Source organism: Sphingomonas degradans, assembly GCF_053502645.1.
This window is the reverse complement of sequence record NZ_CP177172.1, coordinates 1,638,820-1,752,894: the sequence shown is the minus strand read 5'-3', so window position 1 is coordinate 1,752,894 and position 114,075 is coordinate 1,638,820. Positions and strand designations below refer to the sequence as shown.

Genomic DNA, 114,075 nt, shown 5'->3' with positions numbered 1-114,075 from the left:
GTACAAGTTCGCGATCCCGCGCGTGAACCAGACGGGCAACCGCGCCGCCATGGCGGATTGGCTCACGCGCTTCATCCAGGAATATCCGACGGTGCAGAACTGGCGCTGGGCGATCCAGGTGTTCCGCCAGGGCACGCCCGCCGGCGGCAGCGAGAAGGTCGAGAAGCTCGACCTGTATCGCCTGATGCGCTCCACCAACGCGCTGGCCGATCGTGGCGATTACGCCGATTATGCCTTTCAGGCGCAGCAGTCGGGTCTGCCCTGGGAAGCGGTTGCCGTTATCGACGAGGGCCGCAAGTCGGGCAAGATCGCAGCGGGCGACGCCGACACCAGCCGCACCTACACCTCGGCGCAGACTGCCGTGAAGAGCGAGGGCTCGCTCGAGACGCTGGCCAAGCAGGCGGCCGCCGCCAAGACCGGCGCATCGGCATCGCAGACCGCCGACGCGTTCCTCGCGTCGGGCAATTATGCCCGCGCGGTCGAGCTGTACGATGCGGCGCTGACCAAGGGCAGCGTCAATGTCGACGAGGTCAATCTGCATCGCGGGATCGCGTTGCAGCGCCTGGGCCGCAAGGACGATGCGCGCACGGCGTTCCAGCAGGTGAAGACCGGGCCGTACGCCAATCTGGCACTGCTGTGGCAGTCTTCGATCGATTTTCCGCCGCTCGCCTGAGCTGCGTCGACGTCGAAAAGGGAAGGGGGCGGTCCGCAGGGGCCGCCCCTTTTTCGTCACATCTCGGGGACGGGAACCCCCGGCAGCGCCTTGGACGTGCGGATCGTCAGCGACGTCTTCACATGCTCGACATTGGGCGCCGTGGTCAGCTGGGTCGTCAGGATCTGCTGAAAACTCTGGAGGTCGGGCGCAACGATCTTGAGGATGAAGTCGATCTCGCCATTCAGCATGTGGCATTCGCGGACTTCGGCGATGCCCGCCACCAAGTCCTCGAACGCGCGCAAATCGCTTTCCGCCTGGCTCTTGAGGCTCACCATCGCAAAGACGGTGAGATTATATCCGAGCGCGGCGGGATCGAGTGCGGCATGATAGCCGTTGATGGCGCCTTGCACCTCCAGCGCGCGCACGCGGCGCAGGCAGGGGGGCGCCGTCAATCCCACACGTTCGGCCAGCTCGACATTGGTCATCCGGCCATTGTCCTGGAGCAGGCCGAGGATCCGAACGTCGATTTCGTCAAAACGCATTGTAACACGATCTCCAGGTTGCATTCGTTGCTTGCTGTTCCCGATAACTATAAGATTATTACAACGCAACGCAATTGTCCCACAATGCGACGTGCCGAAATCTACCGTTTTGGGCCCGGGCAGGGCGGGTTAAGGATTCGTTACGACGTACCTTCGTACGACGAGGTGATTGGTGGTTACGCGTGCGTTTTGACGATACTTTAGAGACGGTTCTGACCGGCGATCTGGAAACGCCCTTTGGCGTCCAGTCGGCGTGGCGGCAACTCGTCGATCTGATCGGGCGCCGCCGTGCCGCGCCGGACATGCGCGCCATGGCTACACTGCGGGCGATCCGCGACCAGGTGCCGATGGATGTCCGAGCCGCCAGTGCCCGCGCGCTCGAATACGCTGACCCGCCGGGGCCGCTGGTCCGCCTGTTTGCCCGCGACGACATGCGTGTGGCGCTACCGGTGCTGCGCAGCGCCCGGATGACCTCGTCCGAATGGACCGAACTGCTCCCCGACCTGTCTCCGTCCGCGCGCGCGATTCTGCGCCACCGTCGCGATCTCGGGCCCGTGGTAAAGCGGGCGCTGGACAGCTTTGGCCCGGTGGATTTCGTTTTGTCCGATGACCGGCCGGCAGAGGCCGTATCGGAACCGGCGCCCGCGCCCGGCTTCGCCCGCGATGCCCTGCCCTGGACCCATAAGCCGCTGCCGGCCGAATGGGCGACGATCCTGCGCGAGACGCAGGCGCAGTTGAGCGCACCCATACACGGCGGGCACGCGGGACTGCCGGCGGATGCGCCGGCCCCCGCGCCAAGCACCGTGCCGCCTATCGACGCGCCAGCCGCCGAGGATCTTTCCTTTCTCGCGCTGGTCGGATCGCCGGCGCCCGCGCCCGCCGAGGCGGAAACGGTCGAGGGCCCTGTCGCTGAGCCGATTATCGAGCGTCCAGCGACCCCGCAGAGGGACGGCGCGGATCCGATCGTCGCGGAGGCGCCGGAAGCCACGCGGACGGCTGTCGCGGACGAGGGGGGTACGTTCGAGATTGCCGAGGTCGTCGCGCGGATCGACGCGTTCTGGCGCCACCGGGAGGAAGGCGGGCCCCCGCCGTTGCGTGAGGCTCTGCCGGGCGCCGACAGCTTCCGGTTCGAAACCGATGCGCAAGGGGTGGTGCGGTGGGTGCAAGGCGTCAGCCGCACACCGATCGTCGGCCTCAGCCTCGACCTTCAGGGACTCGCCTCGGGCTCGCGCGTGGATGGCATCGCCGCCGGTGCCTTCCGGATGCGCGCGGCGTTTTCCAGCGCGCGCATGGTGATCGAGGGCGATTCGGACGCAGCCGGCGACTGGCTCCTTTCGGGCGTGCCGGCTTTCGACAGTGCCAATGGCCGCTTCACCGGCTATCGCGGCAGTGCCCGCCGCCCGCGGGTGGACGAGCGGGCGGAGCCGGTGCGCGCCGCACCAACGACGACGCCCGCCGAATCGCTGCGGCAACTGGTCCACGAACTGCGCACGCCGACCAATGCGATCGCCGGCTTTGCCGAGATGATCGAGACGCAGATGCTGGGCCCGGTTTCCGATCCCTATCGCGATCGGGCCAATGTGATCCGTACCCAGGCCAAGGAATTGCTGGGCGCGATCGACGATCTCGACCTGGCCGCGCGGATCGACAGCGCCGCGCTGGCGCTCTTCCCCGGATATGTCGAACTGCGCCCGATGCTCGCGGCGATTGCCGACGATCTGGCGCCGCTGTGCGAACTGCGCGGCGCGATCATCGCCTTGCCGGTCGACGACCTTGCCGTGACCGGCGATCGCCGCGCAGTCGAACGCCTGCTCGCACGGCTGCTGGCGACGCTCGTCTCGGCGTGCAGCCCGGGGGAGCGGATCGGCATTCACGTCGCGACCGAGAGCGGCGACAAGGTCGCGATCGCGATCGATCGCCCGCGCGCGCTGGCGGACTATCCGGGTGATTCGGTGCTGGGCATCGACGACGAGCGCGAAGACGCCACGCTGCTCGGTACCGGTTTCGCGCTGCGATTGGCGCGCAATCTGGCGCGCGAGCTGGGCGGCAGCCTGGTGATCGAGCCGCAGACCTTGACGTTGCGTCTGCCCGGCGCCGTAGGTGCGCACGTGGGACAGGCGCATCTGAGCTGAGCATGGGGTCGGGCAGCCAAAAGGGCGCGGGGGATCGCGGCTATCGCGTTCCGCCGCCGCAGGGGCCGGCGCTCCGCTGGCCGGACGCATTCGGCACGCGCTTCACCGTTTTTGTCGATACCGAGGAGGAATTCGACTGGGGTGGCCCCCTGCGCCCGGATGCGCAGGGCACCAGCCACGTCGCGGCGATCCCGGCGGCGCACGCGCGATTCGCCGCACTCGGCATCGCACCCAGCTATCTGATCGATCACCCGATCGCAGTCTGTCCGCGCGCGGGCGAGGTGTTGCGCCGCGCGCTGGAGGATGGCCGCAGCGCGGTGGGGACTCAGCTTCATCCTTGGGTGAACCCGCCGTTCGACGAGATCATCAATGGCTTCAATAGCTTTGCCGGAAATCTTCCGATCGGCTTGGAAGCCGCGAAGCTACAGGTCCTGACCGACGCCATCGAACGCGCGGTGGGCGTTCGCCCGATCGCCTACCGCGCCGGGCGATACGGGATCGGGCCGAACAGCATCGCGACGCTCGCCCGTCTCGGCTATCGCATCGATACTTCGATGCGCGCGTCGTACGACTATTCGCGCGAGGGCGGGCCGGATTTCTCGGCGATCGGAAACCATGCGTTCCGCGCCGGCGCGCTGGTGGAATTGCCGCTCACGACAGTGTTCACAGGGCGCTTGCGACGCGGGGGGAACGCGCTGCACCGCCGCCTGGGAGCCGTGCCGCGCGCGCGGGGAATCGCCGCCCGCCTGGGGCTGTTGTCGCGCGTCGCGCTCACCCCTGAGGACATGCCGCTGGCCGACGCGCTGGAGGCGATCCGGGTCGCGGTGGGCGAGGGGGTTCGCCTCCTCAACTTCAGCTTCCATTCGCCGTCGCTCGAGCCCGGCCACACGCCCTATGTGCGCTCCGCAGCCGATCTTGCTGCCTTCTATCGCTGGTGGGACGGCGTCGCTGCGACGCTGGCCACGCTTGGCGTCGCCAACGCATCGCTCGGCGAAATATGCGCCGCGATCGACTCGACTTGCGGCGCCGGGCAAACCTCCGCTAGGGGCGTTGTTGCTGGGGGCCTGTAGCTCAACTGGTTAGAGCTGGCCGCTCATAACGGCTAGGTTGCGGGTTCAAGTCCTGCCGGGCCCACCAGCGCCCTTGTTGCGATAGCGAGAATGCCCTTGTGCGTCCCGGCTCGCGGCTCTAAGCGGCACCTGTCGGGGAGTGGCGCAGCCTGGTAGCGCATCTGGTTTGGGACCAGAGGGTCGCAGGTTCGAATCCTGTCTCCCCGACCATTACCGTTTTCCGAGGGCGTTCCAGGGCCCCTCAAAGCGTCCCAAGCGCCTCGCCGATATCTAATGAAATCAAAAGCTTAGCGTCTCGCTTGGTCCCAGGGGCTCGACTTGCAGCCCATGCAACTTTTAGCCAATTTCTTGGTATCGATCACGCTGAACCAAGAGAAGTACCAAGAACGGTACCAAGGTGCAGGTTGCGCTGGAGTACCGGAGATGCTGACAGATATCGCGCTCAAAGCCCTCAAGCCTGCCGCGAAGCCCTATAAGCGTTCGGATGGTGGCGGGCTGTTCATCTTCGTCAAACCCAACGGAGGCAAATTCTGGAGCCTCGGTTGCAACGTCAACGGCAAGCAGAAATTCTTCTCGGGCGGGTCCTACCCGACCGTTAGCTTGCGCGAGGCTCGGGATTGGCGTGCCGCTATCAAGGCCCAGCTCCTGCTCGGGCTAGAACCGAACGCACGCCCGAAGCCCCGGAAGCAGCGCCGCCCGCTGTCGCCGGACGAACCCCCGCCCGACAGCTTCGAGGCGGTGGCGCTAGAGTGGTACGAGACGCGGCTCCTCAGTTGGTCACCGCGCTACGCGGGCGTGCTCATGCGCCGGATGAAGGCCGACATATTCCCTGTCGTCGGTCGGCAGCCCATCGACACCATCACGCCCCACCAGATGCTGGAAGCGCTCCGTGCGATCGAAAAACGCGGCTCGGTGGAAATGGCGCATCGCGTAAAGAATCACTGTAGCGAAGTGTTTCGATACGCCATCCCTGACGGGCGCTGTCAAAGTGATCCCTGCCGCGATCTCGCGCCGGCTATGGCGAAGCCGAAGCCGAAGCAGCATCGCGCCAAGGTCGCGAGTAAAGACTTGCCGGAGTTCTTCGTGAAGCTGAATGCGGACGGCGGCGACCGCATGAGTCATCTAGCGCTCCGCTGGACGATCCTCACGATGGTGCGATCGCAGGAAACCCGGTTCGCTGAATGGTCGGAATTCGAGGGGCTCGATACCGGGGAACCGATGTGGCGCATCCCGCCCGAGCGCATGAAGATGCGTTCCGAGCACCTCGTGCCTCTTCCGCCGCAGGCGGTGAAAATGCTCGACGAGATTCGCCGAATCAACGTTTACCTGGCTGCAGGCAATATGAAGTTCGGTCGCTTCTTATTTCCCGTGCCGACATCGAAGACGGGCACGATCAGCGAAAACCGGATGCTCGACATCATGTACCGGATCGGCCTGCGCGGCAAAGCCACCGTGCATGGGTTTCGGGGGCTAGCCAGCACGGTTCTAAATGAGAGCGGGCTCTTCGAGCCGGATTGGATTGAGAACCAATTGGCGCATACGCCGAGGGGAGTGAGAGCCGCATATAATTCCGCACGCTATCTGAGCCACCGACGCAACATGATGGAATGGTGGGCCGACTATCTCGACGCTGCTGAAAAGCGAGGCATTGGGTTGGACACGGCGACGATCGTTTAGCGAATGCGGCTGAAACTGGGCCAATTTCGGACGGGCAGGTTTAAGGCCGGATGAGCCAGAAAGCGGACATGCGCACGCAGCACATGCCGTCGGCAAGCGCCTTGATCCCGGAGGGTCGCTCGCCGCTGTCTGCCGGCTCATAGCCCGCCTTTCGTTCAGCCCGTAAAGGCGGACCTGTTCCGTTACCAGTGGCAGCATCCGGCGCGCCCAGGGGGCATCGAAGCGACCATAAGGACTGGCGCACTAGCAGGACCACGCCTTTGCCCATATTTCGGTGCACGAATGCGTGAGTGCGCGTACATTGGCTTGAACTAGGAGTTTTTTCGATGGCCACCCGAGTCACGGACGTGCCGGAATTCAAGAATGCCACCGATCTCGAATTCGCGGATATTTCGAGCGAGGAGTGGCGCGAATATCAGTTCCTGGGCGGCGAAAAGATCCGGATCAGTGCGCCGCTCAAGCTGAACGTCAGCGAGAGCCGCGGTCATCGCATCTTCGATGCGAACGGTATCTCGCACTATATTCCGCCAGGCTGGATTCATCTCAAATGGAAGGTCAAGAACGGCGCGCCCAATTTCGTGAAATAAGGGCTGGCGCGGCCGCGCCGGCCGATCGAAGGGGGGCGAATGCTCATTCTCATTTCGTCGAGCGCGCAGCAGCGTTATGCCGACGATATCATTCGCGCGCTGGCCCAACCAGCCGGCACAAGCTTTCAATTCCGGTACGACAAGAAATATGTCGATGGCTTGCTCGGCCAGCGCGACCTTGCCGGCGAGCCGGTCCTGATCTGTTACCTGTCGGTCGATGCTGCGTCCAAGACCACCCGGCTCATTCCGTGCCGCTTCGCCACGGTGGCGAAGGTCGAGATCGTGGGTTCCTCGTGGATCTTCACGCTCAATGCCGGCAGCTTCGTCGCTGCGCTTGATGACGCGGCCATCCGCGCGGGTTTGCAGCAAGGGGAGCGCGACCGGATTCCCGCGTTCGATACCCAGGGCAACGGGCCGAGCGGCAAATTCGCGCTGAGCGTCGCGGCTGAGTTCCATCGGAACGGCCAATATGCCCCGGGCACCAAGGCGATGGCCGCATTCGAGGAAACGGCGACTGCGCTCAGCACCGATCCGCGCTTCGCGCCCGGCAAGGGGCTTTCCTTCTTCACCGTCTTCGCGCTCAACACCAACGATCGCTGGTGGTGGACCCGGCGGAAGGGGCAGGTCGAGATCCACCCGGTCAACGGTCGATATTCGCTCTGGCTTGGCTGGCGTTATTGGCTTGAGCTGTACAGCTATTCGCCGGCCGGCGGCGCACCCCTCGCCTATCCGACCAAGCTCGCCTGCGAAAGCAGCGACCCGGCCGTGCGCTTCACCGCGTCGGCGAGCCATACGCTCGATTCGCGCTACGACCTAAATCGGTCGCACTTCACCTCGACGCCGGCGCAGATGGCGGTGCCGGCCGGGTTGCGGATCAGCCTCAAGATCCCCGACCAGACGAAACCGGCCGATAGCGTCGATCGCTGCGACATCACCCTGGAAACGCGCTTTCGCGGTGCGCTCGGTTGGACGATTGCGCGCATCGGTTTCATAGCGGTCGGCGCGGCGGCGCCCGCCGCGATCGCCGTCGTGAAGGCTGATCAGTTCACTTGGCCGCTCTTCGCGATGATGGTCGTCGGTGGCGCGATCGGCGCCGTTGGCTCGCTATTCCCGACCCTGAAGGGCTGATTCAATCCACATGGCGAGCGCTGTAAGTCCGATGGGATGAGCCAGCGAGCCACCGCTGAGTCATAGCGCGAGGCTGACCCGTTCCACGACCTCGCCGAGATGGCGTCGCACCATCTGCTCGTCGACGATGATCGCGCCCGGATTCGGAGTTCCGAAGATGGGAATGTCGCGCGCGACCGGCGAATGGATGTCTATGAGTGTCTCGGCGCCGTCGGATTTGCGCCGGACGATCAACGGTGCCTTGGTCGCGGGGATCGCATGAAAGGCGCGGATGATGTTGAAATGCCCGCCAAACTGCCGCTCAAGCTCGTCGCCGAGGACGGTCAGCGCCGTCGCGGCGCGATCTAGGGCGAAAGCCGGGGTGTCACCGGTCAGGATATGGCGGACGATCTGCGCGCCGACATGGCGATCGAGCAGCGCATGATCGAGCCGGTTGCGGAAGCTGCGCAGGCATCGATAACAGGAGGAGTCGCAGCCTTCGGGGCACGTTTCGAGGATTTCGAGCGCGGTTTCGAACAGTTCGAGACCGCGTGCCGCCAACTGAGGCGAGAAGCCGGCGCCGCCAGCGAGTGTGTCGTAGAGGAAGACCTCCACCAGCGTGCCGGCCGCCCCCGCGTCGCTGTTGAGCGCAGGGCGATATTCGGCGAGAATCTCGCCGACCTCGATTTCGAGGAGGCGGCAGGCGGCCTTTGCCAGGGCTTCGCAGATCGTCCGCATGGCCGAAAGCGTTTCGGAATTGGCGGGCGGCAACCGGAACGGGCCTTCGAGGCGGAGCGCGAACAGGGCAATATCCGTCGGGAAGTCGGCGCCGAGAACGACGCCGCGCCAAGGAATACCCTCGCACAATGGTTCGTTGTTGTTCGGATAAGGAACCTGGTGAGGCTGGCGGATATTCTCGACCGGCGCGCTCACCGATTCGATGCGCCCGCACTTCTTGCAATAGTCATAACCGTCGCCGTCGGGTCCTGAGTTCGATACCAGCAGCCGTGGCCGTGCTTCCAGCGCACTCAACCGCGGGTTGAGGACGGTCCCGCCGGTTCCGCCGGACGGCATTACCAGCTTAGCGCGTGTCGCATAGGCAGTTTCGTTGGGCTCGTCCGGCGTCGACGGAGCCGCCTGATACCAAGGGTGGGCGAAGCCGGGCGGACGAAACCAGGGCTTGGCCGGTCCGAAGCTTAGCGGGGTCATGCACGCCTCGCAGGTGATCGAGGTGCCGCGGCGATCGTGGTCATATTCGTCGGTCATCGCGTGACCGCAGCGGCTGCATTCGAAATAGAGGCGGCGCTTACCCCAGGCATTGTAGCGATCATCGCGATAGGGCGAGTAGATCGCCCGCGACGTATATTGCTTGTTCTTGATCCAGATTTGCTTGTTCGGCGCATATTGCGACAAGGCGATGTTGAGGCCCTGGCTCGGCGCGAACTCCATCTTGGCCCGATAGGCCGTGGATTTCGGGCTGAACACATAGAAGGGAGCGACGTCTGTTGGGAAGGCGTAGCGCGGCAACACGCCCCAATAGAGCAGGCGGTCGAGCAGATTGTCGGCCGCGGCATCGACCAGGGCATCATTGTCAGGCTGCGGGTCCAGCTCCGGCGGCGGCACGTCGGGATCGGACGGCTGTGACGGATCGTCGGCACCGACCCACGGGGCCACCTCGGGCGGGTCATCCTCAGTATCGTCGTCGCTCTCTGCGGTCGGTGGCAGCGGTCCCGCGGCAGTGCCGTCGATCGCCTCGTCGACCGCGTGCAGCAGGTCGGCCGAGAAGGTGCCGAGGAGCGCGGCACGGTCGGCGCTGCTCAATTCCTCCGGCAGCCATCGGTCGATCGCCTCGGTCAGGACCGCATAGTCCTGTTGCAGCCATGCAGCGAGGTCGGCGCGGTTGAGCGGCTTCGCAGGATCTTTGAAGTCGCCCACCGTCCCCAGCACCGAAAAGAGGTTGGCGAGGCTCTCATCCGACGGATCGAGGTGCTGGATGCGCGCCTCGTGATATCGCTGGAGGAGAAAGGCGCGAATGTGCCGCCGGGCGATGTTGGGATTTTCCAGTGTGAGCCGGGGATCAATTACCTCGCCACGGATCATCTCTCGTGGATTGGTGAAGTAATGATCGTCATGGCTGTCAGCGCTGCCGAAAGCGATAACGGTCGCGACGGCGTTGCCGCGTCGCCCAGCACGGCCGGCGCGCTGCTGATAATTGGCGCGTCCCGGTGGCATGTTGCGCAAGGCGACGCCGGACAAGGCGCCGATATCGATGCCCACCTCCATCGTCGTGGTGCTGCTGAGGACGTCGATGCTTGTGTTCTTGTGCTGGTCGATCGTCCGCCAGGCGAGGTCGATGTCTTGGAACTGCATCTCATGATGCTCGGCCTGGGAGAAGGCTTCATCGGCCTGCGCGGCGTTGAGCTGCGCTGTATGCTCCGCGGCGATCAGCGACATGAGCATCGGTTGCTCGACGGCCAACGCTTCCATCACCGGCTTGCGGTAAAAACCCTTGCGGGCGTTGAACACGAGGTCGGTGTTGGGTTCGAAGCCATGGACGTCTGACGATCCGCAATCGATGCAGACCGCGACGGTCTCGATGGGCCGATGGACCGAGGTGCATTGCGCGCAGCGGCGCCAGGCGCCACCAAGCGCAAGCGACAGATTGCGGGCTTCCATCCGACGGCCCGCCGGCGGGTCTTCGGTGAAATATTGCAGCAGCGTCGGCAACCAGAGCTTCTGGAAGTTCTTCTTGAGGTCGCCGGTTGAGAAGACATGCTTGAGCGTCGTGAACACGCCTTTGTGCGCGCGTACTAGTTGGCCCGGTCCCCACCAACTGTCGGGCATATCCCGGAACCACACACCGTTCTTGCGCAGCCATGCCCGCAGCCAGACACGCACGATGGCGAGCTTCTGCTCCGGGGTTTCGGCGAGTCCGGCCAGGTCCGGCAGTTCGAGCAGCTTTTTGGTGATCCCGGGCGTTTCGATCAACGACGCGATGGCGAGGGGCTCGAGGCCGAGGATGTTGTCCCGCAGGACCTCGAAGATCGCCTTGGTAAGATTGGCGGGCGGTTTCTTGCCGAGCAGCTCGAACAGTTGCGGGGTGTCGGGAACGGCGCCGGGGGGCGTATCCTCGACGCGGGGCATCGTCTCCGGCCCCTCAAGCTCCGGACGGAGGCGAACCTCCAACCGATAGGCGGCGACGACCACCGCCAGCCAGGCACGATCGAGCGTCAGCGACGATCCGAATCCCGGATGCTGCAGCAGGTCGCGATAGCCGACCGGTAGCAGCGCGCGAAGCGTGTCGCGGAGCGAGAAGAGCTGCAGGGTCGGGGCGAGCCGTGCCGCCACTTGCCGCGAATCCGAGAAAACCAGCACCTTGCGTCCGCGCAGCGGCGCGAACTCGGTCGCTGGCGTCGGCGCTGGCGGCTGGACCTTGATCTGCGCGGCCAGCAGCGCCTGGAATGGCTGATCACCCTTGGTGACATGGTCCTGGACGCTCGACTTGCCGCCACGCACCCGCCGCCCGCAGCAGCCGCAGGGCACGAATTCCCCGGCACCGGCGGCGGGCGCTGCCTCGTCGCCATCTTCTCCGTCATCCTCGTCGTCATCGCCATTGGTCGCCGGCGCGGCCAAGGTCGTGATCTGCGGCTTCACATAGACGCTACGCGTGCGCGGGCCCAGCGGATCGGGATCGAGCAGGCCGGACATGAGGTCATAGATGCGCTCCAGCCCCTGTGCCGCAGTCGGTGGCACTTCGAGCAGCAGATCGAGCGGCTGGAATGCGGCGGTCATGCCGCCTTCGGTGAGCAAGGCTTCGCCGGGATCGGCGTAGAGATGCTCGGGATTGGCGACCTCCTTGACATAGGCTCGGGCATAGGAGGTGCCGCAGTAGCGGCAGGTGTAATATTCGAGCACGGGCGCGCCGCAGCCGCAGCGGCCGCGCGGCTGGGCATAGAGCCGTCCGATCGGGCCGCCGCGGGCGTCGGGTTCAAGCGTCTCGCATTCGGGATCCATGCAGGCCCAGAGCCCTGGCAAGCCGCGATGGAAAGCATGAACGCGGCACGGAAGCAGGCTGGCATCGTCGGGTTTCAGTCGCGCCCGGCTGCCGAGCGCGAGCAAGGCGTTGACGGCGCGGTCACCGGCGTCCGCGGGTGCATTGGGAAAGATCAACTCGCGGAGTTCGCCGAAGGCGCGGGCGGCGCGCATGGTGTCGTTCACGAGCTTGGAGAAAGGGCCGTAGCTTTCCAGCGCGGCGTGAAGCGCTGGGCCATGGCCGAGCGATGCGCTTACGCCGCGAAAAGCGAGAAAGGGCGCGATTGCGGTTTCGCGCTCCGCCTCGCTCTCCGCATAGAATCCATCGAGATCGACGCTCAGCAACGCGTCGAGATCCTTCGCGCCGCCGACTGCCGGATCGGGGCGCAGCTTGTAGTCGCCAGGCGCCGGATCGAACGATGCGGGATCGGCGCCACTCAGCGCGGCGCCAAAGGCGCCGGCTTTTGCCTTGCCTGCTTCGCTGAAGCTCGCGGTTGCGCAGATGACCTGAAAGCGTTCGGCGGGGATTGCGAGCCGCTCGCGCAACCGGCGCAGCAACAATCCGACTTCGGCGCCCTGAGCACCGCGGTAGAGGTGCGCCTCGTCAAGGACGATGAGAAATTTCTCATTGGGGCAGGCTTCGAGCCAGGCGCGCGTATGCTCGAAGATCGGGCGCTCGATGGGCCGCAGCATCATATATTCGAGCATCGAATAGTTAGTGATGAGCAGGTCCGGCGGCGCGGTCTGGGCCTCGTAGCGGGTGATCAATTCGGCATCGTCGTCGAGGGCGACCGCGCGGCGGAACTGGCCTTGACTGTCGAGCCAATTGCCCGATCCGAACCAGTCGGCGATGCGGCCCTTGGCCGGCCATTTGCCTTTCACGCGCAAGGTTCGGACAAGCTCGAACGCGCGCTTGTCCTCCGACGCCACGATCGGCGTGCCGGCCTCATGTCGGTCAGCCGCCTGCTCAAGCGAGACGAAAAACTCGCCGATCGATTTCAGGCGGCGTCCGTCCTTCTTGCGGTTGCGGACACCAGCATAGGGTGTTCGGCTCGTGTAACGGGCAAAGGTTGCGGGGCGGCCTGCCCAGTGCTCGAACATGTCGATCACCCGCGTGTCGCCGAAGAGCAGGCGCAGGCGGCCGAGTTGGTCGTTGACCAGCGCGTTCATCGGATAGAGCACCATCGCCCGCACGGCGGCATGGTCGGCAAATTGCTGGGGGTGCTCGCGCGCCTCGATCGCGAATTTGCCCAGAATGGGAAGCAGGAAGGATTCCGTCTTACCCGAGCCCGTCCCGGTCATGATCATCAGGTTGCGGCTGTCGCGCAGGATCGTGCCGATCGCATCCGCCTGGTGTGCATAGGGGGGATCGAACAGTAGCGGTTGACCCAGCGTGGGGTCCGACAGGCGCTCATAGGCTTCCCGCGCAGCTGCCGGGATGTCGGTCATTTCGGCGAAGCGCTTGCCGGTGATGTAGCGCGGGGTCGATTCCAGAAAGGGGATCTGGAAGATGCCGCCGGCTGTTTCGAGCAATTGCCGTCGCTGCTCGACCACACCGGGGTCGGCGATATGATAGGTTGCCTCGATATAGCCGCGCAGGGTCTCGTGCAGCGTATCGATCGTTTCCTGGACGGTCGCGGTCATGCGGCTTCCTCTTCGATGGCCATCCACAGCAGCGTGCGGAGCGCGTCGACCTCTTCAGCCAGGCGGGCGTTCGGCACCGAGTAGCTGTAGAGGCATTGAGTCCCCGCTGCCTTGGTCGCGACGAGCGCCAGGCGGCGTTCGGCGAAGGCGGGAAGCGGGGAGAACAGGTCGATCGATGCCGCCGCGTCCGCCCGCCGGATGCGCGCGCGCTGTGGCGTGGTGCGCTCGGCGTCGAGCGCCGCCTGGATACGCCAGGCCAGGTCGCAGGGTCGTTGGCGATCATCATCGGCGTAGAGATTGATCAGACGCCGCGTCCGGCCCTGATCAAGGCTGACCAAGCTCCAGAGCGGCGCACCGTAAAGCTGCGGCCGCCGCGCGACGAACATGCCGTTCTGGGTGCCGGGGGCCGTCCAGCGGTCGCGATAATAGAAAGGATCACGAGCGCCATCGAGCACGTCGAGACCGTCGACCGCATGGTCGAGAGCGGGAGTGGCATCGAGCTTGGCCTGCCAGCGGGCGAGATGGCTCGCGGCGCTCTCCATCTGCGGCGTTCGCAGCCAAGCCTGCTCGCTGAGCTGGGCAAAGCCCAGCAGGCGAAGATGCGTCGAAAGATCCTCGCCCTGGACCGCAAGCCGGCGGACCAAGCCATCGTCGATCAGCAGAGCATCCAGTTCCTGACTCAGCGCGGTCGGATAGTCGCCGGCGCCGCCGAGAATGATGAACTCGCCGTTGCTCCGTCGCACGAAGGTCGGTGGCGCCGGCCGCAGCACCTCGGCGGGCGCACCCCAGTCATCGAGCGACTGGCGCCGCATTGCGAGGATGTCGCCATAGACGATCATCTCGTCCAGCGCGCTCTCGACGGCTTCGCGCTGGTCGCCGAAGGCTGCGAGCGGCTCGACAACGAAGCGGACGAGATCGCTGCGCGCGGCAGGCGCGAGGATATGCGCGGCGCGGCGCAGCGCCGGTTTGAGCAACGGGCCGATCGCGCCAGGGTCGGAAACGCCCAGGCCGTCGCCCATGGAGAGGAGGAGGTCGGAAGGAGAAAGGCTGCGCATCAGCTTGCCACCGCGATGGCAGGATCGTCGGCATGGTCCCGGGCATGGGCATAGGCGAGATAGGCGCCGCGCAACAATGTCCGATTGGCAAGCAGGCGTTCGGCCTTGGCCTCGGCCTCGGGGCCATAGCCGAATCGCAGTCGCAGTGGATCGAAGGCGAGCGCCAGCGCGGCGGCAGCCCGCTTGGTATCGGTCTCGACCTGATAGGTGCTGGCATAGGAGGCGAAGGCCGGGACCGAGACGCGTAGCGAGACGTCCCATGGGTGGTTGCACATTCGCGACCGAAAGCCCGGCGATCCGCCCACCATGTCCCGCGCAGCCTTCAGTGCTGCGGGTCCGCCATTCTTGAGCAGCGACGCAAAATCCGCCCCGGCGGCAAGCGCTGCGACCTTGTCGCGCAGCTTGTCGACGGTCACCGCCTTGCGCACGATGGCGAGATGACCCAGCGCGTGCGCCCGTGTCCACAGCGCCAGCGTGCGTACCAGCAAGAGCAGCGCTTCGGCGTCGCGGACCGGCAGATCGAAGCGCTGAACGAGATCAAGCTCAGCGAAGCTATGTAGAGTCGCGCTTGCCGGGGCGCTGACGAACGCTGTCTGGCTTCGCCCCCGGTAGCGTGCCGTCAGCAGCATGCCGGGGCTTTCGACCGCTTGCCCATCTATCAGCGCTGGGGCCGCGAGCACGATCCTCTCCAATGGTGTCGCGAGCGGAAGCCCAGTCACCTCGATCGGCTCCTCATGCGCTGTCTCATCGATGAGGCGCACCACATGCTGCTTCGGATCGAAGACCCAGCGCAACGGCTCGACGGCATGGGGAAAGCGGAGGGTTTGGACGCCGAGTTCGTCGACGGCCGCGCTGATGTCGACGCGATGCGCGCGGTCGATCGCTTCCGAATTGGCACTGCGCAGGCGCGCGACGACCTGGGTGATGTCGGCTTCGGTGGCTCGTGTGCCCGTCATGCCGCCGCGACTGGTCGTGGCGAGGTTGCCGCCGGCGTCGAACGTGTCGAGCGACCATTGCACCTGACGCCCAGCAGGGCCGATCACGCTGAGCGGGGCTCGCCCGGCGAGAACCTCTTCAAGCGGTGCATTTGGAGGCGATGCGACCAAGCGGAATCCCGCCTTGGCGCGGACGGCTTCCAGCCAGGATTGGGGCGCGGTGACCTCAAATGTGAACGTCGTCGTGGCGACCGCACCAGTAATCGCGGATTGCGGCCCGCTCGGAATAGCGGCCAGTTCGAGTTGATGTCGGCCGAGGGGCAGGTCACCAAGCGCGAGCAGCACGTCATTGGACCCGGCGGCGATCCGCTCGGGCTCGGTGCTGTCGAGTCGGGCTACGAAGCCGGAAACATCATGATCGGCGCGGATGCGGAGAATGATGGGTTCGGTCGAGAGCCAGCGCGCGACCGATTCGGCGCCCGCCGGCCGCGGCGCCAGGCCCGCCGGCTCGACCCATATCGCCGCCTTGGTGCCGATCGTCAGTCGCGCGAGTGCGGCGGCCTGGTCATCGGCCATGCGGTTTGCCACCTTCAGGCGATAGGCGACCATGTCAGGCATCGCGGCCGACAGGGGGACAAGTCCGGCCAATGCGACATCGGCATCGGGCAGCGGCCGGCGGGCCAGGATGACATAAGACTGATCCGGCCGGACGTGGCCCTGCACGACTTGCCGATAGAGGCCGTCGTCAAACCGCCGCAGCACCCAACATGGCCGCTCTTCGAGGTGACAGAGCGGGTCCAGGATCATGCGGAGCGGTTGCGTTTCGCCCTGCAGCGCAATGACCGGCGCGGCTGACGGGGGAAAGGTCGCGATTTCGCGGGGCTGCCCGGCTAATGTCAGCAGATTACTCGCAGGCGTCCAGCGCTCGGCATCTCCCGGGAAACGCATGCGCGCGTTGCGCAGCGCAGCCGCGTTGAGCCCGGCCCGGGTCAATGCGGCCGCGAAGTCGGGGACAATCAGCGCGAGCGACAGGCCGCGATCCGCCACAAGTCTAGCCGCAAGCTTCGGGCCCGGGATGGCGGCCGGTTGGCCACCAGCTGCGCCGCTGGCGGGAGCGCTGCCGTTCCGCAAGGGCTGCGACAGCGCGAATCTCCGCGTGCGGATCACCGCGCGCGCTTCGCGCAGATAGTCGCGCGCGAGGCGCTTGGCTTCGAGATCGGCGACGATGCGCGTCAGGAGTGTGGGCGATATCCGCGGCAACGCACCGCTTTCCTCCTCCCGCAGCGCCAGCACGAGCATGGTGGTCAGCTCGGTTTGCTGCAGAAAATAGGCGAAGCGCGATGAACTGCCGTCATACCGATCGAGCAGGAACGGTCCGATGTCGCTCGGGTCCGCCTGGGCGCGATGGGCAAGCTCGTAGCGCAAATTATAGAGGTGCCGAGCGAAATGATCCTGCAGATAGCGCGGCAGGATCGCGTTGTTGATCGGCCAGGCGATGATGTTGAAGTGCGCGGCCCACCGCCCCTTTGGCACCGGACCGCCATAGGTCGTATGAAACGCCCGGAACCAGATCCGCAGCCGGTCGCGGAAATCATTGGCCCGCCATTCGCCGCGCGCGCGTTCGAGCGCCGGCCAATATTCCTCGCCAGCATAACGGTAGCCGGCTTCCGCCGCGAGCGCGACCCAGACTAGGCAATGGGCTTTCCGCAATCCGGACTGCCGGAGCTCGAGGCTCGCAGCCTTGGCGATGGTCTCCACTTGTTCGGGTTCGAGCCCATGCTCCAGGGCATAGACCGGATAGTCCAGCGGCTTGCGCATCGCCGCCAATTCGGTGAAGCGGGCTTCTAGCTGGCGTTGCGCATCGTCCAGCATGGCCGGGGTCAGCCTGCTCGGCGCTCGGCGACCCGCGCCGAATCGAGCCGGCCTTTGATCAGACGCGGGATCATGTCGCGCTGCCAACCGCGATAGTCGATCTCCCCGCGTTCGGCGCGGGGAACCATCCACCGGTCACGCGCGAGATCGGAAATGGCGGCAACGCTCAGCAGGCCCGAGATGTCGGGCTCCTCCGCACCCGTGCGCAGCACGTCATAGGCATTGGCGGCGAGCTTCGAGATGAAAACCTCGCGCTTGATGCCATGTCGCAAGATATTCTCGTTGAAATCCAAAGCCGACAGCGCTGCGCGGATGGTCCGCAATCGCCAGTTCGGGCCTTCGCCGAATTTGTGCTTGTCGGCGTAGCGATGGTCGCGGTCGCGCAGATAGTCGCGCATCCTCTCGAACAGCGCATCGGTGATGTGGAAATGGCCCCATCCTTCGGTGAAGCCGATGCGTTCGAAATAGGCGGTCCCGTCAAGGCGCAGCCGGTTATAGACCGACGACCGCCCCATCGAGGAGGTGGTGGTGACGGCCACCAGCGCCGCGCGCTTGGCCTGCTTCGAGATAACGCCCACCGATTGGCCGTACAGTCGCTGGAAGTCAGCGAACACGTCGCGCGAGCGTATCAGGCATGCGATCGCTTTGCCGCCGAGCAGGAAATTGTAGGGCGGAACCGCGCCCAGCACATAGGCGTCGAGAATACCTACCAGGCGCTTTGCCCGGTCGTCCACGGTCCAATCGATTAGCGCATCGCGCACCGAGAGATTATAGACGGGGTCGCCGAGCGCGATCAAGCCGGCGAGCCGGTCATGGGCCTCGTCCCAGACAAGATAGCGCATCCTCCGCCCGAAACCGGCCGAAACCGGGACCGACCACGTTAAGGTCGCAACGCGGAACAGGTCCGATTCCGGCGTGTCGCTTTTGATCAAGCGAAGGCTGAGGCGGATCCTTGCAGGATCAATCTCGGCACCCTCGGCAAAGCTGGGAAGCGCACGGTCCAGGGCTCGGGCCAGGAAGGGCTGTGCGGCGGCAAGCCGTTCGCGTCGTTGGCCCCGGTGCATGCGCCGGATCATGTCCTTGCCGGCCCCGGGCAGCACCAGGTCGCCGGCCTCGTCCTTGGTAAAACCGAGCTGGCGCAGATGCGCGCGCAGCGAGCGCTTCAAAGCGGCCTCCGGACTGAACGGTTTCGCGATACCTGCCATGCGTCAGCGGCTCCAATGAGAGTCTTTTGAGCAGCCGTCGGCAAGCTCCCCCGGTCGTGTCCCACGGGGTGGTGTAGCTTAGGGTGGCCCCCGCATTTCCGGCCAAGCTGAGCCGGTCATGCGCCAGGCACGGCCGAGAGCATGACGATGGGATTGTCGCTGAGCGGCGCCATGGTTTCAAGCGTCATGTAGCGGGCGCGCTGGACCGCCCATTCGTCGGACTGTTCCATGAGGATTGCGCCGACGAGGCGGGTGATGGCGGCTTCGTTGGGGAAAATGCCAACGACCTCGGTCCTTCGCTTGATCTCGCCGTTGAGCCGCTCGATGGGATTGGTGCTGTGGAGCTTGGCGCGGTGTTCGCTGGGAAAGGTCATGTAAGCCAGCACGTCGGGTTCGGCATCATCCATCAAGGTTGCCAGCTTGGGCAACTTGGGTCGTACCTGATCGGCGACGGAGCGCCATTGCTGGCTGGCAGCTTCGGGCGTTTCCTGGGCGAAGGCGGTGGCGATGAAGGCGGAGACGACACGCCTGCCGCTCTTGCCGGCATGGGCCAGCACATTGCGCATGAAGTGCACGCGGCAGCGCTGCCAGCTGGCACACAGCAGCTTGGCGACCGCCGCCTTGATGCCTTCATGGGCATCGGAGATGACCAGCTTCACGCCGCGCAGGCCCCGGCGCGTCAGCTTGCGCAGGAAGGCGGTCCAGAACGGCTCCGCTTCCGAAGGGCCGATGTCCATGCCCAGCACTTCGCGGCGGCCGTCGCTGTTGACGCCGACCGCGATGATCACCGCAACCGACACGATCCGCCCATTCTGGCGCACCTTAACGTACGTGGCGTCGATCCACAGATACGGCCAGTCGCCTTCGATCGGGCGATCGAGAAAGGCGTGAACGCGCTCGTCGAGTTCCTCGCACAATCGGCTGACCTGGCTCTTCGAGATGCCGTCCATGCCGAGCGCCTTGACCAGATCATCGACCGAACGGGTTGAGATACCCTGGATATAGGCCTCCTGGATCACCGCCGTCAGCGCCCGCTCGGCCATGCGCCGCGGCTCCAGGAAGCCCGGAAAGTAGCTGCCCTTGCGTAGCTTGGGGATCCGCAGCTCGACGGTGCCGGCCCGGGTCTGCCAATCGCGGTCGCGGTAGCCGTTGCGCTGGACTAGCCGCGTGGAAGACTTCTCGCCATGCCCGGCGCCGGTCAGCGCGCCGACCTCCATCTCCATCAGCCGCTCCGCGGCAAATGCGATCATGTCGCGCAAAATATCCGCGTCCGGGGTCTTCTCCACCAGCGAACGCAGGTGCATCATCGGATCGGTCATCGTGGTTCCTTCCGTCAGGTTCGAGTGTCGCAACCCAAACCTAACCGAAAATCACGGTGACCAACTCTGCCCCCAGCTACACCACCCCGTGGGACACGACCGCTCCCCCATTTCCAGTGTGCATTTGCCGGGCGAAGAAGCAAGGTATGTAGCGCCAAAAGCTCCGTGGTGGTTCAAGTATTCGGATCCTGCGGTGGACAATGACAGCGCCCAACCTGATCTCGATAATTTTGAGCTGTGGGATCGGCATGAATGGGAGCAGCTTAGACCGGGCCGTATCCCGAAGCCGCCTGTCCGGATCACCCCTCATTCGGCTATTCCACGATTGCAGTCGGCAGCCGGGATGAATCGCGGCTTTTGAGAAGCGCGAAATCAATGCTGAATGGCCGAGATTGGGGCGCTAACCAGACCTGCGGGGCGAGGTCGAAACCTGCTACCCACCGCCTAGTGGGGCGCCTCATAGAATATCGGGTCGCGCATCCAGTCATTCACCGCTGACTCCCGCCAGCCCTTGCAGCGGGTGCTGATCTGGATGTTTTTCGGGAAGCTGCCGTTCTGCATCTTGCGGTACATGGTCGAGCGGCTGAGGCCGGTGCGTTCGAGCACGGTATTCAGGCGGAGGATGCGGTCGGTGGTCTCGGTCATGGCTTGGTCCTGTCTGCGTCGGTCTGGCTCCCCGCGAACAGGATTGGGAATTGAGCCGACAGTGCAAGGGGTTGGGGTCCGAGAGTCCTCATAAAGGACCCTGTGGCGCCCAATGACGTACCCTGGCGTAGGTTCGATTTTTGGGGCCGGAATCCCATGGCGTCTCACGCCTGCGGCGTGACCGCGCTCTACGCCGCTGCGCGGCGCCGAGTCGCTCTTCGGCGTCTCGGTCCGTTCGGATCACGATCGACTGACGCGGGTCGGAGCTGCGCTCCGAATACTGACATCGCGCAGGCGCGATGGCGTTGGCCTCCGGCACTCGATCTGGCGGAGGTGGGCGTCGCTACCCTTTGAACCCGCCGCGGCGTGCCGCAATCCCGGCGTTGCCGGGGTCCTCCACTTCGTTTCGGCCCTTCGGGTGCGGCCCGCCTCTGCCGGCGGGATCGCCGGTCCGCTCCTGCCGCCCACCCCCGCCATTCCGGCGCCGGTTGCGGTGGTTTGGAAGGAGTGAGGAGTCATGAGGACCGGAAACGAGCGTGCGAGCCTCTATGCCGAGGTGACGGCTCAGGTGATTGCCGAGCTGGAGCAAGGGCGGCTGCCATGGGTGCAGCCTTGGGATACAGCAGCGTGCGGATGCACCATGCCTGCCAATGCAGTGACCGGGCGGCGCTATTCGGGGATCAATGTGCTGATCCTATGGGCGGCGGTGATTGAGGGGCGCTATGCCTCGCAGCGCTGGCTGACCTACCGGCAGGCACAGGCGGCGGGCGGCAATGTCCGCAAGGGCGAGCGGGGCACGACCGTCTGCTATGCGGATCGGTTTACGCCCAAGGACGAGGAAGAACGCGCGCGCGATGAGGATCGCGAGGCGCGGCAGCTGGCGTTCCTGAAGCGGTTCACCGTGTTCAATGTTGAGCAGTGCGAGGGCTTGCCCGATCAGCTGACCGAGCTGCCAGAGCTTCCGGCCGAAGCGGATATCCTCCCGCGGGTTCGCAGCCTGATCGATGCGAGCGGCGCGGACTTCCGGATCGGTGGCGGCGAGGCCTATTATTCGCTTAGCGGCGATTATGTCGCAGTTCCGCCACAGGCAGCGTTCGGCCAGCCGATCAACTGGTATCGCACCGCGCTGCACGAGCTTGGCCATTGGACCGGGCACGGCAGCCGGTTGGACCGCAACCAGCGTGGCGGGTTCGGCAGTGCCGATTATGCCCGCGAGGAGCTTGTCGCGGAGATGGCGAGCGCCTTCGCCTGCGGGTCGCTGGCGATCCGCCCGACCGTTCGGCATGCTGATTACATTGGCTCTTGGCTTGCGGTGCTGCGCGACGACGAGAAGGCGATGTTCCGTGCGGCGAGTGCGGCCAGCAAGGCGGCGGATTACCTGCTTGCCTTTGCCTCTTCCGGGGAGGCGCAGTCATGAGCGAGCACCTCACCGAAGCCGAGATCATCGAGCGGCTCGAGGCCGGGTTGCAGCGCATGCCGAAGCTGCGGCGCGAGATCTTCCTGGCAATTCGGCTGGACGACCTCTCCTATGCCGAGATCGCCGAACGCACCGGGCTCAGTGTCCAGCAGGTCGAGCGGCATTTTGCTGAGAGCCTGTTTACCATGCACCAAGCCCTCGACGGGCGACTGCCGGTGCCGTGGTGGAAGCGCACTCTGCACCGGATCACCGGGAGGCTTCGGCGGTGAATATCGCGAGCCTCGCCGACTTGGCCGGCGAGGCTGTCCCAACCACCTTCATGCCGTTAGGATGAGCCCCGATGCAGACCAGTCTCGACCACCTTCCACCGGCCAAGCAGCGCGAGTTGGAGCGCGTCGTCCAAATCCTGTTCGAAGAATTCGGCGACGCGACCGCGATCGCGACATCCGACTGGAAGAAGAATGCGCGCATCTTCAAGGTCATCCTGTACGGAAGCTATGCGCGTGGCGGCTGGGTCGACGAGCCGCACACCGCCAAGGGCTATCAGTCCGACTTCGATCTTCTCGTCATCGTCAACAACGAGAAGCTGACCGACCGCATCGAATTCTGGGCGACAGCCGAGGACCGCCTCGACCGCGAGCTGGCGATCACCAAAACGTTGCGCACGCCCGTCAATTTCATCGTTCACACGATGCAGGAAGTGAACGACGGCCTCGCCCATGGACGCTATTTCTTCATGGACATCGCCCGCGACGGCATCGCGCTCTACCAGAGCGAGGACACCGAATTCCACAAGCCCAAGCCGAAGACGCCGGAACAGGCGCTGGCCATGGCGCGGGAGTATTACGGGGATTGGCTGCCGAGCGCGCAGAGCTTCTATCGCGGATATCGCCATGCGGTAGACGATGGCGATCAAAAGAAAGCCGCGTTCGATCTCCACCAAACCACGGAACGGCTCTATCATTGCGTGCTGCTGGTCTGCACTTTCTACACGCCGCACGTGCACAACCTCGGCTTCCTGCGCACCCAGGCCGAGCGGATCGATCCGCGCCTGATCGACGCGTGGCCGCGCGACAATCGCGCCGACCGCTCGCGCTTCCAGAAGCTCAAGGAAGCTTACGTGAAGGCGCGGTACTCGAAGCACTTCCGGATCAGCGAAGAGGAATTGGCCTGGCTCGGCGAGCGTGTCGAGGCGCTTGGGCAAGCGGTCCAGGTGATCTGTGAAGAGCGCATCGCCCAGCTTGAGCGCAGCGTCGCCGCCTGAACTTCATGTGGATTGGGCGTCTTTCAGCGCATCCGCGATCATCGCGGCAAGCGCTTCCTCGGCACGGGCGCGCGTCGCCCGGTCCTTCGACAGCAATTCCTGTCGCACCCATTCCGGCGTGCGCGCGATGATGGCGGCAATTGTCGCCTGAAGATCGTCCTGCATCGCCGCTCTATGGCTGGCCTTCGCCGTCATCGCCAAGCGCGAACGCGCGTTGTCCGCGACGCCGCCAAAGCGTGAGCGCCTCTTCGCGACGTTCGCTGCGAAGTGTCGCGGCGCCTTCCACCAGCAATCCGAAGATCACGGCGCGATCGTCATCGGTGAGTTCGATCAGCCCGGCCTTGGCGATGAGCCCGCCCAGTTCAATCAACTGGCGCGTTCGCTCGCGGCGCTTCATGACCCAGTCTCGCGTGTCATTGCGCGCGATCCTGGCGCTGCGCCGGTTGCGCATCGCTTTCGCTCGGCGCAGTGCCGTGCGCGTTGCCACGAGCGCTCGCGCGAGCCTTGCGCGAGCCTTGAAAGAAGGTCGCGCCCCGCTTGCGCCAGCCCTCCTTCGTGACGGTGTCGTTGGTCTCGACCGCGGCGAGCAGGACGCCCGCCAGCTGATCGACCGGCAGCGCATCCGCACCGGTGGCGACGACCAACTCGCCGAACTGGTGCAGCAGGCGCTCTTTGAGCAGCTTCGCCTTGTCGTCGAGCGCCTTCAGTTCCGAATCATAGTCACGGGGTTTGCGCATTACACCTTCCTCAATTGTCATTGTGGAAGGTGTCAGTTAGGTACTGCGTCGATCAGCGCAAATGTCGTGAAACTTTTTGGGACAAGTATTTCCCGAGAAAGATGAATTCTTTCGAGGGCGCGCTTATACGTTGTGCCAACGTCGCTTGAATAGTGTAAGTGGATTGCCGCCATGGCGATCTACCACTTCTCGGCCAAAGTTATCTCGCGCGCTTCGGGGTCGTCGGCGCTGGCGTCGGCGGCGTACCGCTCGGCCTCGCGGCTGCACGACCAGCGGCTCGACCGGCACCACGATTTCTCGAACAAGGCCGGCGTCGTCCATTCCGAAGTGATGCTGCCGGACGGTGCGCCGGAGCGTCTGTCCGATCGCGAAAAGCTGTGGAACGAGGTCGAAGCGGCCGAGAAGCGGATCGACGCGCAGCTCGCGCGCGAGATCGAGTTCGCGATCCCGAGGGAGATGACCAAGGAACAGGGCATCAAGCTGGCCCGTGACTTCGTGCGCGACGAGTTCGTCGAGCGCGGGATGATCGCTGATCTCAATGTCCATTGGGATATTGGCGCCGACGGTCTCGCCAAGCCGCATGCGCACGTGATGATGACCATGCGCGAGGTTGGTGGAGACGGGTTCGGCAAGAAGAACCGCGACTGGAACCGCACCGACCTGCTGGAGAAATGGCGCGAGCGTTGGAGCGAGCACGTCAACGAACGCCTCGCTCAATTGGATATCGATGCGCAGATCGATCATCGGTCGCTGGAAGCGCAGGGGATCGACCTTGAACCGCAGCATAAGATCGGCCCGGCGGCATCGCGCATGGCCGCGCAGGGGCTGGAGTCCGAGCGCGTTGACGAGCATCGCGAGATCGCGCGCGCCAATGGCGACAAGATCATCGCCAATCCCGGGCTCGCGCTCGACGCGATCACACGCACCCAGGCGACGTTCACGACCCGCGACCTCGCCATGTTCGCGCATCGTCACAGCGAGGGGAAGGATCAGTTCGACCAGGTGATGTCGGCGGTCCGCAGTTCGCCCGAACTGGTCGCGCTCGGCAAGGACGGGCGCGGCGAGGATCGGTTCACCAACCGGGATATGATCGAGACCGAGCAGCGCTTTGTGCGTGAGACGCACGCACTCGCGGAGCGCGAGCACCATCGCGTTGCCGAGCGCGATCGCGAGCGGGCCATCGCCAGCGCCGAGCGGCGCGGCTTGGTGCTTTCCGCCGAGCAGCGCTCGGCGTTCGAGCACGTCACCGACGCCAAGGATCTCGGCGTCGTGATCGGCTACGCCGGCACCGGGAAATCCGCGATGCTGGGCGTTGCCCGCGAGGCGTGGGAGCGCGCCGGCTACCAAGTGCAGGGGCTTGCACTCTCGGGCATCGCTGCCGAAAATTTGGAGAGCGGATCGGGCATCGCTTCGCGCACCATCGCGAGCCTTGAGCATCAATGGTCCCAAGGCCGTGAGTTGCTGTCGCCGAACCACGTGCTGGTGATCGACGAAGCCGGAATGATCGGATCGCGCCAGATGGAGCGCGTGATCGCCGAAGCAGAGAAGCGCGGTGCCAAGGTCGTGCTGGTCGGCGATCCCGAGCAGCTGCAGGCGATCGAGGCGGGTGCGGCGTTCCGCGCGACCGCCGAACGGCATGGCGGTATCGAGATTACCGAAGTCCGCCGCCAGCGCGAAGACTGGCAGCGCGATGCGACCCGTCAACTCGCCACGGGGCGCACGGCTGAGGCGCTGCACGCCTACCGAGAAGGTGGAATGGTGGTCGAATCGGAGATGCGCGTGGGCGCGCGCGAGGCGCTGATCGATCGATGGGACAGCGACCGCGCCAGCAATCCGGCGTGCTCTTCGATCATTCTGTCGCATACCAACGAAGAATGCGATGAACTGAATGGGCTGGCTCGGGATCGCATGAAGCGCAACGGGACCTTAGTCTCTGAAATCGCTGTCAAAACAACGCGCGGCGAGCGCTTGTTTGCGGCCCAGGACCGCATCATGTTCCTTCGCAACGAACGCGAACTGGGCGTCAAGAATGGCTCTCTCGGCACCGTCGAACAGGTTGATCGCGCCCGCATGGCAGTGCGGCTCGACGATGGCCGGCACGTGGCGTTCGACGTCAAAGACTATGCCGACATCACCCACGGCTACGCCGCCACGATCCACAAGGCGCAGGGCCTCACCGTGGATCGTGTTCACGTGCTCGCGACGCCCGGGCTCGACCGGCATGCCGCCTATGTCGCGCTGTCGCGGCACCGCGATTCCGTCCATCTCCATTATGGGCGCGACGACTTCGCCGACGAGCATCGGCTCGCGCGCACGCTGTCTCGTGACCGGCCAAAGGACAGCGCACTCGATTATGACCAGGGCGCGACCCGCTTCGCCGAGCGGCGCGGGTTCGACCGGTCGAGAATCCTCGACACGCTCGCCCGCGAACAGCTGGTCGATCGCAGCCACACTGCGTCCGAACAACCGCGGCGCGGCAGGTTCGACGGATTACGGCTGCGCACTCCGGATGCCGAGCCGGCGCCGAAGCGCAGCCGGTTCGACGGGCTCAAGCTATCGACGGCGACAGAGCGAGGGCAGGCCGAACGGCAATCCGCGCTCGGCACCGCGGTCCAGCGCTACGCCCGCACCGTGCAGGACATCGGTCGCATGACCGAACAAGGCCTGCCCGCGCTGGAATATCAGAAAGCCGCCAAGGTGCAGGCCGCGCAGGCGCTCGATGCCATGCACCGGCATGGTGGGCACGATCTCGACGCCGTGTTCGCGCGCGAGCCCGGAATGCTGGGCGAGGCTGCCAATGGCCGCACCGCCAACGCCATCCGGCAGATGCAGCTGGAGAGCGAGCTGCGCACCAATCCCGAGCTTCGCGCCGACCGGTTCGTTCAGGCTTGGCAGCAGCTTCGCGCACGCCGCGACAAGCTGGAGGGCTGGCAGAACGAGGATGCGCGCGGCGCGGTTGAGAACCGCATGCGCGCCATGGCCAAGGGCCTGGAAAAGGACCCGGCACTCGGCGCCGCGCTCAGCCGTCGCGGCAGCGAGCTGCTCGGTCGCCAGTGGTCCCCCGAATGGTCGCCAGGCAGCCGCGATGGCGGCATCGGCGCCGCGATCGGTGATCAGGCGCGCACGCGATCGGTAATCCAGCAACTGACGTTCTCGATCGAGCGAGGGCGCAATCTTGGAATAGGACTATGAATGCTGAAACCGCCGTGCAGCCCGCCGGCGACATCGACGATCCGGAGGTAGCGTTCGCGGCGATGACCCGAAAGCTCGCTGGGCTGACCGCGGCGGTCGAAGGATTCGCGGCGCGCCAGCAGGAATTGCATGCGCGTGACTACGGCCCGGACCTCGTGAAGATCCAAGAGCAGTGGGCGGAGATTGTCCGCGCATTCAAAGCCCTGAAGGAGAAGCCGGGCGTCGCGCTGACGCCTGAGACCCTTGCGCCGCAGATTGTGGAGGCAGGCGCGCGCGTGCGGGCCGCAGACCATCAGGCCTGGAGCAACGCCAATCGGGAGCTTGGCGCGGCGGTCCAGTCGCTCAACGGCGTGGTAGCGTCGGCGATGAAGGCCGAAACGCAGAAGTACTGGATCATCGGTGCCGCGACTGCGGCCTTGGCGGCGGGATTTGCGTTCGGGACTGTCGTTCCGGCGAGGATCGCACAGTCCGTGCCCGAAAGTTGGCATTGGCCGGAGCAGCGGGCGGCACAAGTGCTCCAGCGCAGCGAATGGGACGCTGGAATGCGACTGCTGCAGGTGGCTGACCCGGCGCGGCTGCGCGCACTGGGGGATGCGGCGTTGATCGTGAAGGACAATGCCGAGGCGCTAGCGGATTGTCGTAACCGTGCGGAGGAATTGCGGCGTGGGGTGGAATGCAAGATTGTCGTAAGCACCCGAAGCACTGATGGACCCGTCGGTCGGGAATCTGGTCCGCAGCGATAAACCAATTTAAGGCCGCGGACGCGAGCCTCTACGCGGCGTCACGCCTAATGACGCGACACACTCCTCTAAGTTTCTTGGCAATTCCCTTGGCGGGCGCAATACAGTTCCCAATGGTGATAGTTGGCACGGGGGAACGATGAGCACGGCATATCACATGGTACACTATCGGCGGTTCGAGGCTGATGCGAAGCAGTTGAAGGGCAAGACCTTGGAAGTCCTCTGTCGGGAGGCGCTGAATAGCCAGAAGGGCGCTGCTGCCTTGTGGGCGAGGCCAGAGGATCGCGTTTTCGACGTCACCGATGGTGATGGCCGCAAGATATTCCTGAACAAGGTCGCGGACCTGTCCAGCGCAGTATTTGGAGAGATGTGTCTAGCGCAAGCAAAGGACTTGCAGGCGCTGCTCAAGATGGAGCCTTCGGAGGTCGAGCTTTCGGACCTCACCACAGCAACGGTTTACGATCTCAACGAGAGCGAGGCCCCGGCGGGGTCGCAGTTCATTCGCGGGCTCGCCTACTGGATAGCAATCGGAAACCACGTGCTGTTCGTGAAGACGCACTCCATGACGCCCGAACTCGTCAGGCTCTATCTTGACTGGCTTATCAAGAAGGGTGGCGCTGTGGTCGATCCCTCTTTCTCATTCGCGCTTAATGCTGAGTTCGACAACACGATGACGGCTGGCGACATCGGTGAGATACGCAACCTGCGCGTTACGGGTAAATCGGCCCCGCAGGCTGTATCCGTTCCGGTGGAGCCTAAGGATCGCGAGGTGAAGACCTCGCGGCGCATCGCCGACAGATTCGCGGAGATGCAGCAGGCGGTGCCGATCGTGGAAGCGATCTTCGGCAAGCCGAAGACGGCCTCGCTCGTTGAAAGCCTCGGCCCGGAGGAGTATCTAGCGGTGGAGGCGTCGGTGAAGGTCCGCGGGCGCCGGACCGAGAAGTCGCGCGAGCAGTTTCAGGCCATCGCAAACGACTTGGCCGACGCGTCTGACGCCAAGGTTGAGATTGAGGGCAAGGACGGCAAGGTCGTGGACGGTGACGCCATCTTGCGGACCCGAATGCCGTTCAACCTGCCGCATGAAGGCAGCAATCTTTTGGAGTTCGACAACGTCGCGGACCAGCTCCAAGAGGTATATTCTCGGTTCGTGAAGGACGGAAAGATCAAGGCCTGATGGCCCGAGCGATTGCCATCGTTGTTACCGTGTTGGCGGCCGGGCTTTTCGCTTGGGCGGTTCCACTCGCGCGCCTTTTCGACGCGTTCACGCCGCTGATTACCGCGCTTTCCATCATGATCGCGGCGGTCTTCGTTCGCCTGAATCGGGGAATGCCGACTCTGGAATGGAAGAGCCTCGACCCCGGGGAGCGGCAGGGCCTCACCGCGGCTATCCTCCGCGTCACGACAGAGTACGGCTGGATCATCTGCATCATCGCAATCGTGCTCGGTGGGCTCGTGACGCTGACGGTGATCGGTAGAGCCGACGCCGCGCTTTGGCCGGCGTGGGGCCGCCGGGCAGCCTCAGGTGCGGTCGGCGGGCTTGTCAGCCTTTGCGCGGCGCGCATGGGCTACGTGGTTTGGCGGGACATCGACATTGCCCGTTTGCAGAAGCGACTCATCGACGGCGCAGCTTCACGCGAGTCATCCGAGCAGCAGGCAAAGCTGGCGGACGGCAAAGTGGCGAACATCCGGGCTGCGAACGTCCGACCCGTGACGGTGCAGCCGCCGAAGGCTTGGGGTGAATAGGCGCGAGACAGTTACGGAGCGCTAAGAGCGGTCGCCTCGACCTCGGTCCGTAGGGCTTATTCCGTTAGTTTGGGCGCCTTGTCGGATTCCCAAAGTTGGCATTCATGAATGTCGCGCGCAGGTGTCCGCGGCATGGCTGAGATAAAATCAGAGGCAACCACTGCAGGCGGACGACTTGCCTGAACGTCTCGCCTGTTACCGGTCAAACAAAGGTCTTGCCCCATTTGCGGGGGTTCTACTTGGCGATTTGATTCTACCTGCTTAGATGGTTCTCCGGGGGGGGGATTGTGCATACAAATGTAAAGTCCGACGAGTTGGAAGAGCAACTCGGTGAGCTGGAGACAGCCATTGCAGCAGCTGAGCCGGAAGCGGCCCGTTTGGCTCTGCGCCGTTATCTTTTCACGACAGCAGGCCTACCGGTTGAGGGATCGGTCACAGACGCCGTCGCCGCTGTTGCGCAAGCGCCTGCGGGTCGCGGTCTTGCCGGTGCCGTGACCCTGCGCGCACTAGCCGCCGACGTACTCGTCGGAGGAAAAGGAGAGCAGCTCGCGCGCCATGTCGTGGCGCTCGCGGAGGGTGCGCTTCCGAGGTTTTGCGAATTTCTGAATTTAGAACGCAAGGCCCAAAATCATGAAAAGCTAGGCCGGCTTCGGGGAGCCCATGAGACGATACTTACAATCCTCCAGCCGCTGCGCACGCCTTACGCCAGCCTTGAGACGCTGGTGGGCGCAAAGCCTCGGCTCGCGGCCGCACTGCAGCATTCGCAGGTTCGAGCTTACTGTCGACCTTGGCGGATAGATGAAATAGCTGAACTAGTGGAGCGGTTAGTTGGCTCTCTTTCGCGCGTGCTGGGCATGGACGACGGCTTCGAGGCCGAACTTGAGATCTCGCGGCGCGAAATCGTTGAGGGCCTCGTACTCGCGGACGCGCGACCGTCTTTCCTAGCGTCCGACCTGCGCGCCTTCCTCCAGAACGCTGGCCAGTTGCTCGACACCTTTCTAAGCGCGATGCAGGGCCGCTTCGTTGCGAGAATTATACGCGCTGATCGGGAGGGCGGAGAGCTACAGAAGCGCTATCCTCTGCATGAAGAGGGGCGCGAATTGCGGGTTGTCGTTCCGTTCAGGAACGAGGGCCCCGGTCCTGCGCTTGATCTTGTTTTCAAAGCCTCGAGCCAGCACGCAGGCGTCGCGGTCGACGATGAAGTGCAGGTGTTAGGGGACGTTGCTCCGGGCGAGTTTGGCGTGGCCGTGAATGTACTTTTGACCGAGCCATGTGCAGCGTTCGATCTCGACGTAGAGGTAAGCTGGCGCGAGGTCGGTGCGCTCAAAGCACGCGAAGAACTGTTCGGAGCGCGCGTTGTCGCTCAACGCTCCGACGTCGACTGGGGCAGCTTGAAATACTGGAACCCTTACAGCACCGAGCCTGCCGAAGGCGCCGGTTTTTACGGTCGCCGGGAGCAGGTGGGCACCCTGGTCGCACGCTTTTTGCAGAGGCCCATGGAGCCTTCGTACATCACCGGGCAAAAGCGCGTGGGCAAGACTTCGCTCGCCGTCACTGCTTTAAGTGAGGCCCGAGCCGAAGATTCAGACGGTCAACTTACCACCGGTTACGTCCTGTGGGGCAGGGTTGCCCACGAAGACCCGCGTAGAGCCCTACGGCAGCTCGGCGCGGCCATGGAGCAAATCGTACGGCAAGGTCTAAGAGGCGAAACGCCGCCCAAGGGAGATTATGACGGCACCCTGTCGCCGCTGCTCGACCTTCTGGATCTCGCACGCGAGAAGGATCCGGAGCGACGATTTGCAATCGTCATCGATGAGTTCGATGAGATGCCAGAAGACCTCTGGCTCAAAGGCAATCTCGCGGAGACTCTGTTCGGCAACATTCGGGCGCTGACAGCGACATCGAACTTCTGCCTGTTGCTCGTCGGTGGTGAAAATATGCCATTTGTAATGGAGCGGCAGGGTGCTCGACTCAACAAATTCAACCGCATCAATCTCACCTATTTCTCGCGAACCGACGAATTCGATGACTTCACGCGACTTGTGCGAGGCCCATCCGAAGGCGTCCTGACTTGGCATTCGGACGCTGTTTCGGCGGTATTCAACATGACTAATGGAAACCCATATTTCAGCAAGATCATCTGCAAGCAGGTCGCGGCGCGCGCCGTTGCCGAGCGCGATGGTGACGTCACCGCGCGAGAGGTAGAGCGGGCAGTCACCACAGGCGTGGCCGCGCTCGACACGAACGCCTTCATGCACCTTTGGGAAGACGGAACGCTAAGCGCTGTCGAAGACCGCGAAGCGATGATCCTGAAGCGCCGGCGAGCGCTAGCCGCATTGGCGCGGTGCCTCAGAGCAGGCAGGCCAGCGACTTTAGCGCAGATTAGCGCTCATAAAGGCTCGACGGCCATTGAAGAGCGCGAGTTGGCGCCTGTGCTTCATAATCTCGTAGACCGCGGTGTCCTAATTGAGACTGAGCAGGGTTTCGAAGTGGCGCTTCCAATTTTCCGACTCTGGCTGCTCGAAGTCGGGGTGAGCCGGCTGGCGAATGATGGCCTGTCGGAGGAACTGGCAACGCTACAGGAACGCCTGGACGACGAGGCCTACGTAAAGTCGTCCGAGATCGTTGCGTTGACCGAAGCGTGGAAGCCATATCGCGGGCGGCAAATTGGACCCGAAACAGTGAGGGCTTGGCTCGAGCAGCGGCCGGGCAATCGCAACCAGCGCGTTCTGTTTCAGATGCTTCAAGCCGTTCGTATCCTCGGCCAGGATGAGGTGCTATCCCGGCTTCAACAAGCTGGTCAGGTCATTCGTGACCTCCTTGGTGTTCCTATGAGACGGAGCAATGCCGAGCGGCGAAGCGACGTGGTGCTCACCTACATTGATGGCGAGGGCAAGAGCGGCCAGCGTTATGCAGCCGACTACGCCGAGGCCAATTTGATCAACGTGGCCGGCATCCTGTCGCCTGCAATCTTCGAGGAGGAGTTCGCTCGCGCCGAAAAGCGCGGCACACCCAAAGCCATCGTGATTGTCGACGACATAGTGGGTACTGGCGGTACGTTATCGAAAAAGCTTACTGCCTTTGTCGAACGGCATAGCGTGCTACTCGATCGCGTTCGCCCGAGAATCGAGGTCTATTCACTGTTCGCGACCGAAGATGGAAAGCGTCGTGTGCTCGAAACTTTAGCGGGACTTGCCTATCCGGACATCGACTTCCGGGCTGGGGAAATCATACCGGAATCGTTGTTCGCATTCCATGCACCGCGCGGGGTATTCTCAAGCCCTGATGATTATGATCGAGCAAAGGCGTTGGCTGAGGTGGTCCCGGAAAACTGGACAGGTTGCTAAGCTAATCCCGACGTGAGGACGGACGGGAATGAAGACGACGAGGAAGCGCTACAGCGCAGATTTCAAGGCGAAGGTGGCGCTGGAGGCGATCCGTGGCGATATGACGCTGGCGGAACTGGCTGCGAAGCATGGGGTGCATCACACGATGATCGCGGCGTGGAAGCGTCAGGCGATCGAAGGGATGTCGGCGACGTTCTCCGGTGCCGGTGAGGCGGCCAGGGCGGCGAGCGACGCGGAGGTGGACAAGCTGCACGCGAAGATTGGGCAGTTGCTGGTGGAGCGGGATTTTTTAGCGAAGGCCTCCGGTCGATGAGCGTGGCACGGAGGCGGGAGTGGATTGATCCTGCTCACCATTGCCTGTCGATCGCGGCGCAATGTCGTCTGCTGTCGATCAGCCGGTCGAGCTACTATTACGCGCCAGTGCCGGAGACCGAAGAGACGCTTGCGCTGATGCGGGTGATCGATGCGGCGTTCCTCGACATGCCGTGGTACGGCAGCCGCCAGATGGTCCGGCATCTGCGCCGCAATGGCCATGATGTTGGACGACGACGGGTGCGGCGGCTGATGGCGAAGATGGGGCTGTCGCCGATCTACCAGCGGCCGCGCACGAGTGATCCGCACCCGCAGCACAGGGTCTATCCCTATCTGCTGCGCAAGCTGGCGATCGAGCGGCCGAACCATGTCTGGTGCGCTGATGTGACCTACATCCCGATGCGCCGGGGCTTCCTGTATCTGGTCGCGATCATGGACTGGGCGACGCGCAAGGTGCTGGCATGGCGGCTCTCGAACACCATGGACGCCGGCTTTTGCGTCGCGGCGCTGGAGGAAGCGCTGGCGCGCTTCGGTCGGCCTGAGATCTTCAACACGGATCAGGGCAGCCAGTTTACCAGCTTCGCCTTCACCAGCGTGCTGCGCGACGCCGAGGTACGGATCAGCATGGACGGCCGGGGTCGGTGGATGGACAATGTGTTCATCGAGCGCCTGTGGCGCTCCCTCAAATATGAGTGCGTGTATCTGCACGCCTTCGAGACCGGCTCGGAGCTGCGCGCTGGCCTTGGCCGGTGGATCACCTATTACAATCAACAGCGACCCCACTCAGGGCTAGCCGGGCGAACCCCGGCGGAGGCCTATGGGTGGATCGGCGCTTCAGATCATGGGGGGCATGCCCCCCATGATCTGATGACCAAAATGGCGGCATGATCGACAACCCGGATTAGCTTAGCTCAGCCGCAAAACTGTCCAAATAGGCGGGACCACCTCAGGCTGTCGACATCGGGACAACGATCTATGGCGCGGATCGTGCTCTCGGGTTCGGCAATCAGGGCTTGCTCCTGGTGCTGCCGAACACCGTGCCGAACAACAGCCTTCCGCTTTTGCACTCATCATCTAAAGACCCAGACCGCCCCTGGAAGCCGCTGTTTGAACGCGTCACCAACGGCTAGCGGCAAAATAACACGATTTCCTAGTGACTAAGGATGCTCCATAAAGTCGCCGGTGAACCTCACCGCCTGAGGAGTTTTTGCGTCGTGCTTAGCGGCTGCTCTCACAGCCTGGACATTCCGCACCCTGACGTTCGCATGCGGTCAAACTCCGACAAACGACAGAGCGCTGGCTACCTGACGGGCGCATCTTCATCGTTGCGATTTACCGTTTGCCGCAGCCTAAGAACCTTCCGTCGAATTCCGGGGAATGTCTCGAAAAATGCCACTGCAGCCTACGCTCAGAAGGGTCTTCCGATTGGTAGACTCGCTTTCGAAATGATAAGAATTCTGTCTAAATCAAATACTTAGCTCGGCATCGCCGATCGTGTCTCCCCGACCAACTTCCCAAAAATATCTTTGGCACGCGATCGCGCTGGCTTTGGCCTCCCGGCCATTGTTCCGGCGCGAATGGTGCGTTCGTGCGTGCCGGCTCCATCGGGCCGGATCGTTCCAGCGCTGGGATGAGCGCGTCGCGAGATGCGCGCGCATGCGCCCTGAACGGAAAAGGGCGCCCCCTTTCGGGAGCGCCCTTTCTAATCCTGTGATCCGACCCTTGCGGGCCGGAGCGCCGATTAGTTCGCGTTGGCTGCTGCCTGGTCCGACGCGTTGTCGGCGGCGTCAGCTGCGTTCTCGTAAACGGCTTCCGCGGTCTCGTTGGTCGCGTTGTCCGCAGCAGCTTCGTACATCGCTGCGTTTGCGTCCTGCGCCTCTGCGACGTTCTCGGCAGTGGTGTTGGTGGTTTCACCACCGCAAGCCGCGAGCGACATCAGGCCGGCGGTCGCAGCGACAATGAGGATCTTCTTCATTAGGGATGCTCCCAAGAAACATGAACGTTTCGCAGTCGGCCCGAATGCCGTTGCGAAGGCGTTGAAATAGCGGTCGTTGCGAAAGCGTCAATCATAAATTTGTCGCAACGCAAAATTTCTGCCACTTTTCAGCCCGATTTGAGACGAAATTTCGCCTTTACGCGGCCCTTGGATCACTCTCCGCGCGGAGCGACAGCGCCGATATCCTCCGGCGCGTTTGCCACAATCGCAAGCACCGTGGTCCACGCCGCCACATTCTGCCGCAGCTGCACGGGATCGATCTTGTCGAGCGTATCGTCCGGCGTGTGGTGATAGTCGAAATAGCGCAGGCCGGATTGCGACAGGTCAACCCCCGCCACGCCGCCGCGCAGGATCGGCTCCACGTCGGTGCCGCCATGCGCAGTCCCGCTGCCCCGCGTGATGCCAAGGGGGGCAAGGGCAGGGGTCAGCCGGTCGCCGATCGCCTTTGCGCCTTCGGGCAGGTTGGTCTCGAACTTCCAGACGCGGTCGGCGCCGAAATCCGATTCGCTGGCGAAGACGTGGCGCTCGTTCGCATGCGCCTTGGCATAGGCCTCGCCGCCGAAGCCGCCGACTTCCTCGGCGCCGAACCAGACGACGCGAATCGTGCGCCGGGGCTGACCGGCATTCATGATCGCCTTCGCGGCGGCGGTGGTGATCGCGAGGCCCGCAGCATCGTCGATCGCGCCCGTGCCCAGGTCCCAGCTGTCCAGGTGGCCGCCCACCACGACGATGCCGGCGGCGGGATCGCTGCCCGGCACGTCGCCGATGACGTTGCCCGATTCGGCCTCACCCTTGAACTGCGGCGTCACCAGCAGCTTGAGGCGCACGGGCCCACGCTTGAGCAGGCGCTCTAGCTGCTCGGCATCGGGCACCGACAAGGCGGCGGCGGCGATCGGAGTCACGCCCTTGGCCCATGTCGTCACGCCGGTGTGCGGGTTGCGGTGATAATCGGTGCCGATCGACCGGATCAGGATCGCCGCCGCGCCCTTGGTTGCGGCGACATTGGGGCCTGCGCGCCGGGCGGCGCCGAACGGGCCATATTGCGAACCATCCTGCGTGGCGGTCATCGTGTGGCTGACAAAGGCGATCTTGCCCTTCAGGCTGTCCGCCGGCGCCGCGACCAGATCGGCCATGGTCGGGAAATAGACGACTTCGGCCTCGACGCCCTTGGGCCCGGTCGATCCCGAATTGCCGAGCGCGGCGATCGTCAGCTTCTGCGCCGACGCACCCAGGACTTCGGCCGTTTCCTCGCCGCGGACCCAGACCGGCATGCGATAGGTCTCGACATGCACGTTCTTGAAGCCCAGCGCCGTCAGCTTCTTCACACCCCAGGCGCGGGCGCGGGCCTCTGCCTCGGTCGCCGCCAGCCGCTGTCCCACTTCGGTGGTGAGCCCCTCAACGACATCCCATGCGACCGTGTCGTTGAGCGCCGCGTCCCGCAACGCCGCGACATCCGGTGCCGTCTGCGCGAAGGCGGGGAGGGGGAGGGCGAGCGCGGCCACTGCCGCGAGCAGGAAGTGCTTGTTCATGAATGCGATTGCTAACCGGCCCCGAAACATTTGCCAATGCATCGCGCGCCGCTGCCCACGATAATTGCCAATCGCCCGCCTCGTCGCTACATGGCCGGCAACTTTCCAGCATCCAGAATTCCGATCGGAGATCGCCTCGTGGCCGCGCAGTACGCCTTCGTGATGAAGGACATGACCAAAACCTTCCCCGGCGCGCCCAAGCCGGTGCTGAGCAACATCAACCTGCAATTCTATCAGGGTGCCAAGATCGGCATCGTCGGCCCGAACGGCGCCGGCAAGTCGACCCTGATGAAGATCATGGCAGGCGTCGACAAGGATTTCACCGGCGAGGCATGGCCGGGCGAGTACATCACCGTCGGCTATCTGGAGCAGGAGCCCCAGCTCGACCCCACCAAGACGGTGCTCGAGAACGTCAAGGAGGGCGCCCGCGAGACGGCCGACCTGGTAGATCGCTTCAACGCGATTTCGGCCGAGATGGGCGATCCCACGGACGATACCGATTTCGACGCACTGATGGAGGAGATGGGCGATCTCCAGGCCAAGATCGACGCCGTCGATGGCTGGACGCTCGACAACCAGCTCGAAGTCGCGATGGAAGCGCTGCGCTGCCCGCCGTCGGATTGGCCGGTGGAAAACCTGTCGGGAGGTGAGCGCCGCCGCATCGCGCTGACGCGGCTGCTGATCCAGAAGCCGTCGATCCTGCTGCTCGACGAACCGACCAACCACCTCGACGCCGAAAGCGTCCAGTGGCTCGAAAATCACCTGAAGGAATATGCGGGCGCGGTGCTGATGATCACCCACGATCGCTACTTCCTCGACAATGTCGTCGGCTGGATTCTCGAAATCGATCGCGGCAAGTATTTCCCGTACGAGGGCAATTACTCGACCTATCTCGAAAAGAAGTCCAAGCGCCTCGAGCAGGAGGATCGCGAGGAATCGAGCCGCCAGACCGCGATCAAGAACGAGCTGGAGTGGATCCGGCAGGGCGCCAAGGCCCGCCAGACCAAGTCCAAGGCGCGTATCGCCAAGTTCGAACAGCTGGTCGAAACGCAGAAGAATCGCCGCCCGACCGGCGCCCAGATCGTCATCCAGGTGCCCGAGCGCCTTGGTGGCAAGGTCATCGAGGTCGAGAATATCTCGAAGGCCTATGGGGACAAGCTGCTCTTCGAGAACCTGTCGTTCAACCTGCCTGCGGGCGGGATCGTCGGCGTGATCGGTCCCAACGGCGCCGGCAAGTCGACGCTGTTCAAGATGATCACCGGCCAGGAGACGCCCGACAGCGGCACGATCGAAATCGGCTCGACCGTCCGCCTCGGCTATGTCGACCAGAGCCGCGATCACCTGGACGACAAGAAAAACGTCTGGGAGGAAATCTCCGACGGCCTCGATTACATGAAGGTCAACGGCCACGACGCCTCGACCCGTGCCTATGTCGGCGCATTCAACTTCAAGGGCGCGGACCAGCAGAAGAACGTCGGCAAGCTCTCGGGCGGTGAACGCAACCGCGTCAATATTGCCAAGATGCTGAAGCGCGGCGGCAACGTGCTGCTGCTCGACGAACCGACCAACGATCTCGACGTGGAAACGCTGGGCGCGCTGGAAGAAGCGATCGAGAATTTCGCGGGCTGCGCCGTGGTCATCAGCCACGATCGCTTCTTCCTTGATCGTCTCGCCACGCACATCCTCGCGTTCGAGGGCAACAGCCATGTCGAATGGTTCGAAGGCAATTTCGAAGCCTATGAGGAAGACAAGCGCCGCCGCCTGGGCGACGCCGCCGATCGTCCGACCGCGCTGTCGTACAAGAAGCTGACGCGCTGACCCTTGGCAGGCCCGGCGGTCAGAACCGCCGGGCTATGCCGCAATAGAGTTCGACGTCGGGGCTGTCGTGGTTCAGCCCCGCCACGGCGCCCATGTCGAATTGCAGCCCGTCCCTGGGCTGCCACGCGAAGGACAGGCTGGCGAGCGTCTGCGTCGTCCGGCCCTCGGGGTCATCGTCGCGCGTGGCCTGGACCTCCAGCGTCGTGCTGACCTTCTTGCTGATGTCCCATTCGATGCCGAGCACGCTGCCATAGGCGGCATGGCGGCCCGTGCCGCTTTCGTTCGCCTCCGCCGCGATCGACGGCGTGGCGGCGACGGAAATGGTCTCGGTCAGGCTGTAGCTCACGGGCACGATCAGCCCGGTGCTCCAGTCGCCGGCACCGATCGCACGGCCGCCGGTGGGGAGCGTGGCATAGGGCATTACCGCCAGCGAAAACCCCGATCCGTCCGGGTTCGACAGGTTCCGGCGCAGCGCCAGCGTCACGTCGCCCGTCCCGCTGCGGCGCTCCACCGCCCCCGTCACGCGATCGCGCGTGCGCACCGTGCCGAAGCCGGTCCAGCCGATTTGGGCCTCCAGCGTCTCGGTCAGCCCGGCGCGCACCAGTGCATCGCCGGCGACGACGGTATCGACGCGCGTCGCGACATCCTGCTCGCGGGTCCAGTCCACTGCACCCAGTTCGACCACGACATGGCCGGCGTCGACGGTGCAGGCCGGCGTATCCAGCCCGGGACGGTCCGCGCAGAAATCGCGCAACCCGGACGGCTGCACCTGGGCCCTTGCCGTTCCTGCGCAGGCGCCTGCTACAGCGGCCGCGAGAAGCGTTAGTCGTATCTTCGATGACTTCACTAGATGTGCCCTCCGTGCCCTGGCGGCCGCGCTATCACGGCGCAGCGCCGCCCGCTGGTTCCGTCCCCCGAAAAGTGATCGCAGTAGTCACATCCGCGTGGATTGGCGACGTACCTCTTGCTGTGCGATCAGTTCCAGCGTTCGTGCGTTCAGGGCCGGGGCCACATCGATCATAAAATGTTCATGACCAGCGGGCGTTTCGACCGCGCAGCCCGCTGCGCGAAGGCCGTCAATGGCCTCAGGATCGTATACACGCCTGTCGCATGGCGAAACGATTATCCGGACTCGATCGCATTGACCCCGCAACAGGGTTGTCAGGCTTTTTCGATAATATTCCTTGCCCCAAAACGATTTGAAGAAAGGCTCCTGATCGGCGCAAACCCGGTGCGGACCGTTGCGCTGCCACAGGCAAGAGCGGTCGGTCAGTTTGTGCCAGTCGACCCACTTGGCTGACAACCCGTCCTCCGGCGTTGTGGAGAGTGGCGCAAGGAGGATGCGCGGCGAACAACGCACCGTGCACGCCGCCGCCGCAAGATAGCCGCCGGTGCTTACACCCACAGTAGCGACCAAGCGCTTGCCCGCCCAACGGGACAGCGCGCGAACCTGCTCTATGGCGCCGGGCAGGTCAGGCGCGGGGTGAAGGGTCTCGATCTCGCCGAGATAGATCGGCATGAGGACGGTATATCCCTTCGCCACCATCTCTTTCGCCAGGGGTCGGTTGACCGCTGGGGAGCGGGGACCGCCGTTCAGGTAGATCACGATGCGGCTCGTGGCGTCGATGCGAGCGCGCGGACTATGAATCACCACGGGCAGCAGGCCTGCAGGGGTTGGCAGGTAATTGACCTGGCGAAAGCTACCCGCAGGATCCGCAAATACTTCGCCAGAACAAGCTGTATCGCCCGTTTGCATATTGAAGTGCGTCTGGTCTTCGGAGTAGCCGAGAAAGTGCCGGCAGGAAAAGCCCTCGATCGGCTTCAGCTGCAGATCGGGCTTGCCAGGAAGAATGGCGCGCCGGACCGACTTCTCCGCAGGCGATTCCTGTGCCGCGTTGGCGACGAAGACATCCTGAACCAATGCGGCAAACATCAAAAGCACGGAATGGATCAACGGTCTCTCCTGCGCCGTTTGTCGGCGCACCGATTCTCTTCATTTTCCTCGTACCACATCATAGCGGTGCGAGGCTGCACCCGAAGTAAGCGCAGCCTCGGGAAGCATCAGGCCTTCAACACGGCGTCCACTGCGGCGCAGAATGCCTGCATCTCTGCTGCAGACCCGACAGTGACGCGGCTCACGGTGGGCCAGATCGCCCAGTTGCGACCGATCTGCACCTTTCGATCGAGCAGTGCCTTTTGCATCTCCTTTGCAGGCTTGCTCTGCCAGTCGACCATGAACATGTTGCCCTGGCTCCCCGGCAGCACCTTCACGCCGCGCTTGGTCAGCCACGCGATCGTAGCCTCGCGATTGGCGATCATTTCGGCGCGGCGGGCCTTGATGTCGTCGAAACAGGTATAGGCCGCGTTGCCGCACGCAACCGCCGTCATCGGCAGCGTGCCGGTGACCTGGAACCCGTCATACCGCATCATCCTGTCCTGCAATGCCGGGTCGGAGAAGGTCAGGCCCAGCCGCATCCCCGCCATGCCGAACAGCTTGGAAAAGGTGCGCATCACGATCACGTCCTTGCGCGACGCCGCCAGATAGGCCGCACTCGGCGCGTCGGAGAAGTGCAGATACGCCTCGTCCACGAGCAGGACCGCGTCGGCGGGTTTGTTCGCGGCCAGCCATTCGATGTCGGCCAGCGGCGTCACCGTGCCGGTGGGGTTGTTGGGCGTGCAGATGTAATAAAGACCGGCGGCGGGATTGGCGGCCAGCATCGCCTTCACATCGGCGCCCTTGCCCTGTGCCATCGGCACCTTGGCCAGGGGCGCGTTGAGCCAGGCCGCTGCGCGCCACGCCGCCTCGAACGTGGGGTCGGGGGTCACGAGGCCCTTGGTCGGCGAACAGAAGGAAATTACCGAGCGAACGAGCGGATCGCCCGATCCGGGCCAGGCGAGGACATGGCTTTCGGGAAGTTTCTCGACCATCGCCACGGTCTTGATGAGCTTGCCTTTCTCATCGTCGGGGTCGTAGCGATTGCCCTGGGCGACGATCTTTGCCGCAGCGGCGGCTGCCGCAGGGAAGGGGCCGGTCCAGCATTCATTGGCGCCGATCTGGACCGCACCCGCCATCGCCTTTGCGGCCTGGCTCTGCGCAAATGCTGGTCGGACCGCAGCCGAAGCGGCAGCACCCGCGCCCAGTAAAGCCGCAACCCGGCCCAGTTGGCGGCGCGAATATCCTCGGTCGAGTAGGTCTTCCCGTGTGCTCCTGTTCAGCATGTCATCACCCCCTGATGCAATCGGACAAGTCCGATCCCGCTACGGGCAAAATCGCCCGCTTGTGCCGGCATCCCTCCGGGTGATTAACGCGCGTGTCGCATGGCCGCGCCGCGCATCTTGTCACGCAATGTTCACTATCCTTTGCGGGTTGGCAACTGCTCCTTTGCTCGCGCTTTCATGCCACGCCGATCATTTACCGGCGCGTAGTGCGTCCAGGCTCCAGGGGCCGGCGCCCGCAGCGGCAATATACAGGAAAACGAAGCAGAACAGCATCGCCGGTTCGCCGCCATTACTGGCAGGGAAGAAGCCCTTGCCCGCGTGCATCAGGAAATACGCGACCGCGCACATGCCCGATGCGATGAACGCCACCGGGCGCGTGAACAGCCCGAGCAGCAACAGCGCGCCGCCGACCAGTTCGATCGCGCCCGCCCCCAGCAGCAGCGGCGGCAACGGGGGCGCCATGGGGAAGGGCGGCAGGCCGAAAAATTTGGAGGTGCCGTGCTGAAGGAAGCTGAGCGCGGCGACGATGCGCAACACGCTCAGCAACGGGCCGGACCAGATGGCGGGAATGGGCATGAGCGAGCCTTTACCGAAAGCGCGATGCTTCAGGCTCCCATAGCATGCCGGCGCCGTCAACCGCCCGTGTCAGGCAGTGAAGCGCTTGGTGAAGCCCTTGTGCGCCTTCTCGTCATCGGCAGCGAATGCCTCGACGTTGGTGACTTTCGCCATCTCCGGACCTTCGCGCGCGGCCTCGACCAGCGCCGAGAGCGGCTCATCCTCGCCCGACGCCAGTATCTCGACGCGACCGTCCTTCGTATTGCGGACCCAGCCGGTCAGCCCATTGCGCTGTGCCGTGCGCACCACCCAGTCGCGATAACCGACGCCCTGGACGCGGCCCGAAACGATAATCCTCTTGCTCGCCATAATCCCCACGCTCACTCGGCCCGCGTTCCGGGCCCGTTTCGTCTCTAGCACGCCCATGGTCGAAAACAGGTAGCGGATACTGCGTTTTACCCCGTCCGCAGCACGGATCAGGGGTAGGCGATCGCCAATATCTCATACTCGCGCTCGCCGCCGGGCAACATCACGCGCCGCACATCGCCGATCGTCGCGCCGCGCAGCGCCCGGGCGAACGGGGAATTCCACCCGATCCTGCCGTTGCCTGCATCGGTCTCGTCGTCGCCGACCAGCGTCAGCACGCGCTCGACATCGTCCTCGTCCGCAACCGTCACCGTCGCGCCGAAATAGACGCGGTCGCGGTCGGGCTGTTGTGCGGGGTCGACGACCTTCGCAGCCTTCATCCGGCGTGAGAGCCACCCAAGCCGCCGGTCGATTTCGCGCAACCGCTTGCGACCATAGATATAGTCGCCATTCTCCGAGCGATCGCCATTGCCCGCCGCCCAGGAAATCGTCTCGACCAGCTTCGGCCGCTCGACACCGAACAGTGCGTCATACTCCGCCTTCAGCACGGCATAGCCTGCGGGGGTTATATAGTTGGGGCGATCCATCCGCGCTCCCTATCGCCGCCGACGGGCGGCGTCACCCCGGCTGATTCTTGCCGAGATACCAGCTGAGGTTGGCGGGGCCCCGGCTGCGGGCCTTTTCGGGATTGAGCAGGTCGTACACCACGGCGTTTTCCAGCACGCGCTGGACATAGTTTTTGGTCTCGAAGATCGGGATCTGTTCGACCCACTTCACGATGTCGCCGCCGGGCAGCCGGGGATCGCCATTGGCGCGGATCCATTTGTTCACATTGCCGGGGCCCGCGTTGTACGCGGCGACCGCCAGAGGATAGCTGCCGTACAGATTGTACATCCGCTGGAAATAGGTGGAGCCGAGCTGGATGTTGTAATCGGTATCGGTGGTCAGCGAGCCTGCATCATAGCCAAGCCCCAGCTTGCCCGCCGTCTCCCGCGCCGTGCCGGGCATCAATTGCATCAGCCCGCGTGCGCCCGCGTGGCTTACCGCCGCGCGGTCGAACTGGCTTTCCTGGCGGGCGATGGCGTGGATCAGCGACCAGTAATCATTGTGCGCGTCGGGCACCCGGACCGAGGGATAGCCGGCGGCGGTATAGTCGGACAGGCCGTTCTGCAGCGCGCTGCGGCCGACCATCACGCCCAGGTCGGGGCGCCCGATCGTGCGCGAAAGCTCTGCGGCGAGGATGTGGTCGGTGTCGGTCTTCGCCGCTTGGGCGATCTGGCGGACGAACAGGCTCTGGTCCAGATGATTGCCCTGCGTGCCCAGCAACTGCGCGGCGCGCACGGTTTCCATGCGGAAAAAGGCCTCGCGCGCCGCCGGATCTACGCCCTGCGCGTCGAAATCGGGCGGGCGCTTGAGCGGGTGACCCATGCGCTCCGACGCGAGCTGCCCGTAATACATGCCGGTCAGCCCCTCGGCGCGGGCGAAATAGCGTTGCGCCCCGGCGGCATGGCCTGCCGCCTCCGCCGCCCGGCCCGCCCAATAAAGCCCCTTGGACTGCGTCTGCGGCGTGCGCGAGCCGGTGGAATACAGCTCGAACATGCGCGTCGCGTCGCGCGCACGGCCCAGATTGTAGTAGGCGGTGGTACCGGCCAGCCAGGTCAGGCTGGTATAATCGTCGCGCACGCCCAGCGACATGTCGCTGACATCGGTGCCTGGGGGGAAGGCGTCCGCGACCTGGCTCGCGATCTGATAGGCCAGCGCATATTGCCCGTCGTTCGCCGCGCCGCGCGCGCCCAGTAGCAGCACTTCGTACCATTTTTCGGGACTGCCCGGATAGCTCGCCAGCTGCGGTCGCTGCGCCAGATAGGCGCGCATCGCCGGGCTCTGTCCCGTGTCGCGCAGCCAGAGGGCGCGATCGGCGATATAGCCGGGGTCGCCCCGGCCCAGCGCAAGCGCCGCTGCGCCCTTGGCATCGGCATCCGCTGCCCTGGTCCGATAGGCGAGCCGCGCCTCGAACACCGGGCGGGCGGCTGGGGACACGAACGCAAGCTGTCGCTGCGCAAGGCTGAACGCGCCCTGCCACAGCAGCATGTCCATCCGTGCGTCCTGATCCGCCGGCGTGAGCGCGCTCAGGAACGCGCCGACCAGCTTGGTCTCGTCGGCGGTGCGCAGCTGGCCCGATCGCCAGGCGCGGCGCGCCTGTTCCTCGCCGTCGCTGCGGCGGCCCGAAGCAGTCAGCGCCTCGGCATAGCGCAGGCGGCCGGCGGGGGTCAGCGGCGGAAAACGCTCGAAGAAGCGGATGACGAGCCCCGGCGCCCAGGTGCCGCTGTCCAGCACCGTTTCGGCAGCGGCGCGGCGGCTCGTCTCGCCGGGCCAGCCGGGATGCGCCAGCAGGAAATTGGCATAATCGGAAAACGCATAATTATCAGACTGTTGCAGCCGCTTCCACTCGATCAGCGCGCTGCCGATCTCGCTGCCGGAGACATATTGGGGTTCGACGCGAGGGAACCCGCCCTCCAACGCCATGCGATACCACTGGAACTGCTGCTGCGTGAGCTGCGACGAAGCCGCCAGCCCCGATACACTCGCCAGCAGAAGCGTCGTTTTGATTACCGGCCCGAGCATGCTGGACATGATACGCATGCCAGCACTATCTGCCACCCCTGATTTGCCCTTAAAGGAAGTTTTTGGAAGATGTTCTCCGGCTCAATTCCGGCGCTGGTGACGCCATTGCGTAACGGCAGCTTCGACGAGTCGAGCTTCCGCGCCTTTGTCGAATGGCAGATCGAACAGGGTTCTGCGGCGCTCGTCCCCTGCGGCACCACGGGCGAGGCGGCGACGCTGACCAAGGAAGAGCATTTCGAAGTGGTCCGCATCTGTGCGGAGCAGGCAGCGGGCAGGGTGCCGGTGCTCGCCGGAGCCGGGTCCAATGACACGCAGGTCGCGATCGGCAACGTCAAGGCCGCGAAGGCATCTGGCGCCGACGCCGCGCTGATGGTGCCGCCCTATTACAACCGGCCCAGCCAGGAAGGCATTTTCCGCCATTTCGAGGCGGTGGCACGCGCCACCGACCTGCCGATCGTGCTGTACAACGTCCCCGGCCGGACCGTGACCGATATCCAGCCCGCCACGATGGCGCGGATCGCAAAGGCGTTTCCAGATGTGTTCATCGGCGTGAAGGACGCAACCGGCGCGCTCGCCCGCGTATCCGAGCATCGCGCGGGATGCGGCGGCGATTTCATCCAGCTTTCGGGTAATGACGAGACCGCGCTGGCGTTCAACGCGATGGGCGGCGTCGGGTGTATTTCGGTGACCGCGAACGTCGCGCCCCGGCTCTGCGCCGATTTCCAGGCGGCCTGGGCGGCGGGCGATACGGCGCGCGCGCTGGAACTGCACGACCGGCTGTATCCGCTGCACATCGCGATGTTCACCGATGCCTCGCCCGGCCCGGTCAAGTACGCGGTGTCGCGCATCCGCCCGGATTTCCCCGGCGAACTGCGCCTGCCGATGACCGAGGCGGGAGAGGCCAGCCGCGCCGCGGTGGATGCCGCCCTGGCGCATGCCGGGCTCGCCTGATCGGAGGGCGGGAGCGGGATCGGGCATAAGCGACTAGCGTTCCGCCCGGATCGCTCCTACATGCCCACCTCCCATGGCACGTCCCCGTCCCACCGCATTCGAAAAAGTGAAGACCGTCGCCGAGAACCGGCGCGCGCGGTTCGACTATTTCATCGAGCAGGTGTTCGAGGCGGGGATCGCGCTGACCGGCACCGAAGTGAAGTCGTTGCGGTTCGGCGAGGGCTCGATTGCCGAGGCCTATGCCGAAGTGAACGACACCGGCGTCTGGCTGATCAACGCCAACGTTCCGGAATTCAGCCACGGCAACCGTTTCAACCATGAGCCGAAGCGGCCGCGCAAATTGTTGCTCAACGAGCGTGAGATAAACAAGCTGCACGGCGCCGTTGCACGCGAAGGTATGACGCTGGTCCCGCTTTCCATCTATTTTAATGGAAAGGGGCGCGCGAAGGTCGAACTCGCGCTCGCCAAGGGCAAGAAGACGCATGACAAGCGCGACACGATCAAGGAACGGGACTGGAAGCGTGAGCAGGGAAGGATCCTCCGCGATCGCGGATGAGCCCAAGCCGCGCGGTCGCATCGGGCGCATGCTCGACAAGGCGACGCCGACGCGCGATTCGATCGAGGGCAATCGTTGGCTGAAGCCGGTTGCCCGGCGAGTCGCGCATTCGTCGCTATGGCGTTTCACCCGGCGATCGGTGCCGCGCGGCGTCGCGTTGGGCATGGTGACCGGCATTCTGGTGCCGATGGGACAGATCCCCGCCTCTGCGGTGCTCGCACTTCCGCTGCGCGCCAATATTCCGGCGGCGGCAGCGACCACGTTTTTCACCAATCCCGTGACGACTCCGCCGCTCTGGCTGTTCGCCTATTGGCTGGGCAGCCATATGCTCGGGTCACGCGGGGCGCAGGTCGCGTCAGACGTCGCGCCCGGATGGATCGACTGGTTGCTGCACCAGGTCGGCCCCGCGACGCTGATCGGGCTGGTTACTGTGACGGGGGCGCTGACCGTCGCCGGATATTTCGGGGCCGCGCTGGCGTGGCGGCTGTGGATCGCGCGCAAGTGGCGCCGGCGTTCGGCGGAGCGTGCCGCGCGCGCCGATTGACGGGCCGTGACAGCGCACTAATACAGCGGCCTTCTGCTTCCTGAAGGGTCGTATCCATGCGTCTTCGCTATCTCGCCACCACCTTCCTCGCTGCCCCGGTTCTGTTGAGCGGCTGCGCGACGAGCAACGCCGGCGAGCCTGTCGCCGTGACCGAGGCGACCCCGCTTCCCCCCGAGCCGGCGCCGGCACCCAAGCCCGAGATCGGCAGCTATGGCTTCGACGAGCGCGGGATGGACAAGGCGATCGCGCCGGGCGACGATTTCTATGGCCATGCCAATGGCACCTGGGCGCGCGAGACGCTGATTCCGGCGGACAAGTCGAACTATGGCATGTTCACCAAGCTGGACGACCTGTCGCGCCAGCGCACCCAGGGTATCCTGGACGCCGTGAAGGGCGATCCGAATTCAAAGATCGGCGTCGCCTATGCGACCTATCTCGATCAGGCCGCGATCGATGCCAAGGGGCTGGCACCGATCCAGCCCTGGCTCGACCAGATCAAGGCGACCAAGACCAAGGCAGGCCTGCCCGCCCTGTTCGCGCAGGCGAGCCGCAACGGCGTGCGCGGTGTGTTCGGCACCTATGTCGGCCAGGACGACAAGAACCCCGAGGTCTATGCGCTCAGCCTCGGCCAGTCGGGGCTGGGGATGCCCGACCGCGATTATTACCTGTCGAGCGACGCCAAGCTGGCCGAGACCAAGGCCGCGTATCTGAAGCACCTGACCAATGTGCTCACGCTGGCCGGCGAGCCCAGCGCGGCAACCCGCGCCAAGGCGATCCTGGCGTTCGAGACCGAAATCGCCAAGGTCCAGTGGACGCGGATCGACAGCCGCGACGCCAACAAGACGTATAACAAGATGACAGTCGCCGATCTGGCGAAGAAGGCGCCGGGCTTCGACTTCAAGGCCTATTTCGCCGGCATGGGCGCAGTCACGCCGGACGTGATCGTCGCCCAGCCGAGCGCGGTCACGGGCATCGCGCGCCTGCTGCAAAAGGCGCCTTTGGGGGTGATCCAGGACCAGTTGCTGGTGCGCAGCCTGGACGGTTTCGCCGACGTGCTGCCGAGCGCGTTCGACAAGGAGGCGTTCGCCTTCTCCGGCACCGTGCTGTCGGGCACGCCCGAGCAGGAAGAGCGCTGGAAGCGCGCGGTCGATTTCACCACGGGTGCGCTGGGCGACGATGTCAGCAAGCTCTATGTCGCCAAATACTTCCCGCCCGAGACCAAGGCTGCGGCCGATACGCTGGTCAAGAACGTGATCGCCGCAATGGGCGCACGGATCGACAAGCTTGACTGGATGAGCCCCGAGACCAAGGTGAAGGCGCATGCCAAGCTGGCAGCGTTCGTCCCGAAGATCGGCTATCCCGATCGCTGGCAGGATTACGGCGCGCTCAAGATCGTCGCGGGCGATGCGTTCGGCAACAATCTGCGCGCCAACAACTGGCTGCATGAGGACAATATCAGCCGGCTTGGCCAGCCGATCCGCCGCTGGGAATGGGGGATGACCCCGATGACGGTGAACGCCTATGCCAATTTCGGCATGGTCGAGATCGTGTTCCCCGCCGCGATCCTGCAACCGCCGTTCTTCGATCCCAATGCCGATCCGGCGGTCAACTATGGCGGCATCGGCGCGGTGATCGGCCACGAGCTGAGCCACCATTTCGATGACCAGGGCGCGAAGTACAATGCCGAAGGGCGCCTGGCCGATTGGTGGACTCCGGGCGATGTCGCGGCGTTCAAGACGCGCACCGACGCGCTCGTCGCCCAATATGACAAGTACGAGCCGCTGCCCGGCATGCATGTGAAGGGCGCGCTGACGCTGGGCGAGAATACCGCCGATCTCGCCGGGCTGACGGTGGCCTATGACGCGTACCAGAAGTCGCTGGGCGGGCAGGCCGCGCCGGTGATCGACGGCACTTCGGGCGACCAGCGCTTCTACCTCGGCTGGGCACAGGTGTGGCGCCGCAACTATCGCGAGGCCAATCTGCGCCAGCGGCTGCTCACCGATCCGCACTCGCCGTCGGAACAGCGCGCCTGGGTCGTGCGCAACCTCGACCCCTGGTATTCGGCGTTCGCACCCACGCCGACGAGCAAGCTGTTCCTGACGCCCGAGCAGCGGGTCCGGATCTGGTAAGCGGCGACGGGGAAGGGGGCGCGTAAGGACCTCCTTCCCCTTCGCGACCTGGGGGGTGGCGGATTCGCTTGACCCGGCCTGCGCGACCGAACATCGCTGACGCCATGGCGACGTTGGCCCCGACATCTGCAAAACCGCAAAAGACGATGCTTCCCCTGCTCGCGGCGCTGCTCGCGGGCATTGCTGCGGCGGCGATCGCGTTGCTGACGATCAACGACCGGGCGGTCGCGATCGGGTTCGCCGGCGCGGGGCTGCTCGCCGCTGCCATCCTGTTCGGGATGCGCCGCCTGTTGCGCGAAGGAGATGCGGGCGAGCCGAAGACCGACTGGGCCGTGGCGCACACGCTTGCCGCCGCGTCCGAGGACGCGCTTGCCGTCACCGACCGCGCCGGGCGCCTGGTGTGCGCCAACGATCGCTACGAAGCGCTGTTCGCCGGTTGGCCAACGCCCCCCGGCTTGCCGATCGGCGATGCTGCTGCGGCTGCACTCGGCACTGCTGCGCGTGCCGCATGGCGCGACGGCGAGGGCAGGGTCGATGCGATCCCCGTCTTTGGCGCCACGGTGTCCGCGCGGATCGTGCGGATCGGCGAGGATTCGCTCGTCTGGCGTTTCATCGGCGGGCGGGCCCTTGATTTCGCTGCCGAAGTGCAGGCGATGATCGGCGGCAGCACCGGCGATCGTCTGGGCGGTGCGGGGATCATGGCAGTGATCGTCGGCCCCGATGGGCGCGTCCGCGCGGCCAATCGCGTGTTCCGCCTGCGCGCAATGGGAAGCGGCGATGCGCCCGTGGAGGGGCGCGATTTCGCCCGGTTCCTGATTACCGACACGGTCGGGCTGGTCCGTTTCGAGAGCGAGGGGCTGAACAGTACGCCGCTCCGCGTCCTCCAGATCCCGTTCCTGGAGGGCGATGACGCGCCCATGCTCGTCGCGCTGCTCGATGAGGAAGTGCCTCAGGCGGCGGTCCCGGCGCTGGGTCTGGGGGCATCGGCGCAAATCCGCTCGCTGATCGCCATGCTGCCCTCGGGACTGGCGCTGATCGACCGAGATGGGCGCTTCGTCAGCATGAACGACACCTTCATGCGTGCGGGGCGGGTGAATGCGGCGGCACCGCCGCTCTATCCCGGCGACCTGGTGGTGCGCGAGGACAAGGCGGCGGTGGCCGACGCCATTCGCCGCTTCGCCGGAGGGGCCGCGCAATCGGCGGAAATGACGGTGCGGTTCACCGATGCGCCGGACGAGCCGGTGGCGATCACCATCGCCAGCATCCGGGGGCTGGGCGACGCCGCCGTCCTGATCAGCCTTCGCGATTCGGGCGAGGAGGGGAAGCTCAAGCGGCAGGTGGCGCAGGCGACCAAGATGCAGGCGGTCGGCCAGCTCGCCGGGGGCGTCGCGCACGATTTCAACAACATCCTGACCGCGATCATCGGACATTGCGACCTGATGCTGATGCGGCACTCGCCCGGCGACAGCGATTATGACGACATCCAGCAGATCCGCGCCAATTCGAACCGCGCGGCCTCGCTGACTCGCCAGCTCCTCGCCTTTTCGCGCCAGCAGACGCTGCGGCCGCAGATTCTGCAATTGCCCGACGTGATTTCGGAAGTGTCCAACCTGCTCAAGCGGCTGCTTGGCGAGACGGTGCGGCTCGAAGTGAAGCACGGTCGCAACCTGGGGCCCGTGCGCGCCGATCCGGGGCAGCTGGAGCAAGTGGTGGTCAATCTCGCGGTCAATGCCCGCGACGCCATGCTCGCCGCGAACCCCAATGGCGGCGGCACGCTGACGATCGAGACGATGGCGGTGCCGGCGTCCGACGTGCGGCAGATGGACGACGACGTCCTCCCGCTCGGCGACTATACCGCGCTGCGCGTGTCCGATACCGGCACCGGCATTCCGCCCGAATTGCTGACCAAGATCTGGGAGCCGTTCTTCACCACCAAGGAAGTGGGCAAGGGAACGGGGCTGGGGCTTTCGACTGTCTATGGCATCATCCGCCAGTCGGGCGGGTTCATCTTTGCGGATAACGTGCGGGGCGGCGGCGCCGAGTTCACGGTCTACCTCCCGGTGCACGCGGCTGCCGAGGCACAGGTTGCCAAGGTGCCGACCGCCAAGGAGAAGCCGGCGGACCTGTGGGGCACCGGCACGATCCTGATCGTCGAGGACGAGGACATGGTGCGCGCGATCGCGGAACGCGCGCTGACTCGGCAAGGCTATACCGTGCTGACGGCCGAGAATGGCGAGGCGGCGCTGGAATTGCTCGAGCAGATCGAGCGACCGGACCTGCTGATCTCCGACGTGGTCATGCCGCTGATGGACGGCCCCACGATGGCGCGACAGGTGCGGGGGCGCTACCCGGACCTGCCGATCCTGTTCATGTCGGGCTATGCCGAGGAACAGCTGCGGCGCTCGATCGATCTCGCCAACGTCGCGTTTCTGCCGAAACCCTTTTCCGTCCAACAGCTTGCCGAAGCGGCCCGCGACGTTCTAGCTCCGAAATAAGTTCTTGGCGAAACGCGGATTTCCTGCAACAGCCGGACCATGCCTGCACCAGCAAAGATACTGATCGTCGAGGACGAACCCTTGATCGCGATGATGCTCGAGGATTTTCTCGATGCGCTCGATCGCGAACATGCCGGGACGATGGACAATGTCGCCGCCGCGCTGTCGCGGATTGACGAAGGCGGTATCGACGCGGCGATCCTGGACGTGAACCTCCGCGCCGGCGAACAGAGCTGGCCGATCGCGGCACGTCTGGCGGCGCTCGGCATACCGTTCGTGCTGGCAACGGGCGGTGCGGGCGATATGATCGCGCCGGAATTCCGCGATCGCCCGGTGCTGTCGAAGCCGTTCACGATGGACGGCGTCGAGAAGGCGCTGGATGCGCTGACAGCCTGAGGTTTCCGGGGCTGCGGGCGATCAATCCACCAGCCGGACCGGATCGCCGACGCGGATGAGCCCCGGTCGGGCGGGTCCCGCATAAAGGCCATAGGCATTTCCGAAATGCTGGGCGATCGTCCGGAGAACGCGCACGTCCTTCGCGCCGGTGTCCGGGTCGATCGTCGTCATCACGCATCGCGCGATCGGATCGGCGCACTGCACGGTGGCGCCGTCTTCGGCAGTGCCGAACGCCAGCCGCATCCCCTGCCACAACGCCGGGCTCAGCTCGCTTTGGATGAGGATGTTGCTGCGGAAGCGCCGCGGGTCGAGCGGGGCGCCATGGGCAGCCTCGACCAGCGCATGTCCCGCCGTGGTCTGGATCGACACCGGCATCGAATCATAGACGCCGCGCGCCACCTGGATGAGCCCGACCGGCTCTCCCGCCGCCGATTCGAGGCGGGCGCGCAGAAGCGGATCGTGCAGCGGCACCGCCGCCCCGTCGGGCGTTTCCACCAGCACCGTTGCGGTCTTCGGTCGGGCTGGATCGCTGAACATCGCCCGGTGCAGCAGCATCGCCGGCACATCGCGACCGGTCAGCCAGGGAAAGCGGGAGCCGTTGGCCGTGCGCACGAACGCATATTGGCGGTCGCCCTCGATGCCTTGCCAGTCGAGTTCCGCAACCGTCAGCGGTTCGCCCGCCATGGACTTCACGGGAAAGCGCTGGAGTGCGGCGACGTGGCCGACGATACGGGTCATTCCCGTCGCCTAGGCACCGTGGCGGCGGGCGGCAATCCTGCGAGCGCAAAAATGTCGTGTTCCGCACTTGTTCTAAAGGAACAAACGCGATACATCGCACTCACAAGTTGAATGCGCGATGCAAAGCTTCTAGCGACGGGGATTACAAAATGGCGGCTTCCCTCAAGGTAATCGACAGCAAGATGGCAGTATCCACGGACAAGCAGAAGGCGCTCGACGCAGCGCTTGCACAGATCGACCGCGCGTTCGGCAAGGGCAGCGCGATGAAGCTCGGCTCGAAAGAAGCGATGCAGGTCGAATCGATTTCGACGGGTTCGCTCGGGCTCGACATCGCGCTGGGTGTCGGCGGCCTGCCGCGCGGGCGCGTGATCGAAGTCTATGGCCCCGAAAGCTCGGGCAAGACCACGCTGGCGCTGCACGTCATTGCGGAAGCGCAGAAGAATGGCGGCACCGCAGCGTTCGTCGATGCCGAACATGCGCTCGACCCCGTTTATGCGAAGAAGCTCGGCGTCAACATCGACGAATTGATCGTTTCGCAGCCCGATACGGGCGAGCAGGCGCTGGAGATTGTCGATACGCTGGTCCGATCGAATGCGATCGACGTGCTGGTGGTCGACTCGGTCGCGGCGCTGGTTCCTCGCGCCGAAATCGAAGGCGAGATGGGCGACAGCCATGTCGGCCTGCAGGCGCGGTTGATGTCGCAGTCGCTGCGCAAGCTGACCGGGTCGATCAGCCGCTCGCGCTGCATGGTGATTTTCATTAACCAGCTGCGGATGAAAATCGGCGTCATGTACGGCAATCCCGAAACGACGACCGGCGGCAACGCGCTCAAATTTTACGCGTCGGTTCGGCTCGACATTCGCCGTATCGGGCAGATCAAGGATCGCGAGGAAATCGTCGGCAACAGCACCCGCGTGAAGGTGGTCAAGAACAAGGTTGCGCCGCCGTTCAAGCAGGTCGAATTCGACATCATGTATGGCGAAGGCATCTCCAAGATCGGCGAGATCCTGGATCTGGGCGTGAAGGTCGGTCTGGTGGAAAAGGCGGGCGCCTGGTTCAGCTATGACAGCGTCCGCATCGGCCAGGGCCGCGAAAACTCGAAGAACTTCCTTCGCGAGAATGTCGAGCTTTGCAGCCGCCTCGAAGCGGCCATCCGTAGTCGTACGGACAAGGTCGCGGAGGGGCTGATGAGCGGCCCCACGGCCGAAGACGACCTATAATGACTGCATAGGCCGCCGCGATGTGCAACGCACGCATCGACGGCGGTCACGGGCCTGGCTCCCATCGGAACCCCCGGCGCAGCGCCTGCGCCGGGGTTTTCCTTTGGGGCGCGTTCGCCAGCCTGTGAACCGCGGACGGAACGCGTTCGCATGACTGGCCGATCGACTTTTTCCGCCGGGGGCGGCGGACGTGCTGGAACTTTTGGGCGCTACCGGGGCACGCCGCCTCGCGCTTGCAAGGCAGGCGTGACAAACGCAGGATCAGCCAATATCGCCCTTCGGCCAAGGAACGCGCATGATCGTCCATCACCTTGAGAACTCCCGCTCGCAGCGGATTTTGTGGCTGCTCGAAGAATTGGGCATGCCGTACACGGTCAAGCGTTACGAGCGGGACAAGCAGACGATGCTGGCACCCCCGGCGCTCAAGCAGGTCCATCCGCTCGGCAAATCGCCGGTGCTGCAGGATGGCGAGATCGTGGTCGCGGAGACCGGGGCGATCATCGAGTATATCGTTGAGAAGGCCGATGGGCGACTGGGCGCCCCCGCGCACCGGGCCGATGCTCTGCGCTACCGGCACTTCCTCCATTATGCGGAAGGATCGCTGATGCCGCCGCTGCTGGTCCTGCTCGTCCTGCAACGCGTCCCGATCTTCGGCAAGATGGGCCGCAAGCGGTTCCAGCCGATGGCGGATGTCCATTTCGACTATATCGAGGGCGAACTGGCACAGCGGCCCTGGTTCGCCGGGGACGCCTTCACGGCGGCGGACGTCATCATGAGCTTTCCGCTCGAAGCTGCCGTCGGCCGCGCCGGGGCCACCGATGGGCGCCCGCACATCGCGGCGTGGCTCGAAAAGATCCATGCGCGCCCGGCCTATCAGGCGGCGCTGGCTGCCGGCGGGCCCTATGCCTATGCGTGATACGCCGTGGCGCCGGGCCTAGGCGCGCATTCCACGCGGCTTAGCCCGGTATTAAAGGGGCGCCGCCGACCGGATCGGCGGGCGCCCCCGATTTTCACCGCGGCGCGCCGTACTCGCCGAAGCTCTCGACATCGTCTGGCTTGGTGTTCGGCGGCAGGATGATGGTTTCCTCCGGCGCGTCGGGCCGGTCGAGCTGGCCTTCCCACCGCGCCACGACGGTCGCCGCCACGGCGTTGCCGATCACATTAGTGGCGGTGCGGCCCATGTCGAGGAAATGATCGACCGCGAGGATCAGCAGAATGCCCGCCTCGGGTATGTTGAAATGCGACAGCGTGCCGGTGATGACGACCAGGCTGGCGCGCGGCACGCCGGCAATGCCCTTGCTGGTGATCATCAGCATCAGCAGCATCGTGATCATCGTGCCCCAATCAAGCGCGATACCATAGGCCTGGGCGATGAAGATCGACGCGAACGTCATGTACATCATCGAACCGTCGAGGTTGAACGAATAGCCGAGCGGCAGCACGAAGCTGGCAATGCGCGGCGGCACGCCGAACTTGTCGAGCGCCTCCAGCGTGCGGGGATAGGCCGCTTCGGACGAGGCCGTCGAGAAGCCGAGCAGGATCGGATCGCGCAGATACCGGATCAACTGGCCGGTGCGCGGCCCGATGACCACGAAGCATGCGCCCAGCAGCACCGCCCACAGCACGGCGAGCCCGAGATAGAAGCTGCCCATGAAGAACGCGAGGTCGCCAACCACGCCCACGCCCTTGGTTGCCAGAGTCCGCGCCACGGCGCAGAACACTGCGACCGGCGCGAACAGCATCACATAGCCGGTGACGGTCAGCATTACGCTCACCAACGCCTCCAGGCCCCGCAGCAGCGGCGCGGCCTTTTCGCCGACCGCGGCCATGCCTACGCCGAAGAACAGCGAGAAGATCACCAGCTGGAGGATGTCGTTGCTCGCCATCGCGTCGATCGCGCTGGTGGGAATGATGTGTGTGAAGAACTTCGCGACATCGAATGCCGAGCGATCGACACCGCTGGCGGCCGCCACATCGGGAAGCGGCAGCTGGAGCCCAACGCCGGGCTGGAGCAGGTTCACCAGAATGAGCCCCAGCGTCAGCGACACCAGGCTGGCGCACACGAACCAGAAGAACGCTTTCAGCCCGACTCGACCGATCGCGCCGGTGCCGCCCATATGGGCGATGCCCACGACCAGCGTCGACACCACCAGCGGGGCGATGATCATCTTGATAAGATGCAGGAACATCTGGGTCGGAATGTCGAGATACGACGCGATCTCGGCCAGCCGCGCGGTGCCCGCGCCGCCATCGTCATACGCGACGTTCAGCCCCCAGCCGATCGCGCCGCCGAGCAAAAGCCCCGCCAGAATGAACCACGTTAAACGCTTACCCACGAACTTCCCCTGAATCTTGCGGGCGCAAAGGAGGGGATTGTCGCGCTGCGGTCAAGCATTCTATCGCTTGCCACCCCAACCCGGAGAACCCGATGCCCGTCCTGCACCGTCGGCAGATGCTCGCCGTCACTGCGATGCTGCCCTTGTTCGCGAGCGCGGGTTTCGTCCGGGCGGCCGAGCCCGACCTGGCCGATCTCCGCGACCTGACCACCGGCGCGAAACCCATCCAGCCCGAGGAACGCGCCGCCCGGATCGCCCGCGCGCAGGGATTGATGCGGGCGCACGGGATCGGGGCAGTGCTGATCGAACCGGGCGCGTCGCTGGTCTATTTCACAGGCGTCCGCTGGGGACGCAGCGAGCGGCTGACGGTCGCGATCGTCCCGGTCGAGGGCGATCCGTGCATCGTCACGCCGTTTTTCGAGGAACCCTCGGTGCGCGAGAGCCTGGGCATTCGGGCGGAGGTGCGCGTGTGGCAGGAGGACCAGGACCCGCTGGGCGTGGTTGCCGGCTTCCTGAAGGATCGCAAGCTCGCCGGGCGCCCGGTCGGGATCGAGGAAACCGTGCGGTATTTCGCGGTGGCCGGGCTCCAGTCGGCGCTTCCGGGCGCACGGATCGTCTCCGCCAACCCGATCGTGCGCGGATGCCGGATGATCAAGACCGCGCCCGAAATCGCGCTGATGCAACTGGCGACCGACGTGACCATCGCCGCCTATCGCTGGACCTACCCGCGAATCGAGGCCGGCATGACGCCGGCGCAGATCGCCGCGCTGATGTCCGCCGCCACGCGCAAGCTGGGAGGCAGCAACGAGTGGAACCTGATCCTGCTGGGCGAGGCCGCCGCCTATCCACACGGATCGGGCAAGCCGCAAAAGGTGGTGCCGGGCGAAGTCGTGCTGATGGATTGCGGATGCGCCGTGCACGGCTATCAGTCCGACGTGTCGCGCAGCTTCGTGTTCGGCACGGCCAGCGCGGCGCAGCGCAAGGTTTGGGATCAGGTAGCACGCGGCCAGCAGATCGCGCTCGGGGCGGCACGACTCGGCACCCCGGCGGGCGCGGTCGATGACGCCGTGCGCGGCTATTACACCTCGCTGGGCTATGGCCCGGACTATGCGCTTCCCGGACTGTCGCACCGCACAGGACATGGCATCGGCATGGACGGGCACGAGCCGGTGAACCTGGTGCGCGGCGAAAAGACGCCGCTCGCGCCCGGCATGTGCTTCTCGAACGAGCCGGGCCTGTACATTCCCGGCAGCTTCGGCATCCGCCTGGAAGACTGCTTCCACATGACCGAGGCGGGGCCGCAATGGTTCAGCACGCCGCCGCGCTCCATCGACGCGCCGATGGCTTGATCGCATGAAAATGCTGGCGACCGCGTTGTTCCTGGTCTGCATGATTGCGGTCCATGGTTCGCTCGCGCGCCATTTCCACGGGGACTCAGGTGCGGTCGTACGCGTGCTGATCGTGCTGGTGCTCAGCTTTATCGTCACGCTGGTGCATGAACTCGGCCACGCGGCGGCGGTCCTCGCGGTGCGCGGGCATGTCACCAGCATCGTCGTGCTGCCCTTTGCCTATCGCGTGGGGAGTGGGAAGCTCGAACTCGCCAGGCGCATGAAGAACCGTGAGGTCGGTGGCTATGTCGCCTTCCGCATCGATGCGATCAACGCGCGCCGGAAGCACGCGATCGTCGCGGCGGCGGGGCCGGCGGCGAATGTCGTGCTGGCATTGGCGCTTGGCGTGGTGATCGCGGCCCTGCCGGAGTCGGGCATCCCGGCATCGCACGATGGCGTGCTGCCGAGCGCCGAGGTACTTCGCGCCTGGGCGGCGGACACTGCGTGGCGGCGCGCGCTGGAACCGCTGTTGGCGGCGATGGCGGCGCTGTCGGCCGGCGTGGCGCTCACCAATCTCGTCCCGTTTCGCGGCAGCGATGGGCATGCGATCCTGCGCGCACTGTGGCCGCAACGCTTCAGGGCGGCATAGTCATCGCGGGACCTAACCGTTTCGCTTGAGCAAAACGCGCGTCGCCCGTAAGTCGGCGGATATGACGTCCACCAACGATATTCGCCGCTCGTTCCTCGACTATTTCGAGGGTCAGGGTCATGCCCGCGTCCCGTCCGCGCCGCTGGTTCCGCACAACGATCCCACGCTGATGTTCACCAACGCGGGCATGGTCCCGTTCAAGAACGTGTTCACGGGGCTCGAGCATCGCCCGTACACCACCGCGACAAGCTCGCAGAAGTGCGTGCGCGCGGGCGGCAAGCATAACGACCTGGACAATGTCGGCTATACGGCGCGGCATCATACCTTCTTTGAAATGCTCGGCAATTTCTCGTTCGGCGATTATTTCAAGGAACAGGCGATCACCCATGCCTGGACCCTGCTGACCCGCGAATGGGGGCTGTCGCCGGATCGGCTGACGATCACCGTCTATCACACCGACGATCAGGCATTCGATCTGTGGAAGAAGATTGCGGGCGTGCCGGAAAGTCGCATCATCCGCATCCCGACCAAGGACAATTTCTGGGTCATGGGGTCGGACGGTCCGTGCGGGCCGTGTTCGGAAATCTTCTACGACCATGGCGACCATATCTGGGGCGGCCCGCCGGGATCGCCGGAAGAGGATGGCGACCGTTTTGTCGAGATCTGGAACCTGGTGTTCATGCAGTTCGTCCAGGCGGCGGACCAGATTGTCGGCGACCTGCCGCGTCCAAGCATCGACACCGGCATGGGGCTGGAGCGCATCGCTGCGGTGATGCAGGGCGTGACCGACAATTACGACACCGACACGTTCAAGGCGCTGATCGAGCAATCGGGCGCGCTGACCGGATCGGCCACCACGGGCGACAATCAGGCGAGCCACCGCGTGATCGCCGATCACCTCCGCGCGTCGGGTTTCCTCGTCGCCGACGGCGTGCTGCCGGCGAATGAGGGCCGGGGCTATGTGCTACGCCGGATCATGCGCCGCGCCATGCGGCACGCGCACCTGCTGGGCGCGAAGGACCCGCTGATGCACCGTCTGGTGCCGTCGCTCGTCGCCGAAATGGGCGCAGCTTTCCCTGAGCTGATTCGCGCGCAGCCGCTGATCGAGGCGACGCTGCTGCAGGAGGAAACCCGCTTCCGCCAGACGCTGGCCAACGGGCTGCGGCTGCTGGACGAGGCGACCACCGGCATGGCGGCGGGCGACACGCTGCCCGGCGCCACCGCGTTCAAGCTCTATGACACTTTCGGCTTCCCCTATGATCTGACCGAGGACGCACTGCGCGCCCAGTCGATCGCGGTCGATCGCGCCGGGTTCGACACGGCGATGGCCGAGCAGAAGCGCGCCGCCCGCGCGGCGTGGAAGGGTTCGGGCGACAAGGCGTCGGACGAGCTGTGGTACGACATCGCCGATGAGCTCGGCAGCACCGAGTTCACCGGCTATTCGGGCACCGAGGGCGAGGGCCAGGTCGTCGCGATCATCAAGGACGGCGCCCGCGTGGACAGCGCCGCCCCGGGCGACAACGTCACCGTACTGACCAACCAGACGCCGTTTTATGGCGAGAGCGGCGGCCAGATGGGCGATGCCGGCACGATTACCAACGAAAAGGGTCTGCGCGCGATCGTCGATGACACGGCCAAGCCGTTGGGGCGGCTGCACGCGCATCATGCCCGGATCGAAGGCGGCGAAATCGCCGTGGGCGATACCGTGCGGCTTTCGGTGGATGTCGAGCGCCGCGACCAGATTCGCGCGAACCACAGCGCGACGCACCTGCTGCACGCGGCGCTGCGCCAACGGCTGGGCGGGCATGTCACGCAGAAAGGCAGCCTGGTCGCAGCCGATCGCCTGCGGTTCGACTTCTCGCACCCGACGGCGCTGAGCGCGGCGGATATTGCCGAGATCGAGGCCGATGTGAACGCGCAGATCCGCCATAACGAAGGTGTCAGCACGCGGCTGATGACCCCCGACGACGCAATCGCCGCCGGCGCGATGGCGCTGTTCGGCGAGAAATATGGCGACGAAGTGCGCGTGCTCGCGATGGGCAGGGGGGCGGACGCCTCCTATTCGGTCGAGTTGTGCGGCGGCACGCATGTCAATGCGACCGGTGACATCGCGCTGTTCAAGATCGTGTCGGAAAGCGCCGTGTCCAGCGGCGTGCGCCGGATCGAGGCGCTGACCGGCGAAGCCGCGCGCCAGTGGCTGAACGCCCGCGACGAGCGGCTGCGCGAAGCCGCCGCCGTGCTCAAGAGCGCACCCGACGAAGTCCCGGCCCGCGTCGCGGCGCTGGTGGACGATCGCCGCCGCCTGGAACGCGAGCTGGCGGAGGCCAAGAAGGCGCTGGCCCTCGGCGGCGGCGGCGCTGCGGCCCCGGCGGGTCCAGAGCAGATCGCCGGCCTGAATTTCGTCGGGCAGGTGCTGGACGGGCTCGATCCGAAGGCGCTGCGCGGTGCCGTGGACGAGACCAAGGCGCGGATCGGATCGGGCGTGGTCGCGCTGGTGGCGGTGAACGAAGGCCGGGCATCGGTGGCAGTGGGCGTCACCGCCGATCTGGTCGCGCGCCAGAGCGCAGTCGAACTGGTCAAGCGTGCCGTGGAAGTGCTGGGCGGTCAGGGCGGCGGTGGTCGGCCCGACATGGCGCAGGGCGGCGGCCCCGATGGCAGCAAGGGCGCGGCTGCGCTCGATGCGGTGCGGGCGGCGCTCGCCGGCTGAGCGCCTTGATCCGGCGCAAAGGGGCGCCGGATGCCGCTCGCTACTTGTCGCGCGAGCCCGTCAGCCGGCGGGCCGAGCGATGAGGAGATTGCAATGATCGAGGGTCGGTTTCTGATCGCGGGCGGCGTCGCGCTGGCGCTGTCCGCCTGTGGCGGTGGGCAGAAGGCTGAGGAAAAGCCCGCGTCCGCGCCCACCGAGGAAGCGGCGCCGGTTGCCGTCCCAGCACCGGCAGAGAATGTGGTCAATGCGGCGGCGGCGCCGGAAACCGCGTCGGCCGCACCCGCCGCTTTCGCGCAGTGCGCCGTGTGCCACACCGCGACCAAGGGAGGGGCGAACGGGATCGGGCCGAACCTGTGGGGCACCGCGGGCAGTGCCGCCGCCCAGAAGGCCGGCTTCGCCTATTCGCCTGCGCTGAAGGCAGCGAGCCTGCACTGGGATGACGCCACGCTCGACAAGTGGCTGCAAAAGCCACAGGCGCTGGTGCCGGGAACGCGGATGACCTTTGCCGGATTGCCCGACGCGGGCGTCCGCAAGCAGATCATCAGCTATCTCAATACGTTGAAGTAGACACCTCAGCCCGGCACATCGCTCGCGCGCAGCGTGCGGATACGCGGCTCGCGATCGATGCCGCCGGCTTCCTTGATCGCCCGGCGCATCTCGTCGCGCTTTTCGTGGATCGACGCGATGACCGGACCGACCGCTATCCCCATGTCGACCAGCACGGCTTCGGACAGCTGGAGCGAGCTTTCCAGCGTCTCGGGCACCGCGTCGCTAACCCCGGCGCGGTACAGTTCGGCGGCATGGGTGGCGTCGCGCGCGCGGGCGATGATGGGCAAATGCGGCACCCAGCTGCGGACACGCTTGGCCAGGCGCACGGTCAGCACCGGATCGTCCATCGTCAGCACCAGTGCCTTGGCATGGCCGAGCTTGAGCTGGTCGACCAGTTCGGTACGGGTCACGTCGCCGAACAGCACTTTATAGCCATCGCGGCGCGCCGCGTTGACGTTATCGATGTCGGCATCGACGCCGATATAGGGCATGTTATGCCGCCGCAGCATGTCCGCCACCGTGCGGCCCACCCGGCCGAAGCCGATCACGACCGCGCCCGGTCCCGCATCCGCAATGGCGCTGGTGTGATCGTCGCGCGGCTCACGCCCTTCCAGCATCGCGGCGATGACGCGCCCGGCCTTGGCGAGCAGCGGCGTGGCGGTGAGGCCGATCGCCGTCACCGTGGTCCAGAAGGCGGCGGTGGCGGGGACGATGAGCCCCGCCGCGCCGGCCACGCCAAGGACGATCAGCGTCGTCTCGGAAGGGCTGGCCATCAGCACGCCGGTTTCCGCCGCTGTGCCGGTGCGCGCGCCCGACAGGCGCAGCAGCGCCGTGGTCATCAGCGACTTGACCACCACCACCATCACCGCCGCGCCGAGCAGGTCCGCCCAGTTCGCCAGCACGAACGCCAAGTCGAGCCGCATGCCCACGGTGATGAGGAACACGCCGAGCGCCAGTCCCTTGAACGGCGCCGTAATCGCCTCGACCTCGCCGTGATATTCGGTCTCCGCGATCAGCAGCCCGGCGATCAGGGCGCCGACGATGGGGGACAGCCCGGCGGCGCTGGTCGCGAGGCTGGCAGCGATGACCACCAGCAGGCTGGCGGCAAGGAACAGCTCCGGGCTCTTGGTGCGTGCGGCCTGGCCGAACATGCGGGGCAGGATGAAACGCCCGCCGACGAAGAGGATGCCGACGGTCATCGCGCCATAGCCCAGCGTGCGAACCAGCGCGATCCAGCCATCGGCGCTGGCGTTGGGGGCCAGCGCGCCGAGCGTGAAGATGATCGGCACCAGCGCCAGATCCTCGAACAGCAGCATCGCAAACGCCGCGCGCCCCACTGCGCTCGTCGTACCCGCAATCGGCACCACCAGTGCGGTCGATGAAAGCGCCAGCGCGAGCCCCAGCCCGATCGCGCCGCCTGCGCTCAGCCCGGTGACGTAGAGCAGCCCGCCCAAGACCAGCCCCGATCCGAGCAGTTCCGCCGCGCCGATACCGAACACCGCCGTTCGCATCGCCCAAAGGCGCTTGAACGACAGTTCGAGGCCGATTGAGAACAGCAACAGGATGATGCCGAACTCCGCAAAGGGTTCGATCGAATGGCTGTCCGAAATGGTGAAATAATAGAGCCAGGGGTGCTGCGCGACGAGCGTGCCCAGTCCCGAGGGGCCGACCAGGATGCCGACCAGAATGAACCCGATGACCGGGCTGATCCGAAACCGCGCGAACGCGGGAATGACGAAACCCGCGGCGCCGAGAATCACGAGGGCGTCGCTGAAGCCACTGTTCGAGAGGGTGAGCATTGCGACATCTAACGCGATGTCAGCAGCGTTGTCAGCGGGTTGTTACGTAGTGACGCGCGTGTAACGACAAAAAAACACCCCCGGCACTGGGCCGGGGGTGTCCTGGTCGATCAGGCCCAGTTGGCCATCTCGGCTTCGAGGTTGACGCGAATCGCCTCGAAGAACTGTTCGGTCGTCATCCAAGGCTGGTCCGGCCCGATCAGGATCGCGAGATCCTTGGTCATCTGGCCCTTTTCGACGGTCTCGATGCAGACGCGTTCGAGCGTCTCGGCGAACTTCGTCACGTCGGGCGTGTTGTCGAACTTGCCACGGAACGCGAGGCCCTGGGTCCAGGCGAAGATCGACGCGATCGGATTGGTCGACGTCGCTTTGCCCTGCTGGTGCATGCGGTAGTGGCGCGTGACGGTGCCGTGCGCCGCTTCGGCCTCGACGGTCTTGCCGTCCGGCGAGAGCAGAACCGACGTCATCAGGCCGAGCGAACCGAAGCCCTGGGCGACGGTGTCCGACTGGACGTCGCCGTCATAGTTCTTGCAGGCCCAGACGAACTTGCCGCTCCACTTGAGCGCCGACGCGACCATGTCGTCGATCAGGCGATGCTCGTAGACGATGCCCTTGGCCTTGAAGTCCTCGGCGAATTCGGCGTCGAACACTTCCTGGAACAGGTCCTTGAAGCGACCGTCATACGCCTTGAGAATCGTGTTCTTGGTAGACAGGTACAGCGGCCAGCCGCGATTGGCGGCATAGTTCATGCTCGCACGTGCGAAATCGCGGATCGAATCGTCGAGGTTGTACATGCCCATCGCGACGCCCGACGAAGGATAGTCGAACACTTCCTTCTCGATGCGCTCGCCATTGGTGCCTTCCCAGATCATCCGCAGCTTGCCCGGACCGGGAACGCGGAAATCGGTGGCGCGATACTGGTCGCCAAAGGCGTGACGGCCGACGACGATGGGGTCGGTCCAGCCCGGCACCAGGCGGGGCACGTTGCGGATCACGATCGGCTCGCGGAAGACGACGCCGCCCAGGATGTTGCGAATCGTGCCGTTTGGCGACTTCCACATCTGCTTGAGGCCGAACTCCTCGACGCGCGCCTCATCCGGGGTGATCGTCGCGCACTTCACGCCGACGCCATATTGCTGGATCGCCTTGGCCGAATCGATCGTGACCTGGTCGTCGGTCGCGTCGCGGTTCTCGATCGACAAGTCGTAATATTTAAGATCGACGTCGAGATAGGGGAGGATCAGGCGCTCGCGGATCCATTGCCAGATAATCCGCGTCATTTCGTCGCCGTCGATCTCGACGACGGGCGTTGCAACCTTGATCTTCGCCATGTGCTCGCTTTCCTAACTGTGGTTTGGCGAGCGTCTAGGAGAGTGCGGGGAGGGGATCAAGCGCCTCCCCGCGGCTGTGCGGTAAAGCTCAGTCCTTCCACGCCCACCAGATCTGGGCCGGCGGCACGTTCCACCACTCCATCGAATGGTCGATCCGCTCGAAATGCGGGGTGAGGAAGTTCTTCACGCTGGGATTGTACTGATAGACGAGAAACGCACCGCCCGGCCGCAGGATGGCCTGCGTCTCCCGCGCGATCGCGTCGCCAACGCCGGGGGGCAGGGTGGAGAAGGGCAGGCCGGAGGCGATATAGTCGGCGTGTTCGAAGCCGTGATCGTTGACGATCTGCTTCACGTCCGCCGCCGATCCGAGCACCGCCGAGAAACGGGGGTCGTCGATCGTCTGCTTCAGATAGCGGATGAAATCCGGATTGGTGTCGATCACCACCAGTTTGGCATCCGGCGCGAGGCGATCGAGGATGGGGCGCGTGAAGGTGCCGACTCCGGGGCCGTATTCCATGAACAGCTTGCAATTGTCCCAATCGACGCGGCTCAGCACCTTGCGGACAGTGCGCTGCGACGACGAGACGATGGCGCCTACCATCACCGGATTCTTGACGAATCCCTTCAGGAACAGGCCGAAGGGCGACGGCGTTCCGGCGGCACGGCTGCGGATGCGGCGCTTCGTTGCGGCGGTCGATGCGGACATGAGTTTCCCTGGAATATGACGTTTCGGAGAACGGCCTGCGCAAAAACAAACGAACAATCAAGGGTAACAGTTGCGTCGTGCGACCAAAGGTGGACCCGCGGCGATGCCGGCGCGGTGCGTTCCGCATGCGAAAGCCGACTAGGAAAGCGCGGTCGTTGCGGCTACACGATGGCGCATGGCATCGCTCGACAAGCCCCCGCTCGGCACCTCGACGGTGAAATGGCGCTTTCCCGAAATCCACCCTGAAGGGCGGAAATACGCACTGATCGCCGGCGCCGTCGCGCTGGCAAGCCTGTTCGTGTGGGATTTCATCACCTGGCCGTTGGTATTCCTGACACTGGGTGTGGCGGCATTTTTCCGCGACCCTGTACGCTCCACACCCCAGGAAGAGGGGCTGATCGTATCGCCCGCCGATGGGCTGGTGACGATGATCGAACGCGTACCGGTGCCGCCCGAACTTGCGGGCCCCAACGCTATGGGCTCCGAACCGCTGGTCCGCGTTTCGGTGTTCATGAGCGTCTTCGATGTGCACATCAATCGCACCCCGATCACGGGTACGATCCGCAACGTCATCTATATCTCCGGCAAGTTCATGAACGCCGATTTCGACAAGGCGAGCGAAGAGAATGAGCGCCAGCACATTCTGGTCGAGGACCGGAACGGGCTGCGCGTCGGCTTTACCCAGATCGCCGGGCTCGTCGCGCGTCGCATCGTGAGCTTCGTCAAGCCCGGCGACATGGTCGTGGCAGGGCAGCGCATCGGCCTGATCCGATTCGGCAGCCGAGTCGATGTGTTCCTGCCCGAAGGCTATGGCTGCACCGTCGCGCTGGGTCAGCGCGCAGTCGCGGGCGAGACGGTTCTCGGGAAACGCGGCGCTTTGACGGTCACCGGTATCGCGCAGTGACGTGCCACCTGTCGCAGATGGGCACGCCTCCGGATTTCGGTCTGCGGGAACCTGGCGCGGTTTTCGGGGCGCACTGCGATGCGTGAACCGCGCCTTCGGCCGCTGCGCCGCCAGCGGCCTGCCCCCGTGGGTGACCGCGGCATCCCTTTGCGCGCGGTTATTCCCAATACCGTCACGGCGCTTGCGCTGTGTTCGGGCCTTACAGCGATTCGATTCGCGATTCTGGGCAATTGGGAAGCGGCAGTGCTCATGGTGCTCGCCGCTGCGGTGCTGGACGGTGTCGACGGGCATATTGCACGACTGATTCGCGCCGAGAGCCGGTTTGGTGCGGAACTGGACAGCCTGTCTGACGCGATTTCGTTCGGCGTGGCGCCGGCACTTATTCTGTATCTATGGTCGCTGCAGGAACTCGGGCGCTTCGGATGGCTGGTGGCGTTGCTGCACGCCGTATTCTGCGCGCTGCGCCTCGCCCGGTTCAACGCGGCGATCGACCAGGAGCATCAGCCGCATAAATCGGCGGGGTTCCTGACCGGGGTTCCGGCACCGGCAGGTGCGGGGCTTGCGCTCGCGCCGCTTTATCTGTGGCTGTGGACCGACCTGCCGCTGCTGCGTTCGCCGGGGATCGTTGCCGGGTGGAGCGTCGTGATCGCGATCCTGATGATCTCGAGCATCGCCACGTTCGGCCCCAAGATCCGCCTGCGGCAGAATGTGCGATTCGAAGCGGTCGCCGTGCTGGTGGTGCTGGTCGCCGCGCTGGTATCCGCGCCCTGGCCCACACTCGCGCTTCTGGCGATGCTGTATTTCTTGTCGATCCCGTTCAGCGTGCGCAGCTATCGCCGCGTCAAGCAGCAGCGCGCAACCCCGGTCGCGCCGGCATCCGAGCCGGAACCGACCGCGCCGTAATCCTCCGCAAACGGGGCGCCGGCGCCATTTGCGCAGGCATCGGGCGGAACAACGCGACAAAGCGATGGGCCTGGGGCCGGATGCTTTCAACCAGCGTCCACGCCGCCAGAACAAAGGTGCCGCCAAACAGCATCGCAACCCAGAATCCAGTCATCACTCGGCTCCCCAAACGCGCCACAAATCGGCAGGAATCCAATGATTCCAACTATCTGCGGCCGCCAGACGTTCCTTGTCCGCCTTCTGAGCCGTTTATGTTCTCTTAACGTTCCACTGTCAAGCGATGCTCCTCGATTGTTCTTGACTTGCCAAACCCATCGCTATCGGTTAAGCGCGCCGCCTCAACCCCGCATGGGAAGCACCATAACCCGGTGCCGAAGCATGGCTTCGGTGCACGCTTCCCAGAGGCTTAACCGGAAGGATATATCCCTATGGCGGCACCTGTCGTCACCATGCAGCATCTGCTCGAATCGGGCGCGCACTTCGGCCACCAGACGCACCGCTGGAACCCGAAGATGAAGCCTTACCTCTTCGGCGATCGCAACGGCGTTCACATCATCGACCTTTCGCAGACCGTTCCGCTGTTCGCGCGCGCTCTCGAATTCGTCAGCTCGACCGTCGCTTCGGGCGGCAAGGTCCTGTTCGTCGGCACCAAGCGCCAGGCGCAGGAGCCGATCGCTGAGGCCGCGCGTCGTTCGGGTCAGCACTTCGTCAACCATCGCTGGCTGGGCGGCATGCTCACCAACTGGAAGACCATCAGCCAGTCGATCAAGCGCCTCAAGACGCTCGAAGAGCAGCTGTCGGGCGACACGCACGGCCTGACCAAGAAGGAAGTGCTGCAGCTCACCCGTGAGCGCGACAAGCTCGAGCTGAGCCTGGGCGGCATCCGCGACATGGGCGGCGTTCCCGACATCATGTTCGTGATCGACGCGAACAAGGAAGAGCTGGCGATCAAGGAAGCCAACACGCTCGGCATCCCCGTCGTGGCGATCCTCGATTCGAACGTCTCGCCCGATGGCATCGCGTTCCCGGTTCCCGCGAACGACGACGCGAGCCGCGCGATCCGCCTGTACTGCGAAGCCGTGGCGATCGCCGCGACTCGCGGTGGCCAGGAGCGCCAGGCACATTACGGCCACGACATCGGCGCGATGGAAGAGGCTCCGATCGAGCCCGTCCTGAGCGAGCCGGAAGCGCCTGCCGCTTCGACCGAGCCGGAAACTGCCGTCGAGGGCGAGCGCCAGATCGACGCCTGATCGGGCCCGTCATCGAACCGTAATCGGGGCGGGGCAGGGCATAGGCACTGCTCCGCCCGACTTTTAGCTGAGGAATTTGAAGATGGCCGAGATCACTGCAGCGACCGTGAAGGAACTCCGCGAAAAGAGCGGCGCCGGCATGATGGATTGCAAGAAGGCGCTGAACGAAACCGCCGGCGACATGGATGCCGCGATCGATTGGCTGCGCACCAAGGGTCTCGCGACCGCTGCCAAGAAGTCCAGCCGCACTGCGGCCGAGGGCCTGGTCGGCGTGCAGGTCGATGGCACCAAGGGTGTTGCGGTCGAAGTCAACTCGCAGACCGATTTCGTCGCCAAGAACGACATCTTCCAGAACTTCGTGCGCGACGTCACCGCGATGGCGCTCGAGCTCGGCGACGATATCGAAGTGCTGAAGGCTGCCCCGCTGCCGAACGGCACCGTCGAGGAAGTGCTGACCGCGAACATCGCGACGATCGGTGAGAACCAGGTTCTGCGCCGCGCCAAGCTCGTCAAGGTGTCGCAGGGCGCGGTGATCCCGTACGTCCACAACGCGGCAGCCCAGGGCCTGGGCAAGATCGGCGTGCTCGTCGCGCTGGAGAGCGAAGCGGGCGCCGACGTGCTCGAGCCGCTGGGCAAGCAGCTGGCGATGCACATCGCCGCCGCCTTCCCGCTGGCGCTGTCGGTCGACGCTCTCGATCCCGAAGTCGTCGAGCGTGAAGCCGCGATCCTGCGCGAGAAGAATGCCGACAAGATCGTCGGCAAGTCCGCCGAGGTCGCCGACAAGATCCTCAACGGGCCGATCGAGAAGTTCAAGAAAGAGAACGCGCTGCTCAGTCAGGCGTTCGTGATGGACGGCAAGACCCCGGTCGCAGACGTCGTCGCGAAGGCTGCGAAGGATGCCGGCGTCTCGATCACGCTGACCGACTATGTCCGTTTCCAGCTGGGTGAGGGCATCGAAAAGGAAGAGAGCGACTTCGCCGCCGAAGTCGCCGCCACCGCTGGCCTGAGCCAGTAAGAGCGCGCCGGGGCATTCGGCAGCCGCTGGGCTGCCCCGGCATCTCTGCTTGTTACCGCGGCGCGGCACCTCTAAGGTCCGCGCCGCTTCTCTGTACGCCGTTATGATTGGCCCCGATGACCGCTCCCCGCTTCAACCGCATTCTTCTCAAACTCTCGGGCGAGGTCCTTATGGGGCAGGGCCAGTTCGGCATCGACCCCGCGACCTGCGACCGCGTCGCCGGTGAAGTTAAGGCGGCCAAGGAAGCCGGTCACGAAATCTGCATGGTCGTCGGCGGCGGCAATATCTTCCGCGGGCTGGCCGGCGCGGCGCAGGGGTTCGACCGGGCCAGCGCCGACTATATGGGCATGCTGGCGACGGTGATGAACGCACTCGCGATGCAGAACGCGCTCGAAAAGCTGGACGTGGACACGCGCGTCCAGTCGGCGATCCCGATGGCGTCGGTGTGCGAACCCTATATCCGGCGCAAGGCCGAGCGGCACATGGAAAAGGGCCGCGTGGTGATCTTCGCCGCGGGCACCGGCCTGCCGTTCTTCACCACCGACACCACCGCAGCGCTGCGCGCTGCCGAGATGAACTGCGACGCGCTGTTCAAGGGGACCAGCGTCGACGGCGTCTACGATGCCGATCCGAAGAAGGTGCCCGGCGCGACCCGCTACGAGACGCTAGGCTATAATCGCGTCCTTGCCGACAATCTGAAGGTGATGGATGCGTCGGCGGTCGCGCTGTGCCGCGACAACAACATTCCGATCGTGGTATTCAACATCCGCGACGAAGGCAATTTGACGGCGGTATTGGACGGCCACGGCACGTCCACGATCGTACAGAACGAAACCGCATCCGCATAACAGGAGAGCCGCAATGGCCGCTTACGACAAGGCTGATCTCGAACGCCGCATGGCCGGCGCCGTCGAGGCACTGAAGCATGACCTTCAGGGACTTCGCACCGGACGCGCCAGCATCACGCTGCTCGATCCCGTGAACGTCGAAGTCTATGGCGCACAGATGCCGCTCAACCAGGTGGCGACGGTGTCGGCGCCCGAGCCGCGCATGCTGTCGGTCCAGGTGTGGGACAAGAGCAATGTCGGGCCCGCCGAAAAGGCGATCCGCTCGGCCGGGCTTGGCCTGAACCCGATCGTGGACGGCCAGACGCTGCGCCTGCCGATTCCCGATCTCACCGAAGAACGCCGCAAGGAACTCGCCAAGCTGGCGGGGCAGTATGCGGAAAAGGCCCGCATCGCGGTGCGCAACGTGCGCCGTGACGGCAATGACAGCCTGAAGGCGGACGAAAAGAAGGGCGTGATGTCCGAGGACGAGCGCAAGCGCCACGAGACCGAGGTGCAGAAGCTGACCGACGCGACCATCGCCGAACTGGACGCCGCAGCCACCGCCAAGGAAAAGGAAATCCTGGGCAAGTGAGCTCGCTCGCCGCGCCCCAGGGCGTGCCCGGCGGGACGCAGGCGCCCACGCCACGGCATGTCGCCATCATCATGGACGGCAACGGCCGCTGGGCGAAGGCGCGCTTTCTGCCGCGCATCGCCGGGCATCGCCAGGGCGTGGAAGCGGTGCGGCGGGTGAGCCGTGCCGCGCGCAAGCTCGGGATCGAGGTTCTGACGCTCTACGCCTTTTCGTCCGAGAACTGGCGCAGGCCGGAAACTGAAGTCAGCGACCTGATGGGGTTGCTGCGCCACTTTCTGGCAAGCGAACTGGACGAGCTGGTGTCCGAGGGCGTCAAGCTGCGCGTGATCGGTGAATGGCGGCATTTGTCGCCCGATCTGGTGGCGATGATCGACGCCGCGGTGCAGCGTACCGTCGGCAATCCCGGCCCTACGCTGGTGATCGCGCTGAACTATGGCGCGCAGGCGGAGATCCTCGCCGCCGCGCGCCGGCTTGCCGAGCAGGCGCGCGATGGCGCGCTGGACCCGGCGCATATCGACGAGGCGCGGTTCGAGGCGGCACTGGAGACGGCGGACCTGCCGCCGCTGGACCTGCTGATCCGCACCTCCGGCGAACAGCGGCTTTCCAATTTCCTGCTGTGGCAGGCTGCCTATGCCGAATTGTTGTTCGTCGACACGTTGTGGCCCGACTTCAACGAGAAGACGCTGGCCGCCGCGCTCGAACAATTCGGTCGCCGCCAGCGTCGTTTCGGCGGGCTGTGAGCAAATCCATGTCCGATCTGGCCCCCCGCGTGGCGGTGGCGATAGTGCTCATCGTCGTGGCGTTTGCCGCCTTGTGGTTCGGCGGGGTGGTGTTCTGGCTGGTGCTGGTCCTGATGGGGCTGCTCATGCTGTCCGAATGGGCGGAACTGCGCGGAGCATCGGAACGGGACAAAAGACTGGCGCAATATGCGCTGTCGGTGCCGCTGGCGATCATGGCGCCGACGATCGCGGCAGGTCCGGGATTCCTGGCGCTCGGGTTCGTGGTTGGCGCGTTTTTCTTCGTCGCCGCGGTAACGCGCAACGCGAAGCTGGCTGCGGGTATCTTCTATGTCGGCGTGCCGGTGCTGTCGCTGATGCTGCTGCGCGCGCAGCCGCAGGGCATGTTGCTGACCTTGTGGGCGATGGCGCTGGTCTGGGCATCCGATACGGGCGCCTATTTCGCGGGACGCGCGATCGGCGGCCCCAAGCTGGCGCCCGCGATCAGCCCCAACAAGACCTGGGCCGGGCTGATCGGCGGACTGCTCGCCTCGGCGCTCTTTGCGGCGGCGCTGGTGTCCTTGTTCGATTTGCCGGTGGCGCTCGCGCTGACCACGCCGCTGCTGGCGGTGCTGTCGCAGGTCGGCGACTTGTATGAGAGCCATTTGAAGCGCCTGGCGGGCGTCAAGGATTCGGGCAAACTGTTGCCGGGACATGGCGGGCTGATGGATCGGCTCGACGGGCTGGTTGCGGTGGCGCCGGTTGCTGCGCTGCTGGTGCTGGCGTTCGGGCGATGAAGCGCATCACGATCCTGGGCGCCACCGGTTCGGTGGGCAGTTCGACGCTCGACCTGGTGGAGCGCTCGCCCGATGCGTTCGAGGTCGTCGCGCTGACGGCGCACCGCGACGTGGCGAAGCTGGCCGCGGCGGCGATCCGAACCCGCGCGAAATGCGCGGTGGTCGCCGATGCGACCTGCCTCGGCGCGCTTCGCGAGGCGCTGGCGGGCACCGGGATCGACGCGCGGGCAGGGGCCGATGCCGTGTGCGAGGCGGCGCGGATGGGCGCCGACTGGACGATGGCCGCGATCGTCGGCACTGCCGGACTGAAACCAGTGATGGCCGCGCTCGAATCCGGCGGAACCGTGGCGCTCGCCAACAAGGAGTCGCTGGTTTCGGCGGGCGACGTGATGATGGCGGCGGCAGGCGCTCATGGCGTTACGCTGCTGCCGGTCGATTCGGAACATAATGCGGTCTTCCAGTGCCTGGACCGCACCGCGCCGCGTGGCGTGCGCCGCATCATCCTGACCGCAAGCGGTGGCCCCTTCCGCCAGAAATCGCTGGAGGAAATGCGCGCGATCACGCCGCAGCAGGCGGTGGCACATCCCAACTGGTCGATGGGTGCCAAGATCTCGGTCGATTCGGCGACGATGATGAACAAGGGGCTCGAACTGATCGAGGCCTATCACCTATTCCCGGTCGAGCCGGCGCAGCTCGACGTGATCGTCCATGCCCAGTCGGTGGTGCATTCGATGGTCGAATATGTCGACGGTTCGGTGCTGGCCCAGCTGGGCACCCCCGACATGCGCACGCCGATCGCATTCGCGCTGGCCTGGCCAGAGCGGATGGAGACGCCGTGCGAGGCGCTGGACCTGGCGCGGATCGCGCGCCTGGATTTCGAGGCACCCGACATGGTGCGCTTCCCGGCGCTGGCGCTGGCGCGGCAGGCGCTGGCGGCGGGCGGGGCGCGCCCCGCGATCCTGAACGCGGCAAACGAAGTCGCGGTCGAGGCATTCCTCGCCGGACGCATCGGGTTTCTTGAAATTGCCGCAATCGTTGCCGATACGCTGAGCCGCTATGACCCGGCTGCCCCGAACTCGCTCGATGCCGTGCTGGCAATCGATGCGGAAGCCCGGGTTCGCGCGGTTGAGCGTGTGAAGGACTGCGTCGTTTGATCGAAACCCCCGGCATCCTGCTCACCGTCCTGGCGTTCGCGCTGGTGATCGGGCCGCTCGTTTTCCTGCATGAGCTTGGCCATTATCTCGCCGGGCGCTGGTTCGGGGTGAAGGCTGAGGAGTTTTCGATCGGATTTGGCCGCGAAGTCGCGGGCTTTACCGATCGCCGTGGCACGCGCTGGAAATTCGGGTGGCTGCCGCTGGGCGGCTATGTGCGCTTTGCTGGCGACATGAACCCCGCAAGCCAGCCCTCGCCCGAGTGGCTGTCGATGCCCGCGCATCTGCGTGCGCAGACGTTCCAGGCGAAGCCGCTGTGGCAGCGCGCGATCATCGTCGCGGCGGGGCCGGTCACCAATTTCGCTATCGCGATCCTTATCCTGTCGGCATTTGCGCTGATTTATGGCGAGAACCGCACGCCCGCAGTGGTGGGCAGCGTGCTCGCCGGCAGCCCGGCCGAGGCTGCGGGCCTGCGTGCGGGCGACCGGGTCACGTCGCTGGGCGGCAGGGCGATGGAAACCTATGGCGACATGCTGCAATACACGCAGCTGCGCCCCAACGAGCCGGTGCGCATCACGTACGAACGCGACGGCAAGCCTTTCGAGGCGAACGCCACCATCGGCGAGCGCAAGGAGCAGGACCGGTTCGGCAACACGTTCCGGATCGGTCGCCTCGGTATCGGCCCGGCGGACGCGGTGCAGGTGCGCGTCGCGCCGTGGCGCGCGCCGCTGGTCGGCATTCGCCAGACCGCCAGCATCGTCCAGAGCACGATCGACGGGCTGGGCCAGATCATCACGGGACGCCGCTCGATGTCCGAGCTTGGCGGGCCGTTGCGGATCGCGCAGGTCTCGGGCGAGCGCATGGCGATGGGGCTGACCGAGTTCGTGTTTCTGATCGCGCTCATCTCCATTAATCTCGGATTCATTAACCTGTTGCCAGTCCCGGTGCTGGATGGCGGGCATCTGCTGCTCTATGCAGTCGAAGCCGTGCGCCGCCGCCCGGTGGAGCCACAGGTGATGGAATGGGCGTTTCGCGGCGGGCTGATCGCAATATTGGCGTTGATGCTGCTGGTAACATTCAATGATCTCGGCGCATTTGGCGTGTGGAGAAATCTGGCCGGCTTGATCGGCTGATGCGGTTAAGGCAGGGCGGTTCGGCGTCGCATGGGCAGCGGCATTCTCGAAATCCTGATTTGGGGTGGGATGTGAAGATCAAGGTACGTAATTTCGGCGCACGCGCCACGGCGACTCTTCTCGCGGGCACGGTGCTCTCGGGAACGGCGGTCGCGCAGACCGCGCCCGCCACTCCTCCCCAGGCCAAGCCCGCGGCACAGCCGGCTGCGGTCCCCGGTCCGCTGCTCCCGACCCAGCAGGTGCGCACCGTGCGTTCGCTGCGGGTACAGGGATCGCAGCGCATCGAGCCCGAGACGGTACTGTCGTACACCCGACTGCGTACGGGCGAGCCCTATACCAACGAGACGGTGGACCAGGCGATCAAGGATCTGCTGGCGTCCGATCTGCTCGCCGACGTGGCGATCGAGGGTGTCGAGACCGGTGATCTGGTGATCCGCATCCGTGAAAACCCGGTCATCAACCGCGTCGTGTTCGAGGGCAACAAGCGCCTCAAGAACGACAAGATCCAGAAGGAAGTGAAGCTGGCGCCGCGCCAGATCTTCACCCGCACGGCAGTGCGCGCCGACGTGGCGCGGATCATCGAGCTGTATCGCCGCCAGGGCCGCTTCGCCGCGTCGATCGAGCCCAAGATGGTCAGCCTGGACCAGAACCGCGTCGACGTGATCTTCGAAATCCACGAAGGCGCGAAGTCCAAGGTCCGCCAGATCAACATCATCGGCAACGAGGTGTTCCCGGACGGCAAGCTACGCGGCGAGATGGCGACCAAGGTGGCCAGCCTCAAGAGCCTGCTCAGCTCGAACACGTCGTACGACCAGGATCGCCTGGCCTATGACCAGCAGAAGCTGCGCCAGTTCTACCTGACCGAAGGCTATGCCGATTTCCGCGTCATTTCGGCAGTGGCCGAGCTGACCCCGGACAAGAAGGACTTCATCATCACGTACGTGGTGGAAGAAGGTCCGCGCTACAAGTTCGGCCCGGTCACCGTCGACAGCGCGATCCGCGATTTCGACGACAAGCGGCTTGCCGCTGCGTTGGCGATCAAGGAAGGCCAGTGGTATAACGCAAAGGCAGTCGAAGACACTGTCGAGCAGCTGAGCGAGACCGCCGGCGCGTTCGGCTATGCCTTTGCCGACGTGCGACCCGAGTTCCAGCGCGACAAGGACGCGCTGACGATGTCGATGAACTTCCACATCGGCGAATCGAACCGCACCTATGTCGAGCGCATCGATATCACCGGCAACCGCCAGACCCAGGACAAGGTGATTCGCCGCGAAATGCGCGTGGCCGAGGGCGATGCCTTCAACACCTTCCTCGTCAAGCGTTCGCAGGACCGCATCAACTCGCTGGGCTATTTCCAGGACAAGTTCGAAATCGAGCGCAAGGAAGGCTCGGCGCCCGATCGCGTCGTGCTGGCCGCCAATGTCGAAGAGCGCGCGAACGGCGAACTGACGCTGTCGGCCGGTTTCTCCAGCCTTGAGCGCTTCATCATCCAGGCGTCGATCCGCCAGCGCAACTTCCGTGGCATGGGGCAGACAGTGTCGGCGTCGGTCGACTATTCGACGTACAACAAGTCCGTCGAACTCGGCTTTACCGAGCCGTACCTGTTCGACAGCAACATCGCGCTGGGCGGGTCGATCTTCCGCCAGGATTACAACGCCTTCAACTATATCGGCACCGATCGCAGCACGACCTACAGCCAGGTCTCGACCGGCTTCCAGCTGGTCGCCGGCGTGCCGCTGACCGAATATTGGACGCTGTCGGGCCGCTACACGTTGAAGCAGGACGATGTGACGCTCGACAAGTCGAGCTTTTATACCGACGGCGTCTGCGATCCGCTCAAGGCCGGTCGCTATTATTGCGAGGCCGTGGGCAATCGCATCACTTCGCTGCTCGGCGCGTCGCTGATCTATGACAGCCTGAACAGCCGCCTGCGGCCATCGCGCGGCCAGCGGATGACCGTGGGCGCGGACTTTGCCGGCCTGGGCGGCGACGTGCGCTATATCCGCACCAAGGCGGACGCGGCCAAATACTGGAGCGTCGGCGGCGGCTTCATCTTCTCGGTCACCGGCGAGGCCGGCTATATCAAGAGCCTGGAAAAGGCTGGCGCAGGCGTCGATCCGGTACGCATCACCGACCGCTTCTATCTCGGCGAGCCGCAGTTCCGTGGTTTCGACATTCGCGGCGTAGGCCCGCGCGTCCAGCGCACCTATTACACGGGCGATGCCGCGTCAGGGACGCAGCTGCTCAACACCGACAGGGACCAGATCGTCGACGACGCGCTGGGCGGTACGGCCTATTACCTGACCAAGGCCGAGCTGGAGATTCCGCTGGGCGCGGGCGCCGCCGAACTGGGGCTGCGGCCTTCGGTGTTCATCCAGATGGGTGGCCTGTTCGGGATCAAGAAGCCCGGCAAGACGATCGAGTTCGAGCAGGCGCGGAATGCGGATGGTAGCCTAAAGACGAACGCGGACGGCTCCCCGACGCTGTTGCCGAAGGACAATCTCCAGAAAGATGCTGCCGGCAACCAATATTATCTGGTAAGCGCGAGCGACGCGACCAATAGCGGCGCAGTTACCACGTGTAAGGTCGGCTATTCGGCATCGGCGAGCGCGCCGTGCGTCGGCACGTCGGTCAACGCGATCTACAACATTCCGACGTCGCCGTTTTACGAGCAGTTCCTCGGCGATACCGCGCGTCCGCGTATCTCCATCGGTTTCGGCGTGAACTGGAATTCGCCGTTCGGCCCGTTGCGTATCGACGTCGCCAAGGCGCTGCTCAGCGCCAAGGGCGATGACAAAAAGCTTATCACCTTCAACGTAGGGACTCAGTTCTGATGATTACCATGAAGCGTATTCTCCTGGGCGCGCTCGCCGCATCGGCGGCGTGCGTCGCAGTTCCCGCCAGCGCGCAGGTCGCCGGCATCGCCTATGCCAACCCGACCACGGTCGTGGCGGGCTCCAAGGCGTTCACCGCCGCGCGCCAGCAGATTTCGACGACCTTCAAGGCGTCGTTCGACCAGATCCAGGCGCGTCGCGACGCACTGCAGAAGGAAGTCGAGCCGCTGCTGATGCAGCTCGACACCAATAAGGACAAGCAGATCAGCGACGACGAGATCAAGGCGGCGCAGGCCGCCAAGAACCCAGTTCTCGATCGGCTCAAGACGCTGCAGACCACGGCCGAGGGCGACATCGCCAAGCTGACCAACCCGGCGGCGCGCGCCGAGCTGTTCGCGATCGAATCGATCCTTCGCCAGTATGAGGCGGCGCAGCTTCGCGTCGTGAACGCGCGCAAGATCAGCGTCGTCCTGTCGCCGGAAGTGTTCATGTACGCCCCGGATTCGGCCGACATCAGCTCGGCGATCGTCGCGGAACTCGACAAGACGCTGCCGACCGTGGGCATCCAGGCGCCCGCCGATTGGCAGCCGTCGCGTGAGACGCTGGCGATCCAGCAGCAGCTGGTCCAGCTGGCCCAGATGCGCGCCTATCAGGCACAGGCCCAGCAGCAGGCGGGCGCCGCACCGGCTGCCGGCACTGCGCCAGCCGCCGGTGCCAAGCCGGCCAAGCCCGCCGAACCGCGGTGAGCGAGGAGGCCAAGGCCGGCACCGACATCGGCCCGCTCGATATCGGGCGGGTGATGGCGGCGCTGCCCCATCGCTATCCGATGCTGCTGGTCGATCGTGTCGAGGAACTGATCCTCGACCGGTCGATCGCAGCGATCAAGGCGGTGACGATCAACGAGGGCTTTTTCCAGGGGCATTTCCCCGGTCGGCCGATCATGCCGGGCGTGCTGATCGTCGAGGCGCTGGCGCAGGCCGCCGGCGTGCTCGCGGTCGAGAGCCTGGGCCTCGCGGGCTCGGGCAAGCTCGTCTATTTCATGTCGATCGACGGCGTGAAGTTCCGCAAGCCGGTCGAGCCGGGCGTACTGCTGCGGCTCGAGGTCGAGTTCGTGCAGAAGCGTTCGCGCGTCTGCAAGTTCGCGGGCAAGGCCAAGATCGACGGCGAAATCGCGGCGGAATGCGAGTTCACCGCAATGATCGCGGACCCGCCCAAGGCGTGATCCACCACGCCGTCTCCGGCAGTCCGCATCTGCGCTGAGCGATGGACGCGCTCACCTGGTTCGGGCTGTTCGCAGTGAGCGCGATGCTGGTCAGCTATGCGCTGGAGAGCCGGTCCGACACGTGGATCCTCGCTTTTGCCGGGGCGTGCGTGCTCGGCTCGGTCTATGGGTTCCTCCAGGGCGCATGGCCGTTCGGGCTGGTGGAAGGGATATGGTCGGTCGTGGCCGCGCGGCGCTGGTGGTTACGCCGACGCTGAGGTTGCGCGGCGGCACCCGCTCTGCTACGCGCGCCCGTCCGCTGCTGGTCGGTAACCAGTGGCTTTATTCAAGGAATTCGATTGTGAAGACCGATACGCACCCCGATTACCACATGATCAAGGTCCAGATGACCGACGGCACCGTGTTCGAGACGCGCTCGACCTGGGGCAAGGAAGGCGATCTGATGACGCTCGACATCGATCCGCTGGCGCACCCGGCATGGACCGGCGGCTCGCAGCGTCTGCTCGACCAGGGCGGCCAGGTTGCGCGCTTCAACAAGCGCTTTGGCGGCCTGTCGCTCGGCAAGAAGTAAACTTGGCACGGCGCGTTGGCCTCGTGTTAACGCGCCGTTAGCCACGTCCTGCTACGGCCTGCGCTATGCAGGCGCAGGAAAAATCAAAACCATTCGCGGCGGAATTCGAACCCGCGCTCAGCAACGGGCGCCGGCGATCCGTTCGCGCGCCGGTGTCGCTAGACGCCAATATCGGGCGTGGCGGGCTCGATCGCGCCTTGTGCAAGGTCGTCGACCTGTCGATGCACGGCGCGCGTCTCCAGACCTATTCGTCGCTCAAGGCCGGCGCCATGATCTGGCTGTCGCTGCCCAAGGTCGGCCCGCACGCCGCGCGCGTGGTGTGGGCGGACGAATTCGAGGCGGGGCTGGAGTTCCAACCGGCTCTTTCCGCCGACAATTTTGAAATTTTGACGCTGCCATAAGGTTCTTTCGCGAAGGATCCTTATCAATCGCGTTGCGTTGCCCCTTGATCTACGTCATTCTCCTGCCTTCACTGACGGGGACCGGTGATGTTTTGGGGCTATCTACTCTGCACGTTCGCGTGCGCATCGGCACTGCCGGCGATGGCCGGGGAACGACCCAGTACGCGATTGGCGCCGGACGCCAACGCGGTGGCCATCGCCCGTGCCAAGGCGAGTTTCGGAAAGCGCGCCGTACTTCCGCCGCCTGCGCCCGAAGCGCGTACCCCGTCGCGACCGATAGCCATCTACACCCTCAATCCGCAGCCAATACGCGCAGCGCGGCTCGAGCAGGTGTCGGCGACGACGCATAAACCGGGCCGAAATCGCGATGCGGAGGGGGTGGCGCTCTGGCGTGTGTCCGACGCGCTTCCCGAGGCGACGGCCGAGCGCGGCGGCAGCTATGCTGTGGGTGACACGCTTGCCTCCAGCCGAAAGCGCCGCTCGGCCGGATCGGCGCTGAAGACGATGCTGGTCCTGCGGATCGACGGCAATGACGAAAGCCCGCCGTTCAGCATCGGCGGCGGCGTGGCCGGCGCATTGTGGCGGGCGCTCCCGACGCGCTGAGGCGGCGCGAAAGCGTGGATTGGCGGAGGGGGTGGGATTCGAACCCACGGTGAGCTTGCACCCACGGCGGTTTTCAAGACCGCTGCCTTAAACCACTCGGCCACCCCTCCGCGCACCGCTCCGGTATCGCGAGATTCGACGATACGCCAGAATTTCTTGCTGGTTGCCGTCGTCAGGGGTTCATGCGCTCGCCCGGCTGTGGCACAAAATGGCCATGCGAGTTTGGCGTAACATATTGAGCACGCTTTCGGCCCTGCCGATTGCGATCGTTTTGGCTGGGTCTGCGGCAGCGCCAGCGGCCGCCCAGGACGAGGCGGGTTTTCAGGCCTATCTGGAGACATTGGGACGGCAAGCGGTGGCGGAGGGCGTGAATCCGCGTACCGTCGCATCGGTGCTCCCGACGTTAACCTTTAACCAGCGCGTCGTCGATCTGGATCGGCAACAGCCCGAGACGCGACCCAATGCGCCGATTTCGCCGTTCGAGCCTTATCGCCAGAAGCATGTCGATGCCGCGCGGATCAACCGGGGGCGCGCGGCATACCAGCGTGAGCGGACGCGCCTCGCACAGATCGAGCGCGAGACCGGCGTGCCCGAATCGATCATGGTCGCGATCTGGGGGCATGAGACCAACTATGGCCGCGTCATGGGCAATTTCGATTTGCCGCGCGCGCTCGCCAGCCTTGCCTATGAAGGGCGCCGGCGTGCGTTGTTCGCGGGCGAGTTCATCGCCACGCTCAAGATGATCGACCGCGGCGTTCCGCGCGAAAAGCTGGTCGGGAGCTGGGCCGGTGCGTTCGGCGGGCCGCAGTTCCTCCCCAGCGTCTACTTGCGGCTTGCCCGCGATGGGGACGGGGACGGCGTCGCCGATATCTGGAACAGCGAGGCCGATACGCTGGCGTCGATCGCCAATTATTTCAGCAATGCGGGGTGGCGTCCCGGTCAGCCCTGGGGCTTTGCCGTGTCAGTGCCAGCGGGGCTGGAGCGCAGCACGCTGGTAAGCCGGATGAACGCCCCGCGCTGCCCCCGCGTCCAGGATCGCCACAGCCAGTGGCGCACGATGGCGGAGTGGCGGGCGATGGGCGTCGTCCCCACCACGCGCGCCTGGCCCGCCGATACCGTGCAGGCGACGCTGATCGAGCCCGACGGGGTGGGCAAGGGCGGCTATCTGCTCACCGGAAATTATCGTGTCATCCTCGATTATAATTGCTCGAATTTTTACGCTTTGTCGGTAGGCCTGCTCGCCGATGAAGTGGAACGCTAGCCTTGTTGCTGCCCTCAGCCTGACGCTTGCCGCTTGTGGCGGGGGACGGTCCTATGCCGATTATGCGCCGCAGATGGCGCCAGCGCCCGGGGCGTCGATCGCCGCGCCAAGCGGGAATTCGCGCCCGGCCGTAGTGGTGGGGAGCGCGCTCGTGCTGCAAGCTGGTCTGTCGGCGCCGGCGGGCGCCGGATATGCGGCGCCACTGGGCGAGCAACAGGCATATCCGGAACCGGTCGCTGGCGCCGGAAGCCCACGCGGATCGTCGCAGCCGCAAGATGGCGAGCAGCGCTATGACGAAATCGGCTATGCGGCGGTTCAACCAGGGGCGCCGGACGACGCTGTCACCGGCGCGCACAAGCTGCTCGCGCCTAACAGCATCGTCGAAGTGACGGCGCTGGACAGCGGGCGCACCATTCTGGTGCTGGTCACCGGGCCGTCGCCCGACAGCAGCACCGCGATCGCGTTGTCCGCCGGTGCCGCCCGCGAACTCGGCTATACCGGCGATGCCGCGCAGATTCCCGTGCGGGTGCGAAAGGTCGCCGCTACTGCGGGTGACATGCTGGCGCTGCGCTCGGGAAGGCCAGCCTCCGCACGCCCCGACACGCCGCCCATTCTGTTAACGGCGCTCCGCAAGCGCCTTCCCGCGATCGCGCGACCCGCACCGGTGCTGCCCGCTGCGCGCCCGGTCGCTGCGCCGCGACGCCCGGCACCGGTGCAAGCTGCGCGGCCGGTTTCCGTGCGCGGCGGCTATTATGTTCAGGTCGCCGCACTTTCTAACGCGCGCAATGCGCAAGCGCTTGCCCAAAGCATGGGCGGGTTCGTAAAGCAGGGCGGAGGGCTCCATCGGGTCCAGCTCGGCCCCTTCGCGAATCAGCGGGAGGCAGAGGTGGCGCGGGCAGGAGCCGCACGCGCGGGTTATGGAGACGCGCGCGTTTTTGCCGTCCACTAAGTAACCCGGGGACCCGGATATCATGAAGAAGCTGCTCGCCGCCTCGATCCTGGCGCTCGCCACCGCCTATCCTACGACCGCCGCGAACCCGCCCTTCGATACGCCGGCTCCGATCGCCTATATGGAGGATCTGTCCTCCGGCGCCGTGCTCTACGCCAAGGATGCCGATCGCCGCATTCCTCCGGCGTCGATGGCAAAGATGATGACAGTCTATGTCGCGTTCGATCTGATCAAGAAGGGCGAACTGAAGCTCGACCAGACGATCGAGGTGCGGCCCGAAACCTGGAAGAAGTGGCATTCGCAGGGCTCGACCATGTTTCTGGCGGTGGGTGAAAAGCCGCGCGTCGAGGATCTGCTCAACGGCATCGTCACGCTTTCTGGCAACGACGCGTGCGTCGTGCTGGCGGAGGGGATCGCGGGCACCGAAGAGGCCTTCGTCAACCTGATGAACCAGCAGGCGAAGAAGATCGGCCTGAGCAACAGCCAGTTTGGCACGTCCAACGGATGGCCGGACGAGGGACGCACCTTCGTCACCGCGCGCGATCTGGCGCATCTCGCCAAGGCGACGATCCAGGATCATCCGAAGCTCTACAAACAGTTCTACAGCCGCACGTCCTATACCTGGGGCAAGACGCTGGGGGCGGGCAACGACATCACCCAGGCCAATCGCGATCCGTTGCTGGGCCGGGTGCAGGGCGCGGACGGGCTGAAGACCGGGCACACCGAAGAGGCCGGGTTCGGCTTCACCGGGTCGGCCGAGCAGAACGGCCGGCGGCTAGTGATGGTCGTGGCGGGTCTGGATACCTATGGCGGCCGCGCGCAGGAATCGGTGCGCTTCATGGAATGGGGCTTCCGTGCATGGAAATCGCGCCCGCTGGTGAAGCAGGGGCGCAAGGTGGGTGAAGTCGCCGTGCAGGGCGGCGGATCGAGCGAAGTCGGCGTGATCGCGCCGCGCGATCTGGCTGCGACGGTGCCGGCCGGTACGTCGCCCGAGATGAAGGGGCGCCTGGTCTATCAGGGGCCGGTAAAGGCGCCGATCAAGGCGGGCGATCACATCGCCGACTTGGTCATCGATTCGCCGGGCATGCCCTCGCAGACGCTGCCGCTGGTCGCTGAGGCCGATGTGGGCGAAGCGGGCTTTTTCCGCCGCATCTGGCTGGGCTTCTCCTCGCTGTTCGGCGCCTAATCCCGGACGTGGTGGGGGGGACGGCGTAAGGGAAGGAGCCCTTGCGCCGCGCCGCTGCCAGCGGGATACAGGACCATGCAGTTCCTCGGCAACGAACCGGCGCGCGATGCGCTTGCAGCGGCGATCGCCAGCGGCGTGCTGCATCACGCCTGGCTGATCGCCGGCCCCGAAGGCGTCGGCAAGGGCAGCTTTGCGCGACAGGCCGCCGCCCGGATGCTTGCGGAGGCCGCCGAGCCGCACAAACTCCCGCCCGGCTGGGAGGTGCCCGAAACCACCCAGACCGCGCATCTCATCGCCGCCGGCGCCCACCCCGATTATCGCGAGCTGACACGGCTGCCCAAGGACCCGGACAAGCCCGATGAGGCGCTGGCGCGCTCGATCACCATCGCGCAGGTCCGCAGCCTCCAGTCGCTGTTCGCGACCAAGCCGTCGCTTTCGACGCGGCGCGTGATCGTGATCGACGCGATCGACGACCTCGAACGCGGCGGCGCCAATGCGCTGCTCAAGAACCTTGAGGAGCCGCCGGCGGGGACGATCTTCCTGCTGATAAGCCACGCGCCGGGACGCCTGCTGCCGACGATCCGATCGCGGTGCCGGCTGCTGCGTTTCGAAGCGCTGCCGGATGCACAGATTGGCGCGATCCTCCGCGCCGAGTTGCCGGAGGCGACGGCGGCGGAGATCGATGCGCTGGTGCGCGCGGGGGAGGGCTCGCCCGGGCGTGCGCTGGGCTTTGCCGGGCTCGACCTCGCGGCTTTGGAGCAGGACATGGCGCGACTTGCGGAGACGGGCGACGCGAACAACGCCATCCGATCGCGGCTGGCCAAACTGCTGGGCGCCAAGGCGGCACAGCCGCGCTACGAAGCGTTCCTGGAACGTGCGCCGAGCTTCATCGCCGAACATGCGCGAACCCGATCGGGCAATGCGCTGCGAGCCGCGCTCGATGCCTATGCGGCGGCGCGCGAACTGGGGGGCGCCGCGACCGGGCTTTCACTGGACGCGGGAGCGACGGTTTTCGAGATGTCCGGACTGATAGCGCGCCTCGCCGCACGCTGAGGCATTGCTACCGTCCGGGCGGGCCCGTAAAGCCGCCGCATGGCTGATCCTTATTACCTCACCACCGCGATCCACTATCCCAATGGCCGTCCGCATATCGGCCATGCCTATGAGATGATCGCGGCCGATGCGATCGCACGGTTCCAGCGTGCCCAGGGGCGCGACGTGCTGTTCCAGACCGGCACCGACGAGCATGGGCTCAAGATGGTGCAGACCGCGCGCGGCCGCGACATGGAAGTGCGCGCGCTCGCGGACGAAATGTCGTCTTATTTCCATGAGATGGCCGATGAACTGAACATCTCATATGATCGTTTTATCCGCACGTCGGAGCCCGAGCATTACGCAGCCAGCCAGGCGATCTGGCAGGCGATGGCCGATGCCGGCGACCTGTATCTGGATCGGTACGAGGGTTGGTACTCGGTCCGCGACGAGGCGTTCTACGAGGAAAAGGAACTGACCGAGGGGGAAGGGGGGCAGAAACTCTCGCCGCAGGGCACCCCCGTGGAATGGACCGCCGAGGAGACGTGGTTCTTCAAGCTATCGAAATACCAGCAGCCGCTACTCGATTTCTATGCCGCAAACCCCGATTTCATCCGCCCCGAGTCGCGCCGCAACGAAGTGCTGCGCTTCGTCGAGGGCGGGCTCGTCGACCTGTCGGTGTCGCGCACCAGCTTCGACTGGGGCGTGCCGGTGCCGGGGTCGCCGGGGCACGTCATGTATGTGTGGGTCGACGCGCTGACCAATTACCTGACCGGCGCGGGCTATCCGAACGATCCCGAGCGCGTGGCGAAATACTGGCCGGCGGACCTGCATCTGATCGGCAAGGACATTGTCCGGTTTCACGCAGTCTATTGGCCGGCGTTCCTGATGTCGGCGAAGATCGCTTTGCCCCGCCAGGTGTTCGGCCACGGCTTCCTGCTCAACCGTGGGGAAAAGATGTCGAAGTCGGTCGGCAATGTCGTCGATCCCATGGCGCTGGCGAAGCTCTATGGCGTCGATGCGCTGCGCTATTTCCTGTTGCGCGACGTCAGCTTCGGCAATGACGGCACTTTCAGCGACGAAGCGATCGTGACGCGCGCCAACGCCGATCTGTCGAACAGCTTCGGCAATCTGGCGCAACGGACGCTGGCATTCATCGCAAAGAACCTGGACGGCGTGCTGGAGGCGGGCCGCGCAGACCCGGCGGACGTGGCGCTGTTGGCGGATGTTGAGAGTGCGTGCGAAGGGTTCGCGCGATCCTTTTCGGAACTGGCGCTTAGCCAGGGCCTGGAGAGCTGGATGGCGGGCGTGTTCGCGTGCAACCAGTATATCGACGTGCAGGCACCCTGGGCGCTGCGCAAGACCGATCCCGAGCGGATGCACGCGGTGCTGGGCACGCTGGTGAAGGCGATCCGGCGGCTGGGTGCCACCATCGCGCCGGTGATCCCGGACGCAGCGGAGAAGCTGCTCGCGCAGCTGGGGCCGGAGGATGCGCAGGACTTTCGCATCGCGCCGCCGACCCCCATCTTCCCGCGACTGGAGCTGAAGGAAGAAGCGTGAGACTGGCCGACAGCCACTGCCACCTGATCTACAAGGGATTGGGCGAGCAACAGCCCGAAGTGCTGGCGCGTGCGCGGGATGCGGGCGTCGTGGCGATGCTCAACATCTCCACGCGCGAATCCGAATGGGACGCCGTGATCGCGGTTGCCGAGCGCGAGCCGGACGTGTGGGCGTCGGTCGGCATCCATCCGCACGAGGCCGACACCCACACGCATGTCGATACCGCCAAGCTGGTCGACCGCGCGCGTCATCGCCGCGTGGTCGGCATCGGCGAAAGCGGGCTGGACTATTATTACGACCATAGCGATCGCGACCGGCAGCGGGAGAGTTTCCGCGCGCATCTGGCCGCCGCGCGCGAAACGCAGTTGCCGATCATCGTGCACACCCGTGATGCCGAGGCGGACACCGCCGAGATTTTGCGCGATGAAATGGGGAAGGGGGCTTTCCCCGGCGTGATCCACTGCTTCACTGCAAGCGACGCGTTCGCGGACATCGCGCTGGACCTGGGCTTCTATATCTCGATCTCGGGGATCGTGACGTTCAAGAACGCGCAGGCGCTCCAGCAGACCGCGGCGCGGCTACCGATCGAGCGGCTGCTGATCGAGACCGACGCGCCGTTCCTCGCGCCGATCCCGCACCGGGGCAAGACCGGCGAGCCGGCGTTCGTCGCGGATACATGCCGCTTCCTGGCGAAGCTTCGCGGACAGGCGGCGGAAGACCTTGCCGAGGCGACCCGCGCGAACTTCCACACGCTGTTCGGCAAGACCCGCGCGTGAAGATCCGCGTCCTCGGCTCGGGGACATCTTCGGGCGTACCGCGCATCGGCGGGGACTGGGGCGCGTGTGACCCCGCCGAGCCGCGCAATCGCCGCACGCGCGCCTCGATGCTGGTGTCGACCGAAACGACGCGCATCCTGATCGACACCAGCCCTGACATGCGCGAGCAATTGCTGGCGGCGGGCGTGGGCGATATCGATGCGGTGATCTGGACCCACGATCACGCCGACCACTGCCATGGCCTGGATGACCTGCGCCAGGTCATGCACTTGCGCGACGGGGTTCCGGTCCGGGGGCTGGCGCGCCCGTTCACGCTGGACCAGCTGCAACATCGGTTCTCGTACGCGTTTCATGGCCGCGCAGGGTATCGCCCGACCGTCGCGATCGAGCCTTTGCCGGACGCAATCGTCATCGGCGACATCGCGGTCCGCGTCGCGGATCAACCCCATGGCGGCATCACGTCCGCCGGATTACGGTTCGAGAGCAACGAAAAATCAATCGGTTACGCCACAGACTTCCATGAAATGACGAAGTCCATGCGCGAAATCTACGCGGGGTTGGACCTGTGGGTGGTCGACGCATTGCGCCGAGAACCGCACCCGACGCACCCGCATCTGGATGACGTGCTCGGCTGGATAGAGGAACTCGCGCCGCGGCATTCGGTGCTGGTCCATATGGACCAGTCGATGGACTATGCCGAGCTTGTGCGTACGCTGCCCGCCGGGATCGAACCCGGTTATGATGGGCTGGAGCTTGCGGCATGAACACGTGGAGCGCGATGGACGGGATCTGGCTGGTGGCGGTACTGGTGCTCGCCGTCAGCGCATTGTCGGCGCGCCGATTGTCGCTTGGTTTCGTGGCTCGGTCGCTGTTGATCTGGGCGGCCATCATCCTCGCCGTGGTCGTCGCAGTTGCGCATCGGCATGACCTTAAAGCGGCATTCGCCCGTGTGTCCGAGACACTGGGCCTGGACGAACAGCAGGTGCAGGGCGAAACGGTGCGCATCAAAATGGGCCCTGACGGGCATTTCTGGGCACAGGTGACAATCAATGACACGCCGGTCCGGCTGCTGATCGACAGCGGCGCGACCGTCACGGCGCTTTCTAAGCGCACCGCAAAGGCTGCGGGCGTGAAGGTAAGCGGCGAGTTGCCCGCGATCATCGAGACTGCCAACGGATCGATCGCGGCACAGCGCGGCACCATCGAAACGCTCGCGATCGGGCCGCTCAAAACCACCGATCTGGGTGTGGTGGTATCGGAGAACTTTGGTGACATGGACGTGCTGGGCATGAACTTTCTGTCGCGGCTGCATAGCTGGCGCGTCGAGAACGGCGTGCTGGTGCTGGAACCAAAGGCAGGCGCGGTCGTCACGGAATGAGCCCCCTGCCGTTATACGTATATCGAGTTTACATAATGTATATTATCGTTTCACATGATATGAGTTCTGGGGAGGCCTCGTGACGGGTTCTGGCGATCTTCAGCGGCTGGTGGCGATCATGGCCCGCCTGCGCGATCCTGCGCGCGGATGTGAATGGGATGTGGCGCAGACCTTCGCCACGATCGCCCCCTACACGATCGAGGAAGCCTATGAGGTGGCCGACGCGATCGAGCGCGGCGACATGGCGGAGCTTAAAGACGAGCTTGGCGATCTGTTGCTGCAGGTGATCTTCCACAGCCGCATGGCCGAGGAAGCCGGCCATTTCGCGCTTCCCGATGTGATCGCGTCCATCAGCGACAAGATGGAGCGGCGGCACCCCCATATTTTCGGCGCGGTTGAACAAGGCGGCCACCATTTGTGGGAAAAGATCAAAGCCGAGGAGCGCGATCGCAAGGGCGCCGACAGCGCGATCGATGGCGTTGCGCTGGGCCTGCCCGCCCTGCTCCGCGCGGAAAAGCTGCAAAAACGCGCGGTGAGGACCGGGTTTGACTGGCCGGACCCGGACGGCGCGCGTGCGAAAATCGTGGAAGAACTGGCCGAAGTCGACGCTGCCACCACCGATGCCGAACGCGACGAGGAAATCGGCGATTTGCTGTTCGCCGTGGTCAACTGGGCACGCAAGCTGGGCACCGATCCGGAGACTGCGCTCCGCGCAGCCAACGCCAAGTTCGAACGGCGATTTCGCGGGATGGAGGACCTGGCCGGGGGGACGATCGAAGGGCTGGACCTGGAGGCGCAGGAAGCGCTGTGGGAACAAGTGAAGCGGAATCACGGCAAGCAGCGGTAAGCCCCCCTGCTCTACCTCGCCAGACTGAAGCTCAGCCCGCGCGCAGTTCGAACCGCTCGAAATCCCGCGGTGCCATGCGGACTTCGTAGATCGCGCGGTCGTCCTCGATCATCTGCTCGATCACGTCGCCATGCTGGTGCAGCCAGGCCGCCCCTGCACCATCGGCGAGGTCGAGTTCGATATGATAGCGCCGATGCCCTTCGGTCAGGCGCGCCGCGACAGTCTCGACCAGTGTCGCCACCCCTTCCCCGGTGATCGCGGAGATCGGCATCACATCCTGGCGCCGCGCGGCGCCCTCGAGCAGCTGAGCCCTTTGCTCTTCGTCGAGCAGGTCCAGCTTGTTCCACGCCTCGAAACGCGGGGTTTCCTCGGCCACGCCGATCTCTCGCAGGACCTCTTCGACATCGGCGCGCTGCGCCTCGCTGTCGGGATGCGCGACGTCGCGGACGTGGATCAGCAGATCGGCGGAGATTACTTCTTCGAGCGTTGCCTTGAACGCCGCGACCAGTTGGGTCGGCAGTTCGGACACGAAGCCGACGGTGTCGGACAGGATCGCCTTGTCGATCCCCGGCAGCTGGATCTGCCGCAAGGTCGGGTCGAGCGTGGCGAACAGCAGGTTCTCCGCCATCACGTCCGCGCCGGTCAGGCGATTGAAGAGCGTGGACTTGCCCGCGTTGGTATAGCCGACCAGCGCAATCACCGGCCACGGGGCACGCTGGCGCCGGTCGCGGTGGAGCGTGCGGGTGCGGCTGACTTGATCGAGTTCGCGGCGCAGGCGCGCCATGCGATCGCGGATCAGGCGACGGTCCGCCTCGATCTGGGTCTCACCCGGACCGCCAAGGAAGCCGAAACCGCCGCGCTGGCGCTCGAGATGGGTCCAGCTCCGCACGAGCCGACCTGCCTGATAGTCGAGATGCGCCAGCTCGACCTGCAAACGCCCCTCGGCGGTGCGCGCGCGCTCGCCGAAGATTTCCAGGATCAGCCCGGTGCGATCGATCACCTTGCAGCCAAGCCCGGTTTCGAGGTTGCGTTGCTGCACCGGCGTGAGCGCGGCATCGAACACGGCAAGCTGGATTTCGCCGTCCCGTACGGTTTCCGCCAGCGCCTCGACCTGCCCCGATCCGATCAGCGTCCCCGGCTTTGGGCTGCGAATCCGCAGCGCGACCTTGTCGCTGACTTCCACGCCGATCGCCGCGGCGAGACCGGCGGTTTCTTCCAGGCGCGCCTCTGCATCGCGCGAGCTGCCACCCATGTCGGGATAAACAACGATCGCCTTCGCCCCGCGCGAAAACTCGTCGGGGTCGCGTTCGAAACCGGTACTCATGCAGGCTCTACTCAGTCGTCGCTATTCTGTTCCTCGGCGAGGTTCAGCGGATGCGCGGGCTGAATCGTCGAGACGGCGTGTTTATAGACCAGCTGCGCCATGCCCTCGCGCTGCAACAGCATGCAGAACAGGTCGAATGCCGCGATCTGGCCCTGGAGCATCACGCCGTTCACGAGGAACATCGTGACGTTTTCCTGCTGGCGGCGCACGGCGTTCAGAAAGATTTCCTGAAGCACCGGGTTTTTGTGCTGATACTCGCCCGCCGCATCGAGCAGCGCGGTCAGATCGACCGGGCCCGCCGGCATGATCGTGGAAATCGCGTGCTTGTAGATCAGCTGCGACTGGCCATCGCGGCGCAGCAGCACCGAGAAATTATCGAACCATGTCACGATCCCCTGGAGCTTCACGCCCTTCACGAGGAACATCGTCACCGGCACCTTCGAGCGGCGCAGGGAGTTGAGGAACAGGTCCTGGAGCGAGGTTTGCTTCTCTGCCATGCCTGGGGTTCCTTCTATTCTTGGCGGGATCTGTCCCGCTTCGCGCCGTTTCCCGGCGTCGGAGTACCGGACCACCCTGGCCCGGATCGGCCCTATGTAGGATCGATCCGGGCCCGCGTCCACCATGGCTATTCGTCGCGGGTCTCCGTGATCCCCAACAGCTTGAGTTTGCGATGAAGCGCCGATCGTTCCATCCCGATGAAACTGGCGGTGCGCGAGATATTGCCCGAGAATCGGCGGATCTGGACGCGCAGATATTCGCGCTCGAACGTCTCGCGCGCTTCCTTGAGCGGGGCCCCCATGATCGCGTTCGCGCCCATGCCGTTGCCGCGATCGCCCTGGGTGCCCAGCACGTCGGTCGGCAGCAGATCGATGTCGATGCGCCCGATGCGGTCGCCGGGTGCAAGGATCACCGTGCGTTCCACCACGTTGCGGAGCTGGCGGACATTGCCCGGCCACTCATAGCTTTGCAGCGCGACCATCGCATCCGGGGCGACCTCAGGCGTCGGCACGCGGCGCTCATTGGCGTAATGCGCGACGAAATGCTCGACCAGCGCAGGAATATCCTCGCGGCGCTCGGTCAGCGGCGGGATCGTGACGGGCACGACGTTGAGCCGGTAATACAGGTCCTCGCGGAAACGGCCCTCGGCGATTTCGGCCATCAGGTCGCGGGCGGTGGCGGATACGACGCGCACGTCGACCTTGACGACGCGGGTGCCGCCGACGCGGCTGAAGCTCTGGTCGGTCAACACCCGCAGGATGCGCGCCTGAGTCGCGACGGGCATGTCGGCGACCTCATCGATGAACAGCGTGCCGCCATGCGCCTGTTCAAGCAGGCCGGGGCGGACCAGGTCGCCACCTTCCTCGACCCCGAACAGTTCTTCCTCGACGCGCTCGGGTGTCATGCGCGCGGCGCTGACGATCACGAACGGCGCGCTCGATCGCTGGCTCCAGCCATGGAGCAGGCGCGCGGCTACTTCCTTGCCGACGCCAGCGCCGCCGTTGATGAGCACGCGGCTTCCGGTGGACGCCACGCGCTTCAGCGTCGCCCGCACCGAATTGATCGCCGCCGACCCGCCGGTCAGGTCGTTCTCCCGCCCGACCGATGCGCGCAGCGACTTCACTTCCTGCCGCAGCCGCTCGGTCTCCGTGGCGCGTTCGACCAGCAGCAGCAGCCGCTCGGCCTCGAACGGCTTCTCGATGAAATCGGCCGCGCCCCGGCGGATCGCCGCGACCGCGGTGTCGAGATTGCCATGGCCCGAAATCACCAGCACTGGGATCGACGGATCGCGGCGCTTGATCTCGTCGAGCAGTTCCAGCCCGTCGAGCCGCGAGCCGTGCAGCCACACGTCGAGCAGCACCAGCGTCGGCCGGCGCTCCGCAATCGCTTCCAGCGCGGCATCGCTGTCGGCTGCCCCGCGCGTCGCATAGCCTTCGTCCTCCAGAACCCCGGCTACCAGTTCGCGGATGTCGCGTTCGTCATCGACGACGAGAATGTCCAGGCTCATGACTTGCTGCTTCCAGTACGGGTGAGAACCGCGGGGCGCGGTTCTGTGCTGTCTTCGTTGGGTTCGGTGGCCATCTGGTTCAGGGGCACGGTGTCGAAGCAGATCGTGACGATCGTCCCGCCGCCGGCGCGGTCGGCAAAGGTGATCGTGCCGAAATGCTCCTCGACGATCTTCTTCACGATCGCGAGGCCGAGCCCGGTGCCGCGGCTGCGCGTGGTCATGTACGGCTCGACGATGCGGTCGCGCTCGACCGGCAGGCCGACGCCATTGTCCTCCACGGTGAGGACAAGGCGTTCATCGGCCTGGGGCGCAAGGGTGAGGATGACCTCGCCTTGCGGCAATGCCTGCCCCTCCCCGCGTCCTTCGATCGCCTCGACGGCGTTCTTGATGACATTGGTGAGCGCCTGCCCGATCTGGCGGCGATCGCATATCATGGTGGGCAGGTTGTCGGGCGCGTTCAGTTCGAACCGCAGCGCAGGGTGCGCGACTTCGTGCAGGAACATCGACTGGCGCGCGATGTCGAGCAACGGTTCGCGCCGGAACAGCGGCTTGGGCATGCGCGCGAAGGACGAGAATTCGTCGACCATCCGCCGCAGATCGCCGACCTGGCGGACGATCGTGCCGGTAAGCTGGGCGAAGACCCCCTCCCCGCCTTCGATCTGTCGGCCATAGCGGCGCTGGAGGCGTTCGGCGGCGAGCTGGATCGGAGTCAGCGGGTTCTTGATCTCATGCGCGATCCGGCGGGCGACGTCGGACCATGCCGCGCGGCGCTGGTCGAGCAACTGCTGGGTGATGTCGTCGAAGGTCAGGACCTGGCCCTGGTCGTCGGTCGTGATCTTTACCGCCAGCGTGCGCGGCTCGGTGGCAGGCGTGACCTGCACCACTGCCTCATGGTCATCGCCATCAAGCAGCTGGTCGAGTTCGGGCGCCAGTTCGGCCAGGCTCTTGCCCACCGGCGTCGCGCCGCCCTGCCGCAGCAAGGCGATCGCCGATTCGTTGATGAGGCGCACGCGCCGCTCCGCGTCGATCGAGATCACGCCTGCCGACACGCCGGACATCACCGCCTCGATCAGCGCACGCCGCGCCTCCAGCTGCGCGTTCGCGGCGACCAGGGCATTGGTCTGGCCCTGAAGCCGCTCGGTCATGCTGTTGAACGCATTGCCGAGCGTGCCGATCTCGTCCTGCGACTGCGGCGTGGGCACGCGCGCGGTCAGGTCGCCATCGGCGACGCGCCGGGCGGCGGTGACAAGCTGTTCCACCGGGCGCACGAGCCTGTCGGCGACCGCAAAGGCAATCCATGTCGCCAGCCCGACGATCAGCAGCGCAACGCCGAACAGCACTGCGTTGAACTGAAGCTGGAGCGAACGGGAGCGTTTCCGGAGCGACTCATAGTCGGTGACGATCTTGTCCGCTGCCACGTTCTGCCGATTGAGGAAGCCGACATCGTTGGGCGTGGCGACGTACAGGAAGATGCTGCGCGCGCGATCAACGGGGGTGACGACCCACAGCGTGTCCGCGTCGTAATTGGTGTAGCTGTCCTCGTCACGCAGCAGGTTGAGCACGCGCCCCGAAACGCGCGTGGTGAACACGCTCGCGTCGGGCGCTTCATAGGCATAGAGCGCCTCGACATTCTTGCCGTCGACCACCCGAAACAGCACCGACTGGAACAGGTTGCGCAAATAGGTCTGGGTGAGGAACTGCTTCTCGAACGCTTCCGAGCGGACGGGAATGGCGGGATAGCGATCGCCGATGTCGCGGGCCATTTGCCGCGCCTCGCCGGTCCAGCGCTGGACGACCAGTTCCTGCCCTTCCTTGGCGAGCGCCATGGTCGAAACCAGCGCCCCGCGCGCGCGCTCCGATCCCCAGAGCTGGACACCGGACTGGAACATCACCGACGCCGCGATCACCGTGAGGACGATCGGCACGCTCGCCATCAGCGTGAACATCGCGACGAGGCGGACGTGCAGCTGCCCGCCCCCCTCCAGCGGCGAACGCGCCGCGCGGTGGATCGCGATGCGCCGGCCCGCCAGCACGATCAGGACGACATATGGCAGCAGGTTTGCCAGCAACAGCATCGCCGCGACGCCGGGGCTGAACAGCTCCTTGTTCGCGCCGCGTTCGATGAAGAGGTAGGTCGCCACCGGAGTCGCGAGTGCCAGCGCGCCGACCGTCACCTCCAGCAACCGCATCGGCGCGAACCGCGCCGGTGGGTTTTTTCCGTCAGAGGCCGTGGGCACTTCGGAGGTCATCGTTGCTAGAATACAACGCAACCGTTGCCCGTAAAACACATATTTGTAATCGCTCTGTCGCTATTCGGCACCATCCGAGCGATTTCCGCCCAAATCTATTCCCAAGGTATCGATGCGCTTACGCAACGTATTGCGGTTTATGCCCAGCGCGCGCGCGGCCCTCAGCTGATTGCCACCGTTGCGCGCGAGCATCGCTTCGATCAGCGGGCGCTCGACTTCGCCGATGATGCGATCGTACAGGCTGCCATCGTCGAGGGTGGCCGGTTCCTCGATCGCGATCCGTTCGAGCCGCGCGCGTACCGCCGCCTCGATCGCGGCGTCGCCGGGGGCGGCAGGAGCCACCCACCCCTCACCCAGCGCGCGCCGGATCGCGCCCGCGTCGATCCACTCGTCGCGGCTCAGCGCCGAGATACGGCGCATCAGGTTTTCCAGCTCGCGGACGTTGCCGGGCCAGTCATAGGCCTCCATCACCGCGACGGCATCGGCATCGAGCTGCTTGCGGGGAAGCCCGTCTTCGACCGCGCGATCTAAGAAGTGCCGGGCAAGCAACGCCACATCCTGCCGCCGCTCGCGCAGCGCTGGGAGCGCGATTGGTACCACGTTGAGGCGGTAGAACAGGTCCTCGCGGAACTGGCCGAGCTGGACGAGCTGCGCCAGGTCCTTGTTGGTCGCCGCGACGATGCGCACGTCGGCGCGGATCGTGCGGGCGCCGCCGACGGTCGTGAACTCGCCCGACTGGAGCACGCGCAGCAGCCGGGTCTGCGCGTCCATCGGCATGTCGCCGATCTCGTCGAGGAACAGCGTGCCCCCCGCCGCCTGCTCGAACTTGCCCGCGACGCGCGCCGCTGCGCCGGTAAAGGCGCCGCGCTCATGGCCGAAAAGCTCCGCCTCGATCAGGTCGCGGGGGATCGCGGCCATGTTGAGCGCGACGAACGGCGCCCGGCGGCGGGGGCCCATGTCGTGGATCGCCCGCGCGACCAGTTCCTTGCCCGTGCCGGACTCGCCCGAGACCAGAACGGTCAGGTCGTTGGACACCACACGGGCGACCACGCGGTACACCTCCTGCATCGCCGGCGAGCGGCCGATCAGCGAGGGGCCGCCGCCCGGTTCGGCATCGGGTGCCTCGCTCGGCTCGCGGCGACCGCGCGCGATGGCGCCGCGCACGGCGTTGGACAGCACGTCGAGGTCGAACGGCTTGGGCAGATAGTCATAGGCGCCGACTTCGGTGGCGCGCACCGCCGTCGCCAGCGTGTTCTGGGCGGAGAAGACGATCACCGGCAGCGTGGGGTGCTCGGCGAGGAGCGCCGCGACCAGATCGAGGCCGTTGCCGTCGGGCAGGACCACGTCGGTGACGAGCACGTCGGGCACCGCCGTCGCCATCGCGCGGTGGAGATCGGCGACCGAAGCGGCGGTGGTCACGCGGTGGCCGTCGCGCTTCAGCGCGGCAGCCACGACAGTGCGGATCGCGCTGTCGTCATCGACCACCAGGACCGAGCCGGGTGCGGCGCTCACAGCGCCCTCGGCAACAGGATGCGGAACACCGTCACCACGGGTTCGCGTTCGCGGGCATATTGGATAATTCCTCCCATGTCGCGGACCAGCTTTTCCACCAGCGGCAGGCCCAGCCCCTTGCCCTCCGGCTTGCCCGAGACGAAGGGCTCGAACAGATGGTCGGCGATGTCGTCCGGCGCGCCGGGGCCGTTGTCGACCACGGTGATTTCGATCGGCAGCGGCTGGCGCGGGCGGCCGGGGCCGGTGCTGATCGACATGCCGTGGCGATAGGCGGTGGTCAGCACGATGCGCGGCTGGGCACTGCCCGCCAGCGCTTCCGCTGCGTTTTTCAACAGGTTGAGCAGCACTTGCAAGAATGCGTCGGGATCGATCATCACCGGCGGCAGCGACGGATCGAAGCGCTCCTCGATCACCATCCCGCGTGCGAACCCGGCCAGCGCGACGCGGCGGGCATGGCCGAGCAGCGGATAGACATTGGTGGGCGCCAGCTTGAGCGGGCGGGTGTCGGTGAAGTCCTGCATCCGATCGATCAGCGCGGCGATGCGATCGACTTCGGTGGTGATAAGCTCGGTCAGTTCGGCGTCATGGCCGCTCTGGAGCAGCTGGGCGGCGCCGCGGATGCCCGAGAGCGGGTTCTTGATCTCGTGCGCCAGCATCGCCGCCGCGCCCACTGCCGCGCGGGCGCCGGCGGTGCGATCCGTCCCTTGCGCCACGCGGCGCGACTGGGGGGCATGGTGGAGCGTGACGATCCGCCAGCCGGGGTGATCGGCGACCGGGGTTTCGACGAAATCGACGCGAATCCGGGCCCCGCGCACGGCCTCGATCTCGGTATCGAACGCCGCGAAGCCATGGCCGTCGCGGCGATCGGCATAATCGGGCGGCGGGGTCAGCACGGCGTCATAGGGCTGACCGACCATGCTCGTCTCGCTGTGGTTGAGCAGCAGCTCGCACGCGGCATTGGCATGGGCGATGCGCCCGTCGGGGTCGATCGCGAGCACCGCGACGGGCAGCGCCGCGAACAGCTCGGCAAAGCCAGGCCCCCCGGCCCGCTCCGGCTTGGCGCGCCTCAGGCCGCCGCGCGGGAAAGCCATGGGCCGTAAAATTCGGCGAGCATATCCAGCACCACGCGCGGGTCGGACTGCTGGTTCACCTTGTTGCGGAACTCGGCCGAGCCGTGGATCCCCTTGGTGTACCAGCCGATATGCTTGCGCATCATGTTGACGCCGACCTCGTTGCCATAGTGACTCAGAGTATCGATGTAATGCGCTGTAATTACGTCATATTGTTCTTCGAGCGAGGGCTCTTCGCGTTCGCCCTTGCCGGTGAGCGCGTCCATCACCTGGCGCAGGATCCAGGGGCGGCCATAGGCGCCGCGCCCGATCATGATGCCGTCCGCGCCCGACTGGCGCAGCGCCTCGCGCGCGTCCTCGGTCGAGCAGATGTCGCCATTGGCGATGACGGGGATCGTCACCGCATCCTTTACCCGGCGGATAAAGGCCCAGTCGGCCGAGCCCTTGTACATCTGGTTCCGGGTGCGGCCATGGACCGTCACCATCTGGACGCCCAGGTCCTGCGCGATGCGGGCCAGTTCGGGGGCGTTCAGGCTGTCATGGTCCCAGCCCATCCGCATCTTGAGCGTCACCGGCACGTCGACGGCCTTGACCACCGCCGCGACCAGCGCCGCCGCGTTGGGCAGATCGCGCATCAGCGCCGAGCCGGCATCGCCGTTCGTCACCTTGCGCACCGGGCAGCCCATGTTGATGTCGATGATCGCCGCGCCGCGATCCGCGCTTAGCTTTGCCGCCTCGCCCATTTCATAGGGGGTGCAGCCGACCAGCTGCATCGACACGGGCTCCTCGATCGGGTCCCAGGCCCATTTCTGGAGCGACTGGCGCGTCTCGCGGATCGCGGCCTGGCTGGCGATCATCTCGGTCACGTTGAGGCCGGAGCCGAAGCGCCGCACGACGCGACGGAACGGCAGGTCAGTGACGCCGGTCATCGGCGCCAGCAACACGGGGGCGTCGATCCGCACCGGACCGACCTGAATGGGGGCGAGTTCGCTCATGATATGCCTGAAAAATAGGCACCAGCGCCTAGCGGTACAAGCGGCGAATGGCAAGGCGTGGCGGGTTTGCGTCCGGTACGCCAAAGGTGGCGGATGTTGCGGCGGGCAAGGTTGTCTGCGCGGGGGTGCAGAGCGGCGGACCCACGCATTTCCGTCGAGTCGCGTGGGTTTCGCCGGGCAACCTTGACGCCGAAGTTTGCGGCCGGGGGCTGCGGTTGCGGCGTGTGGGTGGGGAAATGGTGTGTCACCATCGGGGTCCACAGTGTCAAAGAGCGTGGCCGGAGGTCCGGGCCGGGGAAGAGTGTCTCGCGTGAAATCCTACTAGTCTAGTCCCCTGATTGCGGCGGGGCCCTCACCCTTCCCACCGCCGTCGGCGGCGGGCCCTCACCCTTCCGCCGCTTCGCGGCTCCCTCCCTCTCCCGCTTGCGGGAGAGGGGTTGGGGGTGGCGCCCACATCCTTCTCCCGCTGTGGGAGAGGGTGCAGGCCACAACCCGCCCCTGCTTGCCGGGCGGGCCGGGCATCGCTAGGCGCGCGGCGATGACCCAGAGGAACCAGACCGCCGCGCTGATCGTCGCTGCCGGCACCGGCACGCGCGCGGGCAGCGCAGTGCCCAAGCAGTTCGTGACCGTGGCGGGCAAGCCGATGCTCGCGCACAGCCATGCCGCGCTGGCGGCGCATCCGGGGATCGACACCGTGCTGGTGGTGATCGGCGAGGGCCAGCAGGCGGCGCTGGCCGCAGCCCTCGGCCCGGTGCCGTTCGTGATCGGCGGGGCGACGCGGCGCGAGTCGGTGCGCAAGGGGCTGGAGGCGCTGGCCGGGCATGACCGGGTGCTGATCCACGACGCCGCCCGCCCTTTCCTGTCCGCAGGCGTGATCGACGCGCTGCTCGGCGCGCTGGACAGCCATGACGGCGCCTTCCCCGCTTTGCCCGTCGCCGATACGCTGGTGCGGTTCGACGGCGCGATGGGCGACATTGTGCCGCGCGACGCGCTGTACCGCGTGCAGACGCCGCAGGCCTTCGCCTATCCGCTCGTGCTGGCCGCGCACCGGGCCTGGCCCGAAGATGCCGAGGCGACCGACGATGCGCAGATGGTGCGCAGCGCAGGCCACGCCGTCACCATCGTCCCCGGAGACCCGATGCTGGAAAAGATCACCCACCCCGCCGACTTCGCCGCCGCCGAGGCGCGCCATGCCGCCAGCCTGCGCGTGCGCAGCGCCAGCGGATACGACGTCCACCGCTTTGCCGAGGGCGAGGCGCTGTGGCTGGGCGGCGTGCTGGTGCCGCACAGCCGGGGCCTGTCGGGGCACAGCGACGCCGATGTCGCGCTCCACGCCATCACCGACGCGCTGCTCGGCACGATCGGCGCGGGCGATATCGGGATGCATTTCCCGCCCAGCGACCCGCAATGGCGCGGCGCTGCCTCTGCCCGGTTCCTGGAGCACGCCGCCGGGCTGGTGCGCGCGGAGGGCGGGATCATCGACTTCATCGACCTGACGATCATCTGCGAAGCGCCCAAGATCGGGCCGCACCGCGAGGCGATCCGCGCCAGCATTGCCGCGATCCTGCAACTTTCGGCTGGCAAGGTGAGCGTGAAGGCAACCACCACCGAGCGGCTGGGTTTTACCGGGCGCGGCGAAGGCATGGCGGCACAGGCCGTCGCAACCGTGCGTATCCCCGACGACAATGCATGACTCGCATCCCGCAGCGCATGATGGCAGAGGCTTGAACCCTATGGACACGATTCTCCCCCCGGATCTGGTCGAGGCAGCCCGCAAGGTGCTCGAAGCCAACCGCGCCATCGGCCGCAAGATCGCCGTCGCCGAAAGCTGCACCGGCGGGCTGGTGAGCGCCGCGCTGACCGAAATTCCGGGATCGTCCGACGTGTTCGAGGCGGGGTTTGTCACCTATTCCAACGAAGCCAAGACCGAAGTGCTGAAGGTGAGCACCGACGTGCTGGAAACGTTCGGCGCAGTGTCGATCGCGGTTGCATGGAGCATGGCGCAGGGCGCGCTGACCAAGTGCCGCGCCGATGTGGCTGTGGCGATCACCGGCATCGCCGGCCCCGATGGCGGCAGCGAGAAGAAGCCGGTGGGCACCGTCGTCTTCGCCCAGGCCGTGCGCGGCGCCGACCCCCAGCACATCGTCGCCGATGCGCGGCACTTCGAGAATAACGGGCGCGCGGGGGTGCGGCTGCAGGCGGCGTTTTGCGCGCTGGATTTGTTGATGCCTGAGGTGGAGTAGGCGCCATTGGGGGCGATCGGCGGAGGCGCGTGATTGGCAGTCTTGTGTGCAGAGGCCGCTGTTCGCTCCAAGAATTGACACGCTTTAAGGTGGGCCCTTGCGCCCTCGCTACGTCTAGCGTCAAATAACTGCTCAATTTTGGAGCAGTTGCGTCGTGCGCCGCCCATTGCAGCCTTCGCGCATAACGTGTCCTATGTCGCAATGAACGCCATCATTGAATCCTTAAGCGACCGCGAGATTGCATCGGTAATCTGGTTGGCGGTGTTTATAGCCGTTACGCTTATAAACAAATCTACGCGCGATAGCTTTGGCGCCGTGATAAGTGCGCTGTTTCAACCTGCGCTTATTATACCGCTTGTGGTTGCCGCACTTTACGCTACCGCCGAGATTTTTTTGCTCAGATACATTGGCTGGTGGTCAGTCGCAAACGTGAAAACCACCATTCTTTGGCTCGTGACGTTCGCCTTTGCGACCATGTTCGAGGTGGCGACAGCCAATAGCCGCAAGGCGGGGCTAGGCAGGATCACGACTGAAATCCTCAGCTTGGCTGTGTTGGTCACCTTCATTACGGAACTCTACAGCTTTCCGTTGATCGTGGAGCTGATAGCTCAGCCGTTCGTAGCAATCATCGTGCTTATGAGGGAGATGGCAAAGCATAAGTCAGAGCACGCGCCTGTCGTCAAACTTATGGGATGCCTCTCTAGTCTCGTAGGTCTTTCATATATCGGGTTTAGCCTCTGGAAATCCATCGAACTTTGGAGAGAGACATTAACCTGGGCGAACTTTCTTGAACTGGTTATCCCGATCATACTGTCGGTTGGATTCTTGCCATTCTTGTACGTGTGGCGGACCTATGTCGCTTACAATGAGATGTTCACGACCATCTCGGCCTTCGGGATCGACAAGGCGCTGGTTCCCTATGCGCGGTGGCTAGCGATGACGCGCATTCGAACCGATCTTGATCTGCTGGAACGCTGGCGTAAAACTATCCAATCGGCGCGCCCGGCGAACAAGGTTGAGCTGAAGCACGCGCTGACGGCGCTGCTGGCATTAACGGAACGTGAAGCAGACCCTCCCACCGTGCCGCCAACAGAAGGATGGTCTCCCTATTTGGCGATGCAGTTCCTTGCGGACGTGGGCGTGGAAACGGGCCATTATAACCACCGATATGAGGATGAATGGGGCGCTTCGAGCCCGATGCGCGAATACGGGAAGGGTGACGGCATCTGGCGCAACAACATCGCCTATTACATCGACGGCACGCAACAAGCGGCGACGGTTCTGAAGGTGAAGCTCAACGTCAACGTGACTGCCGACCGCACCGAGGCTGAGGACATGTTTATCCTCTACGCCATGCACCTGCTGGAGCAGGCCGTGAGCTTCGACGCCTTGGAACGGCTTAAGATCCAGATCACGTCGCTGGAAGATTTTCAGGCTGACATTCCGTTCGGATCGGTGTCGCTGGCGCGAGAGAATTTCGACGCCGGCGCCCTTAAGGGCGGGTACTCGTGGATGTTCACAGTGAGGCGGGGCGGATGAAGCGGGTGTAGCCTGTCTTCGTAAGCAACTCGCCCGCTTTCAGGGGCTCAGGATTAGGCGGCGAATGACGGCTACCGGGGCCCCTTGCTAACAATCCGCTTCTGGGCATTCCATTGGTAGTTTCTGTCAGGAACTGACGGTCGCGGTGGCTAATCTGAACGACCGGCTTTGGTCGCGAGACGCCTTACCGACGAACTGCGGCAAACGGCAGCCCCACCCCTCAATCCACTCCCCTCGCACCCTCCCCGTACAGCGCCGCCGCGCGTTCCTCGAAAGCGTTGATCATTTTCCGCAGCGCCCGGTCGAACACCTGCCCCGCCAGCATTTCGAACACGCGGTTCTTGAAGGCGAAGTCGACGCAGAAGTCGACGCGGCAGCCGCCCTGGCCGTCGCTCTCGAACTTCCAGTCATTGTTGAGGAATTTGAGCGGGCCGTCGACATAGTCGACGTGGAGATGGCCGGGGCGCTGCTTTTCGACGCGCGAGGTGAAGGTCTCGCGCAGGCCCTTGAAGCCGACGATCATGTCGGCGACCATCTGGGTCTCGCTGTTCGAGCGGACCCGGATCGCGGTGACCCAGGGCAGGAATTCGGCATAGCGCGGCACGTCGGCGACCAGATCGAACATCTGCTCCGGCGTATAGGGAAGGTGCCGGGTCTCGCTGTGCTTGGGCATTCAGGCGGTTGCCGTCTGCTTTGCGAGCCTGGCCGCGCGGGCGTCGCGCAGCTTCGCGAAATCGTCGCCGGCATGATAGCTGGAGCGCGTCAGCGGGCTGGAGGCGACCAGCGCGAACCCCTTGGCCCGCGCGATCGCGCCATAGGCCTGGAAGCCGGCGGGGGGCACGAATTCCTGGACCTTGGCATGCTTGGGCGTCGGCTGGAGATACTGGCCCATCGTCAGGAAATCGATGTCGGCGGAGCGCATGTCGTCCATCACCTGATGCACTTCCAGCCGCTCTTCGCCCAGGCCGAGCATGATGCCCGATTTGGTGAAGATCGACGGATCGAGCTTCTTGACCGATTCGAGCAGGCGCAGCGAGGCGTAATAGCGCGCGCCGGGGCGGATCGTGGGGTACAGCCGGGGGACGGTTTCGAGATTGTGGTTGTACACGTCGGGCCGCGCGGCGACGATCGCCTCGACCGCCGCCTCGTGCTTGTTGCGGAAATCGGGAGTGAGGATCTCGATAGTCGTGGTCGGGTTTGCGCGGCGGATCGCCTCGATCACCTTGACGAACTGCGACGCGCCGCCGTCCTTCAGGTCGTCCCGGTCGACCGAGGTGATGACGATATGCTCCAGCCCCATCTGCGCGGCGGCGTCGGCGACGTTCTGGGGCTCCATCGGGTCGACGGCGCGGGGCATCCCCGTCTTGACGTTGCAGAAGGCGCAGGCGCGGGTGCAGGTGTCGCCCAGGATCATCACCGTGGCGTGCTTCTTGGACCAGCATTCGCCGATGTTCGGGCACGCGGCCTCTTCGCACACCGTCGTCAGGCTTTTCGAGCGCATCAGCGCGCGGGTTGCGGCGAACCCTTCCGACGTGGGCGCCTTGACCCGAATCCAATCGGGCTTGCGGACGCGTTCGGGGCGAGGGAGCGGAGCCATGTCGTTCATGGCGTGCATCTAGCGATGGCTTGTACCCGTTACAACATCCGGTAAAGGGCCGGTCATGGACGCATTCAAGACGCTGCTCGACGGATATGGCCGCTTTCGCGAGGGGGATTATGTCCGCCAGCGCGCGCGGTGGGACAAATTGTCACAGGGGCAGAGCCCCCGCGTGATGGTGATCGCCTGCTCCGACAGCCGAGTCGATCCGTCGCAGATCTTCGATACCTCGCCCGGCGAGATCTTCGTCGTGCGCAACGTGGCGAACCTGGTGCCGCCGTTCGAGGCGGACCCGAGCCGGCATGGCGTGTCGGCGGCGCTGGAGTTCGCGGTGACGCAGCTGGAAGTGTCGGAGATCGTCGTGATGGGGCACGGCGCGTGCGGCGGCGTGCATGCGGCGCTGACCCAACGCTTCGAAGGCGCGGCGCCGGGCGAAGGCGGGTTCATCGCGCATTGGGTGGACATGCTGGACGATGCCCGCGACCGGGTGATCGCGTCGCACGGGACCGGCGAGGAAGCGGTCCACGCGCTGGAGCTGGAAACGGTGCGCGTGTCGATCGCCAACCTGCGCACCTTCCCCTTCATCCCCGAGCGCGAGGCGGCGGGGAAGCTGACGATCCACGGCGCGTATTTCGCGATTGCGGATGGCGTGCTGCACGTGATGGGCGAGGACGGGGCGTTCGCGCCGGCGTAAGGGCCGGGTGTTTGACGCCGTGTTCCCCTGCGAAAGCGTGGGCCCAGAGTCGCGCAGGAATCGCTTTGGGCCCTGGGCCCCTGCTTTCGCAGGGGTACGGGCTTGGGGTGCTGAGCGGAAACCCCTGTTCCCCTGCGCACGCAGGGGTCCAGAGTCGCGCGGGCATCGCTTGGGGCTCTGGGCCCCTGCTTTCGCAGGGGAGCCGGCGTGGGGTGCTGAACGGAAACCCCTGTTCCCCTGCGCACGCAGGGGTCCAGAGTCGTGGGGGGCGTCGCTTGGGGCTCTGGGCCCCTGCTTTCGCAGGGGTACGGGTGGTTGCGGCGAGCGCATGCGGTGCGGCCTGAGGTCCCGGCTTTCGCCGGGATGACGGCTATCGCTTCCCCAGTGCCTTGCGGGCGACCTTTTCGACTTCCAGGTCGAGTTCGGGCGGGTCCATCGGCACGTTGGCCTCGAGCCGGTCGGCGATGGCGGTGAGCGCGGCGATGCGGGCGGCTTTCTTGTGGTTGCCGTCGATCACCGTCCAGGGGGCCTGCGCCGTGTCGGTGCGGGCGAACATCTCGGCCATCGCCTCCAGATACTGGGGCCGCTTCGCGCGGTTGCGGTAATCCTCGAGCCCCGTCTTCCAGCGTTTCCAGGGATGGTCGAGCCGGTCGCGCAGGCGCTTGTCCTGGGTCTTTTGCGTGACATGGACGAAGATCTTGACCAGCGTGGTGCCGGTATCGACCTGTTGGCGCTCGAAATCGTTGATCTCGTCATAGCCGCGCCGCCACTCGGCCTCGGTCGCGAAGCCCTCTACCCGCTCCACCAGCACGCGCCCGTACCAGCTGCGGTCGAACACCGCGATCGTGTGCTGCGACGGCAGGCGGCGCCAGAAGCGCCAGAGGAAATGGTGCGCCGCCTCTTCCGGCGTGGGCGCGGAAATGGGCCAGACCTCGAAATAGCGGGGGTCCCATTCGCCGGTCAGCCGCTTGATGATGCCGCCCTTCCCCGCCGCGTCCCAGCCTTCGAACACGATCGCGGCACGGCGCTTGTGGACGATATGCGCGTAATGGATGTGGCTCAGGCGCTTTTGCAGCTTGGCCAGCGCCTTGTCATAGTCGCCGTCGAAATCCTTGCCATGCTCATAGTCGGACAGGTCGATCGTCATGGGCTTCCCTTGTGCGGGCGCAGGGCGGTCAGCAGGCGACGACGTTGACCGCCAGCCCGCCCTGGGCGGTTTCCTTGTACTTGGAACGCATATCCTCGCCGGTTTGTCGCATCGTTTCGATCACGGCGTCCAGGCTGACGATATGGCTGCCATCGCCGTGCATCGCGAGATAGGCGGCGTTGATCGCCTTGATCGCGCCCATCGTGTTGCGTTCGATGCACGGGATCTGGACGAGCCCGCCGATCGGATCGCAGGTGAGGCCAAGGTTGTGCTCCATGCCGATTTCGGCGGCATTCTCGATCTGGGCATTGGTGGCGCCCAGCGCAGCCGCCAGCCCGGCGGCGGCCATCGAGCAGGCGACGCCGACTTCGCCCTGGCACCCCATTTCCGCCGCCGAGATCGACGCGCGCTTCTTGTAGAGAAAGCCGATCGCCGCTGCTGTCAGCAGGAAGGTGCGCGCCCCCGCCGGGGTCGGCGCGGCGCAGAAGGTCTCGTAATAGCGCAGCACGGCGGGGATCACCCCGGCGGCGCCATTGGTGGGGGCGGTCACTACCCTGCCCCCGGCGGCGTTTTCCTCGTTCACCGCGAGCGCCCACAGGCTCACCCAGTCGAACACCAGCGAGGGATCGCTGCGCGGGCCGCGCGCGACGAGGCGGGCGTGGAGATCGCGGGCACGGCGGCGGACCTTGAGCCCGCCGGGCAGCTCGCCCTCCCCCCGGCAGCCGCGTTCGATACAGGCGGACATCGCGGCGCGCAGCGAATCGAGAAAGGCGTCGGTCTCGGCATCGTCGCGCCACGCGGCTTCGTTCGCCCGGACGATATCGGCGATGGTCGCGCCCTGTGCCGCAGCCACGGCGAGCAGCTCGGCGCCGGAGGAAAAGGGCAAGGGCAGCGCGATATTGGTCTGGGGCGGCTCGATCCCGCCCTGCACCACGGCGCCGCCGCCGATCGAGTAGCTGAACGTCTCCAGCACTTCGCCATCCGCATAATGGGCGACGAAGCGCATCGCATTGGGGTGCGCGGGGAGGAAGCGATCGGTGTGGAAGACCAGATGCCGCCCCTCGACAAAGGGCAGCGTCACATGGCCGCCGAGCCGCAGCGTGCCCTCTGCACGGATCGTGGCGAGCAGTGTCGGGACGGCATCGGGATCGACGCTCTCGGGCTGGAACCCTGCCAGTCCCAAAATCACCGCGCTGTCGGTCGCATGGCCGCGCCCGGTGAGTGCGAGCGAGCCGAACAGTTCGCACGATACCGAATGGGGCTGGCCACGGGTCAGCGCCGCCTCGGCAAAGGCGAAGGCGGCGCGCATCGGGCCGACGGTGTGCGAGCTGGAGGGGCCGATGCCGATCGTGAACAGGTCGGCCAGGCCGATAGTGGCTTCGGCCTGGGCACGTGCGCGGGCGGTATTCGCCTCAGACATTTCGACTCCTGCCTCCCCTTGCGTGCCGGGCCCGCGCCTTCGCCTGAGACCCGGGCGTTCGCCGGGATGAGGGGTTGGGGTGCGTGTGGTGGTTGTAGTTTTATGTCTGTAGGTTGTATTTTTCTATCTTCAACCCGTAGGGGCGCACCCGCCAGCCCAATCCGTCATCCCGGCGAAGGCCGGGATCTCGTGCGGCTCTATCCCGGTGTCTAGCGTCGGGTGTCGTCGCCTGAGATCCCGGCTTTCGCCGGGATGACGGATTTGGGGGGGTGTCCCGGCGTCTGACCGGCTGCTCCTTCGCCTGAGACCCCGGCCTTTGCCGGGGTGACGGGTTGGTGGCGGCACTGCCGCGACCTGGGGGCGAAGGCGCATATCGGTGGCCTGCCACGGCCGTCATCCCGGCGCAGGCCGGGATCTCAGGCGGCTCTATCCCTGTGTCGGGCGTAGTAAGCCTTCGCCGGGGTGACGGGTTGGTGGGGCCACTGCCGCGACCTGGGGGTGAGGCGCGTGTCCGGGGGCCCGCCACAGTCGTCATCCCGGCGCAGGCCGGGATCTCGTGCGGCTCTGTACCAGTGTCTGGCGTCGGGCGCCGTCGCCTGAGATCCCGGCTTTCGCCGGGATGACGGTTACCCTCAGCCGGCCGACGGGGCCGCGGTGCCGTCCACGCCCTTGGCTTTCAGCTCCGCCGCGACCTGGGGGGCGAGGCGGATGCTGAGTTCCTTGAGCTGCTTTTCGCTGACGAAGCTGGGGGCCTGCATCATCAGGTCCTCGGCCTTTTGCGTCATCGGGAAGGTGATGACTTCGCGGATGTTGGGCTCGTCCGCCAGCAGCATGACGATGCGATCGACGCCCGGTGCCGAGCCGCCGTGCGGCGGCGCGCCGAACTTGAACGCATTGATCATGCCCGCGAAATTGGTGTCGACGTCCGCTTGCGTATAGCCGGCGATCTCGAACGCCTTGTACATGATTTCCGGGCGGTGGTTCCGGATCGCGCCCGAGGACAGCTCCACGCCGTTGCAGACGATGTCATACTGATAGGCGAGGATGTCGAGCGGGTCCTTGGTCTCCAGCGCTTCCATCTCGCCCTGCGGCATCGAGAAGGGGTTGTGGCTGAAATCGACCTTCTTCGCGTCCTCGTCATATTCGAACATCGGGAAGTCGACGATCCAGCAGAACTCGAACCGGCTCTTGTCGATCAGGTCGAGCTGCTCGGCGGCGCGGGTGCGGGCGAGGCCGGCGAGCTTGGCGGCCTGTGCCTCCTTGCCCGCAGCGAAGAAGATGCCGTCGTTCGGGCCGAGGCCGAGCGCCTGGGCAATTGCCTTCATGCCCTCCTGCCCATGGTTGTTCGCGATCGGGCCGCCGAAGACGCCGTCCTTCTGCGTGGCATAGCCAAGGCCGGGGAACCCTTCCGACTGGGCCCAGCTGTTCATGTCGTCGAAGAATTTCCGCGACTTTTCATGCGTGTTCGGCGCGGGGATCGCGCGGACCACGTCGCCCGCATCGACCATCGAGGCGAAGCGGCTGAAGCCCGAGCCCTTGAAGTGCTCCGACACGTCGGTGATGAGGATCGGGTTGCGCAGATCGGGCTTGTCGTTGCCGTATTTCAGCATCGATTCGCGATACGGGATGCGGCGGAACGGCAGCGCGGAGACGGTGCGGCCCTTGCCCTCCCAATCGGCGAATTCCTCGAACACGCCGTGCAGCACGGGCTCGATCGCTGCGAAAACATCGTCTTGCGTGACGAAGCTCATTTCGAAATCGAGCTGGTAGAACTCACCCGGCGAACGATCGGCGCGGGCGTCCTCGTCGCGGAAACAGGGCGCGATCTGGAAATAGCGATCGAAGCCGGCGACCATCAGCAGCTGCTTGAACATCTGCGGCGCCTGCGGCAGCGCGTAGAACTTGCCCGGATGGACGCGGCTGGGGACCAGATAGTCGCGCGCGCCCTCGGGGCTGCTCGCGGTCAGGATCGGCGTCTGGAACTCGGTGAAGCCCTGGTCGATCATCCGGCGACGGAGCGACGCGATGACATTCGAGCGCAGCAGGATGTTCTTGTGCAGCCGCTCGCGGCGCAGGTCGAGGTAGCGATAGCGCAGGCGGATATCCTCGGGATACTCGCTGTCGCCGAACACCGGCATCGGCAGCTCGGCGGCGGCCGACTGGACCGAGACTTCGGCGGCGCGGACCTCGATCGTGCCGGTGGGCAGATTGGGGTTCACCGCGGCTTCGTCGCGCGCGACGACGGTGCCGGTGACCGTCACGACCGATTCGCTGCGCAGCGACTCGATGGCGGCGAAGGCCGGGCCGCTGACGTCCGTGACGATCTGGGTAATGCCGTAATGATCGCGCAGGTCGATGAAGACCAGGTCGCCATGGTCGCGCTTGCGATGCACCCAGCCGGAGAGACGGACGGTCTGGCCGACATGCTCGGCGCGAAGCTGTGCGCAGGTGTGCGTGCGATAGGCGTGCATTGCTTTTCTCTCACTGTTCGTCACCCCGGCGAACGCCGGAGCCTGGGGCCGCAAGCCGAACTTGCCGGGCACGAGGTCCCGGCCTTCGCCGGGATGACGACTAAAAATCGACTGGTGCGGCGCATCTCCGTCCCACCCTCTTTTGTCAACCCGAAGACGGGTCTATGGCGAGCCGATGCACATTCATGGTCTGATCGAGGACTCCGTCGCCCTCGCCAATCTCTGCTCCCGTTTCGCCACCAAGCCGTACATCTGCGTGGACACCGAGTTCATGCGGGAGAACAGCTACTGGCCCGAACTCTGTCTCATCCAGATCGCCGACGACGAGGAGGCGGCGGCGATCGATCCGATGGGGGGCATCGACATGAAGCCCCTGCTCGACCTGATGACCGACAACGAAGACGTGCTGAAGGTCTTTCACGCCGGTGGGCAGGACATCGAGATCATCTATAACCTGACGGGCAAGACCCCCCACCCGCTGTTCGACACCCAGGTGGCGGCGATGGCGCTGGGGCAAGGCGAGCAGATCGGCTATTCCAACCTGGTCGACACCTATCTGGGCATCACGGTCGACAAGGGCGCGCGCTTTACCGACTGGGCGCGGCGTCCGCTCGACAAGCGCCAGATCGACTATGCGATCGCCGACGTGACGCACCTGTCCAAGATCTTTCCCAAGATGCTCGACAAGCTGCGCAAGACCGGGCGCGGCGCGTGGCTGGACCAGGAAATGGAGCGGCTGGCCGACCCGGAGAATTACCACAACGACCCCGACATGGCGTGGGAACGCGTGCGCGTGTCGAGCCGCAAGCCCGAAGTCATGGGCCGGCTGAAGGCACTGGCGCGGTGGCGCGAGCTGGAGGCGCAGGGCAAGGACCTGCCGCGCGGGCGCATCGTCAAGGACGAGACGCTGGCGGACCTGGCGGGCACCCCGCCGCGCAAACAGGCCGATCTGGGGCGGGTGCGCGGGCTTTCCGCCGCATGGGCGAACAACGACATCGGTGGGCGGATGATGGCGGCGCTGGAAAATGCCGTGCCGATGCCCGCGTCCGAAATGCCGCAGCGCGACGAGCGCAAGCCGGCGCTGGGCAAGGACGGCGCGCTGGTGGCGGACCTGCTCAAGCTGCTGCTCAAGATCCGCGCCAAGGAAATCAATGTCGCGTCGCGGCTGCTGGCGCGGTCGGAGGACCTGGAGGCGCTCGCCGCCGGGCAGCGCGAGGGGCTGTCGATCCTGACCGGCTGGCGCAACGAGCAGTTCGGCAAGGACGCGCTGGCGCTGGTCGAGGGGCAGCTGGCCTTTGCAGTCAAGAACGGCAAGCTCAAGATGACGCGCGCCGAGGACCCGGCATGAAGCGGATGATAGCAGCGGCGGCCGCGCTGGCGGCGGGTGGATGCGCGGCGGGCGATCCGCCCCAAACGGTCCCGCCCGCGCCGGGCATGTGCCAGACGCTCCACGCGGCGCGCTTCGTCGGCAAGGTCTATGGCGCGGCGATGGAGGGCGAGGTCAAGAGCTGGACCGGCGCGACCAGCATCCGCGTGCTGCCGCCGGGCGCCGCCGCGACGATGGATTACCGCGAGGACCGAGTGAACCTGGACGTGGATGCGGCGGGCAGGATCCTGGCGGTGCGCTGCGGGTAAGCTGACCCCGGAAACGAACGTGCAGCCCCTCCCGCATGCGGGAGGGGGATTGGTTTACGGCACATCCACCGCTTCGCCCTCGGGCAGGAAACGCTGCGCCGCTGCCAGGTCGACCGAGGCGTCGGTGGGGGCGGTGCATTTGCGGTGGGACAACGTCTTGCCGTCGCGCTGGACGACGACGCCGGCGCTGAAGGCGGGGTCGTGGCGGCCGCTCGGGCCGAAGTTGGTGCGGACCACGCGGCTGTACACGACATAGGTGTAGCCGCCGGAGGTGAAGTGGATCTGGGTCTCGCCGCCGCCCGAATAGGGGATGCTGGCATAGGCCATGGTGCCGCGCCCGGCCTGCCCCGCCGCCGGATATTCCAGCTCGACCTTTGCCGGGGTGCCCAGCCGATAGCGGGCGGCGGCCGTCGCGCCGCTGCCGCTGCCGCACACCGAGACCTGGCGCGCGGCGATGCCGCAGGTGAAGAGCACGGTCTCGCCCGCGCGGCACAGGCCAGCGGGTGCCGCAGGCGCGGCGGGCGGTACGGGCACGGCGGAGACGAGCAGCGGCGCGACCAGTGCCGGCAGCGTCCAGCGGATGCGGTTCATCAGGCTATCCTCGCTTCGCGGCCCAGCGCCTGGGCCAGTGCCTTGTGGCGTTTTTCTACTGCCTCGCCATAGAGCGCAGCATCGGTCGGCGCGAGCGTGAGCGTTACCGCGCCCGTGTCCATTTCGAGACGCGAGCGCTTGAGCGGGGCGGCAACCCCGCCGCTCAGCCGCTGGCCGAGGCGCATCGCGAGCCCCCAATGCTTGGCGTGCTGCAACGCTTCCGGCCCCGCCAGCCGGGCGAGCGGCTCCGGCGTTACCAGCGTACCGCCGAGCGAGGTGTATAGCGCCTGTGCCACCAGCGCGCGGCCGGTGGCGTCGATCCCTACCCAATTGCCGTGGAGGCCGATCTCCATCCCGCGTTCGGCGCGGAACTCCGGGTTTGCGCGCCAGCCGACATCGGCGAGCAGGCAGGCGGCATGGCGGAGCCGGGCATGTTCCCCTGCGTCGGCGAAGAGCGGCGCGAGCCAGGCGTCGAGCAGGTCGCCATGTTCCGGGAAGCGGCCCAGCCGGCGCCCTTCGTCGCGGGCGGCGGCGATCAGCGGGTCTTCGCGGCGCTGGACCGGGCTCAGCCGCTGGAACAACAGCCCCTCGCGCAGGCCATAGGCCGACACGACCGTGCCCGCGCTGCCCAGATGGCGCAGCACCGCGCCCAGCAGCGACGTGGCGTCGGCCAGCGTCGGCAGCCGCGCGGCGGACATGTCGGGGATCGCCTTGAGCTGGGGCTTGGACAGCGAGCCCAGCGTGCGCGAGAGTTCGGCGATGCGCTCCACCGACAGCGGATATTGGTGCACGACGGGCAGCGGATAGGCCGAGAGGTGCATGTCGAGCTTGGCAAGCGAGCGCCACGAGCCGCCGACCAGGTAGAAGGGCAGCCCCTTGCCCCGCCCCTGCCAGCCGGCGTCCGCGATCAGGCGGGCGACTTCGGTGTCGAGCACGCCCTTGCCCCGCTCGCGGATCGCGCCGAGCCGCAGCACGCCGAGCGGGAAGGACACGCGATCGGTGACCGCGCCCGCGACGACGCGCACCAGCTCCAGGCTGCCGCCGCCCAGATCGCCGACGATACCGTCGGCATCGGGAATGCCCGACAGCACGCCCATGCCCGAGGCCATTGCCTCTTCCTCGCCCGAGAGCAGTTCGACCTCGAGCCCCAGCCGTTCGGCGGTGGCGACGAGTTCGTGGCCGTTGGAGGCATCGCGCACCGCCGCCGTGGCCACGGTCCGCAGCTCGCCGACCTGCATCTCGCGCGCAAGCAGCGCGAAACGGGCCAGCGCGGCGCGGGCGAGTGCGAGGCTGCCCGCGTCGATCGCGCCGGTCTTGCTCAGCGACTTGCCGAGCCCGGCCATCACCTTTTCGTTGAACAGCGTGGCGGGGAGCCGCGCCGTGCCGTCATACACCACCAGCCGCACCGAATTGGAGCCGATATCGATGATCGCGACGCGCGACCCGAACGAGGCGTCCGCACGCGGCGATCGGCGCAACAGCGCGGTTCCCATGCCTCAGCTCTCTTTCGCGGGCGTGCGGCGCCGCTTGGGCGACAGGCGGGGCACCGGCTTGCGGGACTCCACCGCAGCACCCCGGCCCGAAAGCGAGGGATTGGTCATGAAATAGCGATGGAGGTTGAACACCCCCTCTTCCCCCGGCTGGATACGGACATAGCGCCCGTCGCCCTGGAGGACCCAGCTTTGCTCGTTGTCGAGCAGGTTGGCGACCATCACCTGATCGAGCACCTGATCGTGCACCGTCGGGTTGAGGATCGGCAGCATGAATTCGACGCGGCGATCGAAATTGCGCGGCATCCAGTCGGCGGAGGAAATGAACAGCTTTGCGCCGTCATTGGGCAGGCCCTTGCCGTTGCCGAATGCCCAGATGCGGCTGTGCTCGAGGAAGCGACCGACGATCGACTT

At 65.5% G+C, this 114,075-nt stretch carries 100 protein-coding genes and 3 tRNA genes (2 of these 103 cut by a window edge); 63 read left to right on the top strand and 40 right to left on the bottom strand.

The window, feature by feature from the left end:
* On the top strand, window positions 1-673 hold the 3' portion of the coding sequence (locus tag ACG3SL_RS07900) for a tetratricopeptide repeat protein (RefSeq protein ID WP_448664587.1). The gene continues 596 nt to the left of window position 1, outside the view; only the last 673 of its 1,269 coding nucleotides appear in the window; its start codon lies off the left edge, out of view; it ends in the stop codon at window positions 671-673.
* 56 nt (window positions 674-729) lie between these two features.
* Here ACG3SL_RS07900 and ACG3SL_RS07895 read toward each other — a convergent pair whose 3' ends face one another.
* Entirely contained in the window at window positions 730-1,197 is a 468-nt protein-coding gene (locus ACG3SL_RS07895) for an Lrp/AsnC family transcriptional regulator (RefSeq protein WP_448664586.1), read from the bottom strand.
* 182 nt (window positions 1,198-1,379) lie between these two features.
* Between ACG3SL_RS07895 and ACG3SL_RS07890 the strand changes: the two genes are divergently transcribed.
* The 7 genes from ACG3SL_RS07890 (at window position 1,380) to ACG3SL_RS07860 (ending at window position 7,791) form a co-directional block, all read left to right on the top strand.
* Window positions 1,380-3,329 (top strand): histidine kinase dimerization/phospho-acceptor domain-containing protein, encoded by a 1,950-nt coding sequence (locus tag ACG3SL_RS07890; RefSeq protein ID WP_448664585.1) that lies wholly within the window; start codon window positions 1,380-1,382, stop codon window positions 3,327-3,329.
* Between the two features lie 2 nt (window positions 3,330-3,331).
* Window positions 3,332-4,399, top strand: coding sequence for a polysaccharide deacetylase family protein (locus ACG3SL_RS07885; RefSeq protein ID WP_448664584.1), 1,068 nt, complete (start codon window positions 3,332-3,334; stop codon window positions 4,397-4,399).
* Window positions 4,390-4,466 (top strand) — tRNA-Ile (locus ACG3SL_RS07880). The genes ACG3SL_RS07885 and ACG3SL_RS07880 overlap by 10 nt, the downstream gene beginning before the upstream one ends.
* A 66-nt stretch (window positions 4,467-4,532) precedes the next feature.
* A tRNA-Pro gene (locus ACG3SL_RS07875) sits at window positions 4,533-4,609 on the top strand.
* 117 nt (window positions 4,610-4,726) lie between these two features.
* Window positions 4,727-6,076, top strand: a complete 1,350-nt coding sequence (locus ACG3SL_RS07870) for a tyrosine-type recombinase/integrase (RefSeq protein WP_448665093.1) — start codon at window positions 4,727-4,729, stop codon at window positions 6,074-6,076.
* Between the two features lie 326 nt (window positions 6,077-6,402).
* Window positions 6,403-6,663, top strand: coding sequence for a hypothetical protein (locus ACG3SL_RS07865; protein WP_448664583.1), 261 nt, complete (start codon window positions 6,403-6,405; stop codon window positions 6,661-6,663).
* A 39-nt stretch (window positions 6,664-6,702) separates the two neighbouring features.
* Window positions 6,703-7,791, top strand: a complete 1,089-nt coding sequence (locus tag ACG3SL_RS07860; protein WP_448664582.1) for a hypothetical protein — start codon at window positions 6,703-6,705, stop codon at window positions 7,789-7,791.
* Between the two features lie 60 nt (window positions 7,792-7,851).
* On the opposite strand, the gene ACG3SL_RS07855 is transcribed toward ACG3SL_RS07860, so the two are convergent.
* The 6 genes from ACG3SL_RS07855 to ACG3SL_RS07830 all read right to left on the bottom strand — a co-directional run bounded on the left by ACG3SL_RS07855 (window position 7,852) and on the right by ACG3SL_RS07830 (window position 20,477).
* Window positions 7,852-13,446, bottom strand: a complete 5,595-nt coding sequence (locus tag ACG3SL_RS07855; RefSeq protein ID WP_448664581.1) for a DEAD/DEAH box helicase — start codon at window positions 13,444-13,446, stop codon at window positions 7,852-7,854.
* A complete protein-coding gene (locus tag ACG3SL_RS07850; RefSeq protein ID WP_448664580.1) occupies window positions 13,443-14,501 on the bottom strand; it encodes a hypothetical protein in 1,059 nt (352 codons plus the stop codon). The genes ACG3SL_RS07855 and ACG3SL_RS07850 overlap by 4 nt, the downstream gene beginning before the upstream one ends.
* Window positions 14,501-17,308, bottom strand: a complete 2,808-nt coding sequence (locus ACG3SL_RS07845; protein WP_448664579.1) for a hypothetical protein — start codon at window positions 17,306-17,308, stop codon at window positions 14,501-14,503. Before ACG3SL_RS07845 ends, ACG3SL_RS07850 begins: the two co-directional genes overlap by 1 nt.
* An 8-nt stretch (window positions 17,309-17,316) precedes the next feature.
* Entirely contained in the window at window positions 17,317-18,513 is a 1,197-nt protein-coding gene (locus ACG3SL_RS07840; protein ID WP_448664578.1) for a Druantia anti-phage system protein DruA, read from the bottom strand.
* Window positions 18,514-18,629: 116 nt separating this feature from the next.
* The gene (locus ACG3SL_RS07835; protein ID WP_448664577.1) at window positions 18,630-19,832 is read right to left on the bottom strand and encodes an IS256 family transposase; all 1,203 of its coding nucleotides are present in this window, start codon (window positions 19,830-19,832) and stop codon (window positions 18,630-18,632) included.
* 444 nt (window positions 19,833-20,276) lie between these two features.
* On the bottom strand, window positions 20,277-20,477 hold the full coding sequence (locus ACG3SL_RS07830; RefSeq protein WP_448664576.1) for a helix-turn-helix transcriptional regulator: 201 nt from the start codon (window positions 20,475-20,477) through the stop codon (window positions 20,277-20,279).
* 517 nt (window positions 20,478-20,994) lie between these two features.
* Here ACG3SL_RS07830 and ACG3SL_RS07825 point away from each other — a divergent pair.
* The 3 genes from ACG3SL_RS07825 to ACG3SL_RS07815 all read left to right on the top strand — a co-directional run bounded on the left by ACG3SL_RS07825 (window position 20,995) and on the right by ACG3SL_RS07815 (window position 23,158).
* A complete protein-coding gene (locus ACG3SL_RS07825; protein ID WP_448664575.1) occupies window positions 20,995-21,894 on the top strand; it encodes an ArdC family protein in 900 nt (299 codons plus the stop codon).
* Window positions 21,891-22,163 (top strand): sigma factor-like helix-turn-helix DNA-binding protein, encoded by a 273-nt coding sequence (locus ACG3SL_RS07820; protein WP_448664574.1) that lies wholly within the window; start codon window positions 21,891-21,893, stop codon window positions 22,161-22,163. Before ACG3SL_RS07825 ends, ACG3SL_RS07820 begins: the two co-directional genes overlap by 4 nt.
* A 71-nt stretch (window positions 22,164-22,234) precedes the next feature.
* Window positions 22,235-23,158 carry a nucleotidyltransferase gene (locus ACG3SL_RS07815; protein WP_448664573.1) on the top strand — a complete coding sequence of 308 codons (924 nt, stop codon included), beginning with the start codon at window positions 22,235-22,237 and terminating at the stop codon, window positions 23,156-23,158.
* A gap of 3 nt (window positions 23,159-23,161) precedes the next feature.
* Here the strand turns inward: ACG3SL_RS07815 and ACG3SL_RS07810 are convergent, their stop codons facing one another.
* Genes ACG3SL_RS07810 through ACG3SL_RS07800 form a run of 3 tightly spaced genes read right to left on the bottom strand, consistent with a single transcriptional unit; the run spans window position 23,162 to window position 23,895 of the window.
* Complete coding sequence (locus ACG3SL_RS07810) at window positions 23,162-23,353, bottom strand: hypothetical protein (RefSeq protein WP_448664572.1); 192 nt, start codon at window positions 23,351-23,353, stop codon at window positions 23,162-23,164.
* On the bottom strand, window positions 23,331-23,555 hold the full coding sequence (locus tag ACG3SL_RS07805; protein ID WP_448664571.1) for a conjugal transfer protein TraD: 225 nt from the start codon (window positions 23,553-23,555) through the stop codon (window positions 23,331-23,333). Before ACG3SL_RS07805 ends, ACG3SL_RS07810 begins: the two co-directional genes overlap by 23 nt.
* 16 nt (window positions 23,556-23,571) lie before the next feature.
* The gene (locus ACG3SL_RS07800) at window positions 23,572-23,895 is read right to left on the bottom strand and encodes a conjugal transfer protein TraD (protein ID WP_448664570.1); all 324 of its coding nucleotides are present in this window, start codon (window positions 23,893-23,895) and stop codon (window positions 23,572-23,574) included.
* A 171-nt stretch (window positions 23,896-24,066) separates the two neighbouring features.
* Here ACG3SL_RS07800 and traA point away from each other — a divergent pair, with 171 nt between their 5' ends.
* The 7 genes from traA (at window position 24,067) to ACG3SL_RS07765 (ending at window position 34,359) form a co-directional block, all read left to right on the top strand.
* Window positions 24,067-27,087 (top strand): Ti-type conjugative transfer relaxase TraA, encoded by a 3,021-nt coding sequence (traA, locus tag ACG3SL_RS07795; RefSeq protein ID WP_448664569.1) that lies wholly within the window; start codon window positions 24,067-24,069, stop codon window positions 27,085-27,087.
* Window positions 27,084-27,830 carry a DUF6118 family protein gene (locus tag ACG3SL_RS07790; RefSeq protein WP_448664568.1) on the top strand — a complete coding sequence of 249 codons (747 nt, stop codon included), beginning with the start codon at window positions 27,084-27,086 and terminating at the stop codon, window positions 27,828-27,830. Before traA ends, ACG3SL_RS07790 begins: the two co-directional genes overlap by 4 nt.
* 136 nt (window positions 27,831-27,966) lie before the next feature.
* Window positions 27,967-29,001 carry a hypothetical protein gene (locus ACG3SL_RS07785; RefSeq protein WP_448664567.1) on the top strand — a complete coding sequence of 345 codons (1,035 nt, stop codon included), beginning with the start codon at window positions 27,967-27,969 and terminating at the stop codon, window positions 28,999-29,001.
* On the top strand, window positions 29,001-29,570 hold the full coding sequence (locus ACG3SL_RS07780) for a hypothetical protein (RefSeq protein ID WP_448664566.1): 570 nt from the start codon (window positions 29,001-29,003) through the stop codon (window positions 29,568-29,570). The genes ACG3SL_RS07785 and ACG3SL_RS07780 overlap by 1 nt, the downstream gene beginning before the upstream one ends.
* Before the next feature lie 314 nt (window positions 29,571-29,884).
* Window positions 29,885-32,917, top strand: a complete 3,033-nt coding sequence (locus tag ACG3SL_RS07775) for a phosphoribosyltransferase-like protein (RefSeq protein ID WP_448664565.1) — start codon at window positions 29,885-29,887, stop codon at window positions 32,915-32,917.
* Between the two features lie 28 nt (window positions 32,918-32,945).
* Window positions 32,946-34,117 (top strand): IS3 family transposase gene (locus ACG3SL_RS07770; protein WP_448662060.1). Its coding sequence is split into 2 segments (ribosomal slippage): window positions 32,946-33,210 and window positions 33,210-34,117, totalling 1,173 coding nucleotides; the frame shifts between segments, so codons are not numbered across the junction.
* Window positions 34,118-34,188: 71 nt separating this feature from the next.
* Window positions 34,189-34,359, top strand: coding sequence for a phosphoribosyltransferase-like protein (locus ACG3SL_RS07765; RefSeq protein ID WP_448665092.1), 171 nt, complete (start codon window positions 34,189-34,191; stop codon window positions 34,357-34,359).
* A gap of 611 nt (window positions 34,360-34,970) precedes the next feature.
* On the opposite strand, the gene ACG3SL_RS07760 is transcribed toward ACG3SL_RS07765, so the two are convergent.
* Window positions 34,971-35,204, bottom strand: coding sequence for a hypothetical protein (locus ACG3SL_RS07760; RefSeq protein WP_448664564.1), 234 nt, complete (start codon window positions 35,202-35,204; stop codon window positions 34,971-34,973).
* A gap of 173 nt (window positions 35,205-35,377) precedes the next feature.
* A complete protein-coding gene (locus tag ACG3SL_RS07755; RefSeq protein WP_448664563.1) occupies window positions 35,378-36,754 on the bottom strand; it encodes a M20/M25/M40 family metallo-hydrolase in 1,377 nt (458 codons plus the stop codon).
* Window positions 36,755-36,892: 138 nt separating this feature from the next.
* On the opposite strand from ACG3SL_RS07755, the gene ettA reads away from it, so the two are divergent.
* Window positions 36,893-38,572, top strand: coding sequence for an energy-dependent translational throttle protein EttA (gene ettA, locus ACG3SL_RS07750; RefSeq protein ID WP_448664562.1), 1,680 nt, complete (start codon window positions 36,893-36,895; stop codon window positions 38,570-38,572).
* Between the two features lie 19 nt (window positions 38,573-38,591).
* Here the strand turns inward: ettA and ACG3SL_RS07745 are convergent, their stop codons facing one another.
* From ACG3SL_RS07745 to ACG3SL_RS07715, 7 genes are all read right to left on the bottom strand, one after another.
* On the bottom strand, window positions 38,592-39,326 hold the full coding sequence (locus ACG3SL_RS07745) for a transporter (RefSeq protein WP_448664561.1): 735 nt from the start codon (window positions 39,324-39,326) through the stop codon (window positions 38,592-38,594).
* 180 nt (window positions 39,327-39,506) lie between these two features.
* On the bottom strand, window positions 39,507-40,526 hold the full coding sequence (locus tag ACG3SL_RS07740) for an alpha/beta hydrolase family protein (RefSeq protein WP_448664560.1): 1,020 nt from the start codon (window positions 40,524-40,526) through the stop codon (window positions 39,507-39,509).
* Window positions 40,527-40,633: 107 nt separating this feature from the next.
* Complete coding sequence (locus ACG3SL_RS07735; RefSeq protein WP_448664559.1) at window positions 40,634-41,791, bottom strand: pyridoxal phosphate-dependent aminotransferase; 1,158 nt, start codon at window positions 41,789-41,791, stop codon at window positions 40,634-40,636.
* A gap of 189 nt (window positions 41,792-41,980) precedes the next feature.
* Window positions 41,981-42,367: a DoxX family protein gene (locus ACG3SL_RS07730; RefSeq protein ID WP_448664558.1), complete on the bottom strand. Its 387-nt coding sequence runs from the start codon at window positions 42,365-42,367 to the stop codon at window positions 41,981-41,983.
* Window positions 42,368-42,436: 69 nt separating this feature from the next.
* Window positions 42,437-42,730: an acylphosphatase gene (locus ACG3SL_RS07725; protein WP_448664557.1), complete on the bottom strand. Its 294-nt coding sequence runs from the start codon at window positions 42,728-42,730 to the stop codon at window positions 42,437-42,439.
* Window positions 42,731-42,822: 92 nt separating this feature from the next.
* Window positions 42,823-43,299, bottom strand: a complete 477-nt coding sequence (greB, locus tag ACG3SL_RS07720) for a transcription elongation factor GreB (RefSeq protein ID WP_448664556.1) — start codon at window positions 43,297-43,299, stop codon at window positions 42,823-42,825.
* 31 nt (window positions 43,300-43,330) lie between these two features.
* Complete coding sequence (locus tag ACG3SL_RS07715; RefSeq protein WP_448665091.1) at window positions 43,331-45,337, bottom strand: lytic transglycosylase domain-containing protein; 2,007 nt, start codon at window positions 45,335-45,337, stop codon at window positions 43,331-43,333.
* Window positions 45,338-45,406: 69 nt separating this feature from the next.
* On the opposite strand from ACG3SL_RS07715, the gene dapA reads away from it, so the two are divergent.
* From dapA to ACG3SL_RS07685, 6 genes are all read left to right on the top strand, one after another.
* On the top strand, window positions 45,407-46,288 hold the full coding sequence (gene dapA / locus ACG3SL_RS07710; RefSeq protein ID WP_448664555.1) for a 4-hydroxy-tetrahydrodipicolinate synthase: 882 nt from the start codon (window positions 45,407-45,409) through the stop codon (window positions 46,286-46,288).
* A 73-nt stretch (window positions 46,289-46,361) separates the two neighbouring features.
* Window positions 46,362-46,844 carry an SsrA-binding protein SmpB gene (smpB, locus tag ACG3SL_RS07705; protein ID WP_448664554.1) on the top strand — a complete coding sequence of 161 codons (483 nt, stop codon included), beginning with the start codon at window positions 46,362-46,364 and terminating at the stop codon, window positions 46,842-46,844.
* 28 nt (window positions 46,845-46,872) lie between these two features.
* Window positions 46,873-47,388 carry a DUF2062 domain-containing protein gene (locus ACG3SL_RS07700; protein WP_448665090.1) on the top strand — a complete coding sequence of 172 codons (516 nt, stop codon included), beginning with the start codon at window positions 46,873-46,875 and terminating at the stop codon, window positions 47,386-47,388.
* A gap of 56 nt (window positions 47,389-47,444) precedes the next feature.
* Window positions 47,445-49,517, top strand: a complete 2,073-nt coding sequence (locus tag ACG3SL_RS07695) for a M13 family metallopeptidase (RefSeq protein WP_448664553.1) — start codon at window positions 47,445-47,447, stop codon at window positions 49,515-49,517.
* A gap of 104 nt (window positions 49,518-49,621) precedes the next feature.
* Complete coding sequence (locus ACG3SL_RS07690; RefSeq protein ID WP_448664552.1) at window positions 49,622-52,012, top strand: response regulator; 2,391 nt, start codon at window positions 49,622-49,624, stop codon at window positions 52,010-52,012.
* Window positions 52,013-52,051: 39 nt separating this feature from the next.
* Entirely contained in the window at window positions 52,052-52,408 is a 357-nt protein-coding gene (locus ACG3SL_RS07685) for a response regulator (protein ID WP_448664551.1), read from the top strand.
* 21 nt (window positions 52,409-52,429) lie between these two features.
* Here ACG3SL_RS07685 and ACG3SL_RS07680 read toward each other — a convergent pair whose 3' ends face one another.
* The gene (locus tag ACG3SL_RS07680; protein WP_448664550.1) at window positions 52,430-53,146 is read right to left on the bottom strand and encodes an MOSC domain-containing protein; all 717 of its coding nucleotides are present in this window, start codon (window positions 53,144-53,146) and stop codon (window positions 52,430-52,432) included.
* A gap of 149 nt (window positions 53,147-53,295) precedes the next feature.
* Here ACG3SL_RS07680 and recA point away from each other — a divergent pair, with 149 nt between their 5' ends.
* Together recA and ACG3SL_RS07670 are read left to right on the top strand one after the other, a co-directional pair.
* On the top strand, window positions 53,296-54,366 hold the full coding sequence (gene recA / locus ACG3SL_RS07675; RefSeq protein WP_448664549.1) for a recombinase RecA: 1,071 nt from the start codon (window positions 53,296-53,298) through the stop codon (window positions 54,364-54,366).
* Between the two features lie 295 nt (window positions 54,367-54,661).
* Window positions 54,662-55,282, top strand: coding sequence for a glutathione S-transferase family protein (locus ACG3SL_RS07670; RefSeq protein ID WP_448664548.1), 621 nt, complete (start codon window positions 54,662-54,664; stop codon window positions 55,280-55,282).
* Between the two features lie 94 nt (window positions 55,283-55,376).
* Here the strand turns inward: ACG3SL_RS07670 and ACG3SL_RS07665 are convergent, their stop codons facing one another.
* On the bottom strand, window positions 55,377-56,702 hold the full coding sequence (locus ACG3SL_RS07665; RefSeq protein WP_448664547.1) for a dicarboxylate/amino acid:cation symporter: 1,326 nt from the start codon (window positions 56,700-56,702) through the stop codon (window positions 55,377-55,379).
* Window positions 56,703-56,794: 92 nt separating this feature from the next.
* On the opposite strand from ACG3SL_RS07665, the gene ACG3SL_RS07660 reads away from it, so the two are divergent.
* From ACG3SL_RS07660 to ACG3SL_RS07645, 4 genes are all read left to right on the top strand, one after another.
* A complete protein-coding gene (locus tag ACG3SL_RS07660; RefSeq protein WP_448664546.1) occupies window positions 56,795-58,051 on the top strand; it encodes a M24 family metallopeptidase in 1,257 nt (418 codons plus the stop codon).
* A 4-nt stretch (window positions 58,052-58,055) separates the two neighbouring features.
* Entirely contained in the window at window positions 58,056-58,679 is a 624-nt protein-coding gene (locus ACG3SL_RS07655) for a site-2 protease family protein (protein ID WP_448664545.1), read from the top strand.
* A gap of 61 nt (window positions 58,680-58,740) precedes the next feature.
* Window positions 58,741-61,386 carry an alanine--tRNA ligase gene (alaS, locus tag ACG3SL_RS07650; RefSeq protein ID WP_448664544.1) on the top strand — a complete coding sequence of 882 codons (2,646 nt, stop codon included), beginning with the start codon at window positions 58,741-58,743 and terminating at the stop codon, window positions 61,384-61,386.
* Between the two features lie 93 nt (window positions 61,387-61,479).
* Window positions 61,480-61,953 carry a c-type cytochrome gene (locus ACG3SL_RS07645; RefSeq protein ID WP_448664543.1) on the top strand — a complete coding sequence of 158 codons (474 nt, stop codon included), beginning with the start codon at window positions 61,480-61,482 and terminating at the stop codon, window positions 61,951-61,953.
* 5 nt (window positions 61,954-61,958) lie between these two features.
* On the opposite strand, the gene ACG3SL_RS07640 is transcribed toward ACG3SL_RS07645, so the two are convergent.
* The 3 genes from ACG3SL_RS07640 to ACG3SL_RS07630 all read right to left on the bottom strand — a co-directional run bounded on the left by ACG3SL_RS07640 (window position 61,959) and on the right by ACG3SL_RS07630 (window position 65,771).
* Window positions 61,959-63,734, bottom strand: a complete 1,776-nt coding sequence (locus tag ACG3SL_RS07640; RefSeq protein WP_448664542.1) for a cation:proton antiporter domain-containing protein — start codon at window positions 63,732-63,734, stop codon at window positions 61,959-61,961.
* Window positions 63,735-63,844: 110 nt separating this feature from the next.
* The gene (locus ACG3SL_RS07635) at window positions 63,845-65,065 is read right to left on the bottom strand and encodes an NADP-dependent isocitrate dehydrogenase (RefSeq protein WP_448664541.1); all 1,221 of its coding nucleotides are present in this window, start codon (window positions 65,063-65,065) and stop codon (window positions 63,845-63,847) included.
* Between the two features lie 88 nt (window positions 65,066-65,153).
* Window positions 65,154-65,771, bottom strand: a complete 618-nt coding sequence (locus ACG3SL_RS07630) for a class I SAM-dependent methyltransferase (protein ID WP_448664540.1) — start codon at window positions 65,769-65,771, stop codon at window positions 65,154-65,156.
* Window positions 65,772-65,946: 175 nt separating this feature from the next.
* Between ACG3SL_RS07630 and ACG3SL_RS07625 the strand changes: the two genes are divergently transcribed.
* The 17 genes from ACG3SL_RS07625 to ACG3SL_RS07545 all read left to right on the top strand — a co-directional run bounded on the left by ACG3SL_RS07625 (window position 65,947) and on the right by ACG3SL_RS07545 (window position 80,690).
* Window positions 65,947-66,675, top strand: coding sequence for a phosphatidylserine decarboxylase (locus tag ACG3SL_RS07625; RefSeq protein ID WP_448664539.1), 729 nt, complete (start codon window positions 65,947-65,949; stop codon window positions 66,673-66,675).
* Window positions 66,676-66,753: 78 nt separating this feature from the next.
* Window positions 66,754-67,578: a CDP-diacylglycerol--serine O-phosphatidyltransferase gene (gene pssA, locus ACG3SL_RS07620; protein WP_448664538.1), complete on the top strand. Its 825-nt coding sequence runs from the start codon at window positions 66,754-66,756 to the stop codon at window positions 67,576-67,578.
* A 428-nt stretch (window positions 67,579-68,006) separates the two neighbouring features.
* Window positions 68,007-68,828 (top strand): 30S ribosomal protein S2, encoded by an 822-nt coding sequence (gene rpsB / locus ACG3SL_RS07615; protein WP_448664537.1) that lies wholly within the window; start codon window positions 68,007-68,009, stop codon window positions 68,826-68,828.
* 82 nt (window positions 68,829-68,910) lie between these two features.
* A complete protein-coding gene (gene tsf / locus ACG3SL_RS07610) occupies window positions 68,911-69,843 on the top strand; it encodes a translation elongation factor Ts (protein ID WP_448664536.1) in 933 nt (310 codons plus the stop codon).
* Window positions 69,844-69,959: 116 nt separating this feature from the next.
* A complete protein-coding gene (pyrH, locus tag ACG3SL_RS07605) occupies window positions 69,960-70,691 on the top strand; it encodes a UMP kinase (protein ID WP_448664535.1) in 732 nt (243 codons plus the stop codon).
* Window positions 70,692-70,704: 13 nt separating this feature from the next.
* A complete protein-coding gene (frr, locus tag ACG3SL_RS07600; protein WP_448664534.1) occupies window positions 70,705-71,262 on the top strand; it encodes a ribosome recycling factor in 558 nt (185 codons plus the stop codon).
* 71 nt (window positions 71,263-71,333) lie between these two features.
* Window positions 71,334-72,002 carry a polyprenyl diphosphate synthase gene (gene uppS / locus ACG3SL_RS07595; RefSeq protein ID WP_448665089.1) on the top strand — a complete coding sequence of 223 codons (669 nt, stop codon included), beginning with the start codon at window positions 71,334-71,336 and terminating at the stop codon, window positions 72,000-72,002.
* 8 nt (window positions 72,003-72,010) lie between these two features.
* A complete protein-coding gene (locus tag ACG3SL_RS07590) occupies window positions 72,011-72,775 on the top strand; it encodes a phosphatidate cytidylyltransferase (protein WP_448664533.1) in 765 nt (254 codons plus the stop codon).
* A complete protein-coding gene (locus tag ACG3SL_RS07585; RefSeq protein WP_448664532.1) occupies window positions 72,772-73,929 on the top strand; it encodes a 1-deoxy-D-xylulose-5-phosphate reductoisomerase in 1,158 nt (385 codons plus the stop codon). Before ACG3SL_RS07590 ends, ACG3SL_RS07585 begins: the two co-directional genes overlap by 4 nt.
* On the top strand, window positions 73,926-75,059 hold the full coding sequence (gene rseP, locus ACG3SL_RS07580; RefSeq protein ID WP_448664531.1) for an RIP metalloprotease RseP: 1,134 nt from the start codon (window positions 73,926-73,928) through the stop codon (window positions 75,057-75,059). Before ACG3SL_RS07585 ends, rseP begins: the two co-directional genes overlap by 4 nt.
* Window positions 75,059-77,893 (top strand): outer membrane protein assembly factor BamA, encoded by a 2,835-nt coding sequence (gene bamA / locus ACG3SL_RS07575; protein ID WP_448664530.1) that lies wholly within the window; start codon window positions 75,059-75,061, stop codon window positions 77,891-77,893. Before rseP ends, bamA begins: the two co-directional genes overlap by 1 nt.
* 8 nt (window positions 77,894-77,901) lie before the next feature.
* On the top strand, window positions 77,902-78,639 hold the full coding sequence (locus ACG3SL_RS07570; protein WP_448664529.1) for an OmpH family outer membrane protein: 738 nt from the start codon (window positions 77,902-77,904) through the stop codon (window positions 78,637-78,639).
* Entirely contained in the window at window positions 78,636-79,115 is a 480-nt protein-coding gene (fabZ, locus tag ACG3SL_RS07565; RefSeq protein ID WP_448664528.1) for a 3-hydroxyacyl-ACP dehydratase FabZ, read from the top strand. The genes ACG3SL_RS07570 and fabZ overlap by 4 nt, the downstream gene beginning before the upstream one ends.
* 41 nt (window positions 79,116-79,156) lie before the next feature.
* Window positions 79,157-79,372, top strand: a complete 216-nt coding sequence (locus tag ACG3SL_RS07560; RefSeq protein WP_448664527.1) for a hypothetical protein — start codon at window positions 79,157-79,159, stop codon at window positions 79,370-79,372.
* An 83-nt stretch (window positions 79,373-79,455) separates the two neighbouring features.
* Window positions 79,456-79,686: a 50S ribosomal protein L31 gene (rpmE, locus tag ACG3SL_RS07555; RefSeq protein WP_448664526.1), complete on the top strand. Its 231-nt coding sequence runs from the start codon at window positions 79,456-79,458 to the stop codon at window positions 79,684-79,686.
* Window positions 79,687-79,751: 65 nt separating this feature from the next.
* On the top strand, window positions 79,752-80,087 hold the full coding sequence (locus tag ACG3SL_RS07550) for a PilZ domain-containing protein (protein ID WP_448664525.1): 336 nt from the start codon (window positions 79,752-79,754) through the stop codon (window positions 80,085-80,087).
* 378 nt (window positions 80,088-80,465) lie between these two features.
* Window positions 80,466-80,690, top strand: a complete 225-nt coding sequence (locus ACG3SL_RS07545) for a hypothetical protein (protein WP_448664524.1) — start codon at window positions 80,466-80,468, stop codon at window positions 80,688-80,690.
* Between the two features lie 20 nt (window positions 80,691-80,710).
* Here the strand turns inward: ACG3SL_RS07545 and ACG3SL_RS07540 are convergent.
* Window positions 80,711-80,800, bottom strand: a tRNA-Ser gene (locus ACG3SL_RS07540).
* A 104-nt stretch (window positions 80,801-80,904) separates the two neighbouring features.
* On the opposite strand from ACG3SL_RS07540, the gene ACG3SL_RS07535 reads away from it, so the two are divergent.
* The 9 genes from ACG3SL_RS07535 to mazG all read left to right on the top strand — a co-directional run bounded on the left by ACG3SL_RS07535 (window position 80,905) and on the right by mazG (window position 89,679).
* Window positions 80,905-81,951, top strand: coding sequence for a lytic murein transglycosylase (locus ACG3SL_RS07535; RefSeq protein WP_448664523.1), 1,047 nt, complete (start codon window positions 80,905-80,907; stop codon window positions 81,949-81,951).
* Between the two features lie 151 nt (window positions 81,952-82,102).
* Window positions 82,103-82,900, top strand: coding sequence for an SPOR domain-containing protein (locus tag ACG3SL_RS07530; RefSeq protein ID WP_448664522.1), 798 nt, complete (start codon window positions 82,103-82,105; stop codon window positions 82,898-82,900).
* Between the two features lie 22 nt (window positions 82,901-82,922).
* Window positions 82,923-84,086: a D-alanyl-D-alanine carboxypeptidase family protein gene (locus ACG3SL_RS07525; protein WP_448664521.1), complete on the top strand. Its 1,164-nt coding sequence runs from the start codon at window positions 82,923-82,925 to the stop codon at window positions 84,084-84,086.
* A gap of 75 nt (window positions 84,087-84,161) precedes the next feature.
* The gene (locus ACG3SL_RS07520) at window positions 84,162-85,139 is read left to right on the top strand and encodes an AAA family ATPase (protein ID WP_448664520.1); all 978 of its coding nucleotides are present in this window, start codon (window positions 84,162-84,164) and stop codon (window positions 85,137-85,139) included.
* A 39-nt stretch (window positions 85,140-85,178) separates the two neighbouring features.
* Complete coding sequence (metG, locus tag ACG3SL_RS07515; protein WP_448664519.1) at window positions 85,179-86,678, top strand: methionine--tRNA ligase; 1,500 nt, start codon at window positions 85,179-85,181, stop codon at window positions 86,676-86,678.
* On the top strand, window positions 86,675-87,454 hold the full coding sequence (locus tag ACG3SL_RS07510; RefSeq protein WP_448664518.1) for a TatD family hydrolase: 780 nt from the start codon (window positions 86,675-86,677) through the stop codon (window positions 87,452-87,454). The genes metG and ACG3SL_RS07510 overlap by 4 nt, the downstream gene beginning before the upstream one ends.
* Complete coding sequence (locus ACG3SL_RS07505) at window positions 87,451-88,218, top strand: MBL fold metallo-hydrolase (RefSeq protein WP_448664517.1); 768 nt, start codon at window positions 87,451-87,453, stop codon at window positions 88,216-88,218. The genes ACG3SL_RS07510 and ACG3SL_RS07505 overlap by 4 nt, the downstream gene beginning before the upstream one ends.
* On the top strand, window positions 88,215-88,832 hold the full coding sequence (locus tag ACG3SL_RS07500; RefSeq protein ID WP_448664516.1) for a retropepsin-like aspartic protease family protein: 618 nt from the start codon (window positions 88,215-88,217) through the stop codon (window positions 88,830-88,832). The genes ACG3SL_RS07505 and ACG3SL_RS07500 overlap by 4 nt, the downstream gene beginning before the upstream one ends.
* A 79-nt stretch (window positions 88,833-88,911) precedes the next feature.
* Entirely contained in the window at window positions 88,912-89,679 is a 768-nt protein-coding gene (gene mazG / locus ACG3SL_RS07495) for a nucleoside triphosphate pyrophosphohydrolase (protein WP_448664515.1), read from the top strand.
* Window positions 89,680-89,710: 31 nt separating this feature from the next.
* Here mazG and hflX read toward each other — a convergent pair whose 3' ends face one another.
* The 7 genes from hflX to dusB form a co-directional block, all read right to left on the bottom strand.
* On the bottom strand, window positions 89,711-91,003 hold the full coding sequence (gene hflX / locus ACG3SL_RS07490; RefSeq protein ID WP_448664514.1) for a GTPase HflX: 1,293 nt from the start codon (window positions 91,001-91,003) through the stop codon (window positions 89,711-89,713).
* 11 nt (window positions 91,004-91,014) lie between these two features.
* Window positions 91,015-91,500: an RNA chaperone Hfq gene (gene hfq, locus ACG3SL_RS07485; protein ID WP_448664513.1), complete on the bottom strand. Its 486-nt coding sequence runs from the start codon at window positions 91,498-91,500 to the stop codon at window positions 91,015-91,017.
* A gap of 128 nt (window positions 91,501-91,628) precedes the next feature.
* Entirely contained in the window at window positions 91,629-93,008 is a 1,380-nt protein-coding gene (gene ntrX / locus ACG3SL_RS07480) for a nitrogen assimilation response regulator NtrX (RefSeq protein ID WP_448664512.1), read from the bottom strand.
* Entirely contained in the window at window positions 93,005-95,197 is a 2,193-nt protein-coding gene (locus ACG3SL_RS07475; RefSeq protein ID WP_448664511.1) for an ATP-binding protein, read from the bottom strand. Before ACG3SL_RS07475 ends, ntrX begins: the two co-directional genes overlap by 4 nt.
* 120 nt (window positions 95,198-95,317) lie before the next feature.
* Complete coding sequence (ntrC, locus tag ACG3SL_RS07470; RefSeq protein WP_448664510.1) at window positions 95,318-96,769, bottom strand: nitrogen regulation protein NR(I); 1,452 nt, start codon at window positions 96,767-96,769, stop codon at window positions 95,318-95,320.
* Window positions 96,766-97,860 carry a two-component system sensor histidine kinase NtrB gene (locus ACG3SL_RS07465; protein ID WP_448664509.1) on the bottom strand — a complete coding sequence of 365 codons (1,095 nt, stop codon included), beginning with the start codon at window positions 97,858-97,860 and terminating at the stop codon, window positions 96,766-96,768. Before ACG3SL_RS07465 ends, ntrC begins: the two co-directional genes overlap by 4 nt.
* On the bottom strand, window positions 97,836-98,834 hold the full coding sequence (dusB, locus tag ACG3SL_RS07460) for a tRNA dihydrouridine synthase DusB (protein WP_448664508.1): 999 nt from the start codon (window positions 98,832-98,834) through the stop codon (window positions 97,836-97,838). Before dusB ends, ACG3SL_RS07465 begins: the two co-directional genes overlap by 25 nt.
* Window positions 98,835-99,372: 538 nt before the next feature.
* Between dusB and ACG3SL_RS07455 the strand changes: the two genes are divergently transcribed.
* From ACG3SL_RS07455 to ACG3SL_RS07445, 3 genes are all read left to right on the top strand, one after another.
* The gene (locus ACG3SL_RS07455) at window positions 99,373-100,527 is read left to right on the top strand and encodes a bifunctional 2-C-methyl-D-erythritol 4-phosphate cytidylyltransferase/2-C-methyl-D-erythritol 2,4-cyclodiphosphate synthase (protein WP_448664507.1); all 1,155 of its coding nucleotides are present in this window, start codon (window positions 99,373-99,375) and stop codon (window positions 100,525-100,527) included.
* A 40-nt stretch (window positions 100,528-100,567) separates the two neighbouring features.
* On the top strand, window positions 100,568-101,077 hold the full coding sequence (locus tag ACG3SL_RS07450) for a CinA family protein (RefSeq protein WP_448664506.1): 510 nt from the start codon (window positions 100,568-100,570) through the stop codon (window positions 101,075-101,077).
* A 138-nt stretch (window positions 101,078-101,215) separates the two neighbouring features.
* Window positions 101,216-102,616 carry a hypothetical protein gene (locus tag ACG3SL_RS07445; RefSeq protein WP_448664505.1) on the top strand — a complete coding sequence of 467 codons (1,401 nt, stop codon included), beginning with the start codon at window positions 101,216-101,218 and terminating at the stop codon, window positions 102,614-102,616.
* Window positions 102,617-102,836: 220 nt separating this feature from the next.
* On the opposite strand, the gene ACG3SL_RS07440 is transcribed toward ACG3SL_RS07445, so the two are convergent.
* Entirely contained in the window at window positions 102,837-103,289 is a 453-nt protein-coding gene (locus ACG3SL_RS07440; RefSeq protein WP_448664504.1) for a type II toxin-antitoxin system RatA family toxin, read from the bottom strand.
* Window positions 103,290-104,222, bottom strand: coding sequence for a lipoyl synthase (gene lipA, locus ACG3SL_RS07435; protein WP_448664503.1), 933 nt, complete (start codon window positions 104,220-104,222; stop codon window positions 103,290-103,292).
* A gap of 55 nt (window positions 104,223-104,277) precedes the next feature.
* Here lipA and ACG3SL_RS07430 point away from each other — a divergent pair, with 55 nt between their 5' ends.
* Window positions 104,278-104,907 carry a carbonic anhydrase gene (locus ACG3SL_RS07430; RefSeq protein WP_448664502.1) on the top strand — a complete coding sequence of 210 codons (630 nt, stop codon included), beginning with the start codon at window positions 104,278-104,280 and terminating at the stop codon, window positions 104,905-104,907.
* Between the two features lie 370 nt (window positions 104,908-105,277).
* On the opposite strand, the gene ACG3SL_RS07425 is transcribed toward ACG3SL_RS07430, so the two are convergent.
* The 3 genes from ACG3SL_RS07425 to aspS all read right to left on the bottom strand — a co-directional run bounded on the left by ACG3SL_RS07425 (window position 105,278) and on the right by aspS (window position 109,945).
* Window positions 105,278-106,054 (bottom strand): polyphosphate kinase 2 family protein, encoded by a 777-nt coding sequence (locus ACG3SL_RS07425; RefSeq protein ID WP_448664501.1) that lies wholly within the window; start codon window positions 106,052-106,054, stop codon window positions 105,278-105,280.
* 28 nt (window positions 106,055-106,082) lie between these two features.
* Window positions 106,083-107,474, bottom strand: coding sequence for an L-serine ammonia-lyase (locus ACG3SL_RS07420; RefSeq protein WP_448664500.1), 1,392 nt, complete (start codon window positions 107,472-107,474; stop codon window positions 106,083-106,085).
* A gap of 632 nt (window positions 107,475-108,106) precedes the next feature.
* Window positions 108,107-109,945, bottom strand: coding sequence for an aspartate--tRNA ligase (gene aspS / locus ACG3SL_RS07415; RefSeq protein WP_448664499.1), 1,839 nt, complete (start codon window positions 109,943-109,945; stop codon window positions 108,107-108,109).
* A gap of 175 nt (window positions 109,946-110,120) precedes the next feature.
* Between aspS and rnd the strand changes: the two genes are divergently transcribed.
* A complete protein-coding gene (rnd, locus tag ACG3SL_RS07410; RefSeq protein WP_448664498.1) occupies window positions 110,121-111,293 on the top strand; it encodes a ribonuclease D in 1,173 nt (390 codons plus the stop codon).
* A complete protein-coding gene (locus ACG3SL_RS07405; protein ID WP_448664497.1) occupies window positions 111,290-111,580 on the top strand; it encodes an I78 family peptidase inhibitor in 291 nt (96 codons plus the stop codon). The genes rnd and ACG3SL_RS07405 overlap by 4 nt, the downstream gene beginning before the upstream one ends.
* Before the next feature lie 54 nt (window positions 111,581-111,634).
* Here ACG3SL_RS07405 and ACG3SL_RS07400 read toward each other — a convergent pair whose 3' ends face one another.
* The 3 genes in view from ACG3SL_RS07400 to ACG3SL_RS07390 are tightly spaced (at most 3 nt apart) and all read right to left on the bottom strand, a layout consistent with a single transcriptional unit that may run on beyond the window.
* Window positions 111,635-112,171, bottom strand: coding sequence for a hypothetical protein (locus ACG3SL_RS07400; RefSeq protein WP_448664496.1), 537 nt, complete (start codon window positions 112,169-112,171; stop codon window positions 111,635-111,637).
* The gene (locus ACG3SL_RS07395; RefSeq protein WP_448664495.1) at window positions 112,171-113,664 is read right to left on the bottom strand and encodes a Ppx/GppA phosphatase family protein; all 1,494 of its coding nucleotides are present in this window, start codon (window positions 113,662-113,664) and stop codon (window positions 112,171-112,173) included. Before ACG3SL_RS07395 ends, ACG3SL_RS07400 begins: the two co-directional genes overlap by 1 nt.
* A 3-nt stretch (window positions 113,665-113,667) precedes the next feature.
* A protein-coding gene (locus tag ACG3SL_RS07390; protein WP_448664494.1) for an RNA degradosome polyphosphate kinase crosses the window boundary here: on the bottom strand, window positions 113,668-114,075 show its final stretch. Its footprint extends 1,791 nt past the window's final position; 408 of the gene's 2,199 nt are visible here — the last part of the coding sequence; its start codon lies beyond the right edge, outside the window — the gene reads right to left on this strand; it ends in the stop codon at window positions 113,668-113,670.

What these genes read in the sequence shown, in the direction of transcription:
- ACG3SL_RS07895 (WP_448664586.1), bottom strand. Translation starts at nt 1,197, where the DNA reads ATGCGTTTTGACGAAATCGACGTTCGGATCCTCGGCCTGCTCCAGGAC.
- ACG3SL_RS07885 (WP_448664584.1), top strand. Translation starts at nt 3,332, where the DNA reads ATGGGGTCGGGCAGCCAAAAGGGCGCGGGGGATCGCGGCTATCGCGTT.
- ACG3SL_RS07870 (WP_448665093.1), top strand. Translation starts at nt 4,727, where the DNA reads ATGCAACTTTTAGCCAATTTCTTGGTATCGATCACGCTGAACCAAGAG.
- ACG3SL_RS07865 (WP_448664583.1), top strand. Translation starts at nt 6,403, where the DNA reads ATGGCCACCCGAGTCACGGACGTGCCGGAATTCAAGAATGCCACCGAT.
- ACG3SL_RS07860 (WP_448664582.1), top strand. Translation starts at nt 6,703, where the DNA reads ATGCTCATTCTCATTTCGTCGAGCGCGCAGCAGCGTTATGCCGACGAT.
- ACG3SL_RS07855 (WP_448664581.1), bottom strand. Translation starts at nt 13,446, where the DNA reads ATGACCGCGACCGTCCAGGAAACGATCGATACGCTGCACGAGACCCTG.
- ACG3SL_RS07850 (WP_448664580.1), bottom strand. Translation starts at nt 14,501, where the DNA reads ATGCGCAGCCTTTCTCCTTCCGACCTCCTCCTCTCCATGGGCGACGGC.
- ACG3SL_RS07845 (WP_448664579.1), bottom strand. Translation starts at nt 17,308, where the DNA reads ATGCTGGACGATGCGCAACGCCAGCTAGAAGCCCGCTTCACCGAATTG.
- ACG3SL_RS07840 (WP_448664578.1), bottom strand. Translation starts at nt 18,513, where the DNA reads ATGGCAGGTATCGCGAAACCGTTCAGTCCGGAGGCCGCTTTGAAGCGC.
- ACG3SL_RS07835 (WP_448664577.1), bottom strand. Translation starts at nt 19,832, where the DNA reads ATGACCGATCCGATGATGCACCTGCGTTCGCTGGTGGAGAAGACCCCG.
- ACG3SL_RS07830 (WP_448664576.1), bottom strand. Translation starts at nt 20,477, where the DNA reads ATGACCGAGACCACCGACCGCATCCTCCGCCTGAATACCGTGCTCGAA.
- ACG3SL_RS07825 (WP_448664575.1), top strand. Translation starts at nt 20,995, where the DNA reads ATGAGGACCGGAAACGAGCGTGCGAGCCTCTATGCCGAGGTGACGGCT.
- ACG3SL_RS07820 (WP_448664574.1), top strand. Translation starts at nt 21,891, where the DNA reads ATGAGCGAGCACCTCACCGAAGCCGAGATCATCGAGCGGCTCGAGGCC.
- ACG3SL_RS07815 (WP_448664573.1), top strand. Translation starts at nt 22,235, where the DNA reads ATGCAGACCAGTCTCGACCACCTTCCACCGGCCAAGCAGCGCGAGTTG.
- ACG3SL_RS07810 (WP_448664572.1), bottom strand. Translation starts at nt 23,353, where the DNA reads ATGACGGCGAAGGCCAGCCATAGAGCGGCGATGCAGGACGATCTTCAG.
- ACG3SL_RS07805 (WP_448664571.1), bottom strand. Translation starts at nt 23,555, where the DNA reads ATGAAGCGCCGCGAGCGAACGCGCCAGTTGATTGAACTGGGCGGGCTC.
- ACG3SL_RS07800 (WP_448664570.1), bottom strand. Translation starts at nt 23,895, where the DNA reads ATGCGCAAACCCCGTGACTATGATTCGGAACTGAAGGCGCTCGACGAC.
- traA (WP_448664569.1), top strand. Translation starts at nt 24,067, where the DNA reads ATGGCGATCTACCACTTCTCGGCCAAAGTTATCTCGCGCGCTTCGGGG.
- ACG3SL_RS07790 (WP_448664568.1), top strand. Translation starts at nt 27,084, where the DNA reads ATGAATGCTGAAACCGCCGTGCAGCCCGCCGGCGACATCGACGATCCG.
- ACG3SL_RS07785 (WP_448664567.1), top strand. Translation starts at nt 27,967, where the DNA reads ATGAGCACGGCATATCACATGGTACACTATCGGCGGTTCGAGGCTGAT.
- ACG3SL_RS07780 (WP_448664566.1), top strand. Translation starts at nt 29,001, where the DNA reads ATGGCCCGAGCGATTGCCATCGTTGTTACCGTGTTGGCGGCCGGGCTT.
- ACG3SL_RS07760 (WP_448664564.1), bottom strand. Translation starts at nt 35,204, where the DNA reads ATGAAGAAGATCCTCATTGTCGCTGCGACCGCCGGCCTGATGTCGCTC.
- ACG3SL_RS07755 (WP_448664563.1), bottom strand. Translation starts at nt 36,754, where the DNA reads ATGAACAAGCACTTCCTGCTCGCGGCAGTGGCCGCGCTCGCCCTCCCC.
- ACG3SL_RS07735 (WP_448664559.1), bottom strand. Translation starts at nt 41,791, where the DNA reads ATGCTGAACAGGAGCACACGGGAAGACCTACTCGACCGAGGATATTCG.
- ACG3SL_RS07730 (WP_448664558.1), bottom strand. Translation starts at nt 42,367, where the DNA reads ATGCCCATTCCCGCCATCTGGTCCGGCCCGTTGCTGAGCGTGTTGCGC.
- greB (WP_448664556.1), bottom strand. Translation starts at nt 43,299, where the DNA reads ATGGATCGCCCCAACTATATAACCCCCGCAGGCTATGCCGTGCTGAAG.
- ACG3SL_RS07715 (WP_448665091.1), bottom strand. Translation starts at nt 45,337, where the DNA reads ATGCTCGGGCCGGTAATCAAAACGACGCTTCTGCTGGCGAGTGTATCG.
- dapA (WP_448664555.1), top strand. Translation starts at nt 45,407, where the DNA reads ATGTTCTCCGGCTCAATTCCGGCGCTGGTGACGCCATTGCGTAACGGC.
- smpB (WP_448664554.1), top strand. Translation starts at nt 46,362, where the DNA reads ATGGCACGTCCCCGTCCCACCGCATTCGAAAAAGTGAAGACCGTCGCC.
- ACG3SL_RS07700 (WP_448665090.1), top strand. Translation starts at nt 46,873, where the DNA reads ATGCTCGACAAGGCGACGCCGACGCGCGATTCGATCGAGGGCAATCGT.
- ACG3SL_RS07695 (WP_448664553.1), top strand. Translation starts at nt 47,445, where the DNA reads ATGCGTCTTCGCTATCTCGCCACCACCTTCCTCGCTGCCCCGGTTCTG.
- ACG3SL_RS07690 (WP_448664552.1), top strand. Translation starts at nt 49,622, where the DNA reads ATGGCGACGTTGGCCCCGACATCTGCAAAACCGCAAAAGACGATGCTT.
- ACG3SL_RS07685 (WP_448664551.1), top strand. Translation starts at nt 52,052, where the DNA reads ATGCCTGCACCAGCAAAGATACTGATCGTCGAGGACGAACCCTTGATC.
- ACG3SL_RS07680 (WP_448664550.1), bottom strand. Translation starts at nt 53,146, where the DNA reads ATGACCCGTATCGTCGGCCACGTCGCCGCACTCCAGCGCTTTCCCGTG.
- recA (WP_448664549.1), top strand. Translation starts at nt 53,296, where the DNA reads ATGGCGGCTTCCCTCAAGGTAATCGACAGCAAGATGGCAGTATCCACG.
- ACG3SL_RS07670 (WP_448664548.1), top strand. Translation starts at nt 54,662, where the DNA reads ATGATCGTCCATCACCTTGAGAACTCCCGCTCGCAGCGGATTTTGTGG.
- ACG3SL_RS07660 (WP_448664546.1), top strand. Translation starts at nt 56,795, where the DNA reads ATGCCCGTCCTGCACCGTCGGCAGATGCTCGCCGTCACTGCGATGCTG.
- ACG3SL_RS07655 (WP_448664545.1), top strand. Translation starts at nt 58,056, where the DNA reads ATGAAAATGCTGGCGACCGCGTTGTTCCTGGTCTGCATGATTGCGGTC.
- alaS (WP_448664544.1), top strand. Translation starts at nt 58,741, where the DNA reads ATGACGTCCACCAACGATATTCGCCGCTCGTTCCTCGACTATTTCGAG.
- ACG3SL_RS07645 (WP_448664543.1), top strand. Translation starts at nt 61,480, where the DNA reads ATGATCGAGGGTCGGTTTCTGATCGCGGGCGGCGTCGCGCTGGCGCTG.
- ACG3SL_RS07640 (WP_448664542.1), bottom strand. Translation starts at nt 63,734, where the DNA reads ATGCTCACCCTCTCGAACAGTGGCTTCAGCGACGCCCTCGTGATTCTC.
- ACG3SL_RS07635 (WP_448664541.1), bottom strand. Translation starts at nt 65,065, where the DNA reads ATGGCGAAGATCAAGGTTGCAACGCCCGTCGTCGAGATCGACGGCGAC.
- ACG3SL_RS07630 (WP_448664540.1), bottom strand. Translation starts at nt 65,771, where the DNA reads ATGTCCGCATCGACCGCCGCAACGAAGCGCCGCATCCGCAGCCGTGCC.
- ACG3SL_RS07625 (WP_448664539.1), top strand. Translation starts at nt 65,947, where the DNA reads ATGGCATCGCTCGACAAGCCCCCGCTCGGCACCTCGACGGTGAAATGG.
- pssA (WP_448664538.1), top strand. Translation starts at nt 66,754, where the DNA reads ATGCGTGAACCGCGCCTTCGGCCGCTGCGCCGCCAGCGGCCTGCCCCC.
- rpsB (WP_448664537.1), top strand. Translation starts at nt 68,007, where the DNA reads ATGGCGGCACCTGTCGTCACCATGCAGCATCTGCTCGAATCGGGCGCG.
- tsf (WP_448664536.1), top strand. Translation starts at nt 68,911, where the DNA reads ATGGCCGAGATCACTGCAGCGACCGTGAAGGAACTCCGCGAAAAGAGC.
- pyrH (WP_448664535.1), top strand. Translation starts at nt 69,960, where the DNA reads ATGACCGCTCCCCGCTTCAACCGCATTCTTCTCAAACTCTCGGGCGAG.
- frr (WP_448664534.1), top strand. Translation starts at nt 70,705, where the DNA reads ATGGCCGCTTACGACAAGGCTGATCTCGAACGCCGCATGGCCGGCGCC.
- uppS (WP_448665089.1), top strand. Translation starts at nt 71,334, where the DNA reads ATGGACGGCAACGGCCGCTGGGCGAAGGCGCGCTTTCTGCCGCGCATC.
- ACG3SL_RS07590 (WP_448664533.1), top strand. Translation starts at nt 72,011, where the DNA reads ATGTCCGATCTGGCCCCCCGCGTGGCGGTGGCGATAGTGCTCATCGTC.
- ACG3SL_RS07585 (WP_448664532.1), top strand. Translation starts at nt 72,772, where the DNA reads ATGAAGCGCATCACGATCCTGGGCGCCACCGGTTCGGTGGGCAGTTCG.
- bamA (WP_448664530.1), top strand. Translation starts at nt 75,059, where the DNA reads ATGCGGTTAAGGCAGGGCGGTTCGGCGTCGCATGGGCAGCGGCATTCT.
- ACG3SL_RS07570 (WP_448664529.1), top strand. Translation starts at nt 77,902, where the DNA reads ATGAAGCGTATTCTCCTGGGCGCGCTCGCCGCATCGGCGGCGTGCGTC.
- ACG3SL_RS07560 (WP_448664527.1), top strand. Translation starts at nt 79,157, where the DNA reads ATGGACGCGCTCACCTGGTTCGGGCTGTTCGCAGTGAGCGCGATGCTG.
- ACG3SL_RS07550 (WP_448664525.1), top strand. Translation starts at nt 79,752, where the DNA reads ATGCAGGCGCAGGAAAAATCAAAACCATTCGCGGCGGAATTCGAACCC.
- ACG3SL_RS07535 (WP_448664523.1), top strand. Translation starts at nt 80,905, where the DNA reads ATGCGAGTTTGGCGTAACATATTGAGCACGCTTTCGGCCCTGCCGATT.
- ACG3SL_RS07525 (WP_448664521.1), top strand. Translation starts at nt 82,923, where the DNA reads ATGAAGAAGCTGCTCGCCGCCTCGATCCTGGCGCTCGCCACCGCCTAT.
- ACG3SL_RS07520 (WP_448664520.1), top strand. Translation starts at nt 84,162, where the DNA reads ATGCAGTTCCTCGGCAACGAACCGGCGCGCGATGCGCTTGCAGCGGCG.
- metG (WP_448664519.1), top strand. Translation starts at nt 85,179, where the DNA reads ATGGCTGATCCTTATTACCTCACCACCGCGATCCACTATCCCAATGGC.
- ACG3SL_RS07500 (WP_448664516.1), top strand. Translation starts at nt 88,215, where the DNA reads ATGAACACGTGGAGCGCGATGGACGGGATCTGGCTGGTGGCGGTACTG.
- hflX (WP_448664514.1), bottom strand. Translation starts at nt 91,003, where the DNA reads ATGAGTACCGGTTTCGAACGCGACCCCGACGAGTTTTCGCGCGGGGCG.
- hfq (WP_448664513.1), bottom strand. Translation starts at nt 91,500, where the DNA reads ATGGCAGAGAAGCAAACCTCGCTCCAGGACCTGTTCCTCAACTCCCTG.
- ntrX (WP_448664512.1), bottom strand. Translation starts at nt 93,008, where the DNA reads ATGAGCCTGGACATTCTCGTCGTCGATGACGAACGCGACATCCGCGAA.
- ACG3SL_RS07475 (WP_448664511.1), bottom strand. Translation starts at nt 95,197, where the DNA reads ATGCGGTTGCTGGAGGTGACGGTCGGCGCGCTGGCACTCGCGACTCCG.
- ACG3SL_RS07465 (WP_448664509.1), bottom strand. Translation starts at nt 97,860, where the DNA reads ATGGCTTTCCCGCGCGGCGGCCTGAGGCGCGCCAAGCCGGAGCGGGCC.
- dusB (WP_448664508.1), bottom strand. Translation starts at nt 98,834, where the DNA reads ATGAGCGAACTCGCCCCCATTCAGGTCGGTCCGGTGCGGATCGACGCC.
- ACG3SL_RS07455 (WP_448664507.1), top strand. Translation starts at nt 99,373, where the DNA reads ATGACCCAGAGGAACCAGACCGCCGCGCTGATCGTCGCTGCCGGCACC.
- ACG3SL_RS07450 (WP_448664506.1), top strand. Translation starts at nt 100,568, where the DNA reads ATGGACACGATTCTCCCCCCGGATCTGGTCGAGGCAGCCCGCAAGGTG.
- ACG3SL_RS07440 (WP_448664504.1), bottom strand. Translation starts at nt 103,289, where the DNA reads ATGCCCAAGCACAGCGAGACCCGGCACCTTCCCTATACGCCGGAGCAG.
- lipA (WP_448664503.1), bottom strand. Translation starts at nt 104,222, where the DNA reads ATGAACGACATGGCTCCGCTCCCTCGCCCCGAACGCGTCCGCAAGCCC.
- ACG3SL_RS07430 (WP_448664502.1), top strand. Translation starts at nt 104,278, where the DNA reads ATGGACGCATTCAAGACGCTGCTCGACGGATATGGCCGCTTTCGCGAG.
- ACG3SL_RS07425 (WP_448664501.1), bottom strand. Translation starts at nt 106,054, where the DNA reads ATGACGATCGACCTGTCCGACTATGAGCATGGCAAGGATTTCGACGGC.
- ACG3SL_RS07420 (WP_448664500.1), bottom strand. Translation starts at nt 107,474, where the DNA reads ATGTCTGAGGCGAATACCGCCCGCGCACGTGCCCAGGCCGAAGCCACT.
- aspS (WP_448664499.1), bottom strand. Translation starts at nt 109,945, where the DNA reads ATGCACGCCTATCGCACGCACACCTGCGCACAGCTTCGCGCCGAGCAT.
- rnd (WP_448664498.1), top strand. Translation starts at nt 110,121, where the DNA reads ATGCACATTCATGGTCTGATCGAGGACTCCGTCGCCCTCGCCAATCTC.
- ACG3SL_RS07405 (WP_448664497.1), top strand. Translation starts at nt 111,290, where the DNA reads ATGAAGCGGATGATAGCAGCGGCGGCCGCGCTGGCGGCGGGTGGATGC.
- ACG3SL_RS07400 (WP_448664496.1), bottom strand. Translation starts at nt 112,171, where the DNA reads ATGAACCGCATCCGCTGGACGCTGCCGGCACTGGTCGCGCCGCTGCTC.
- ACG3SL_RS07395 (WP_448664495.1), bottom strand. Translation starts at nt 113,664, where the DNA reads ATGGGAACCGCGCTGTTGCGCCGATCGCCGCGTGCGGACGCCTCGTTC.